This is a genomic window from Cupriavidus sp. USMAHM13, assembly GCF_001854285.1.
GTDB lineage: Bacteria > Pseudomonadota > Gammaproteobacteria > Burkholderiales > Burkholderiaceae > Cupriavidus > Cupriavidus malaysiensis.
Window position 1 is genome coordinate 1353344 of the sequence record NZ_CP017751.1, and the last position, 114337, is coordinate 1467680.

General features: G+C 63.5%; 99 protein-coding genes and 3 pseudogenes (2 of these 102 cut by a window edge). 59 read left to right on the forward strand and 43 right to left on the reverse strand.

Annotated features, from left to right (window positions below; translation table 11 throughout):
* From BKK81_RS06015 to BKK81_RS35180, 5 genes are all read right to left on the reverse strand, one after another.
* Window positions 1-2260: the 5' portion of a S53 family peptidase gene (locus BKK81_RS06015; protein ID WP_071011355.1), read on the reverse strand. The gene continues 65 nt to the left of window position 1, outside the view; 2260 of the gene's 2325 nt are visible here — the first part of the coding sequence; its start codon is at window positions 2258-2260; the stop codon falls past the left edge of the window.
* The gene (locus BKK81_RS06020) at window positions 2257-2667 is read right to left on the reverse strand and encodes a hypothetical protein (RefSeq protein ID WP_231907981.1); all 411 of its coding nucleotides are present in this window, start codon (window positions 2665-2667) and stop codon (window positions 2257-2259) included. The genes BKK81_RS06015 and BKK81_RS06020 overlap by 4 nt, the downstream gene beginning before the upstream one ends.
* A gap of 576 nt (window positions 2668-3243) precedes the next feature.
* Window positions 3244-4911, reverse strand: coding sequence for a M48 family metalloprotease (locus tag BKK81_RS06025; protein WP_231907982.1), 1668 nt, complete (start codon window positions 4909-4911; stop codon window positions 3244-3246).
* Between the two features lie 4 nt (window positions 4912-4915).
* Window positions 4916-5314 carry a hypothetical protein gene (locus BKK81_RS06030; protein ID WP_071011357.1) on the reverse strand — a complete coding sequence of 133 codons (399 nt, stop codon included), beginning with the start codon at window positions 5312-5314 and terminating at the stop codon, window positions 4916-4918.
* A gap of 4 nt (window positions 5315-5318) precedes the next feature.
* Complete coding sequence (locus BKK81_RS35180) at window positions 5319-7013, reverse strand: CHASE2 domain-containing protein (RefSeq protein ID WP_071011359.1); 1695 nt, start codon at window positions 7011-7013, stop codon at window positions 5319-5321.
* A gap of 442 nt (window positions 7014-7455) precedes the next feature.
* Here BKK81_RS35180 and BKK81_RS06040 point away from each other — a divergent pair, with 442 nt between their 5' ends.
* The gene (locus BKK81_RS06040) at window positions 7456-9195 is read left to right on the forward strand and encodes a chloride channel protein (RefSeq protein WP_231908031.1); all 1740 of its coding nucleotides are present in this window, start codon (window positions 7456-7458) and stop codon (window positions 9193-9195) included.
* Between the two features lie 10 nt (window positions 9196-9205).
* Here the strand turns inward: BKK81_RS06040 and BKK81_RS06045 are convergent, their stop codons facing one another.
* Complete coding sequence (locus BKK81_RS06045; protein WP_071011360.1) at window positions 9206-10192, reverse strand: YeiH family protein; 987 nt, start codon at window positions 10190-10192, stop codon at window positions 9206-9208.
* A 581-nt stretch (window positions 10193-10773) separates the two neighbouring features.
* On the opposite strand from BKK81_RS06045, the gene BKK81_RS06050 reads away from it, so the two are divergent.
* The 6 genes from BKK81_RS06050 (at window position 10774) to BKK81_RS36965 (ending at window position 19693) form a co-directional block, all read left to right on the forward strand.
* Window positions 10774-12192: a TolC family protein gene (locus tag BKK81_RS06050; protein ID WP_231907983.1), complete on the forward strand. Its 1419-nt coding sequence runs from the start codon at window positions 10774-10776 to the stop codon at window positions 12190-12192.
* Between the two features lie 30 nt (window positions 12193-12222).
* Window positions 12223-13392 carry an efflux RND transporter periplasmic adaptor subunit gene (locus BKK81_RS06055; RefSeq protein ID WP_071011362.1) on the forward strand — a complete coding sequence of 390 codons (1170 nt, stop codon included), beginning with the start codon at window positions 12223-12225 and terminating at the stop codon, window positions 13390-13392.
* Between the two features lies 1 nt (window position 13393).
* Window positions 13394-16495: an efflux RND transporter permease subunit gene (locus tag BKK81_RS06060; protein WP_071011364.1), complete on the forward strand. Its 3102-nt coding sequence runs from the start codon at window positions 13394-13396 to the stop codon at window positions 16493-16495.
* 46 nt (window positions 16496-16541) lie between these two features.
* Window positions 16542-17114, forward strand: coding sequence for a DUF4337 domain-containing protein (locus BKK81_RS06065; RefSeq protein WP_071011365.1), 573 nt, complete (start codon window positions 16542-16544; stop codon window positions 17112-17114).
* 130 nt (window positions 17115-17244) lie between these two features.
* Complete coding sequence (locus BKK81_RS06070) at window positions 17245-18807, forward strand: sensor domain-containing diguanylate cyclase (protein WP_071011367.1); 1563 nt, start codon at window positions 17245-17247, stop codon at window positions 18805-18807.
* A 316-nt stretch (window positions 18808-19123) separates the two neighbouring features.
* On the forward strand, window positions 19124-19693 hold the full coding sequence (locus tag BKK81_RS36965) for a helix-turn-helix domain-containing protein (RefSeq protein ID WP_231907984.1): 570 nt from the start codon (window positions 19124-19126) through the stop codon (window positions 19691-19693).
* Between the two features lie 28 nt (window positions 19694-19721).
* On the opposite strand, the gene BKK81_RS06080 is transcribed toward BKK81_RS36965, so the two are convergent.
* Together BKK81_RS06080 and BKK81_RS06085 are read right to left on the reverse strand one after the other, a co-directional pair.
* Complete coding sequence (locus BKK81_RS06080; RefSeq protein ID WP_071011370.1) at window positions 19722-21437, reverse strand: N-acyl-D-amino-acid deacylase family protein; 1716 nt, start codon at window positions 21435-21437, stop codon at window positions 19722-19724.
* An 86-nt stretch (window positions 21438-21523) separates the two neighbouring features.
* Window positions 21524-22627 (reverse strand): Bug family tripartite tricarboxylate transporter substrate binding protein, encoded by a 1104-nt coding sequence (locus BKK81_RS06085; protein ID WP_083383967.1) that lies wholly within the window; start codon window positions 22625-22627, stop codon window positions 21524-21526.
* A 213-nt stretch (window positions 22628-22840) separates the two neighbouring features.
* Here BKK81_RS06085 and BKK81_RS34085 point away from each other — a divergent pair, with 213 nt between their 5' ends.
* Window positions 22841-23725 carry a LysR family transcriptional regulator gene (locus BKK81_RS34085; RefSeq protein WP_162287343.1) on the forward strand — a complete coding sequence of 295 codons (885 nt, stop codon included), beginning with the start codon at window positions 22841-22843 and terminating at the stop codon, window positions 23723-23725.
* Between the two features lie 36 nt (window positions 23726-23761).
* Here BKK81_RS34085 and BKK81_RS06095 read toward each other — a convergent pair whose 3' ends face one another.
* On the reverse strand, window positions 23762-24730 hold the full coding sequence (locus BKK81_RS06095) for an NAD-dependent epimerase/dehydratase family protein (RefSeq protein WP_071011373.1): 969 nt from the start codon (window positions 24728-24730) through the stop codon (window positions 23762-23764).
* 115 nt (window positions 24731-24845) lie between these two features.
* On the opposite strand from BKK81_RS06095, the gene BKK81_RS06100 reads away from it, so the two are divergent.
* Window positions 24846-25754 carry a LysR family transcriptional regulator gene (locus BKK81_RS06100; protein ID WP_071016140.1) on the forward strand — a complete coding sequence of 303 codons (909 nt, stop codon included), beginning with the start codon at window positions 24846-24848 and terminating at the stop codon, window positions 25752-25754.
* A gap of 327 nt (window positions 25755-26081) precedes the next feature.
* On the opposite strand, the gene BKK81_RS06105 is transcribed toward BKK81_RS06100, so the two are convergent.
* Together BKK81_RS06105 and BKK81_RS06110 are read right to left on the reverse strand one after the other, a co-directional pair.
* Window positions 26082-26822, reverse strand: coding sequence for an SGNH/GDSL hydrolase family protein (locus BKK81_RS06105; protein WP_071011374.1), 741 nt, complete (start codon window positions 26820-26822; stop codon window positions 26082-26084).
* Window positions 26823-26986: 164 nt separating this feature from the next.
* The gene (locus tag BKK81_RS06110; RefSeq protein WP_071011376.1) at window positions 26987-28153 is read right to left on the reverse strand and encodes a nickel/cobalt efflux protein RcnA; all 1167 of its coding nucleotides are present in this window, start codon (window positions 28151-28153) and stop codon (window positions 26987-26989) included.
* A 140-nt stretch (window positions 28154-28293) separates the two neighbouring features.
* On the opposite strand from BKK81_RS06110, the gene BKK81_RS06115 reads away from it, so the two are divergent.
* Complete coding sequence (locus BKK81_RS06115; RefSeq protein ID WP_071011378.1) at window positions 28294-28566, forward strand: metal/formaldehyde-sensitive transcriptional repressor; 273 nt, start codon at window positions 28294-28296, stop codon at window positions 28564-28566.
* Between the two features lie 205 nt (window positions 28567-28771).
* Here BKK81_RS06115 and BKK81_RS06120 read toward each other — a convergent pair whose 3' ends face one another.
* The 3 genes from BKK81_RS06120 to BKK81_RS06130 all read right to left on the reverse strand — a co-directional run bounded on the left by BKK81_RS06120 (window position 28772) and on the right by BKK81_RS06130 (window position 31329).
* On the reverse strand, window positions 28772-30355 hold the full coding sequence (locus BKK81_RS06120) for a methyl-accepting chemotaxis protein (RefSeq protein WP_083383969.1): 1584 nt from the start codon (window positions 30353-30355) through the stop codon (window positions 28772-28774).
* A gap of 342 nt (window positions 30356-30697) precedes the next feature.
* Complete coding sequence (locus BKK81_RS06125) at window positions 30698-31087, reverse strand: type II toxin-antitoxin system VapC family toxin (RefSeq protein WP_071011381.1); 390 nt, start codon at window positions 31085-31087, stop codon at window positions 30698-30700.
* Window positions 31084-31329 (reverse strand): type II toxin-antitoxin system Phd/YefM family antitoxin, encoded by a 246-nt coding sequence (locus tag BKK81_RS06130; RefSeq protein WP_071011383.1) that lies wholly within the window; start codon window positions 31327-31329, stop codon window positions 31084-31086. The genes BKK81_RS06125 and BKK81_RS06130 overlap by 4 nt, the downstream gene beginning before the upstream one ends.
* A 573-nt stretch (window positions 31330-31902) precedes the next feature.
* Between BKK81_RS06130 and BKK81_RS06135 the strand changes: the two genes are divergently transcribed.
* The 7 genes from BKK81_RS06135 to mhpD all read left to right on the forward strand — a co-directional run bounded on the left by BKK81_RS06135 (window position 31903) and on the right by mhpD (window position 37577).
* Complete coding sequence (locus BKK81_RS06135; protein ID WP_071011384.1) at window positions 31903-32226, forward strand: hypothetical protein; 324 nt, start codon at window positions 31903-31905, stop codon at window positions 32224-32226.
* Window positions 32227-32245: 19 nt separating this feature from the next.
* Window positions 32246-32578: a hypothetical protein gene (locus BKK81_RS06140; protein ID WP_071011387.1), complete on the forward strand. Its 333-nt coding sequence runs from the start codon at window positions 32246-32248 to the stop codon at window positions 32576-32578.
* A gap of 75 nt (window positions 32579-32653) precedes the next feature.
* Window positions 32654-33691 carry a TRAP transporter substrate-binding protein gene (locus BKK81_RS06145; protein ID WP_071011388.1) on the forward strand — a complete coding sequence of 346 codons (1038 nt, stop codon included), beginning with the start codon at window positions 32654-32656 and terminating at the stop codon, window positions 33689-33691.
* 193 nt (window positions 33692-33884) lie between these two features.
* The gene (locus BKK81_RS06150) at window positions 33885-34403 is read left to right on the forward strand and encodes a PPC domain-containing DNA-binding protein (protein ID WP_071011390.1); all 519 of its coding nucleotides are present in this window, start codon (window positions 33885-33887) and stop codon (window positions 34401-34403) included.
* 12 nt (window positions 34404-34415) lie between these two features.
* Complete coding sequence (locus tag BKK81_RS06155) at window positions 34416-36320, forward strand: TRAP transporter large permease (protein ID WP_071011391.1); 1905 nt, start codon at window positions 34416-34418, stop codon at window positions 36318-36320.
* 107 nt (window positions 36321-36427) lie between these two features.
* On the forward strand, window positions 36428-36721 hold the full coding sequence (locus tag BKK81_RS06160; protein WP_071011393.1) for a YciI family protein: 294 nt from the start codon (window positions 36428-36430) through the stop codon (window positions 36719-36721).
* Between the two features lie 58 nt (window positions 36722-36779).
* A complete protein-coding gene (mhpD, locus tag BKK81_RS06165) occupies window positions 36780-37577 on the forward strand; it encodes a 2-keto-4-pentenoate hydratase (RefSeq protein ID WP_071016142.1) in 798 nt (265 codons plus the stop codon).
* A gap of 107 nt (window positions 37578-37684) precedes the next feature.
* Here mhpD and BKK81_RS06170 read toward each other — a convergent pair whose 3' ends face one another.
* Complete coding sequence (locus BKK81_RS06170) at window positions 37685-38671, reverse strand: LysR family transcriptional regulator (protein WP_231907985.1); 987 nt, start codon at window positions 38669-38671, stop codon at window positions 37685-37687.
* A 421-nt stretch (window positions 38672-39092) separates the two neighbouring features.
* Here BKK81_RS06170 and BKK81_RS06175 point away from each other — a divergent pair, with 421 nt between their 5' ends.
* Entirely contained in the window at window positions 39093-40289 is a 1197-nt protein-coding gene (locus tag BKK81_RS06175) for a DUF4382 domain-containing protein (RefSeq protein ID WP_071016144.1), read from the forward strand.
* A 131-nt stretch (window positions 40290-40420) separates the two neighbouring features.
* Window positions 40421-40858, forward strand: a complete 438-nt coding sequence (locus BKK81_RS35185) for a hypothetical protein (protein WP_156811133.1) — start codon at window positions 40421-40423, stop codon at window positions 40856-40858.
* Window positions 40859-40976: 118 nt separating this feature from the next.
* On the opposite strand, the gene BKK81_RS06185 is transcribed toward BKK81_RS35185, so the two are convergent.
* Together BKK81_RS06185 and BKK81_RS06190 are read right to left on the reverse strand one after the other, a co-directional pair.
* Window positions 40977-41369 carry a type II toxin-antitoxin system HicB family antitoxin gene (locus tag BKK81_RS06185; protein ID WP_071011396.1) on the reverse strand — a complete coding sequence of 131 codons (393 nt, stop codon included), beginning with the start codon at window positions 41367-41369 and terminating at the stop codon, window positions 40977-40979.
* 9 nt (window positions 41370-41378) lie between these two features.
* Window positions 41379-41561 carry a type II toxin-antitoxin system HicA family toxin gene (locus BKK81_RS06190; protein WP_071011398.1) on the reverse strand — a complete coding sequence of 61 codons (183 nt, stop codon included), beginning with the start codon at window positions 41559-41561 and terminating at the stop codon, window positions 41379-41381.
* A 502-nt stretch (window positions 41562-42063) separates the two neighbouring features.
* Between BKK81_RS06190 and BKK81_RS06195 the strand changes: the two are divergent.
* Window positions 42064-43116: pseudogene (locus BKK81_RS06195) on the forward strand (chitinase); the annotation flags it as partial.
* A 526-nt stretch (window positions 43117-43642) separates the two neighbouring features.
* On the opposite strand, the gene BKK81_RS06200 reads toward BKK81_RS06195, so the two are convergent.
* A complete protein-coding gene (locus BKK81_RS06200) occupies window positions 43643-44491 on the reverse strand; it encodes a hypothetical protein (protein ID WP_071011400.1) in 849 nt (282 codons plus the stop codon).
* Window positions 44492-44766: 275 nt separating this feature from the next.
* On the opposite strand from BKK81_RS06200, the gene BKK81_RS06205 reads away from it, so the two are divergent.
* Window positions 44767-45084, forward strand: coding sequence for a DMT family transporter (locus tag BKK81_RS06205; protein ID WP_071011401.1), 318 nt, complete (start codon window positions 44767-44769; stop codon window positions 45082-45084).
* 153 nt (window positions 45085-45237) lie between these two features.
* Here BKK81_RS06205 and BKK81_RS06210 read toward each other — a convergent pair whose 3' ends face one another.
* The 3 genes from BKK81_RS06210 to BKK81_RS06220 form a co-directional block, all read right to left on the reverse strand.
* On the reverse strand, window positions 45238-45651 hold the full coding sequence (locus BKK81_RS06210; RefSeq protein ID WP_083384204.1) for a YcgJ family protein: 414 nt from the start codon (window positions 45649-45651) through the stop codon (window positions 45238-45240).
* Between the two features lie 111 nt (window positions 45652-45762).
* Window positions 45763-46146 carry a hypothetical protein gene (locus tag BKK81_RS06215; RefSeq protein WP_156811135.1) on the reverse strand — a complete coding sequence of 128 codons (384 nt, stop codon included), beginning with the start codon at window positions 46144-46146 and terminating at the stop codon, window positions 45763-45765.
* Window positions 46147-46453: 307 nt separating this feature from the next.
* On the reverse strand, window positions 46454-47140 hold the full coding sequence (locus BKK81_RS06220; RefSeq protein ID WP_071011404.1) for a response regulator transcription factor: 687 nt from the start codon (window positions 47138-47140) through the stop codon (window positions 46454-46456).
* Between BKK81_RS06220 and BKK81_RS06225 the strand changes: the two genes are divergently transcribed.
* Window positions 47139-49274 (forward strand): sensor histidine kinase, encoded by a 2136-nt coding sequence (locus BKK81_RS06225; protein ID WP_083383971.1) that lies wholly within the window; start codon window positions 47139-47141, stop codon window positions 49272-49274. The genes BKK81_RS06220 and BKK81_RS06225 overlap by 2 nt on opposite strands.
* Before the next feature lie 271 nt (window positions 49275-49545).
* Here the strand turns inward: BKK81_RS06225 and BKK81_RS06230 are convergent, their stop codons facing one another.
* Entirely contained in the window at window positions 49546-49911 is a 366-nt protein-coding gene (locus BKK81_RS06230; RefSeq protein ID WP_071011407.1) for a MerR family transcriptional regulator, read from the reverse strand.
* Between the two features lie 73 nt (window positions 49912-49984).
* Between BKK81_RS06230 and BKK81_RS06235 the strand changes: the two genes are divergently transcribed.
* The 5 genes from BKK81_RS06235 (at window position 49985) to BKK81_RS06245 (ending at window position 54461) form a co-directional block, all read left to right on the forward strand.
* The gene (locus BKK81_RS06235) at window positions 49985-51064 is read left to right on the forward strand and encodes an SDR family oxidoreductase (RefSeq protein WP_071011408.1); all 1080 of its coding nucleotides are present in this window, start codon (window positions 49985-49987) and stop codon (window positions 51062-51064) included.
* 87 nt (window positions 51065-51151) lie between these two features.
* Window positions 51152-51376: an IS4 family transposase gene (locus BKK81_RS34090; protein WP_083383972.1), complete on the forward strand. Its 225-nt coding sequence runs from the start codon at window positions 51152-51154 to the stop codon at window positions 51374-51376.
* 326 nt (window positions 51377-51702) lie between these two features.
* A complete protein-coding gene (locus BKK81_RS06240; RefSeq protein ID WP_442873250.1) occupies window positions 51703-52752 on the forward strand; it encodes a linear amide C-N hydrolase in 1050 nt (349 codons plus the stop codon).
* A 332-nt stretch (window positions 52753-53084) separates the two neighbouring features.
* The gene (locus tag BKK81_RS35190; RefSeq protein WP_156811137.1) at window positions 53085-53888 is read left to right on the forward strand and encodes a hypothetical protein; all 804 of its coding nucleotides are present in this window, start codon (window positions 53085-53087) and stop codon (window positions 53886-53888) included.
* 360 nt (window positions 53889-54248) lie between these two features.
* The gene (locus tag BKK81_RS06245) at window positions 54249-54461 is read left to right on the forward strand and encodes a hypothetical protein (protein ID WP_071011411.1); all 213 of its coding nucleotides are present in this window, start codon (window positions 54249-54251) and stop codon (window positions 54459-54461) included.
* An 88-nt stretch (window positions 54462-54549) separates the two neighbouring features.
* Here the strand turns inward: BKK81_RS06245 and BKK81_RS06250 are convergent, their stop codons facing one another.
* From BKK81_RS06250 to BKK81_RS06265, 5 genes are all read right to left on the reverse strand, one after another.
* Window positions 54550-55935: a phosphomannomutase/phosphoglucomutase gene (locus tag BKK81_RS06250; protein WP_071011413.1), complete on the reverse strand. Its 1386-nt coding sequence runs from the start codon at window positions 55933-55935 to the stop codon at window positions 54550-54552.
* A gap of 147 nt (window positions 55936-56082) precedes the next feature.
* Window positions 56083-56409: a hypothetical protein gene (locus tag BKK81_RS06255; protein ID WP_156811139.1), complete on the reverse strand. Its 327-nt coding sequence runs from the start codon at window positions 56407-56409 to the stop codon at window positions 56083-56085.
* Window positions 56410-56773: 364 nt separating this feature from the next.
* Window positions 56774-57070 carry a hypothetical protein gene (locus BKK81_RS06260; RefSeq protein ID WP_071011416.1) on the reverse strand — a complete coding sequence of 99 codons (297 nt, stop codon included), beginning with the start codon at window positions 57068-57070 and terminating at the stop codon, window positions 56774-56776.
* A gap of 536 nt (window positions 57071-57606) precedes the next feature.
* Window positions 57607-57918, reverse strand: coding sequence for a type II toxin-antitoxin system RelB/DinJ family antitoxin (locus BKK81_RS34095; protein ID WP_083383973.1), 312 nt, complete (start codon window positions 57916-57918; stop codon window positions 57607-57609).
* 214 nt (window positions 57919-58132) lie between these two features.
* A complete protein-coding gene (locus BKK81_RS06265; RefSeq protein ID WP_071011418.1) occupies window positions 58133-58423 on the reverse strand; it encodes a hypothetical protein in 291 nt (96 codons plus the stop codon).
* Window positions 58424-58967: 544 nt separating this feature from the next.
* Between BKK81_RS06265 and BKK81_RS35195 the strand changes: the two genes are divergently transcribed.
* Together BKK81_RS35195 and BKK81_RS36735 are read left to right on the forward strand one after the other, a co-directional pair.
* Entirely contained in the window at window positions 58968-59147 is a 180-nt protein-coding gene (locus BKK81_RS35195; RefSeq protein ID WP_156811141.1) for a hypothetical protein, read from the forward strand.
* The gene (locus tag BKK81_RS36735; RefSeq protein WP_257786946.1) at window positions 59147-59275 is read left to right on the forward strand and encodes a hypothetical protein; all 129 of its coding nucleotides are present in this window, start codon (window positions 59147-59149) and stop codon (window positions 59273-59275) included. The genes BKK81_RS35195 and BKK81_RS36735 overlap by 1 nt, the downstream gene beginning before the upstream one ends.
* Window positions 59276-59345: 70 nt before the next feature.
* Here the strand turns inward: BKK81_RS36735 and BKK81_RS06270 are convergent, their stop codons facing one another.
* Window positions 59346-59768, reverse strand: a complete 423-nt coding sequence (locus BKK81_RS06270) for an Lrp/AsnC family transcriptional regulator (protein WP_071011419.1) — start codon at window positions 59766-59768, stop codon at window positions 59346-59348.
* Between the two features lie 243 nt (window positions 59769-60011).
* Between BKK81_RS06270 and BKK81_RS06275 the strand changes: the two genes are divergently transcribed.
* From BKK81_RS06275 to BKK81_RS06285, 3 genes are all read left to right on the forward strand, one after another.
* Entirely contained in the window at window positions 60012-60908 is an 897-nt protein-coding gene (locus BKK81_RS06275; protein ID WP_071011421.1) for a dimethylarginine dimethylaminohydrolase family protein, read from the forward strand.
* A gap of 56 nt (window positions 60909-60964) precedes the next feature.
* Complete coding sequence (locus BKK81_RS06280) at window positions 60965-62098, forward strand: ornithine cyclodeaminase (RefSeq protein WP_083383974.1); 1134 nt, start codon at window positions 60965-60967, stop codon at window positions 62096-62098.
* 450 nt (window positions 62099-62548) lie between these two features.
* The gene (locus BKK81_RS06285) at window positions 62549-63319 is read left to right on the forward strand and encodes an SDR family oxidoreductase (protein WP_071011423.1); all 771 of its coding nucleotides are present in this window, start codon (window positions 62549-62551) and stop codon (window positions 63317-63319) included.
* Between the two features lie 139 nt (window positions 63320-63458).
* Here BKK81_RS06285 and BKK81_RS06290 read toward each other — a convergent pair whose 3' ends face one another.
* Together BKK81_RS06290 and BKK81_RS06295 are read right to left on the reverse strand one after the other, a co-directional pair.
* Entirely contained in the window at window positions 63459-64064 is a 606-nt protein-coding gene (locus BKK81_RS06290; protein ID WP_071011425.1) for a helix-turn-helix domain-containing protein, read from the reverse strand.
* 523 nt (window positions 64065-64587) lie between these two features.
* Window positions 64588-64791: a hypothetical protein gene (locus BKK81_RS06295; protein WP_071011426.1), complete on the reverse strand. Its 204-nt coding sequence runs from the start codon at window positions 64789-64791 to the stop codon at window positions 64588-64590.
* Window positions 64792-65143: 352 nt separating this feature from the next.
* Between BKK81_RS06295 and BKK81_RS35205 the strand changes: the two genes are divergently transcribed.
* From BKK81_RS35205 to tnpC, 19 genes and pseudogenes are all read left to right on the forward strand, one after another.
* Window positions 65144-65476, forward strand: coding sequence for a hypothetical protein (locus BKK81_RS35205; protein WP_156811145.1), 333 nt, complete (start codon window positions 65144-65146; stop codon window positions 65474-65476).
* A 319-nt stretch (window positions 65477-65795) separates the two neighbouring features.
* Window positions 65796-66929, forward strand: a complete 1134-nt coding sequence (locus BKK81_RS06300) for a polysaccharide biosynthesis/export family protein (protein WP_071016149.1) — start codon at window positions 65796-65798, stop codon at window positions 66927-66929.
* Complete coding sequence (locus tag BKK81_RS06305; RefSeq protein ID WP_071011428.1) at window positions 66926-67363, forward strand: low molecular weight protein-tyrosine-phosphatase; 438 nt, start codon at window positions 66926-66928, stop codon at window positions 67361-67363. Before BKK81_RS06300 ends, BKK81_RS06305 begins: the two co-directional genes overlap by 4 nt.
* Before the next feature lie 21 nt (window positions 67364-67384).
* Window positions 67385-69628, forward strand: coding sequence for a polysaccharide biosynthesis tyrosine autokinase (locus tag BKK81_RS06310; RefSeq protein WP_071011430.1), 2244 nt, complete (start codon window positions 67385-67387; stop codon window positions 69626-69628).
* Between the two features lie 213 nt (window positions 69629-69841).
* A complete protein-coding gene (wecB, locus tag BKK81_RS06315; protein ID WP_071011431.1) occupies window positions 69842-70981 on the forward strand; it encodes a non-hydrolyzing UDP-N-acetylglucosamine 2-epimerase in 1140 nt (379 codons plus the stop codon).
* Between the two features lie 43 nt (window positions 70982-71024).
* Window positions 71025-72305, forward strand: a complete 1281-nt coding sequence (wecC, locus tag BKK81_RS06320; RefSeq protein WP_071011433.1) for a UDP-N-acetyl-D-mannosamine dehydrogenase — start codon at window positions 71025-71027, stop codon at window positions 72303-72305.
* A 95-nt stretch (window positions 72306-72400) separates the two neighbouring features.
* The gene (locus BKK81_RS35210) at window positions 72401-73600 is read left to right on the forward strand and encodes a lipopolysaccharide biosynthesis protein (protein ID WP_156811147.1); all 1200 of its coding nucleotides are present in this window, start codon (window positions 72401-72403) and stop codon (window positions 73598-73600) included.
* Between the two features lie 15 nt (window positions 73601-73615).
* The gene (locus BKK81_RS34100) at window positions 73616-74638 is read left to right on the forward strand and encodes a glycosyltransferase family 4 protein (RefSeq protein WP_083383975.1); all 1023 of its coding nucleotides are present in this window, start codon (window positions 73616-73618) and stop codon (window positions 74636-74638) included.
* A gap of 67 nt (window positions 74639-74705) precedes the next feature.
* Window positions 74706-75992 (forward strand): O-antigen ligase family protein, encoded by a 1287-nt coding sequence (locus tag BKK81_RS34105; protein ID WP_197523949.1) that lies wholly within the window; start codon window positions 74706-74708, stop codon window positions 75990-75992.
* Between the two features lie 11 nt (window positions 75993-76003).
* Window positions 76004-77035 carry a glycosyltransferase gene (locus tag BKK81_RS35215; protein ID WP_156811149.1) on the forward strand — a complete coding sequence of 344 codons (1032 nt, stop codon included), beginning with the start codon at window positions 76004-76006 and terminating at the stop codon, window positions 77033-77035.
* On the forward strand, window positions 77028-77966 hold the full coding sequence (locus tag BKK81_RS35220; RefSeq protein ID WP_156811151.1) for a hypothetical protein: 939 nt from the start codon (window positions 77028-77030) through the stop codon (window positions 77964-77966). The genes BKK81_RS35215 and BKK81_RS35220 overlap by 8 nt, the downstream gene beginning before the upstream one ends.
* A gap of 3 nt (window positions 77967-77969) precedes the next feature.
* Window positions 77970-80108, forward strand: a complete 2139-nt coding sequence (locus BKK81_RS06325; RefSeq protein WP_071011435.1) for a bi-domain-containing oxidoreductase — start codon at window positions 77970-77972, stop codon at window positions 80106-80108.
* Window positions 80105-81937 (forward strand): heparinase II/III family protein, encoded by a 1833-nt coding sequence (locus BKK81_RS06330; protein ID WP_071016150.1) that lies wholly within the window; start codon window positions 80105-80107, stop codon window positions 81935-81937. The genes BKK81_RS06325 and BKK81_RS06330 overlap by 4 nt, the downstream gene beginning before the upstream one ends.
* A complete protein-coding gene (locus BKK81_RS06335) occupies window positions 81937-83202 on the forward strand; it encodes a glycosyltransferase family 4 protein (protein WP_083384205.1) in 1266 nt (421 codons plus the stop codon). The genes BKK81_RS06330 and BKK81_RS06335 overlap by 1 nt, the downstream gene beginning before the upstream one ends.
* On the forward strand, window positions 83199-83810 hold the full coding sequence (locus tag BKK81_RS06340) for a sugar transferase (protein ID WP_071011437.1): 612 nt from the start codon (window positions 83199-83201) through the stop codon (window positions 83808-83810). The genes BKK81_RS06335 and BKK81_RS06340 overlap by 4 nt, the downstream gene beginning before the upstream one ends.
* The gene (locus tag BKK81_RS06345; RefSeq protein ID WP_071011438.1) at window positions 83810-84454 is read left to right on the forward strand and encodes an acetyltransferase; all 645 of its coding nucleotides are present in this window, start codon (window positions 83810-83812) and stop codon (window positions 84452-84454) included. The genes BKK81_RS06340 and BKK81_RS06345 overlap by 1 nt, the downstream gene beginning before the upstream one ends.
* Window positions 84455-84458: 4 nt before the next feature.
* Entirely contained in the window at window positions 84459-85634 is a 1176-nt protein-coding gene (locus tag BKK81_RS06350) for a DegT/DnrJ/EryC1/StrS family aminotransferase (RefSeq protein ID WP_071011440.1), read from the forward strand.
* 416 nt (window positions 85635-86050) lie between these two features.
* Complete coding sequence (locus BKK81_RS35225) at window positions 86051-88186, forward strand: hypothetical protein (protein ID WP_156811153.1); 2136 nt, start codon at window positions 86051-86053, stop codon at window positions 88184-88186.
* A gap of 134 nt (window positions 88187-88320) precedes the next feature.
* Window positions 88321-89069: pseudogene (tnpC, locus tag BKK81_RS06360) on the forward strand (IS66 family transposase); the annotation flags it as partial.
* A gap of 211 nt (window positions 89070-89280) precedes the next feature.
* On the opposite strand, the gene BKK81_RS34110 reads toward tnpC, so the two are convergent.
* From BKK81_RS34110 to BKK81_RS36970, 9 genes and pseudogenes are all read right to left on the reverse strand, one after another.
* Window positions 89281-89949, reverse strand: coding sequence for an acetyltransferase (locus tag BKK81_RS34110; RefSeq protein ID WP_083383977.1), 669 nt, complete (start codon window positions 89947-89949; stop codon window positions 89281-89283).
* A gap of 53 nt (window positions 89950-90002) precedes the next feature.
* Complete coding sequence (locus BKK81_RS06365; RefSeq protein WP_071011443.1) at window positions 90003-91214, reverse strand: acyl-CoA reductase; 1212 nt, start codon at window positions 91212-91214, stop codon at window positions 90003-90005.
* Window positions 91211-92320, reverse strand: coding sequence for a LuxE/PaaK family acyltransferase (locus BKK81_RS06370; protein WP_071011445.1), 1110 nt, complete (start codon window positions 92318-92320; stop codon window positions 91211-91213). The genes BKK81_RS06365 and BKK81_RS06370 overlap by 4 nt, the downstream gene beginning before the upstream one ends.
* A gap of 26 nt (window positions 92321-92346) precedes the next feature.
* Window positions 92347-93717, reverse strand: coding sequence for an AMP-binding protein (locus BKK81_RS06375; protein ID WP_071011447.1), 1371 nt, complete (start codon window positions 93715-93717; stop codon window positions 92347-92349).
* A complete protein-coding gene (locus BKK81_RS06380; RefSeq protein ID WP_071011448.1) occupies window positions 93717-94463 on the reverse strand; it encodes an SDR family NAD(P)-dependent oxidoreductase in 747 nt (248 codons plus the stop codon). The genes BKK81_RS06375 and BKK81_RS06380 overlap by 1 nt, the downstream gene beginning before the upstream one ends.
* Window positions 94464-94472: 9 nt before the next feature.
* Complete coding sequence (locus tag BKK81_RS06385) at window positions 94473-94811, reverse strand: acyl carrier protein (protein ID WP_231907987.1); 339 nt, start codon at window positions 94809-94811, stop codon at window positions 94473-94475.
* 180 nt (window positions 94812-94991) lie between these two features.
* Window positions 94992-95431 (reverse strand): annotated as a pseudogene (locus BKK81_RS35955) (transposase); the annotation flags it as partial.
* 78 nt (window positions 95432-95509) lie between these two features.
* On the reverse strand, window positions 95510-97522 hold the full coding sequence (locus BKK81_RS06395) for a polysaccharide biosynthesis protein (RefSeq protein WP_071011449.1): 2013 nt from the start codon (window positions 97520-97522) through the stop codon (window positions 95510-95512).
* Between the two features lie 1046 nt (window positions 97523-98568).
* Window positions 98569-99183, reverse strand: coding sequence for a LuxR C-terminal-related transcriptional regulator (locus tag BKK81_RS36970; protein ID WP_083383978.1), 615 nt, complete (start codon window positions 99181-99183; stop codon window positions 98569-98571).
* 1058 nt (window positions 99184-100241) lie between these two features.
* Here BKK81_RS36970 and BKK81_RS06405 point away from each other — a divergent pair.
* From BKK81_RS06405 to BKK81_RS06415, 3 genes are all read left to right on the forward strand, one after another.
* Window positions 100242-101084: a transcriptional regulator gene (locus BKK81_RS06405; RefSeq protein ID WP_156811155.1), complete on the forward strand. Its 843-nt coding sequence runs from the start codon at window positions 100242-100244 to the stop codon at window positions 101082-101084.
* A 208-nt stretch (window positions 101085-101292) separates the two neighbouring features.
* Complete coding sequence (locus tag BKK81_RS06410) at window positions 101293-103932, forward strand: bifunctional diguanylate cyclase/phosphodiesterase (protein ID WP_231907988.1); 2640 nt, start codon at window positions 101293-101295, stop codon at window positions 103930-103932.
* A 393-nt stretch (window positions 103933-104325) separates the two neighbouring features.
* Complete coding sequence (locus BKK81_RS06415) at window positions 104326-104925, forward strand: PAS and helix-turn-helix domain-containing protein (RefSeq protein WP_071011454.1); 600 nt, start codon at window positions 104326-104328, stop codon at window positions 104923-104925.
* A gap of 245 nt (window positions 104926-105170) precedes the next feature.
* Here the strand turns inward: BKK81_RS06415 and BKK81_RS06420 are convergent, their stop codons facing one another.
* Window positions 105171-105590: a hypothetical protein gene (locus tag BKK81_RS06420; protein ID WP_071011455.1), complete on the reverse strand. Its 420-nt coding sequence runs from the start codon at window positions 105588-105590 to the stop codon at window positions 105171-105173.
* A 516-nt stretch (window positions 105591-106106) separates the two neighbouring features.
* Between BKK81_RS06420 and BKK81_RS06425 the strand changes: the two genes are divergently transcribed.
* Window positions 106107-106616 carry a GDP-mannose mannosyl hydrolase gene (locus BKK81_RS06425; RefSeq protein WP_071011457.1) on the forward strand — a complete coding sequence of 170 codons (510 nt, stop codon included), beginning with the start codon at window positions 106107-106109 and terminating at the stop codon, window positions 106614-106616.
* 966 nt (window positions 106617-107582) lie between these two features.
* The gene (locus BKK81_RS06430) at window positions 107583-108266 is read left to right on the forward strand and encodes a hypothetical protein (RefSeq protein ID WP_071011459.1); all 684 of its coding nucleotides are present in this window, start codon (window positions 107583-107585) and stop codon (window positions 108264-108266) included.
* Window positions 108267-108476: 210 nt separating this feature from the next.
* On the opposite strand, the gene BKK81_RS06435 is transcribed toward BKK81_RS06430, so the two are convergent.
* The 3 genes from BKK81_RS06435 to BKK81_RS06445 form a co-directional block, all read right to left on the reverse strand.
* Complete coding sequence (locus tag BKK81_RS06435) at window positions 108477-108830, reverse strand: MarR family transcriptional regulator (RefSeq protein WP_071016156.1); 354 nt, start codon at window positions 108828-108830, stop codon at window positions 108477-108479.
* A 289-nt stretch (window positions 108831-109119) separates the two neighbouring features.
* A complete protein-coding gene (locus tag BKK81_RS06440; protein ID WP_071011460.1) occupies window positions 109120-109923 on the reverse strand; it encodes a hypothetical protein in 804 nt (267 codons plus the stop codon).
* 573 nt (window positions 109924-110496) lie between these two features.
* A complete protein-coding gene (locus BKK81_RS06445; RefSeq protein WP_071011462.1) occupies window positions 110497-110859 on the reverse strand; it encodes a hypothetical protein in 363 nt (120 codons plus the stop codon).
* A gap of 553 nt (window positions 110860-111412) precedes the next feature.
* Between BKK81_RS06445 and BKK81_RS06450 the strand changes: the two genes are divergently transcribed.
* From BKK81_RS06450 to BKK81_RS06460, 3 genes are all read left to right on the forward strand, one after another.
* A complete protein-coding gene (locus tag BKK81_RS06450) occupies window positions 111413-112336 on the forward strand; it encodes a glycosyltransferase family 2 protein (RefSeq protein ID WP_231907989.1) in 924 nt (307 codons plus the stop codon).
* Window positions 112337-112398: 62 nt separating this feature from the next.
* Window positions 112399-113607: a glycosyltransferase family 2 protein gene (locus tag BKK81_RS06455; protein WP_071011463.1), complete on the forward strand. Its 1209-nt coding sequence runs from the start codon at window positions 112399-112401 to the stop codon at window positions 113605-113607.
* A protein-coding gene (locus BKK81_RS06460; protein WP_071011465.1) for a lipopolysaccharide biosynthesis protein crosses the window boundary here: on the forward strand, window positions 113604-114337 show its 5' portion. 562 nt of this gene lie beyond the right edge of the window; only the first 734 of its 1296 coding nucleotides appear in the window; its start codon is at window positions 113604-113606; its stop codon lies off the right edge, out of view. Before BKK81_RS06455 ends, BKK81_RS06460 begins: the two co-directional genes overlap by 4 nt.

The window sequence follows — 114337 nt, forward strand, 5'->3', positions numbered from 1 at the left end:
TGAGGACCAGCGTGTAGGTCCCGGCCACCGGGTTCGTCCAGTTGAGCAGGATCCCCTGCCCGCTGGCGGCGAAGGTCATGCTGGGCGGCGCGCCCGAAATCCTCACCAGGATGGCGCTCGCGCCCGGGTCCGACACGCCGATCACGCCGCTCAGGGCCCGGCCTGCCACGCCGCGGATCGGCGCCGCGGAGAGCACCGGCCCGATCGGCCTGGTGGAGACCTGCACCGTCAGCACGGCGCTGCCGCTCTTGCCGGTGGTGGTGTCCTTGGCGGTCACCGTCACGCTGTACTTGCCGGCCACCGGCGAGGCCCAGGAGAGCACGCCCGCGCTGCTGATCGTCATGCCGGACGGTGCCCCGCTCAGCGCGAAGGTGACCGGATCCGATGCGCTGAACTGGACCTGGAAGCGCAGCGCGCTGCCCGGCTGGGCCGCGACCGTCGTGGCCTCCACCACGGGCGCCGGGGGCGCGGCGATGCCGATGGTGGCGGTGGCGTGGCCGGCGCTGCCGGTGACCTTGTCGGTCGCCGTCACGGTGACGGCGTAGCTGCCCGCCACCGGCTGAGGCCAGCTGATCAGGCCCGCCGCGCTGACGCTCATGCCCGCCGGCGCATTGGCCAGCGACCAGGTGACCGCGTCCGGCGCGCTCACCGCCATGGTGAAGCTCAGCGCGCTGCCGGCCGTGCCATTCACGGTCACCGGCGTGACCACCGGTGCCGGCGGCTGGGCATTCGCCGTCAACGACGCCAGCAGGCTCGACACATTGGGCGTGCCCAGGCCCGAGGGCTGGTCATAGCCGGTGTGCGCCGCGCAGGTGGCGCAAGCGCCGTCGCTGCCCTGCGTGATGTCGCTGAAGGCCGCGGCATAGGCGCCGGCGTTGGCCCCGACGTTGCCATAGAGCAGCGTCTGCGCCAGGCCCAGCGGCGCCTTGCCGCCTTGCGCGCGCAAGGCGTTGGCGATGGCCGCGATGGCGGCCCACTGGGGCGTGGCGAGGCTGGTGCCGCCGACGCTGTACCAGCTGGCGGTCGACCCTCCCGGCGGGATGACCGCCACGTACTGCCCGGTGTAGGGGTCGGCGTTGAACGCGACGTCGGCGACCGAGCGCATCGACAGCGAGCCGACGCCGGGCACGGCCGGCGTCTGGTACGACGGCACCGTCGTGTACTGGCTGATGCCGCCGCCGGTGCCGCTCCAGACCGATTCCGTGCGGGTGCTGCCGTTCAGCACCAGGTGCGTGCCGCCGACGCCGAGCACGTTCTTCGAGACGGATGGCCACTCCACGCCGGTGCCGCTGTCGCCGGTCGCCGCCATGTAGGTCATGTTGGTGCGCGTGAAGGCCGAGTCGACCGAGCTGGTCCAGCTGCCTTCGGCGGCGCCGAAGCTCATCGAGATCACGCCCGGGCCCATGGCGTTGGCCAGGTTGATGGCGCCCAGCAGGCTGGCGGTGGAGGCGTTCGAGGCCTGGATCAGGATGATGCGGGCGAGCGGGGCGGTGGCATGGACCCACTGCACGTCGAGCGCGATCTCGGTGGCCCAGCCGGAATCGTAGGGCGGAGCGATCGAGGTCATGGCGCCGGAGCTGGTGGCATTGACCACCGAGAACTGGCAACCCCCGGTGCTCGCCGCCGGCAGCGGCAGGGTGGCGCCCGGCGCGATCGCGGTGGTGGTGCAGCCGGGCAGGCCGAATTTCTGGCTGAAGGCGGCGAGCTCGGCGGCGATATTGGGATCGCTCATGGCGTCGACGATGTAGACCGTCTGTCCGGCCCCCATCTGCGCGGCCACGCTCGCGCTCAGGCCGGTCCACGAGGCCGGCAGCGCGGGCAGGCCGTAGCCCGCGCGGATCTGTGCCGGCGTGTAGGTGGTGACCGTGGTCGAGCCGCTCGCCGCCGGGGCCGCTGCCAACGGGTTGGCGGCCAGCGCCTGGGGCGTGAGCCGGGTGGTGGACGTGGCCGCCAGGGCCGCCGGGACGGCCTGCGTCGCGGCCGGCTGCAGCGCGGAAGCGGACGGGGCCAGGCTGTCGAGGTCGGCGGGCGCGGCCAGCACCACCGGCGCAAGCGAGAAGTGCGGCGTCAGCGCCGCGCTGGCGACGTCGGCCGCAAGCGGCGTCAGGGTGATGCTGGTCGACGTGGCGGGGGCCGCGGCATTGCCCGAGCCGTCGGTGCTGCCGCCGCAGGCGGACAGCAGCGCAGGCAGCAGCAGCGGCACCAGGGCGGATATCGGAGCCGGCAGCAGCGGGCGCTTCGGCAGGGCGGGGCGCTTCATGGGCGGACTCCCGCGGGCGGTTGCACCGGAATCACCAGCACCGGCGGCGCGGCATCGGAAGCGGCATGCGCGGGCGCGCGGCGGACCCAGCCCCCCGCACATTGCTGCACCTCGGGGTAGTAGCCTTCCGGCGCCTGGCACCAGAGCTGCTGGGCGGCGGGCGCCTGGGCCTGCACCGCCGGCGGCGGCGCGTCGGCCGCGCAGCCTCCGGCGAGGGCCGCCGCGGCGAGCGCGCTGCCGCCGGCGACGACCGTCTGGCGCCAGCCGAGCCGGGCCAGCGAATGGCTTGCGCTGGTGCCGCTGGCGTCGGGCGCCGGCGTGGTGGCGGGGGAGTGAACCGTGTCGGGGGCGGGAATCGCCTGTTCCGGGGCGGGCGCGATGCCCGCGTCAATCTGGCTGTGCCTCATGGTGTCTCACCGGGTTTGCCATCGAGGTCGATGGCTGGGTCGGCGCGGCACCGGCCGTCCGCAGCGGGCGGCTGCCGGTGTCGTGCGCGGGGAAGATGGCGTGCAGGAAAGCGGGTGCTGCGCAGGTGGCGGGCAATGTGTGGCACCGCCAGGCACGGGATGGCCGGACTCGCATGCAAAACAGGCGTCGCGCGGCATGTGGATTCCTCGTGGTGGTGTGGCCCTGGCGCACGCTAGGGATATCGGCGGGCGGGGCAGGGTCTGTAGGCCTGCGTGCTGGATCGCACCGAGGGCTTCGCTGGGCGTTCGTGAGCTGGATCACCCCGAGGGCTTCGCTGGATGTGGCACCTTGCTGAACCACCCCTCTCCCCCGCCCTCTCCGTGCGGGGAGAGGGAGCCAAGACCTCGTGCTTGGCCGGCGGTGTTGGCGCATCGTTTTGGCTCTATTCAGCGCGAGGGGATTCGCACCGCGCCGGTCTGCTCCCCTCTCCCGCCTGCGGGAGAGGGGCCGGGGGAGAGGGCAGGCGCTGGCTGGCCGCGGCGGCTTCCGCTATCGAATTCCGCCGCAGACTTCCGCTACTTCTTCGTCAACCGGTCCACCAGGCTCTTGGCTTTCTGCTCGTTGCGCCGCTCCTGCTCGGCCTTTTCCGCCGGCGTGAGCGCGGCGGTGTTGCAGCCGTTGGCGTAGGTGGGGAAGCGGCTGGCGCATTGCGCGGCCAGTTGCTTGGCGCGGTTCCAGTCGCCGGCCTGGCCGTAGAAGCGGATCGCATCGGGCCAGGCGGCCGGCGCGTCGTTGAAGTAGGTGAAGCCCTGGTCCATCACCGTCTGCGCCGCGCGGCCCTGGCCGGAGCCGAGCAGGCCGTTGGCGCGTGTCACGTAGACGGTCCAGGCGCGGTCCGGCTCGGATTGCAGGTTGCGGTCGAGCACCATGGCGGCGCGCTGCATCTGCATGCCGTTGCCGCCCGGGCCGATCTCGGCCAGGCTTAGCGTCAGCAGCGGCAGCGCCTGGCGTGCGGTCGGGCCCGAGGCGGCGTCCAGCGCCAGCTTGCGCGCGCGGACGAAATCCTGGGCCTGCAGCGCGCCCTGGGCATCGGCCGCGAGCTGGTAGTTCTTCAGCGTGGCGGCGCTGCGCTTCTGCGCCAGGGCGCGCGTCCACGGCTCCACGCTCGGGCGCGGGCGCGGCTTGCCGGCCATCAGCGGCATCACCTGCGCGGTCAGCGAGTCGAGGCGCGCGCTGGTCGACGGGTGCGACTCGGTGAACTGGCCCCACAGGTCGCGCACGCCGCTGTCCACGCTCTGGAACAGGCCGGCGGTGCCCGATTCGAGCGAGGCCTGCATCTCGCGCATGGCGTGGTTGACGGCGTCGTTGCCCTGCGCGGCGCTCTTCTTGCGCGCGTTGTCGGCGGCGGCCAGCTTGACCTGCTCCAGCACGCGCAGCTTCTGCGCCTCGCGGCGCGCCGCGTTCTGCTGCTCCCAGGTGTCCTGGCGCTCCAGGAAAGCCTTGAAGCCCTGCGTGAAGGAGTAGCCCAGGCGCAGGCTGACGGTGGCGCCGAAGCGGTCGGCGTTCTCCTCCTGCTGGCGGCCCCAGGCCGGCACCAGCACGCCCTTGCCGAGCAGGTAGGAGGCCACCATGCTGTCGCCGATGCCCCAGCCGGTGGCATTGCCGGCCTTCTGCGCCAGCACCATGCCGACCGAGGCCCACAGCGCCATCTTGTCTGCGGTGTTGCTCGCGCCCTCGAGCTGGTGGTAGTCGAGATAGACGTGGCCGTACTCGTGCGACAGGATGGCCACGATCTCGTCTTCCGACTCGGCCGACGACAGCCAGCCGAGCGAGAGGTAGATGTTGCCGGCGCCGGTGCAGTAGGCCTCGAGGTCGTTGGAGGCGGTGATATAGACCGCGCCCGGCCAGTTCGGCACGCCGGCGGCGGTCTTGACCTTGGCCAGCAGGCCGTTGAGGTAGGCCTGCATCTCGGGCATCTCGACCAGGCCATTGCCGCGCGCGCGCTGGTTGCGCACGTCCTGCGCGGCATCGGGCCAGGTGCGGCCGGTGGGCACCGGCGGCAGCTCGCCGGTGGTGACGACGAAGCTGTCGCCGCCCGGCAGCGTGGCGCAGGCGCTGGCCAGCAGTGCCGCGGCACCCGCCAGCGCGGTGGCGCGCAGCAGGCGCGTCCAGCCCCTCATGCGTGCCATGCGTGCCATGCGCGCCATGCGGCCTTGGCGCGCCAGGTTCTTGCCGGCTCGCATGGGCTCAGCGGCAAGCGTTCTCGCCGGCACCCGGGGTGGAGCCGGTGGGGCTGTTATTGGTCTTGCCCTGGGTCACGGTGGCGTCGCAGGCCGCCTTGGCGGCGCGCGCCACGCGCACGGTCATGCCGTCGACCCAGTAGTCGCGGCCGCCCACGCGCACGCGGTAGAAGTCGTCCTTGGCCTCCAGGATGGCCCAGGGCAGGTTGTCGGCGGCCACCGTCTGTGCGGCGTTGGCATCGCCCGGATGCGCATACAGCGGCAGCGGCTTCTGCACGGCGGCGGTGACCTGTCCCAGGGTGGCCGGCGTGGCGGCCTGCGCGGCCTGCATGGCAGTGGCGGACAGGCCGGCCAGCAGCGACAGCGAGGCGGCGGCAAGCGTTTGGCGGAGGGCAAAGCGGCGCATGGTTCTACTCCGAGTGGTGCGATTCAGGAAGCGGCGGCTCGTCCGGGTCTTCGCCCAGGGCGACATCGGTGATCTTGCGGGTCCAGCCCAGCCATTCGGCGGCCAGCGCCATGGCGGCGAGGTCGACCACCGGCAGGGTGCCGATGTCGAGCACGCCTTGCGCCAGCAGGATCACCAGCAGGATCACCGCGGTGGAAAAAACGATGCGGCCGAGCTGGCGCGCCAGGAAGTCGGTCAGGCGGCCGGCGGCCAGCAGCGCCTCGGCCAGCAGGTGCTGCGGCGTCCAGCGGGCATGGCCGCGCGCGATCGCTTCGAGCGCATGGCGGCGGCGCGCCAGCCAGGCACGCGCCGCGCGCCACCAGCGCCGGCCCAGCCAGGCGTGGCGCCGCGCCGGGGCGTCGTTGCCGCCGTGGCCGGCGGACAGCAGGTAGCGCCGGTGCAGCAGCCAGTGCGCCAGGATCACCACCGCCGTGCCCAGCAAGGCCAGGCGCCAGGGCGGCAGCAGTTCCCATTCCAGCGCGCGCTTGTAGCGGGTGCCGTAGGTCAGCAGGTTGTCGAGCGCCATCGCATGCAGGAACACGCCCGGGATGGGGCCATGCACCGGCGAGGCCACCAGGTCGTTGGAGCCGGCCATGGAAGTGCCGATCAGCACGAAGCGACCGTCCAGGCGCTCGCGCAGCGTGCGCTCGTCGGCCTCGCTCGACGGCTTGAGCTGGCGCATGGCCAGCGCGCGGCTGTAGGGGCAGATCGGCTGGTAGGCTTCCTTGCCTTGCCAGAGCGCGCGCAGCGGCGCCGGCAGGACCTCGGCCAGGCCGGAGGAAGGGCGGCACCACTCGGCGTAGCGCGGCAGGTCGCCGTTGCGCACGCCCCAGACCAGGGCCATCGGCTCCTCCTCGCGCGCCAGCCTCAGGCCGCCGGCATCCTCGGCCATCGCCAATGCCGCGCTGCGCGCGGGCTGGCCGGCGCCGTGGCCGGCCTCGCCGCCGGGCGCGGCACCCTTCCCGGCGCCTTCGCCGGCATGGGCGCCGGCGTCGCTACCCGCGTGGCCGCCTTCATGACCTTCCGCCTCGCGCCACAGCGGATAGCTCCACACCAGGCGGTCGATGCGGTCCGCCTCGTAGTCCACGCCCACCAGCTGGAAGCAGGGCGCCTCGCCGGGCGGCGTTTCCAGCCCCGGCCGCAGGGCCAGCTTGCCGTCGGGGCCGGGCAGCGCGGCCAGGAACACCGGCACGCCGCGGTCGCGCAACCGGCACAGTGACTGCACCAGCGCGGGCAGGGTGGCATCGTCGCGCGCCTGGGTGAAGGTGATGTCGAGGAAGATCGCGCGCGGCTTGTAGACCTGCCCCAGCACCGACAGCCAGCGTGCATGGGTGCGGTAGGGCACCGGCCAGCCCTGGCCCAGTTCGGTCAGCGAGGCGTCGTCGATCAGCAGCACGGTGACGTCGTCGCGGTGGGTAGCGGGATAGAAGGCGCCGACCAGCGCGCTCTGCAGGCGCGCGGTGACATGGGTGATGGCGTCGCTGGACGGCACCACCTTGGGAATGCCCCACAGCATCAGGAAGGAGATCACCAGCGCCACCGGCAGCGAGAAGGCGAAGCGCGTGGCGGGTTTGTGCGGAGCGGTCCGGTCCTGGTCGCCGGCTTCCGGCAGGGCGCCGGCGGCGGCCGGCGCGGCGTGGGAGTGGTGCGAACTGGGCACGTGCTTCTTCTTGTGTCTTGTTGCGGCTCCCGCCATGGCGCCGGCGGCCTGGCTCGGGCCGGAGTGCCAAATGTGTCAGAAGCGATATCAATGCGGGCAATGTGCGCCATCATACTATCGCGGACATTACAAATGCTTACATTTGCCGCCGCTGTGGCATGGCGCCGACACCTCGGCGGGCGGCCCCGGCATGTCGCCGCGGTCTGCGCAGATATATCATGACATGATATATTTCGACGCTTCCGGCCGATGCGCCGCGCCTCGGTCCCCAGGGCGGGCGCCGTGCCGCGCCAGCCGGCGCCCTTGCACGACTCCCGCCCTCTCCAGCCGTCCGCACCTAGCCATGTCCTCCCTGCCGCCCCCCGTGCCATCCTCCCCGCCGTCTTACCACCCGCCTGCCGCGCCACCGATCTCCAGGCGCGACTACCACGTCGACCGCCGCATGCTGCTGCTGGCCGGCGTGGCGCTGGGCATCGGCGCCGTCAGCACGCTGGCGGCGGACGTGCTGCTCAAGCTGATCCGCTTCTTCACCAACCTGTTCTTCTTCCAGTCGCTGTCGCTGGCCGAGCGTTCGCCCGCGGGCCACGCGCCGGGCGCCTGGGTGATTGCCGTGCCGGTGCTGGGCGGCCTCATCGTCGGCCTGATGGCGCGCTACGGCAGCGACAGGATCCGCGGCCATGGCATCCCGGAGGCCATCGAGGCGGTGCTGTTCGGCAAGAGCAAGATGTCGCCGCGCGTGGCGGTGCTCAAGCCGCTGGCCTCGGGCATCGTGATCGGCAGCGGCGGCCCCTTCGGCGCCGAAGGGCCGATCATCATGACCGGCGGCTCGATCGCCTCGCTGCTGGCCCAGTACCTGCACCTGACAGCCGCCGAGCGCAAGACGCTGCTGGTGGCCGGCGCCTGTGCCGGCATGACCGCCATCTTCGGCACGCCGGTGGCGGCGGTGCTGCTGGGCGTGGAACTGCTGCTGTTCGAACTGCGCCCGCGCAGCCTGCTGCCGGTGGCGCTCGCCTGCGGCGTGGCCGGCTTCCTGCGGCCCTGGCTGTTCGAGGCGGGGCCGCTGTTCCCGCTGCAGACGGCGCCGGCCACCACGCTGGCGCTGGCCTCCTGCGTGGTGGCCGGCCTGCTGAGCGGCGTGCTCGGTGCGGCGCTCACGCTGGGGCTGTACAAGGTGGAAGATGCCTTCGGCAAGCTGCGCCTGCACTGGATGTGGTGGCCCGCCCTGGGCGGCCTGGCGGTCGGCATCGGCGGCTACTTCGCGCCGCGCGCGCTGGGCGTGGGCTATGACGTCATCGGCGACCTGCTCAACCATCGCCTGCTGCTGGAGGCCGCACTGGCGCTGCTCGCGGTCAAGGCAGTGATCTGGGTGATCGCGCTCGGCTCGGGTACCTCCGGCGGCGTGCTGGCGCCGCTGCTGATGCTCGGCGCCGGCCTCGGCACGGTGCTGTCGCCCTGGCTGCCGGGCGGCTCGCCGCAGCTATGGGCGCTGGTGTGCATGGCGGGGGTGCTGGGCAGCGTGCTGGGCGCGCCGCTCACCGCCATCGTGTTCGCCTTCGGCCTCACGCACGACAGCGAGGCGCTGCTGCCGCTGCTGCTCACCACGGCAGTGGCCTATGGCCTGACGGCGCTGCTGATGAAGCGCTCCATCATGACCGAGAAGATCGCCCGGCGCGGCCTGCACATCTACCGCGAATACAGCGTCGACCCGCTCGCGCGCCAGCATGTGGCGGACCTGATGACGCGCGAGGTGATCTGGATCGACGGGGGCCTGACCCTGGCCCAGGCCGCGCAGGCCTACTTCGGCGAGCACGCCGCGCATCGCGGCTACCCGGTGGTGCAGGACGGCCGCGTGCTGGGCCTGCTGGACCGCGCCCTGCTGCGCGGGCGCGAGCAGGAGGGTACGCCCTGCGCCGCGCTGTTCGCCGGCGCGGCCGCGCCGGCCGTGCTGCTGCCGGAAGAGACGGCGCGCGCGGCGGCGGGGCGCATGGCGGCCCTGGGCGTGGGCCGGCTGGCGGTGGTGGACGATGCGCGGTCGATGCGGCTGGCCGGCATCGTGTCCCTGCGCGACCTGCTGCGCCCGAGCCGGCATCTGTGGCTGGAGGAGACGCAGCGCGAACGGCTGCGCGGCGGGGGTGGCGGCAGTGCCAGCGCCGCGGGCGAGGCGGCGTCGGCGGTGAGCTGAAGCCGCCGGCTCAGATCATCCCCGTCAGGTGCTGCACCAGCAGGCTGCTCACCGCCACGCTGCACCACACCACCAGGCCCAGCAGCAGGGGCTTCCAGCCCGCGCGGCGCAGGCGCTGCACGTCGGTGCCCAGGCCGATGCCGGCCAGGGCCAGCACGATCATGAACGGCGCGAGCTGGCGGATCGCCGCGGTCAGGGCGGGCGGCAGCCATTCATTGACCACCGAGGCCAGCACGAACAGCACGATGAACCAGGGTACGTTCTTGTGCAGCGGCACGGCGGCGCCGCCCCGCCCGCGGCTGAAGAGCAGGCCCAGGACCAGCGTGACGGGCACGATCATCATGGCGCGGGTCAGCTTGACGATGGTGGCGTACTCGCCGGCGAAGTTGTTCCAGGCGTAGGCCGCCGCCACCACCGATGAGGTGTCGTTGATGGCGGTGCCCGCCCACAGGCCGAAGCCGGTGTCGGACATGCCGAAGTGCCGGCCCAGCGCCGGGAAGATCATCACCGCGACGATATTGAACAGGAAGATGGTCGACAGCGCGTAGGCGGTGTCATGGTCGTCGGGACGCAGCACCGGCGTGATGGCCGCGATCGCCGAGCCGCCGCAGATGGCGGTGCCGGCGCCGATCAGGATCTTCAGCTTCTCGGGGATGTGCAGCAGCTTGCCCACCGCCAGCGCCACCGCGAAGGCCACGGCCAGCGTGATCAGGGAGACGGGCAGGGAGGTCAGCCCGGTGCGCACCACCTCATGGATCGGCAGGCTGAAGCCCAGCCCCACGATCGAATACTGCAGCACCTGCTTGGAAGCGAACTGCAGGCCAGGCTGCAGCGCCGCGCCCGGCTGGTAGACGCTGCGGCAGCCCAGGCCCAGCAGCATGGCGATCACCGCCCCGCCCAGCAAGGGGAAGAGATGGCCCAGGAACATGGCAGGAACCGCGATGGCGATCACCAGGGCCAGGCCGGGGGCTTTACCGCTGAGAAGCTTGTTATGCATGGTCGTCGGCTTATGTTCGAATTTTGCATAACGTTATTTGTTTTATGTATAAGGAGACAAACGAATAAAGTTTCTATCTTCTATCTGAAAAATCGATAAGAAGGCTAGAAAAGTCGACTATAGGGCGCTCAGTCGGCGCGATTCGACCATGCCGGGCGGATCAGCGCCTGGGCGTCTGCCATTCGGGAGGGGGAATTCTGCGGAGATGGCGGCGCGGCTGTACGCCGCGGGGGGGGGCTGTGGGTCGGGTCGACGGGTTCCGGCAGGGCCCGCCCAGCGGCCATGCCTCGCCCGGCCGGCGCGCATGGGCATCCGGATCGGCTGGCCGGGGTCCGGTGCGTTGCCAGCGGGCCGCTGCCGGGCCGGCGCGCTGACACGATGCTGACCTGTGCTGGCGCCTGCCTTCGGCACGCATGAGGCGGCCTTACGGTTGACAGGGTAAGTCCTAGTGTGTCGATGTGGCGAGCCGGCCGTTTCTGAAATGCATTTGAAAGCCTTGCTTGCGATAAATGCGCGCGACAAGTCAATAAGAAGGGATACGCGTGTTGAAGCGGATGACGCCCGCCGGCCTCGCGACGGGGATGCTGGCATTGCTGGCCCAGTTCGGCCAGCCGGTTTTTGCTGTGGAGCTGAATGGGGATACCGACCCGGGCGCCGCCATGCGCGCGGGGAAACGCGTGCGCGAAGCCGGCGGCTGGGGCCGCAGCGGCGACAGCGCCGCGCCGGCTTCGGCGGCGGCAGCCGCTCCGGCAAGCGCCGCCGGTGCGCCGGCTGGCGCCGACGGCAGCGTGGCCAAGGGCGTGATCGGCCCCGGCTTCTCGCTGTGGGAACTGACGCAGGAACTGCGCGCCAACAATCCGCAGCTGATCCAGGCGCGCGCGCTGTACCAGGCCGCCAAGGCCCAGGTGCCGCAGATCGCCGCGCCCAACAATCCGCAGGTCGGCTTCATCTGGAACAACCTGCCCAAGAACAGCCCGCTGGCCTTTGCCCGCGCCGAGCAGTTCAGCTACACGCTGACGCAGTCCTTCCCCTTCCCCGGCAAGAAGGCGCTGGCGGCGGAGATCGCCGACACCCAGGCCGAGTCGCTGGACGCGCAGCGCGATGCGCTGTTCCTGCAGCTCTACGCCCAGCTCAGCACCACCTACTTCCAGTCGCTGTCGCAGAAGGCCCAGCTCGAGGTGCTGCAGCTCAACCTGAAGCGGCTCGAACAGGTCAAGCAGGTGGCGCGCATCCGCTATGCCAACAACGCCGCCGGCTACGTCGACTACCTGAACGCGCAGGTGGCGCAGAGCAGCGCGCAGAACGATGCCTTCGCGCTGGAGCGGCAGTACGAGAACGGCCTGAAGTCGATCAACACGCTGATCGGCAAGGCGCCGGCCTTCCCGCTGGAACTGCGCCAGGACAGCAGCGCGACGCGGCTGCCGGCCGCGCCGCTGCCGGAGCTGGAGGAGATGGCGCTGCGCGAGCACCCGGGCGTGCGCGCCTCGCGCTACCTGGTGGAGGCCGCCGAGAAGGGCGTGCGGCTGGCGCGCAAGGCCTACCTGCCGGACTTCCAGGTGATCGGCACCTTCAACGGCAACAATCCGCCGCTGGGCTTCCGGCCGGCCAGCTACGGCATCGAATTCGACATCATCATTCCCCTGTTCTTCTTCACCAAGGAACGCTACGGGGTGGATGAGGCGGTGGCCAACAAGGTGGCCTCCGACGCCAACGAACAATCCGTGCGCCAGCAGACCCTGCTGGGCGTGAACACCGCGCACAACACCCTGCGCCAGGCCGTCAACCAGATGGAGTTCCTGCGCCGCCGGCAGCTTCCCGAGGCGATGGCCGCCTACAAGATGGCCTTCACCAACTACGCCAACAACAACGCCGCTTTCACCGACCTGCTGACGGCCAGCACCGCCTTGAAGAACGCGGAGCTGGCGGTGGCGCAGGCGGAGGCGGACGCGCGCCAGGCGTACTACACGCTGGCGGCGGCGGTGGGCCGGGAATCTCTTTGATGGAATGCAGGATTAGCGGGATCTGAGCGGATGAACAAGAACCTGATGATGGGCGCCGGCCTGGTGGTGGCGCTGGCATGCGGCGCCGTGGGCGGCAATTTCTGGGCGCAGCGCAATGCCGGACAGGTGCCGGGCGCTGCCGGCAAGCCGACGGCGCTGGCCGACGCGGCGGCCGGACAGGCCGCGCAGCCGCGCGCGCGCGCCATCCCCACCACGCTGGCGCTGCCCGAAGGCGGCTTCGACCCGAAGATCGTGCAGAGCGCGACCTTCAGCGCGCAGCCGGTGCGGGTGGACATGCCGACGCCGGGCCGGCTGGCCTACAACGTGCAGCAGGCCAAGCTGGCCTCGGCGCGGGTGGCGGGCCGGGTGGAACGCATCCTGGTGTACGAGGGCGCCAAGGTGCGCGCCGGCCAGCCGCTGGCCGAGCTGTACTCGCCCGAGTACATCGCGGCGCAGAACGAGTTCCTGCTGTCGCACAATGCCTACCACACCTTGTCGAGCAGCGACCTGAAGGAGCTGCTGGACGATGCGCGCCAGACCATGCAGTCGGCCGAGAACAAGCTGCGCGTGCTGGGCGCGAGCAGCGAGGACATCGCGCGCATCCGCGAGCGCGGCACGGTCAGCGAGACGCTGACGATCCGGGCGCCGATCAGCGGCACCATCGTCAAGCGCGAGATGGACCAGGGCTCCTACCTGAACGTGGGCGACGCGCTGATGAGCGTGATCGACACCAGCTCGGTCTGGTTCACCGGCAACCTGTACGAGCACGATATCCGCAACGTCAAGCTGGGCCAGGCCATCGAGATCGAGACGGCGGCCTACCCGGGGCGGCGCTACACCGGCCGGGTGAGCTTCATCGCGCCGAACGTCGATGCCGACACGCATACGCTGCAGGTGCGCTGCGACGTGCCCAACCCGGACGGGCTGCTCAAGCCGGAGATGTACGCCACCGCGCGCATCGTGACCGGCAGCCGGCAGGCGCTGGTGGTGCCGCAGTCGGCCATCGTCAAGGACCAGGGCAAGCTGGTGCTGCTGACGCAGCCGGACGCGCAGCACGTGCGCCGGCAGGTGGTGCAGGGCATGCCGCAGGGTGACGGCATGTTCGCCGTGACCGACGGCGTGCCGCTGGCGCAGCCGCTCAAGGTGTTCACGCAAGGGGGCATGCTGCTCAACGAGATGCTGCTCAAGCAGGAGTCCTGAGATGGCGTTCACCCCGATCCGCGCCATCCTCAAGCGCCGCCTGATGATCGTCTTCCTGGCCGTCGCCCTGCTGGTGGCCGGGGTCCTGAGTTTCCTGCGCCTGCCGCTGCAGGCCTATCCCGGCGTGGCGCCGGTGACGGTGCAGGCCATCACGCAATGGCCGGGCCGCAGCACGGTGGAGGTGGAGCAGCAGATCACCATCCCGGTGGAGAACGCGCTGGCCAGCGTGCCGGACGTGCAGTCCTTCCGCTCGGTGTCGCTGTTCGGGCTGTCGGTGGTGACGGTGAAGTTCAAGGAAGGCGTCGACAACTTCAAGGCGCGCCAGAACTTCGTCACCTACCTGTCGCAGGCCAACCTGCCGCAAGGCGTGCAGGCCGCGCTGTCGCCCGACAGCGATGCCACTGGCGAGATCATGCGCTTCCGCCTGGAGGGCGACGGCGTGGACCTGACCACGCTCAAGACCGTCCAGGACTACACCGTCTACAAGGAAATCAAGCACATCCCCGGCGTGGCGGACGTGTCCGCCTTCGGCGGCATGGTCAAGCAGTACCAGATCGTGCCGACGCCGGAGAAGATGCAGGCCTACGGCCTCACGCTCAAGCAGGTCATCGACGCGGTGACCAATGCCAACGCCAACACCGGCGGCGGGCTGATGAAGGCCGGCGAGCAGCAGTTCGTGGTGCGCGGCGTGGGCCTGCTGCAGACGCTGGAGGATATCCGCAACGTCACCGTGGCGACGACCAACGGCGTGCCGGTGCGCGTGCGCGACATCGCCGAGGTGCGCGAGGGCCATGCGCAGCGCCTGGGCATGGTGCAGTTCGATCGCCAGGACGATGTGGTCGAGGGCATCGTGCTGCTCAAGCGCGACGACAACGCCTCCGAAGTGCTGGCCCGGGTGCGCGACAAGATCGCGGACCTGAACGAGAACACGCTGCCCAAGCATATCCAGATCAAGCCCTTCTATGACCGGCAGAACCTGCTGGATCTCACCATGGGCACGGTGGAGCATGCGCTGTTCGTCGGCATCTCGCTGGTGCTGATCGTGCTGTTCGTCTTCCTCGGCAGCTTCCGCGCCGCCGCGGTGGTGGCGGCGGTGATCCCGCTGGCGCTGTGCGTGTCCTTCATCAACATGGACCACTTCAAGGTGCCGGCCAACCTGATCTCGCTCGGCGCCATCGACTTCGGCCTGATCGTGGACGCGGCGGTGATCGTGATGGAAAACATCATGCGCCACCTGGAGGAAGGCCAGTCGAACACAGAGGAAGCCATCGTCAAGGCCACCAGCGAAGTGCAGCGGGCCATGATCTTCTCCACCGGCATCATCATCGTGGCCTACTCGCCGCTGTTCTTCATGGGCGGGGTGGAGGGCATCATCTTCAAGCCGATGGCCTTCACCATGGGCTTCGCGCTGCTGGCTTCGATCGTGCTGGCGCTGACCTTCGTGCCGGCGGTGACCTCCTTCGTCTTCAGCGGTTCGCTGCGGCCGCATTCGCCGCGCTTCATCGAGATCATCCTCAACGGCTACAAGCCGCTGCTGCGCGCCCTGCTCAAGCGCCCCGGCATGGTCTTCCTGGCCGCCGCGCTCGGCCTGGGCGCCACCCTGTACAGCTCGCGCTACCTGGGTACCGAGTTCCTGCCCACGCTGGAAGAGAACAACCTGTGGCTGCGCGTGACGCTGCCCAATACCGTCGACCTGGACTATTCGGCCTCGATCGGCCGCGAGCTGCGCGCCTACTTCCGCGAGCAGCCCGAGGTGCGCGCGGTCTCGCTGCAGATCGGCCGCCCCGACGACGGCACCGATTCCACCGGCGTGTTCAACCAGGAATACGCGCTGTACTTCAAGCCGCGCGAAGACTGGCCCAAGGGCACGACCAAGCAGCAGGTGGTCAATCGCCTGACCAAGCGGCTGAACCGCGTGCCGGGCATCGAGTACAACTTCTCGCAGTACATCCAGGACAACGTCAACGAGGCGCTGTCCGGGGTCAAGGGCGAGAACTCGGTCAAGATCTTCGGCCCCGACCTGCTCGCCCTGCAGGACAAGGCCAAGGAAGTGGAGTCCATCCTCAAGCGCGTGCCGGGCCTGGCCGACGTGGGTATCTTCAAGGAGCTGGGCCAGCCCACGCTGAACATCTCGGTGGACCGCGAGAAGACCGCCCGCTTCGGCCTCAGCGTCAACGACATCCAGACCCTGGTGCAGTACGCCATCGGCGGCGACCCGGTCACGCAGATCCTCGACGGCGAGAAGACCTTCGGCCTGACCGTGCGCCTGAACGACAGCGCGCGCAACAACGCCGACGTGATCAACCGCCTGCTGGTGGACACGCCCGACGGGCAGCGCATTCCGCTGTCGATGGTGGCCAAGGTCGAAGTCACCGACGGTCCTTTCTTCATCTACCGCGAATCCGGCAAGCGCTACATCGCCATCAAGTTCGGCGTGCGCGGGCGCGACCTCGGCAGCGCCGTGACGGAGGCGCAGGAGAAGGTCAAGCAGGCGGTCGCGCTGCCGGCCGGCTACACCATGTTCTGGGACGGCCAGTTCAACCAGATGAAGGTGGCGCAGAAGAAGCTGGCGGTGATCGTGCCGCTCACCATCCTGGTGATCTTCCTGCTGCTGTACAGCACCTTCGGCAACTTCAAGGACGCGCTGATGGTGGTGCTGAACGTGCCGTTCGCGGCCATCGGCGGCCTGCTGTCGCTGCATATCGCCGGCGAGACGCTGAGCATCTCCGCGGGCATCGGCTTCCTGTCGCTGTTCGGCATCGCCATCCAGGACGGGGTGATCCTGATCTCCTACATCAACCGCCTGTCGCAGTCCGGCGCGGACGACCTGCATGAAGCGGTGGTGGAGGGCGCCTCGCTGCGGCTGCGCCCGGTGGTGATGACGGCCATGCTGGCCGGCCTGGGCCTGCTGCCGGCGGCGCTGTCGCACGGCATCGGCTCGGAGGCGCAGCGTCCGCTGGCACTGGTGATCGTGGGCGGCATGGTGACCACCACGCTGCTGACGCTGCTGGTGCTGCCGGTGGTGTTCGCCTGGGTCAACCGCCGCCGTGGCGGCCAGGGCGGCGCGGATGCGGCATCGCTGACGCCGGCCGAAGGGGTGTGAGCATGCGCCGGGCAGGAAAACAGTAAGGCAAGGGAAGGAGGAAAGCATGTCGGAAGGTTTTCACGTGCATGGCGCGCACGACCACGCCCTCGAGCACGCTGCGGAGGCGGGCCATGCGGACCGCTTCGCCGGCCGCATCGCGGTCATGACGGCGATCTTGTCGACGGCGGGCGCGGTGTTCGGCTACCAGGGCGGCGCCACGCAGAACGAGGCGCTGCTGTTGAAGAACGAGGCCGCCATCCACAAGACCGAGGCGGCCAATCAATGGGCTTACTACCAGGCCAAGGGGCAGAAGCAGGCCATCGCCGAACTGACGGCGCAGTTGCCGGGTGTCGACCAGGCGGCGGCCAGGCGCGAGGCGCAGCGCTACGCCGCCGAGAAGGAGGTGATCCGGCAGAAGGCCGACGCCCAGGAGCAGGCCGCCCGGCAGGCGGACGAGGCCAGCGAGGCCGCGGTGCACCATCACCACCGCTGGGCGCAGGCGGTCGTCGCCATCCAGGTGTCGATCGCGCTGGCCGCCATCACGCTGCTGTCGCGGCGGCGCTGGCTGCAGGCCGTCTCCTATGGCGTGGCGACGGTCGGCGGGATCCTGGCGGCGCTCGCGGCGCTGCACCTGTAATCGGGGCGCAGCCAGTGCGGCGGGCGGTGCGGCAGGAAAGCGGGCGCGCCATGCGTGCCGGCCGAAACAGGGCCGGCCGGCGGGGCCCTGCGCGTCCGCCGCCGGCGTGCGTCCCGGCCGAGGGCAGCCGATGCCGTTGAAGCGGATCTCCGGCATCTTCTTCAGCCGGCCGACCCTGTTCATCGTCGGCGCGGTGGCCGGCGCGCTGGCGCTCGCCGGCATCGCCGCCATGGTGCTCTACGAGATGCGCATGGACGCGCTGGGGCGTGCGCGCGACGGCGCCGAGAACCTGGCGCTGATCCTGCAGCGGGATATCGAACGCAACCTCGAGGTCTACGAACTCTCCATCGACGCCGTGGTGGACGGCGTCAGCGACCCGGCCACCCTGCGCCTGCCGGCGGGGATCCGGCAGCGCGTCCTGTTCGACCGTTCCACCCACGCGCGCGACATGGGGACGCTGCTGGTGGCCGACCGGACAGGCGAGGTCGTGTTCGACTCCGCAGGCTATCCTCCCAGGCGGCGCAATCTTGCCGAGGAGGACTACTTCACCGTCCACCAGCGCGCCGCCGGGGCAGGACTCTTCATCAGCCGACCCTTCGTGCCGGGCGCGCAGGCAGCAGACCAGGCGATCGCGCTGAGCCGGCGGCTGGCCGGCCCGCACGGGGATTTTGCCGGGGCCGTGGTGGGCACGCTTCGCCTGAACTATTTCCACCGCCTGTTCGATGGTATGACGCTCGGCGACCACGGTTCCCTGACCCTGCTGCGCAGCGACGGCACGGTGCTGATGCGCCGGCCCTACAGCGTGTCGGAGATCGGGCGCAGCATCGCCGCGGCGGCTTCCTTCAAGCCGCTGCTGCTGGCCAGCAGCGGCAGCTTCATCGGCACCGCGGCGCTGGACGGCGAACGCCGGCTCTACAGCTTCCGCCATATCGGCACCCCGCCGCTGATCATCGTGGTGGGGCTGTCGACGCAGGACATCTATGCCGAATGGCGGCGCCGTGCCTGGGCCATCGGCATGGTGGTGGCCTTGCTCGATGCCTTCTTCATCGCTATCTCCGTCCTCTTCGCGAGCCAGCTCCGCCAGCGCCTGGCGATGGAAGCGCAACTGCACCGGCTAGCCAGCACCGACGGCCTGACCGGGGTCGGCACGCGCCGCCTGCTGGACGAGACGCTGGACACTGCCTGGCGCGCCGCCAGGCGGCAGCGGCAGCGCATGTCCTTGCTGATGGTGGATGCCGACCGCTTCAAGTCGTTCAACGACCGCTTCGGCCATGCGGCGGGCGATGCCGCGCTGCGGGCCATCGCACAATGCATCGCCGCCAGCGCGCGCAGGCCGGGAGACTTCGTCGGCCGCTACGGCGGCGAAGAGTTCTGCGTGCTGTTGCCCGGCACCGGCCTGGACGATGCCATCCGCGTTGCCGAGCGGATCCGCGCCGCCGTGCAGGCCATCGATCCGGCTGCGCTGGGCGCAGGCGAGGACAGGCTGAGCGTCAGCATCGGGGTCGCCTCCTTCGATGGCGATACACAGCGCTATCGCAGCCGGCAGGAACTGCTGCTCGCCGCCGATCATCGCCTCTACGAAGCCAAGGCCGGCGGGCGCAATACGGTGCGGCCGGCGACGGCTGCCGCCACACCAGCCGCCACACCAGCCGCCGGCGGGGGCGCCGCCCATCCTTTCACCGAGCGGGGCTGAACCCCCGCTGTGCCGCTTCCCGCCAGGGGCGGCCAAGGCCCGCCGCGCGCTGCCGGCGGTGCTTGCCGATGGCTCCCGGCGCCGCGCATGTCCATGCCTTTGCGTGCGGGCAGGCCGATTCCCACAAGTATTCCCACAAGTATTCCCACAAGTATTCCCACAAGGCCGCCGGCGGTGCGGGGCAACCTTCGCCCCAGCCCTGACCGCCATCTCCCGTGTCTCATATACCGGGAGTCTATTGTGTAGAATGGGAGCGCTTGGGGGTTACATGTATCGTATTTCTAACAATAATATTTCCAGGTCGGGCGGTGTCGTGGTGCGGTTCGACGTCGTTTTTTCACCCTTTTCGCCGCTTTCGGCTTCCTCGGCCTCCTCGGCCTCCTTGCACCCGGTGGGCGGGCATCCGGGCCTGCCTGCCGAGGCAGGGCAAGGCGAGCAGGTCACCATCCTGACCCCGCGGCAGGCCGAGGTCTACGCCATGCTGCTCGACGGCCAGCCGGATAAACGGATCGCCCAGCGGCTGGTCTTGCAGGAATACACCGTGAAGGAGCACGTCTCGGCGATCTTCGCCAGGCTGGGCGTGGGCAACCGCCGGCAGCTGATCCGGCAGGCCTGCCTGCCCGGCTGCCACACGCCGCCGACCCACCTGGCGCGGCGGGAGCCTGCGCGCGGGGAGGCGATCTCCCCGGCCCAGCTCGGCCTGACGGCACGCCAGGCCGATGTGTTGCGGCTGCTGCTCGACGGCGCAGGCAACCGGGGCATCGCGCGGCAGCTCGGGCTGAAAGAGGACACGGTCAAGGGGCACGTCACGGCCATCCTGCGGGCGCTGAACGCCAGTACCCGCTCGCAGGTGATGGTGCTGATGCGGCCGTTCTCGCTGCTTTAGCCGCCAACCACCAGCCGCCAACCACCAGCTAGCGCGCCCCGCCCGCGGCCCCGCGCAGCAGGCGTCCTGGCAGCTCGCCGGTGGCCTGCCCGTGCTCGAAGATCGGCATGCCGGCCACCAGCGTCGCCACGTAGCCGTCCGCGTCCTGCACCAGGCGGCGCCCGCCGGCCGGCAGGTCGTAGACCATGCGCGGCGCGTGCAGGTTCAGGCGCGCGTAGTCGATCACGTTGATGTCTGCCTTCTTGCCCGGCTGCAGCAGGCCGCGGTCATGCAGGCCATAGAGCCGGGCGGTTTCCAGCGTCTGCCGCCGCACCATCGCTTCCACGCTCAGGCGCGGGCCGCGCCGGCGGTCGCGGGTCCAGTGGGTGAGCATGAAGGTGGGCATGCTGACGTCGCAGATATAGCCGCAGTGCGCGCCGCCGTCGGCCAGGCTGTTGACGGTGCTCGGGGTCTGCAGCATGGCGTGGATCTGCGACAGTTCGCCGTAGGAGTAGTTGAAGCTGGGGTAGTAGAGGATGGCCTTGCCGTCCTGCTCCAGCATCAGGTCGTAGATCACCTCCAGCGGGTCGCGCCCGCTCTGCCGCGCCAGGCTGGCCACGCTCTTGTCCTCGGCGGGCTCGTAGTCGGGCCGTGCCTCCATCGGGTAGATGCGGGAGAACTGGCTGAACATGCGCTCCAGGTTCTTGTCCGCCAGCGTGCGTTCGCCGTGCAGGATGGCGTGGCGCGTATCGGGCTGCCGCAGCGCGGCGATGCGCTGCGCGAACGGCAGGGCCTGCAGGCGCTGGTAGGCAACCGACTGGATAAAGGGATGCAGGCTGGTCTCCCACGAGAACAGCAATCCCAGCGGACGCCCGCAGATGCCGCCGAAGAGCGGGATGTCCTGCGCCCGGGCGTCTTCCAGCGCCGCCAGCAGCGTCTGCCACAGGTCGGGCTCGGGATCGGTCTGCTGCAGGTTGAACAGCACCGGCAGCCGGTTGTGGCGGGCCAGCTTGCGCAGCCAGGGGATCTCGCCGTCCATCGACACATGGTTGGAGGTCATCTGGAACACGCCGTGGCCGGCCGCGCCCAAGGTCTCGCCGAGCGCGCCGATCTCGGCCAGGGTGGCGAAGGTGCCGGGCGGGTACTTCCTGCCCTCGTACTTGTGCAGGAAGGTGCGCGAGGTGGAGAAGCCGAGCGCGCCCGCGCGCATGGCCTCGCCCAGCAGCGCGCACATCTGCTGGATGTCTTCCGGCGTGGCCTCGTCGTGATGCACGCCGCGCTCGCCCATCACGTAGGTGCGCAAGGCCGAGTGCGGCACCTGGGCGCCGATGTCGAGCGCCTTGGGGCGCCGCGCCAGCGCGTCGAGGTACTGCGGAAAGCTCTCCCAGTCCCACTGGATGCCCTCGGAGAGCACCGCACCGGGAATGTCCTCGACGCCCTCCATCACGCGGATCAGCCAGTCACGGTCCTGCGGCCGCACCGGGGCGAAGCCAACGCCGCAGTTGCCCATGATGGCGGTGGTGACGCCATGCCAGGTGGAGGGCGTCAGGTAGGGGTCCCAGGTGGCCTGGCCGTCGTAGTGGGTGTGGATGTCGACCCAGCCCGGCGTGACCAGGCAGCCGCTGGCGTCGATGACGCGGCGGGCGGGACCCGCGCTGCCGCCGGCCTGCTGGATGATGCCGTCCTGGATGGCCAGGTCTCCAGTGCGCGCCGGGGCGCCGCTGCCGTCGACGAGCGTGCCGCCGCGGATAACGAGATCGTACATAGTGGCTGGTAGTGGTGAGTAGTGCGTAGAGTCTGGTGGTGGTCGATGCCGCAGAGGAGTGATGGATGGCGATGGAGGGCGCCGCCTCAGTCCTGGCGGATGCCGGCGCGCCGGATCACCTCGCCCCAGCGCTCGTAGTCCTGGCGCACGATCCGGGCGAAGGCGTCCGGTCCGGCGCCGCTCACTTCGTTGCCCTGGGTGCGCACCAGTTCGGCGATCTCGGGTGAGCGCAGCACCTTGTCGAGGCTGCGCGCGATCTTCTCGGCCAGCGGCCTGGGCATGCCGCCCGGGCCGAAGAAGCCCTGCCAGCCCACGATGTCGATGCCCGGCACGCCTTGCTCGGCGATGGTGGGCAGGTCCGGCAGCACCGCCAGCCGCTTGTCCGCGGCCACGCCGAGCAGCTTGAACTTGCCGCCCTTCGCGCTTTCGATGGCCGAGGCGGTGCCGTCGAAGTAGAGCTGCGCGTCGCCCGCCATCACCGCGCGCGTGGCGTCGGTCACGCCCTTGTAGGGCACGTGCACGATGTCCAGGCCGGCGTTGCGCTTCAGGATCTCGGCATTGAGCTGCGAGGTGGAGCCGATGCTGTAGGAGGCGTAGTTCAGCTCGCCGGGATGCTGCCTGGCGTAGGCCACCAGCTCGCGCACGTTGTTGTACGGCGCGTTCGGCTGGGTCACCAGGATGGTGGCCGAGCGCACCGCCTGCACGATCGGCGTGAAGTCCTTGAAGGGGTCGTACGGCAGCTTGCGGTAGAGGTGCGGGTTCTGCGTGTGCGTCACCACGATGGTGTAGAGCAGCGTGTAGCCATCGGGCGCCGCGCGTGCCACGTCCTGCGCGCCGATCAAGGTGCCGGCCCCGGGCTTGTTGTCGACGATGAAGCTGCCGCCGGTCTGCTCCGCCAGCCGCTGCAGGATGACGCGCAGCGAGGCGTCGCTGCCGGCGCCGGCGGGGAAGGGCAGCACCACGCGCACCGGCCGGCCCTTCTGCGGCCAGTCGGCGGCGGAGGCGGATGGGGCGGGCTGCGCCTGTGCCGTTGCGGTGGCGGCGAGCAGCCAGGCCGCGGCTGCCGTCCTGGCGATGCTGGTGGCGGTCCGGGTGGTGGTCCTGGCGGTCGAGCTGCCATGGCTGGCGTGCCGGCCGCCGCCCGGCGCGCAGCCGGGGGCGACACCCGTACCGATGGGGGCGTGGTTCATGTCCTTGTCTCCTCGTTGTGCAACGCAATGTGCATCGTCGGCTTGGCCTTCTGCGAGGCCGTCATGCTGCCCGGGGCCGGGGCGCGAGCCTTGGCGCCTCGGCGCCCTGGTACCGGGGGCATTGCCAGACCATTGTGGTGCCCGCTAGGATTCAAATCCAATGCATATTGCTGGGCGCAAAACAAAATAAAAGTTATGGTCAGCCTCCGCCGCTTGCAACACTTCCTGGTCCTTGCCGAAGAAGGCGCCTTTTCGCGCGCCGCGCGCCGCCTGCACCTGACGCAGCCGGCGCTGACGCGCAGCATGCAGACGCTGGAGGAATCCCTCGGCCTGCAGTTGCTGGAGCGGCGCCACGACGGCATCACCCTGACCAGCGCCGGCAGCGCCATGCTGGCGCGCGCCAAGCGCGTGCTGGGCGAGGCCGGCGCCATGCAGTCCGAGGCCGAGCAGATCCGCGGCATCGAGGTGGGGCAGGTCAACTTCGGCGTCGGGGTGCTGCCGGAAGCGGTCTTCCTCGAGGAAGTGCTGGCCAGGCAGGCGGCGGAGCGGCCGCATCTGACCGTGCACGCCGACATCTCCAGCTGGGTGCGCCTGTATGAGCGGCTGCAGCGCGACGAACTGGATTTCGTCGTGGCCATGACGCGCAGCCTGCCGCCCATTTCCGGCTACCGCATCATCCCGCTGCCGCCGCAGCACCAGGGATATTTCGTGCGCGGCAGCCATCCGCTGGCCGGCGCCGGTGCCGGCGAGATCCGCGCGCGCCTGCAGGGCTATCCCCTGCTGTCGCCGGAGATGCCGGCGGCGGCCAAGGAGCGCATCGCGCGGCTGTTCGGCAAGCCCGCCTTCGACGAGATCGGCGGCCTGCGCTGCGACAACGCGCCCATGCTCAAGCGCCTCGCGCTGCGCTCGGACGTGGTGCTGTTCTCCACCCGCGAGAACCTGCGTGAAGAGCTGCTGCGCGGGGAGTTCGTCTGGCTGCCCGTGATGAGCGAAGCCGAGGGGGTGCTGGATCTCTCGCTGGTCTATCCGGAGCACCGCTACCTGTCGCCGGCGGCGCGCTGGATGATGGAGCGGATCCAGGCGTATTTCAGGGAGTAGGGGGCGGGAGCGGGGCGCCGGCGGGGCCGGCTCCGCTCAGGCGGCCGCCGGCGCCAGCCTGGCGCTGCGATCCACCGCCGCCAGCGTCTGCCGGATGCCTTCCGCATAGGGCGTCTTGGGCAGCGGCCCGAGCAGGCGCTGCAGCGCGCTGTCGTCGAGGATCAGCGGGTCGGTCAGCAGATAGTGCATCTCCACCATTTCGCGCAGCAAGGGGTTGAACAGGCCGAGCAGGCGCAGCATCGGCTTGCCCACGATGCGCAGCCGCATCGGGCGGCCGCTCTGGCGCTCCATCTCGGCCACCAGCGCGCGCTGGCTGGTCACGCCGGCGCCGGCCAGGTGCCAGATGCGGCCAAAGGCGGCGGGCGTGTCGATCAGCCGCGTCACCACCGGCCCCACGTCCGGCACGAAGACGAACTCGTGCGGACGGTCGATGGGGCCGATCAGGTCGGCCGTGCCGCCGTTGACCGCCGCCAGCGCGGCACGGTGCAGGAAGCTGTTGGCCACGCCGGGGCCGTAGAAGTCCGGCAGGCGCAGTACGGTGGCCTGGATCCTGCCCTCGGCGTGGGCCTGCATCAGCAGGTCTTCCTGCGCCAGGCGCATGCGGCCCTTGAAGGTATGCGGCACGCGCGGATGGTCTTCGCTGACCGGGTTCTGCTGCGCGCGGCCATAGGGGTAGACGGTGCCGATCAGCACCACGCGCTTGACCCCGGCAGCGATGGCCCCATCCAGCGTCTTGCGCATCAGCTCGGGGTGCAGTTCGAACTGCCAGTAGTTGACGCCGACCAGGTAGATCAGCGTGTCGATGCCCTCCGCCGCGGCCCGCACCGATGCTGGCACCTGCGGATCCCAGGCCACGATCTCGGCGAGCGGATCCGCGCCGAAGGCGCGGCGCAGGCTGTCCGCGCTGCGGCCCACCACGCGATAGGGCCGGCCCTGGGCGCGCAGCGCGGCGGCAAGGCTTTGGCCGATGGCACCGGCGGCGCCGAACAATGCAACCTTGGACATGGCAAGACTCCCTTCAGACGACCTGGCGGCCGGGTTGGATGGACGCAGTGTGCGCCGGCGATAGTGAAAAGAAAATCGCCTAGAATCGCGTAGCCACTATAGAAAAATGCATAGCATGTCCGATGCCGAACCGAACTGGGAGTGGTACCGCAGTTTCCTGCAGGTGCTGGAAACGGGCTCGCTGTCGGCCGCCGCCCGCGCCATGGGCCTGACCCAGCCCACCGTCGGCCGCCACATCGACCACCTGGAGGCCACGCTGGGGCTCAAGCTGTTCACGCGCTCCTTCGACGGCTTCGCGCCGACCGATGCCGCGCACGAACTGCGCCCCCATGCCGCCGCCCTGGCCGCCACCGCCGCCTCGCTGCGCCGCGTGGCCAGCGGCCATGGCGACGGCGTGCGCGGCACGGTGCGCCTGACCGCGAGCGAAGTGATCGGTGTCGAAGTGCTGCCCCCGGTCCTGGCCGCGCTGCGCGCCGCGCATCCCGCGCTCACCATCGAAATGGTGCTGTCCAACCAGCCCGACGACCTGCTGCGGCGCGAGGCCGATATCGCCGTGCGCATGTTCCGCCCCGAGCAGGAAGCGCTGGTGGCCCGGCGCGTGGGCGCCATCGAAATCGGCTTGCACGCGCACCGGCGCTACCTGGCCGCGCACGGCACGCCGAAATCGCTGGACCAACTGGCGCACCACACGCTGATCGGCTACGACCGTGAAACTGCCTTCATCCGCCGCCTGCAGCAGCAATACCCGATGCTCGTGCGCGACCGCGTGGCGTTCCGCGCCGACAGCGACCTGGCCCAGCTCAGCGCCATCCGCGCCGGCTTCGGCATCGGCGCGTGCCAGGCTGCGCTGGCGGCGCGCGACGGCGAACTGGTGCGCGTGTTGCCACGCGCGTTCGCGCCGGCCCTGGAGACGTGGGTCGCCATGCACGAAGACCTGCGCGACAGCGCGCGCTGCGCGGCGGTGTTCGCCGCGCTGGTGGCGGGGCTGCAGGCGTATATCGAGGGGAAGCAGCGGCCGGCATGACGCCGTCGGCTGTGCCGTGGTGGCTGGGATCACACCATCGGCTTCGTCTCTATGCTCGCGTGCTGGACTACACCGTTGGCTTCGCTTGGGTGTGGCGCCTTGCTAGACCACCCCTCTCCCCAACCCTTTCCCCATGAGGGGAGAGGGAGCCAAGACCGTGTGCTTGGCGATTGGTGTTGGTGCATCGTCGGCTTTGTCCAGCGCGACGTGATTCGCACCGCGCCGGTCTGCTCCCCTCTCCCGCTTGCGGGAGAGGAGCCGGGGGAGAGGGCCGGCCTTCGCCGGCACCATGGCGCCCGCCTTCCACGAGCGCTCGCCGACCCTGGTTCAGGTGCCTTGCTGCGTCCGCAAGGCGAGCAGGTCGACCACCTGGGCCGCCACCATTTCCACCCAGCGGCGATACTGCAGCGGCCCGGGATGGAAGCGGTCGCGCGCCATCTCTTCCGGCACCGCCGCCCACTGCAGCGAGACGTAGCGGGCCCGCGCCTCCTGGTCGATCCAGCGCCGCAGCAGGCGGTCGAGGCGCGCGGCGTAGCGGCCCAGGTACCAGCGCAGCGGATGCGGCGCGGCGGGCAGGATGTGCAGCGGGGGCAGGCCGGTGACCACGAGGCCGGCGGCGCCGCTGCGGCGGAACAGCGCTTCGACCAGGGCCTGGTAGTCCTTCAGGAAACGGCCGGGCCGGCGTTGCGAGGTGACGTCGTTGGTGCCCAGCGCGGTGACGATGAAGTCGGCGGGCGCGATCTCGCTGGCCTGGACCAGCTCGATCGCCTCGATCGTATTCACGCCGGATCTGGCCACCAGCTGCCAGGTCACCGCGCGTCCGGTGCGCGCCGCCAGCAGGCGCGCCAGCGGCTGTGCCAGGGCCTCGTGCTGCTGATCGACGCCCACGCCGGCGGCCGACGAATCGCCGACCACCAGCAGGCGCAGCGGCGCTGCTTCCGGCGCTGCTGCGTTCTCCTGGCCCATGCGCGGCCCCGCCGCTTCCGGCAGGCGCAGCGCCGTCTTGCGCAACTGGTGTGCCTGTCTCAGCAGGATGGGGCCCAGCACCCCTTTGTAGAGCAGCAGCATGGCAGTGAAGGTGAGTGGCGTCCGTGCCCGGATGGTCGCGGCAGCCTGTCGTGGTGCGCGGAAGTGGCCCGTATTCTACCCGGCGCATCCGCGCATCCCGGGGCGGGGGACAGCGCCGTGCGTGCTGCCCTGAGCCACCGTCAGAGCCACCCTCAGAGCCGCCCTCACAGCCGCGCCAGTCCCTGCATCCCCTGCCAGCCGACGTACAGTCCCACCAGCACGATCAGCGCGCCGGAGAAGTAGGGGGCCTTGCGCGCGAACTCGCCAAAGCCGCCCCAGCGCCGGGAAACGTGCTTCACGCTGAGCGCCGCCAGCGCCCCCGAGGCCACCATCGTCAGCGCCAGGCCGATGCTGAAGCACAGCACCAGCGTCGCGCCGAGCGTGATCTTCTTCAACTGCAGGCACAGCAGCAGCACGGTGATCGACGCCGGGCAGGGAATCAGGCCGCCGGTCAGCCCGAACACGATGATCTGGCCGGTGGTCACCTCGCGGTTGGCGAAGCGGCGGCGGATGTCATTGGCGTGCGCCAGCTCGTGCGCGTCCTGGTAGCCCGGCGCGGAAATGTCCAGCCCTTCGTAGTCCTTGACCACGTGGTGGTGATCGTCGTGCTCCACGAACTCCACGTCGTAGTCATGCCGGTGATGCGGCTCGCCCAGGCGCAGGCGGGCAATGAATTCATGCGGCTCGGGGATGGGCTCGGCTGACTCGAGGAAGCCGTCGCGCTGCACGAAGGGGAAGAACTGCCGCGAGCCATCGGCGCGCTCCGTCTCCAGCTCGACCTGGCTGGCCGGCCAGGCGTGCGGGTGGCGGCCCTCGGCATAGAGGCGGAAGCACGGCGGCACGCCGTCCTCGAAGATCTCCAGCCGCAGGGTGCCGTGGTGGCCGGTGTCGATGAAGCGGGCCGCGGCATGGTGATGGCCGTGACCATCGCCGTGATCGTGGCCGTGATCATGGTCATGCCCATGATCGTGATCGTGATCGTGCGCATGCCGCTGTCCCTGCCAGGTACGCCACAGCATCCATGCTGCCACCGCCACGATCAGCACCGCCGAGGCCACCTGGAAATAGGGCTCGGTCGCCTCGGCGCTCCAGTTGCGGCCGAAGTACAGCCCGGCCATGGCCACCGCCCAGACCACCGCCGTATGGGAAATCGTGGCCGACAGCCCGAGCAGCACCGCCTGCGACAGCGTGCCGCGGATGGCCACGATGAAGGCTGCCATCATCGTCTTCGAATGGCCCGGCTCCAGGCCATGCAGGGCACCCAGCAGGATGGCGCTGGGGATGAACAGCCAGGCGTTGCCTTGCTGCAGGAGGGTGGAGAACTCGGTCATGGCGGCGGATGGGCGGCGCGCGCGGCACGCGCTGAATGGATCGGTTTCGGGGTGGGCGCATTATACTCCCCCCCAGTATATCCATGCTACCCTCAGGCCTTCCCGAAGCCCCCCGATCCCGCCCCGGAGCCCCCGACGCCATGCCCCATACCATCCGCGACAAAGCCAAGCTGCTGGCGCGCGTCAAGCGCATCCAGGGGCAAGCCGCAGCGCTGGAGAAACAACTCACGGAAGAGGCGGAATGCGTGGACGTGCTGCAACAGATCGCCGCCATCCGGGGTGCCGTCAACGGACTGATGGCCGCCGTCATCGAGGGTCACCTGACCGACCACGTGGTCAAGGAACCTGACGAGGGGCGTCGGCAGCAGGACCTGGATGCCGTGCTGCAGGTCATCAAGTCCTATCTGAAGTAGGGCGGCCTGCGCGGCGGAGGGTATCCGCTCCCGCTTCCGCTCCCGCATGCACATCCGCATCCGGTGCGATGCGGCGCCCCTGTACACGGCGACGCCGCGACAGGCGGGGGTGCAAGGCCGCGCGGGGGCTGCGCGGGGCCAGCCCAAAGAGCGCGCCCCTGTCGAGGCAGGGGCGCTGGGCAGGGCAGGCGAGGGGGGGGCGGGCTCAGGCCGGCGCCAGGCGCGAGGTGCCCGCGTTGCTACCCCCGATCCGGAAGAATGCAATCGCCGTGGCCAGCTCGGCGGCGCGCTCCTGCATCGATTCCGCCGCGGCGGCGGCCTGCTCGACCAGGGCGGCGTTCTGCTGCGTCACCTGGTCCATCTGCGCCACCGCGCCATTGACCTGCTGGATGCCGGTGCTCTGCTCGTCGCTGGCCGCCGTGATCTCGCCCATCAGGTCGGCCACGCGCTTGACCGCACCGACCACGTCGGCCATGGTGCTGCCCGCTTCGCCCACCAGCACGTTGCCGGCATCGACCTGGCCGACCGAAGCCTCGATCAGTGTCTTGATTTCCTTGGCCGCGCCGGCGCTGCGTTGCGCCAGGCTGCGCACCTCGCCCGCCACCACGGCAAAGCCGCGTCCCTGCTCGCCGGCGCGGGCAGCTTCCACCGCGGCGTTGAGCGCCAGGATATTGGTCTGGAAGGCGATGCCGTCGATCACGCCGATGATGTCGGTGATCTTGCTGGCGGAAGCGCTGATCGCGTCCATGGTCGCGACCACGCGCGACACCACTTCGCCGCCCTTGGCGGCGATGTCGGAGGCGCTGGCGACCAGCGTGTGCGCCTGGCGGGCATTGTCGGCGTTCTGCTTGACGGTGGCGGTCATCTGTTCCATCGAGGCCGCGGTCTCTTCCAGCGAGCTGGCCTGCTCCTCGGTGCGGCTCGACAGGTCCAGGTTGCCGCTGGCGATCTCGCGGGCCGCGTTGCCGATGGTGTGCGAGGCCTGGCCGATCTGCCCGATGGTCTGCGCCAGCTCGCTGCGCATGCGGCTCACCGCCGCCAGCAGGCTGTGCTGGTCATCGCCCCGGGTCTCGATGCGCACCGTCAGGTCGCCGGCGGCGATCCGATTGACCACATCCGCCGCGTAGGCGGGATCGCCGCCGAGCGTGCGCTCCAGGCTGCGGTTGGCCATCGCCGCCAGCAGTGCCAGCACCACGCCCACCGCCAGCAGCAGGCCGCCGGTCTGGTACAGCGAGTGCAGGAAGGCCGCATTGATATCGTCCATGTAGGCGCCGGTGGACAGGATCCAGTCCCAAGGCTCGTAGCGCAGCACATAGGACAGCTTCGCCACCGGCTCGGTGCCGCCCACATGCGGCCAGACATAGGACACGAAGCCGCCATCCGGCTGCTTCGCCGCCGCCGTGATTTCCACGTACAGGCGCGTGCCGGCGGCGTCCTTGAAATCGGTCTGCTTCTTGCCGACCAGGTCCGCCTTGATCGGGTGCATCACGACCCGCTCCTCGGAGTCGGTGACGGTGAAGTAGCCGTCCTTGTCGTAGCGCATCGCGCGGAAACGGTCCAGCGCCTGCTTCTTCGCCTCCTCCGGGCTGATGGCGCCGCTGCGGGCGAGATCGTCGTATTGCCTGGCCAGGTTGACGGCCTGGGTCGTCACGCTGACCAGGTTGTGCTTGCGTTCCTCGATGCGGATCTGCCGCGCCTGGTAGGCATTGACCACAGACAGCAAGGCGAGGGCGACAAGGCAGAAAACAAGCGGTAGCCAGAGCTTCTGGCGAAACGTAAGCGTGCTCATGATATGGGGGCTCCAAGGTACTTCGCCTGCGCAGAGCGAGGCATGCCGGCCACGTCGGCAGGCACGCGGGGGTTTAACGACGGCCGGCCGGAGGAACTTGAGCAGCGGCGCGGGCGACTTCACTGGCAGCGCGGCAGAAGCGGCGCAAAGGCATCTTGGGGGCAGTCAGCAGGCCTTGCGGCTGGCGACGGACGGCGTGTCGGCCCTCGCTGCGGTGCGAGGGCGCATGCCGAGGCGGGGTGACGAGGATGGGTGACGAGGGTGGCTGCAGGGAGGTGCGAAGGATGGGCGATGCGACAGGCTGGCGGGCGATGAACAGCCCGGCCGCGCCTGCGCCGCCGACTATGGCACCAACCGTATCGGACCGGGGTACCGCGCCACCATGCCATCCGACGTCAGCAGCGTGATGCCTTCTACGTTGGCCTGCGCCACCAGCAGGCGGTCGAACGGGTCCCTGTGCAGCGGCGGCAGGCTGTCGACCGTCACCGTGTGCTCGCTGGTGACCGGCAGCTCGCTGTAGCCGTTGTCGAGCAGCCCGCGTCGCAGTACGCGCGGATCGACGCGGAAGTCGCTCCGGCCAAGTCCGCGCTTGATGGTGATCTCCCACAGGCTGGCTGCGCTGAAGAACAGTTCCGAGTCGGGAGAAGCGATCAGCTCGCGGGCCGGCAGGGGAAGGCGTTCCGGCAGCCCGGCGGCCCACAGCAGCAGGTGCGTGTCGAGCAGCAGCTTCATGCGTTGCCGCCGAACAGGGCTTCGATCTCGCCGGCGCCCAGGGTGTCGAAGTCCTCCGGCACCGCGATCTCGCCGGCCAGGAAGCCGAGCCGCCGGACCTGGCCGGCATCCGGGGCGGACAAGGGCACCACCTTGACCAGGGGCTTGCCCGCCTTGGCGATCACGAACGGCTCGCCGCGCGCCGCCTGGTCGACCAGGCGCGAGAGATGGGTCTTGGCTTCGTGGATGTTCACGGTTTGCATGGGTTTCACCAACTGGACTAAGTTTGCTTAGTCTAGTCCATATTGGCGGGTTGTTGGGAGCCTGATCCACCACTCGGAGCGGCGGTCGGGCGACGAAGGCACCGCGGGCGGAGACACTCGCGTCTTGGCGTCATGGCTTCGAAGCGTATCCGGTCAGACGGCCGCAGAACGTTGCCATCGGTGACGATTGCGGCCGGCCTGGCCTCGCCTGCCGGCGATCGCCATGCCATGGGTTTGCTCCCCTCTCCCGCAGGCGGAAGAGGGGAGCCCGGTTGCCGCGTGGCGGGTGTTGTCGTCATGGCGAACGCTGGCCTTCGCCTTCGCTATGCCACCGGTTTGCTCCCCTCTCCCACTTGTGGGAGAGGGGCCGGGGGAGAGGGCAGGCGCCCGCAGCAGCCGAGACATCGCATGCCCCTGCATCACCAACCACCACCAACCACCACCGCATCACCCCTTCCCGCCAAGGAAAGTCTGATATCTCGTTTCAGGGATATGACGCAGGGCGCCGCTTTTCTAAGCTTCGGTCATCGCGCTGCATTCTCCCGCAGCCCGAATACTGACCTGGAGACATCGATGCCCCTGTTTCTCAATGAAGTCTGGCTTGGCGACATCCAGCCCAAGGTGATGGAAGACGCGGTCGCGTTCTTCGGCAACCTGAGCGTCGGCACCAAGCCCGGCAACCTGCCACCCGACCTGCGCATGGTCGCCGGCCCCTGGCTGTCCGCCGAGGAAGCCAAGGTGATGTTCATCTTCGAGATCGACGATCCCTCGACCATGTTCGACGCCTACGCCGAGCGCGTGGTCAGTGGACTGTTCGCGCGCCGCAAGCTGACGCTGCTGTCGGGCTGGGACCAGATGAAAGCCTACACCGACCGTGTGTCGGCCGATCAAGCTTGAGCAAGCAGGGAGAAAGACGATGCCGAAGTTCTTCAACGAAGTCTGGTTGCGCGATATGTCCCCGAACACCATGCAGGGCGTGGTGGATTTCCTCGGCAAGCTGCGCCAGGGCGTGCGGCCGCACAACCTGCCGGGCGACCTCAAGCTGCTGGCCGGACCGTGGCTCTCGAACGAGGAGGCCAAGGTCTATTTCGTATTCGAGATCGACGACCCCACCGAGACCTTCGAGGCGTTCGCCGAGCGCGTCGCCGACGGCTTGTTCCTCAAGCGTCGCCTGACGCTGATCCAGGACTGGGATGGCGCGCGGCGCTTCTCGCGGTACCTCTCCAGCCGGCAGGGCGAGGCGGCCTGATCCGCCCGGGTGGCCGCACCGGCCACCATCGCCATGCCGCTGGACACCAATAAAACAGACCAAAGGAGACAAGTGATGAGCGGGTTCAACAGCGGGCGCCGCCTGGCGCTCAAGCAGGGGTTTGCCATGGCGGCCGCGTCCGCCGCCTCCGGCCTCATGATCGGCACGCCGGCGCGCGCGGCGGGGCAGGCGTTCCGCTACAAGCTCGGCATCGCGCTCGACGCCACGCATCCGACCACGGTCAACCTGAGCGCGGCGGCGGCCGAGATCGCCCGCGCCTCGAACGGGCGGCTGGAGATCCGCGTCTTCCCCAGCAGCCAGCTCGGCAACGACACCGACATGATCTCGCAGGTCCGCGCCGGCGCCATCGACTTCGTCAGTACCGCGGGCCTGATCTGGGGCACGCTGGTGCCGGTGGCCTCCATCAGCGGCATCGGCTTCGCCTTCCCGGGCTACGAGCAGGTCTGGGCGGCCATGGACGGCGAGCTGGGCGCGCATATCCGCGCGGCCTTCGCCAAGGTCAACCTGATGCCCCTGCCGAAGATCTGGGACCACGGCTTCCGCCAGGTCACCAGCAGCAACCGGCAGATCCATGTGCCGCAAGACCTCAACGGCTTCAAGATCCGGGTGCCGCTGAGCCCGGCGCTGACTTCGATGTTCAAGGCCTTCGGCGCGGCGCCGGCCGGCATCAACATGGCCGAGACCTACACGGCACTGCAGACCAAGGTCGTCGACGGGCAGGAGAACCCGCTGACCATCCTGCAGACGCAGAAGCTGTACGAGGTGCAGAAGTACTGCTCGCTGACCTCGCACGTGTGGGATGGCTTCTGGCTGGTGGCCAACCAGCGCGCCTGGAATGCGCTGCCGGAAGACCTGCGGCAGCTCGCCGCCACCACCTTCGATGCCTGCGCCGTCAAGCAGCGCCAGGCGGTGGATGCCTTGAACACCCGCCTGCGCGAGGAGCTGAAGGGGCGCGGCATGGCCTTCAACCAGCCCGACGTGAAGGCCTTCCGCAACTACCTGAGCCAGGCCGGTTTCTACAAGGGCTGGCAGCAGAAATTCCCGGCCGAGAGCTGGGCGCTGCTGGAGAAGTACGCGGGCAAGCTGGCCTAGCCGCGCCGCCGCGCCATCGCGCCATCGCGCTGTTGCCACCGGCGATCTCTCACCGATGGCTGCGCCGCGATGCCCGTTCTCCCTTGAGCGTTCCCCCTTGGGCGTTCCCCCTTGAACGCCGCTCCCCGATGGCCGGTGGCCGCGCGCCACCGCCGTGGGCGCACTCACCCCCAACCTACCAAGAGACCCGATCATGATCCTCAAGCAAGCCCTCTCGCTGCTGACGCTGACCCTCACGCTCTCCGTGATGGGAACGCAGGCCGCCGCCGCCGCTGACCTGAAAGGCAAGGTCATGAAGACCCCCACCGGCTACCTGGTGGTGCTGCGCCACGGCGACAACGTGCTGCAGAGCCTGGAGCAACTGGCGCGCGACGAGCAGATCCCCAGCGCCAGCTTCGTCGGCATCGGCTTCATGTCGGAGGCCACCTTCGGCTTCTACGACTTCCAGCGCAAGCAGTTCGATCCGAAGACCTTCCGCAGCGTCGAGATGGCCAATATGACCGGCTCCATCGCCTGGAAGGAAGGCAAGCCGTCCATCCATGCCCACGGCACCGTGACCGACGGCAGCTTCAACGGCGCCGGCGGCCACCTGCTGGGCCTGACCGTCGGCACCGGCTCGTGCGAGATCACCGTCACGGTGTATCCGCAGCGCCTGGAGCGTTTCACCGATCCCGAGATCCAGGCCAATGTCCTCGGCCTGCCGCAACAGTAGGGGAGGTGCGTCATGTCCACCCGAATGGTCGAAGGCGACCCGCGCGCCATGGAGAGTCCCGCCAACGCGCCAGCGAGCGGGGCGCCGGCACGCGCGCTGCAGCTGGCGGACAAAGTGCTCGGCGTGCTGTCGGAGGTGCCGGCCGCCTTGCTGGTGGTGGCCGAGGTCGCCGTGCTGTTCTGCGGCGTGCTGAGCCGCTACGTGCTGCACACGCCGCTGGTGTGGGTCGATGAAGTGGCGTCGCTGCTGTTCATCTGGCTCATCATGCTCGGCTCGGCGATCGCATTCCGGCGCGGCAGCCACATGCGCATGACGGCGCTGGTCGACAAGGCAGGCCCGCAGTGGCGCGGCGTGTTCGAGCTGGTGGCGACGGTGGCCGCGCTGGCGTGGCTGGCGCTGGTGGCCTATCCGGCCTACGCCTTCGCCAGCGAGGAGGCGCTCGTCACCTTGCCCGCGCTGGATATCTCCAATGCCTGGCGCGCCGCCGCGCTGCCGGCCGGCATCGTGCTGATCCTGCTGATGGGCGTGGTGCGGCTGCTGTCCACCGCCAGCCGGCGCGCGGTGGTGGTGGCGCTGCTGGCCTGCGGCGCGGTGGCCGGTGGCCTGGTCGCGCTGCAGCCGGTGCTGCAAGACCTGGGCAATGCCAACCTGCTGCTGTTCTTCGTCGGCTTCGTCGGCCTGCTGATCCTGGGCGGGGTGCCCATCGCCTTCTCCTTCGGCCTGGCCACGGTGGGCTATCTCTCGCTGACCACCTCGACGCCGACCATCGTCGTGATCGGGCGCATGGATGAAGGCATGTCGCACCTGATCCTGCTGGCGGTGCCGCTGTTCGTCTTTCTCGGCATGCTGATCGAGATGACGTCGATGGCGCGCGCCATGGTGCAGTTCCTGTCCAACCTGCTCGGCCAACTCCGCGGCGGCCTGTCGTACGTGCTGATCGGCGCCATGTACCTGGTGTCCGGCATCTCGGGCGCCAAGGCGGCGGACATGGCGGCGGTCGCGCCGGCGCTGTTCCCGGAGATGAAGCAGCGCGGCGCCGACGAAGGCGACATGCTGGCGCTGCTGGCCGCCACCGGCGCGCAGACCGAGACCGTGCCGCCGAGCCTGGTGCTGATCACCATCGGCTCGGTCACCGGCATCTCGATCGCCGACCTGTTCACCGCCGGCCTGCTGCCGGGCGTGGTGCTGGCCCTGATGCTCGGGCTGCTGGTGTGGTGGCGCGCGCGCAAGACCTGCGCGCCCTGCACCCCGCGCGCCAGCCGCGCGGCGGTGGGCAAGAGCCTGCTGGTGGCGCTGCCGGCGCTGGCCTTGCCCTTCGTCATCCGCGCGGCGGTGGTGGAGGGCGTGGCGACGGCGACGGAGGTGTCCACCATCGGCATCGTGTACGCCATGCTCGCCGGCCTGCTGGTGTACCGCCGCTTCGACCTGCGCCGGATCTGGCCCGCGCTGGTGGACACGGCGGCGCTGTCGGGCGCCATCCTGCTGATCATCGGCGCCGCTACCGGCATGGCCTGGTCGCTGACGCAATCGGGTTTCTCCAGCGACCTGGCGGCGGCCATGGCGCGCCTGCCGGGCGGCGCGGCGGCCTTCATGGCGGTGTCGATCGTGGCCTTCGTGCTGCTCGGCAGCGTGCTGGAGGGCATTCCCGCCATCGTCCTGTTCGGGCCGCTGCTGTTCCCCATCGCGCGGCAGCTCGGCATCCACGATGTGCACTACGCCATCGTCGTCGTGCTGGCCATGGGCATCGGCCTGTTCGCGCCGCCGTTCGGGGTCGGCTACTACGCCGCCTGCGCCATCAGCCGCACGCCGCCGAGCCGGGGCGTGCGGCACATCTGGCGCTACATGGCATCGCTGGCGGCCGGCACGGTGCTGGTGGCTGCCGTGCCGTGGATCTCCACCGGCTTCCTTCCGCACTGAAGCACTGAAGCACCGGGGCGCCGCGCCCCGGTGCATGGATGTGGCGATCCCTTCAGCGACGCATCCATGCATCCACTGACTGATCTCCTGACGCATCGAGCACAACCATGAAATTCGCAGCCTTCGTCGAGTATGCCAACGAGCCCGAGCGGCTTGCCCAGCTCCGCCCGCTTCATCGGGCCTACCTGCAGGACCTGCTGCAACAAGGGCGGCTGGTGGTCGCCGGTCCGTTCGCCGACGGCAGCGGCGCGCTGTTCGTCTACGAAGTCGCCAACGAGAGCGAGGCGGCAAAGCTTGCCGCCAACGATCCCTTCGCCAAGGCCGCGCTGTTCCGCGCCGTCGTCATGAAGCCGTGGAAGCTCGTCTTCGCGAGTCCAGACAACCTCAACCCGCCGCTGTGAGGTGCCGCCGATGACCGAGACGATGACCCAGGCGATGACCAAGACGACCCACGCGGGCATGGACACTGCCGTGCTGCAACGGCTGGCCGCATCGCTGCGCCAGGCCGCCCTGGACGGCCAGCCGGTGGCGCCGCTGCGGGATGACCTCGCGGCCATGGGCGAGGCGGGCGCCTATGCCGTGCAAGACATCAACACGCAGCACGCGCTGGCCGCCGGGCGCCGCCTGTCCGGCCGCAAGATCGGCCTGACCTCCAAGGCCGTGCAGCAGCAGCTCGGCGTCGACGCGCCGGATTTCGGCATGCTGTTCGCCGACATGGAACTCGCCCCGGATGAGCCGGTGGTCCTCGGGCGCGTGCTGCAGCCGAAGGTCGAGGCCGAAGTGGCCGTCGTGCTGGAGCGCGACCTGGGCGACACCGGCGACGGGCCGGTCACGCTGGCGCGCTTGATCTCGGCCATCGCCTATGTGCTGCCCGCCGTCGAGATCGTCGGCAGCCGCATCCGCCACTGGGACATCCGCCTGCTGGACACGGTGGCCGACAACGCCTCGTCAGGCCTCTACGCCCTCGGCACCCGGCCGCGCAAGCTGTCGGAGGTGGACCTGCGCACCTGCGGCATGCTGATGGAGCGCCGGGGCGAGGTGGTGTCGCTCGGCGTGGGCGCGGCCTGCCTGGGCCATCCGCTCCATGCCGCGCTGTGGCTGGCCCGCAAGATGGCCGACGTCGGCAGGCCGCTGCTGGCCGGCGACGTCATCATGAGCGGCGCCCTCGGGCCCATGGTCACGGTATCGCCGGGCGACGTCATTGACACCACCATCGCCGGACTGGGCACGGTGCGTACTGCATTCTCGGCGGCTTGATGGCGCAGCTTGATGGCGTGACTTGACGGCGTGACTTGACGGCGTGCCTGGATGGTGTGCCCGGATGGCGTGGGGCACGGCCTGCGCATTCGCGCGGGCCGGCCGCCCTATGTTTCCTTGCCGGAGCGCTTGCCCTTGGCCGGCGCGCTGGCCGTCGTGGCCTGTGATGTGGTCTGCGGTGCGGCTTGCGGCGTGCCTTGGGCCGTGGCGGCCCGCGTCAGCTTGCGGATCAGGTCGATCACGGTGCGGCTGGCATGGGTCAGCGGCCGCTGCGTGCTGATGGCCAGCACCAGCGTGCGCGTCAGCACCGGCTCCACGATGCGGCTGACGCCGATGCGCCCGAGCCGCATGTCGACGTCCACCGCCTGCCGCGTCAGGATGGTATAGGCCGCGTGATTGGCCACGATCTCGCGCATGGCCGTCAGCGAATCCACCTCGATCTGCGTGTTCAGCGGCACGCCCGCTTTCTTCGCCTCGTCCAGCAGCATCATGTGGAAGCCGTCCGGCGCGCCCGGCAGCACCAGCGGCAAGGCGGCGGCCTCGGCAAAGCGGCAGCTCGGCCCGGCCACGCGCGGGTCGCCCGCCGGGGCGATCAGGTAGAGCTCATCCGTGGCGAGCGGTTCGTCCGTCTTGTGCAGGCGGTCGCCATAGCGCGAGAACACGCCCACGTCGGCGCGCCCGCTCGCCAGCGCCTCTTCGATATTGCCGGCGAAGCCCTCCATCAGGCGCAGGTCGATCTTCGGGAAATCCGCCCGCACCCGCTGGAACAGCGGCCCGACGATCTGCTGGGTGATGGACGCCTGCAGCGCCAGCCGCACCGGCCCGCTGGGCACGTCGGCCCGATCCCTGACCTCGTTCTTCAACTGCTCGAACTCGCCCAGCAGCGACTTCACCCGCGGCATGATCGACTGCCCGAACTCCGTCAGCACCACGCCCCGCCCGGTGCGGTAGAACAGCTTCGCGCCGAACTCGCTCTCCATCGAGGCAATGTGCTTGCTCAAGGCCGACTGGGCCATGCCCCGCGCGGCGCAGACCTTGCTGAGGCTGCCCGCCTCGACGATGTCGGATAACAGTTGCAGGTGCTTGATGTCCATCGCCTGTCCGCGCCAGGAGAAACAGAAGCGTGCGCTGCCGCACCGGCTGGCACGGCATGGCCCGCGCCTGCGTGCGCGGCCGCACGGTGGCCAGATTGTAGCGAGATTCCCTGGCGGGGATGGGGTGTCCGGCAATTACCGGCGCGCACGCCAGACTCGTGCACGGGAGAGTCCCATGCCCCTGGCCCGTCCCCTCGCGCAAGCCGTTGGATGGAGAAGGTGCGCCGAAGCGTATGCCGATGCGTGTGCCGATGCGTATGCCGAAGCGAATGGCGCCAGCAGGCACCCTGAGCCGCCCACACCGCCACCTGCCGCTCTGCTGCCGTTCTCCCGCGTCCGGCTGGCTTTCTTACAAAGCATTACATCTGCCGGTAAGCGGAAACCTATGCTCAAACTACGAGATCGGTTGGAGAAGAAGGCCATGTCAGCAAACCATATCAACCTGCCCGGCTTGACCTTGATCGCATTGTCCGGCGCCGTGCTGCTTGCCGCCTGTGGAGGCGGAGGAGACGGCGGCTCCGGCGGCGGCACGGGAACCCTCAGCGTCGCCATGACCGACGCGCCCAGTTGCGGTTTCGATCACGTGTTCGTCACGGTCGACCGGGTGCGGGTGCATGCGGATCCGAATGCCGACGTGAAGGGCAGTGGCTGGACGGACATCACGCTGAATCCGGCGCGCCGCATCGATTTGTTGAGCCTGACCAATGGCGTGCTCACCACACTCGGCCAAGCTGCGTTGCCTGCCGGCGACTTCCAGCAGATCCGGCTCGTACTGGTTCCGAACGCCGGCGGGGCGCCGGCAAATTCCGTGGTGCCGACGAATGGCAGCGAACAGGCGCTCGACACGCCAAGCGCCGTGCAGTCCGGCATCAAGATCATTCGTCCGTTCACCGTCGCGCCCAACACGCTGACCGATCTTATCCTCGACTTCGACGCGTGCAAGTCCATCGTGGCACGGGGTAACGGCTCGTTCACCCTCAAGCCGGTCGTGACGGCCCTGCCGACCAGCGTCAGCGGCGCCGTGACAGGCGTGGTGAGCGGCGGTCCGGGCGCCAACGTCTACGCGGAACGCCATGGCGTCGTCGTCAAGGCGACGGTGGCAGACGGCAGTGGCAGCTTCACGCTGTCGCCGATCGAGCAAAGCAGCACGGCAGGCAATGTCGACGTCGTCATCGTGCCCATCGCATCGAATGGCCTGAGCACGGGCATCATCAAGGGGGTTCCCGTCGTGGCGGGCGGCAGCACGGCGGTCGCTACCGCTGCTACGCCGATCTCGCTGCCGCAATCGTTGTTCCGCACGGTTTCCGGGACGGTCACGCCAGCCAGCGCGCAGGCAACCATTCGCGCGCTGCAGCAGACTGGCGGCGCGACGTTCGAAATCGCTGCGACTGCCGCGGCGTCCGATACCGGCGCATACAGCCTGTTCCCAACCCAGCCGGCGCTGCCCGCGAGCGCACCCATGGTGGGCAGCTTCCAGGCGATGCTACCCATCCCGCTCCAAGCGGACGGCACCGCCGCCGGCAAATACAGCATCCAGGCCACCAGCGCCACCGGCGCGGTCAGCACGCAACAGGTGAATGTCAGCAGCAGTAACGTCGTGCAGAACTTTGCCTTCTAGGAAGCGGCGCAGAACGGGCTTCCGTCCACACGGCCAGGCCAGCGAAGGCCATGGCCGCGGGGGGCGATGACCTCCATCGCTCTGCGCGTCGTGCAGCGCATCGAGAATTGTCAGACGTCAGGGGACTTGCCATGAGCAAACATCGCACTGCAGTCTTGGCCGCCACTGTCCTGGTGGCTTGCCTGTCAATTGCCGCGTACGGCCGGGACAAAGGTGGCGGCGGGGGTGGGGCAATGGGAGGCGGCATGGGAGGCGGCATGGGGGCACCGGGCAGGATGGGCAGTGAGCCCGGTGGTCAATCCGGCAGCCACATGAGCAGTTCCGGCCAGCTCAACACCAATGGGCCGGAATCCACCGACCGCGACAAGGGCAGGGCGCGCGCGGAAGACCGCAGGGACATGGACCGTGGCGACATGGACCGCGACAAGACGGACCGCGACAAGGCAGACCGCGACAAGACGGACCGCGACAAGGCAGACCGCGACAAGGCAGATCGCGACACGGACCGCGACACGGATCGCGACCATCACTCGCAAAAACTGCTGGCGCCTCGGCAAGACAAGCGCTAGTCCATTGCGTCAGGCAAAGCGCTCCCGAGCGGCGGCACATCCAGGTCGCAGGCTTTGCCACGACACGTACGGCCTGGAGGCGCAGTCGATCGGGGGGGCTTTCGAATGACGCAGCGGACTAGGCTCGCTCCATCTCGTGCTCCGCCGCCAGGGCGAGGAAGGCCGAGCGCGACAGGCGCCGCTGCCTGGCGGCCGCGTCGATCTGCTGAAGAAGCCGTTCCGGAAGGCTGATATTCAGCCGCACCGCCTTGGATCTCAGCTTGGACAGATCGATGTCGAACAGCATCCAGACGCCGCCTTCGAACTCGGGCGATGCGGTCAGGGATTCCAATGGCGTTGGCCGGGGAATGGGTGTCTCGCTGCCGGCGAAATGGGCTTCGGCGGCCTCCTGCACGGCGGCGGGCAGATCTTCCCAGTCGTCTGCCGCGGCAAAGCAGCCCGGGAAGTCGGGGAATGAGACGCCGTGCGCGTGCCTGGCGTCTCCCACGTGGACATACAGGGGATAGAGCATCCTTCTTCCTTACCTCAAGCCAGCCTGTTTCTGGATACTGCGCACCGTGCCTATCGGGAGATCCTTGTCCGGATGCGGGACCGTTACCTTTCCCGGCGTCGTCGGGTACCTGAACTGATAGTGGGAACCCACGGTGTAGACGAGTTGCCAGCCATCCGCCTTGAGTTGCCGGATCAGGTCTGCGCTATGCATCGATATCGTGTTTTATATCTTACACAAGAATGTGTAATCTGGCTGGGTTGACCGCGAGGTGCGTTGAGTAGGCAACGGCCTTCACTACGCCACCGGTTCGCTCTCCTCTCCCACTTGTGGGAGAGGGGCCGGGGGAGAGGGCGGGCGCCAGCAAGAAGCGAGCGCCGTCGTACACACGAATGCCGGCGCGAAGCCGATGCACCGCATCGAACCATCAACCGCAGTACACAGGCGAGACCTTCCGAAAGGATGCCCCTGGCAAGCCGAGCGAAACGTTGCACGCTGTCAATTCCGCGAGCACGTGCCTGCCCGGCACAAGCGACCCGCGTCATCTGCGTCATCGTCGTCATCTTTCCATGCTCAGATGGCAACCGAACGCGCCGCTATACTCCCGTGGGGGTGGAATGTGGCGGAACGCACCCTCGTACGCATTGCGGCCGGCTATGCTGTCGGGACAGGGCCGGCGTACATGTGAATACAACGCTAACCAGAGAGAACAAGAATGAAAGTCGGGGTCTTATCTCGCGCAGTCACGGCAACGCTTGCGGCGGCATGTCTCGCCACTGCCGCCGGCGCGGCGCAGGCACAAGGCATCTACGCGCCCTTTGTCTATCTCCCCATGACCCCGGTGCCGCTGATCGACCAGATCGGCGTGCACCAAGGAATCCAGCAGTTCAATCTTGCCTTCGTGGTGGCCGGCAGCGGATGCCAGCCTTCCTGGGGCGGCGTGCAGCCGATCGGCGCGAACGCCAGCGGCTCGCTGCTGAGCACCATCGCCACGTCGATCGCCAACTTCCGCGCCAAGGGCGGCGAGGTGGCCGTGTCGTTCGGTGGCGCGGCCGGTACGCCGCTGATGCAGGCATGCAGTTCCGTGTCGACCTTGAAGAGCGCCTACCAGACCGTCATCAATACCTACAACCTCACGCACGTCGACTTCGACCTCGAAGGCACGCCGCTGCAGGACACGGCGGCGGTGTCGCGCCACTTCAGGGCGCTCGCGCAACTGCAATCCAGCCTGGCAAGCAAGGGCAAGACGCTGCATGTCACGCTCACGCTGCCGGCCATGCCGTACGGTCTCACGTCGGACGCCGTCAACGCCGTCAACGTGGCCATCCAGAACAAGGTGACGTTCGACGCCGTGAACCTGATGACGATGGACTACGGCACCGCCGATACCGACATGGGCGCGGCGGCCGCCAGCGCGGCGCAGGGGCTGTACTCGCAGCTCGACACGGCCTACAAGGCCGTCGGCCAGGTCAAGACCAATGCGCAGCTGTGGCAGATGGTCGGCGTCACGCCGATGATCGGCGTGAACGACACGCCGGGCGAGATCTTCACGGTGGCCAATGCGCAGAGCGTGCTGAATGTCGCCAGCACCAATGGCTACGGCCTGCTCAGCAACTGGTCGATCAGCCGCGATCAATCGTGCCCGAACGGCGGCACCCAGGTTTCGCTGAGCTGCTCAGGCATTACGCAGAATCCGTATGACTTTGCTACCGTGTTCAAGCCGTTCAACGGCCATTGGGGCACGGGCGTGACGCAGGATCCGAATTACTGAGGCCGCAGCGGGACTTCAAACCGCCCCTGAACTCACCCGAGCGCAATGCAGCCGGCCGCGCAGCATGAAGCGGCCGGTATCCATGCTTCGTGCCATGGCTTGCGAGCCAGCAGAGCATAATGCGGCAGGATGTCAGTCGCATGAAAAAAAAGAGGGCATAGGCGCGGGGAGCTCCTATGCCCTGAGGACTGCAGCAACGGGGTCAAATTGCGTTGCCAGTAGCTATTGTGGTGCATTGCATCAAAGTCGTTACCCCGCAGAGGGTGGGTTACCGTCTTAAGAGGGGTAAAGGAATGGCGTGGGCGGGTGGGGTACCTGCCGGCTCGGCAGAGCACCCGCTACACCCGGGGCCACGGTGCTCGGCTTTCGGGGAGAGAACCCGTCCAGGCAGCCGATGCGGGCGTTTCCGCAGCCCCGCGCGCGCTCCTGGGACAGCCTGCGGGCCTCGCCGCATCGCAGCGCACAATGCTGGACAGGGTTCCGCCGTTTCGCCAGTATCCTGCTTTGCGCATATCCCGCAGGCTCACTCCAGCGGCTCCTCCCGCTCGAATGCCGTGACGTCGACGCGCTGGACCTTGCCCATCTGCCGCACCTCGGTACGCAATACGAAGAAGACGGACGGACAATACCAGTCGGTGACGTTCATTACCGTCGGTATCGACTCCAGCCGTTCACCGGCAAACTCCAAGGCGCCGAGCGAGGTACGCTTCTCGTAGCTAATGGGGAGGCATTTCTGCGGCCCCAGCGCAGTGGCAATGGTCTGCAGACGCCCCACCTTACGAGGCCCCACGGCTACCGAGGCATGCTCCGCGCGCATCGTGCCCACCTCCTCGCCCGTCGCCAGCCGATAGATCTTGACGGAGAGGGCCGACTCGAACGTCTCGCCTTCGAGCACCTTGCCTTCCTGAAGCGCCATCGATGCGTAATCCAGCACGCCCCGGCCCCGGAACGCCGCTTCGCCGAACATACGGGCATAGCGGGCGCGCGCATTGACAACGGCGCTGATACTTTCCACATTGCCTTCGCTACCGCTTTCCGCAGGCACGATGCGCACAGCATGCACCTGGTCTACCACGACAGGCGGACCCTTCAGGGCGGCCATCGCCGACTTCGAATGGATTTCGAAACTTGCCTCGCAACCGCCCGGCTGGATGGCAGCCTGGCGCAGCCGGAAGGTGATCGACATCGGCATTTCACCGTCGGCCTCCATCTGCACGCGGGTGCCGGCCCGAAACCACGGCATGTCGCATAGCGAGGCGGGCTGCCCGCCTGCCTGCATGGGCTGCGCGGCCACGTATTGAACCGGCAAAGCGCCGGCAAGGCAAAAGGCCACGGTAGCGGCAAGCCGCCAGTGGCCATAGGTCAATGCCATGCTGAGACCGATGCCAGCAACCGGCCGCGTCCGACGACGTGGTGAAGTGGTACGCGCACAGGAAACCGCACAAGAAACCGCACAAGAAACCGCACAGGAAACAGCATTCTTGCGGCAGCTTTCGTTGTCCTCCACAATGAACGCCTCCTGACACAGTGGCTGCCTTCGCCGTAGCGACGATGCCCACGGATAATGGCCGGTATGTCATGTTTCTTGGCCATCGGCGATCGCCAGCTCCTGTTTTCGACACAACATCACAAAAGGGTATTGAGCCTATGGCCTGGACCTACCTGATTCTGGCTGGCTTGTGTGAAATCGGCTGGCCGATCGGCCTGAAGCTCGGCGGCGTAGACTCCCTGCAACGCATGCTGTGGATCGTCTTTGCCATTGCCTGCATGGCGGTCAGCGGCTTCCTCCTCTTGCTCGCCCAGCGCGAGATCCCCATGGGAACCGCCTATGCCACGTGGACCGGGATCGGGGCCGTGGGCGCGTTCCTGGCCGGGATCTTTGTCTTCGGCGACGCCAATACCGCGATGCGGTGGGCGTCTGTCTGCCTGATCACGGCCGGCATCATCGGCCTGAAGCTCGCGTAATCCCTCCGGCAATCCGCGGGCAAAGCCCGCTGCGAGCAGCCAAGTACCGGTCTCCAGCCTCCAGCCTCACGCACAGTCCGGCGGGTCTGGCATGCCGCGTCATGCCGCGTCATGCCGGGTCATGCTGTTTGCCGGTCCTCCCCACGGAAGACGTCATTGGCCGTGCGCCGCCTGGCAGGACGCCCCTGCCGCTGGCTTGCCGAACAACAGTCGCGTGTACTTCGCGGATACGGGGCTGCGCTGGCCCTTGGCGTTGAAATAGCGGTCTTCTCGACACAGGCATTCCTTGACGTCACAGAAGACGCCGTTCGAAAAGGTGAACGCCGAGTGGTCGAACGGCCCGCGCGAAAAGGTCCGCGCAGCGATTTTCTTGCCGAGATAGCGTTCCGTCAGCCCCTGCGAGACGCCATCCTTGTCCGCACAGATATAGCCGTCGCAGAGGACACCAGCGGCCGGTGAATGCACACCCCCCGCACGTGCCGACACCGTGCCTGCGGCAAGGAACAGCGCAAATGCCGCAAATGCCGCAAATGCCGCAAATGCCAACGGCCATCGCGATCCACTCATCGCCACCTCATCCGATGCGCCGGGCGGGCCATGGCGCACCGCCGCCGTGAGCACGTGCGCACCCGGGTTCCACGGCAGGACAATCCCGCGGGATAGCCGGCTGGCACCGCCTCAAAAGTCGATCTTCTGCAGTTCCCACGCATTCTGGGCGTTCCTGCAATAGAGGGGCTCAAGGATCAGCACCGGACCCCTTCCCCGCATCTCCACGGTGATCCGGCGGCAAGGCGTCCCTTTGCGGCGCAAGGTCCGCGGCGTAACGTTTGCCTCGACGATCGGCATGGAGGTCTGGCTTTTCCAGTGCGTTACCTTGGCGTCGCGCTCCTCGTCGCGCACCCGGTACACCTCGGCCTCCAGCCGGGACAGATCCTCCGTGCTCAGGTGAGACAGCGGCGTATCCGATAGAAAGCCGAAGTTGCCCTGAGCCTGGGCGCCGGCGGCGAACGATGCCAGCACGATGCCGGCCAACATGCAGCGGTAGGAAGTTCGAGCAAGCATAGCGATCCTGACAGTCCAGAAGTTATCGCGCCCGCGTCATCGCATCGGCCATGGCCGCGGTCGATCGCTGCACCGCGCTGCACCGCGCTGCACCGCGCTGCACCGCGCTGCACCGCGCTGCAGCGGGCGTGCCTCGGTCACCTGCAGCCCGGCATATCGTGGCGACAACGATGTGCGATGCACCATCACAGCATTTGCATTGCATGATAATGCCGGGAAGTCCACGCGATTCTGAGGAATTCTGAGATCCGCCCGGACTGTGGCTGGCGGCGGACAGCTGAAAGCTGACAGCGGACAGCGGACAGCGTCATGGCTGCTGGATGTCGACCTCGCCGAGAAACTGATACCCTCGCCCGCGAGCCGAGCGGATGGGGAGTTCCATGCCTGAGGCCGCTTGTACCGCCTTGCGCAATTGATACACATGCGTATCCAGGCGGCGCTGGTCATACTGATCGTAGTCTTCGGAGAGGGCGTTGACGATCTCGCGCCGGTTGACGGGCGCCCCGCGTCCTGCGGCAATGGCGCGCAAGATAATGAACGCTTGTGCGGTAAGGCAGATAGGGGCCTCACCAGGCGGGAGAATCTGGCGCCGCCCGACATCCAGGATCCAGCGCGTGCTGACGCCCCCCGCCGCCAGCCGGCGGCCCAGCGCGGCCACCGTTGCGGCAAGTTCTTCCAGGTCGAAGGGCTTGCCAAGATAGTGATCCGCTCCGATCATGAGACCGCGAACTCTCTCAGCGGTACTGCTGCGCGCCGAGACAACGATGATGCCCAACCGTCGTCCATGCGCACGCAGCCAGTCGATCAGATCGATGCCGTCGCCGTCCGGCAAGCCAAGGTCGATCACGGCAATGGCATGGTCGCACGGAGAGAACACCTGGCGAAACTCGGCGAGGGTGCCGACGGCGTCGGTGCGATGCCCGCACTCGGTCAAGTAGCCCGCCAGTTCGCTGCGCAGGACAGGCTCATCTTCAAGAAGGATCACGCTCACCATGGACGTAGTGTACTGTGCTCGCTATTCGCCCATTCTGAGGAAATCCGGTTCCTTCTGTTCCCCTCGTTCGCCGGGATCCATGGCTTGTCGCGCCTGTCGCGCCTGGCTGCTGATTCTCCTCTTGCTGCTTTGCCATGGCGCTGGCGCACAGACGCCACGCAAGCTCACCGCCACTGCCGACCCGATCGATCTCGCCCCCCATATGGCATGGCTGCGCGATACCACGGGCGCCATGACCATCGAGCAGGTGGCGGCTTCCCCCGCCTGGCAGGCGCTTCCCGGCAATCTCAACATGGGGTTCACGCACGACGCGATCTGGCTGCGTGTCGCCATCGATCGGCCCGCCGACGGACCGCGCGACTGGCTGCTCGAAATCAACAACGCGGTGTTTGCCGAAGTCCGGCTCTATCAAGCCAGCGCCGGCGCTGGCTGGCGCGAACGCCGCGCGGGCGGCGACGTGCCGCGCAGCGAATGGGACTGGGATTTCCGTGTTCCGGTCTTCCGCCTGCATGTGGACGAGCCGGGTCCACATACCTTCTGGCTGAGAATCCGCTCCCGAACCTCGATTTCAGCGCAGGTCGTTCTCTGGCAGCCGGCGGCATTCCAGGCGCGCGCGAACACCGAATCGCTGGCCTACGGGATTCTCTTCGGTGCCTACGCCGCAATCTTCATCTTCCATCTCCTCTTCTGGACGTGGACGCGCGAAGAAGTGAACCGATGGTACGCCGGCTACGTGGCCTGCAGCATTGGACAGATGCTGCTGAACTTCGGGCATCTGCAGCAGTACACCGGCATGCCGGGGCCGCTCGGCGACAGGCTGCTGGCGCTGCTGATCTGCAGCTCGATCTGGTTTGGCGTCAAGCTGTGCGTGCAGTTCCTGGGGCTTGCCACATTGATGCCCCGCCTCGCCCGTATCCTTCCGGCGCTGGCACTGGTGCTTGCCGTGGTCACCTCGTTCCTCGCGGTCGATGTCGGCTACGCCGCAGGCGTTGCGCCAGCGCAGATGTCGATCCTCGTGCTGATCGGCATCCTGACGGCGATCGGCCTGCGCCTTTGGCTCCGCGGGCACCGGCACGCTGGCTTCTTCCTGCTCGCCTTCGGCATCTACTTTGCCGGCATCGTCCTGCGCATCCTGCGCAACCTGACCGTTCTCCCGCCGAACCTCCTTACCGACAACTGCTACCAGGTCGGCGCCATCGCGCATATGGCGGTCATGAGCCTTGCCATCACCTGGCGCTACAACGCCTTGAAGCAGGAGAACGCCCGGGTGCAGGCCGAGGCGCTGCGCGTGCAGACTGACTACGCACTGTCATTGGAATCGACGGTGACGAGCCGGACCGCTTCGCTGGTCGCGGAGATTCGCCGCCGCGAAGCGGTCGAGGGAGAACTGCGGCTTGCGCTGGAAGCCGAGAAGCGGGCACGGCAGGAGCAATGCGATTTCGTGGCCATGGTCTCGCACGAATTCCGCACCCCGTTGTCGATCATCGATACCAGCGCCCAGCGCATTGCCGGGAGCGCAGGCACGCCTCAGCTCACCATGGATCGCAGTGGCAATATTCGCCAGGCGGTGCGGCGCATGACCTCGCTGATGGATGCGCTGCTTTCCCTGGATCCCCTCGACAACGCCCTGCGCGCCTTCGCGCTGGCCAATGTCGACCCGGAGCCTTTGCTTCGCAGCGTCGCAAGGGAATGGGATGGTGACACCGTGGTTGTCACCTGCAGCGCGCTACCCGGGGCGTTTCCTTGTGACCCGGAACTGATGCGCCTCGCCCTGCGCAACCTGTTGTCCAATGCCATCCGGCACTCTCCCCAGGATTCACCCGTTCATCTTGGCGCGGTTGGCGGGGACAACGGTATCGCCATCTCGATCACGGATCGAGGCCATGGGATTCCAAGCGATGAGTTGCCCAAACTCTTCCAGAAGTACTTCCGCGGCCGCCGCGCCGCGGGCAAGCCAGGCACGGGATTGGGCCTGTACCTGGTCAAGCGCGTCATCGACCTGCATCAAGGGAGTATCCGCGTCGATAGCCAGCTCGGGCACGGCACGACGTTCGTCATCTCACTGCCGCATGCCACAGCGGGCCCTGCGCGCCCATCCGCCGCTGCCGACAACTTGCTGCTCACTTCAGGCTGACATGGGGCAGGGCAGAGCCGGGTGGCGCGGAGCCGGACGTGCCAGGCGGCGTCAAGCCGATCGCATGGCAATTGCCGAGCCACCGCGAAGCCACGACGCGGCAGGAAACGATGGAATGGCGGCCAAGACCCTGCAGAAGTTGCGGGCCGGCGGGCACGCTGAGAATGGCGTATGAGCCGATGCTTTGCGGTGGATCGGTTTTCGATGCCAATCCTGGGTCAGGGCCTGGTGCAAATCAAGGTGCAAATCAAGGTGAAAATCAACGCGCAAATCAACGCTCAAGCTGCCTGGCAGCACTGGCTTCGAGGTTTGCGCGCTCTTCATCCAGATACCGATAAATGCTTTGCAGGTCGGTGATTTTCTGTCTGATTTCCGCCATCTTCTTTTCAATTACCTTGGCACCGTCAGCGCAATCGATCAGCTTGTTCCGCTGCGCATCCAGAATCTCGCCTATTTCCTTCAGGGAAAAACCCATGCTCTGCGCGCGCTGGATAAAGTCCAGGTCCTGCAGGGTCTGCGCTGAATAAACGCGATAATTGTTGGTTTGCCGTAGCGGTGAGATCAGGCCGATTTGCTCGTAGTAACGCAGCGTATGGCGGCTGGCGCCGCTGCGGGCCTCGAGTTCGCTGATTTTCATGTAAACACCGCTTGACTATAGAGTTGGGTCGACAGTTTACACTCGATTTCTCGCCTTACCAAGGAGCAGGGAAATGAGCGTGGAGTGCTTTGTCACGGGGGGGACCGGCTTCATCGGTCAACATTTGCTGGCGACCCTGAGTGCGAAAGGTCACACCATCCGGGTGCTGATGCGTCGCCCGCAGCGACTCGCCGCACTGCGGGAACAAGTCGACAAGCTGGGCGGGAACGCCACCCGGGTATTTGCGGTAGCTGGCGATCTGGAACAGGACAACCTCGGGCTGAGTCTTGCTGACCGAGAAACGCTAAGGCAGGCGAAAGTCGTATTCCACCTGGGCGCCCACTTCGCTTGGGGGCTTTCATTGGCGCATTCTCGCGCAGTGAATGTGGAAGGGGCAAAGCGCGTGGCGCTGTTGGCGGCCGAGCAGAACAGCCGCTTAGTGATGATCGGCGGCTACATGCTGAAGAATCATGAACATCTGCAACGTATCGGCATCGATCCGCGTTATCCGGGGCTGACGGATTGGCCTGCCGTCTACCGGCGTGTCGGTGCTTACGAGGGGAGCAAGATCGAGGCGCATTTTGCCACCCTGGAGCTCATGTCCGCCAAGGGCGGAGAGATGACCGTTGTCCACCCCGCGACGGTTTGCGGCCACAGCCGCACGGGGCACATCCTTGACGGCCAGCCGCTGGTGGAGTTGATACGCAACCTGTTGCAGGGAAAGCTGACGGCAGTGCCCGGTACGGCCAAGCACTGGCTGCCACTGGTCACCGTGGATTACCTGGTCGAGCTGGTGGCGGCTTGTGCCTTGGATCCTGCCATGGCGGGCCAGGAACTGCTGGCGCTCGATGGCCAGACGCCCGGCTTGCGGGAACTCCTGGCTGAGGCGGCGCAACCCGTTGGCGTAAAGCCTCCCAGGCATTACATTCCGCTCCGGTTGCTGAAGTTGCTGCTGGGTATTCCTCCCGTCGCGCGATTTTTGAATACCAAGGCCGAAGCCCTGGACTTTATCCAGACCACTCGTTTTGATACAGCGGCGCTCGAGCAATTTGCCGGCAGGCATGGCATAGCCAAACCGGATATACGTCAGTCTTTGCAGCACACGGCAACCTTCGTCAACGCCTATTGCCTGGCCAAGGGGAAGTCCCGCTGACTTCTCCCCTGGGCGCGACAAAGGCGTCGGCCCCGTCAGCGCCGTCAGCCCCCGATTCAAGTTCGAGCGCCTGGATCCTGGTGATCCGTGTCGGGATCAAGGCAGGCGCGCGCCGGATGGAAGGGAGGGGCGTGGCGCATTGCCCGCCCGAAGACACCGGCCACACGCAATCAGAAGATTCGGTTGCTTGCTTCCCCGGGTGGGTTCCTTGGGCGGAAGCGCGCTGGCGAGCCCGGCGCTAAGACGATCCGGATCGGCATACAACGGACCATCGACGCCGCGCTCACCAATCGAGCACGACGGGAAGCGTGATGGCTTCGGTATGGGGAAATAGCCCTGACGGGGGGTACGGGCGGGTATCGAGATCATGATCCATCTCTCTCCCGCGCATTATCTAAAGGTCCAATGGCTCGGCCCGTGAAGAGGATCGTGAAAGAGGATCGTGAAAGAGGATCGTGACAGAAGGTCGTAACAGAATGTCGTAACTGAAGATCGTAACAGAAGATTCCTGCATACACGATCTCGATTGAAATCAGTTTTCCTCAGTTTCCGGCCGAGATTCTCGGCTATGATGCCCTCAACCGGTCTGGAAATAGACTGAATGTAAAGCCACTTTCCTATTCCATTCGAGGATACGCATCTTGAAACCCTTGTCAAAGTTCGCATTGGCAGTTTTCATGGCGACCCTGACTGGCGCGCCGCCGTCTCTGGCCTGCTCCCGCATTACTTATACCGGCCCGGATCATATGATCGTCACGGGCCGTTCCATGGATTGGATGGTGCCGGTACATACCAACCTGTGGGCGTTTCCGGCGGGAACGGCTCGCGATGGCGCCGCCGTGGATCATTCGCTCACCTGGACATCGAAGTACAGCAGCGTCATCGCCGCAGCCTATGATGCCGCGACGACCGATGGCATCAATGAGAAGGGCCTGGTCGCCAACCTGCTGTACCTCGGCACGGCCGACTACGGGGTACGCAACAAGGCGCAACCGGGGCTGTCGATCGCGGGCTGGGCGCAGTACGTGCTCGACAACTTCGCGACGGTCGACGAAGCCGTCAACGCGTTGCGCGCCGAGCCGTTCCAACTGGTGCTTCCGGAGTTGCCTGGGGGCTTCAAGCCGGCCCTCCACCTCGCGATCTCCGATGCAACCGGCGACTCGGCGATCTTCGAGTACCTGAACGGCAAGCTGGTCATTCATCATGGCCATCAATATGCCGTCATGACCAACGAGCCCAGCTACGATCAGCAGCTGGCGCTGAACACGTATTGGCAGGAAATCGGCGGTACCGCGATGCTGCCCGGCACGGAAAGGCCCGCCGACCGTTTCGTCCGCGCCTCCTACTACCTGGGCGAAGCCCCGAAGACCGCCGATCCCGTGCTGTCGGTGGCCGCCATGTTCTCCATCGTGCGCAATGTCTCGGTGCCGATGGGCGCGCAACGGCCCGGTGCCCCGAACGTGGCGCCAACGCTCTGGCGCACCGTCGCCGATCATAAGAACCGGATCTACTATTTCGAGGCCACCACGTCGCCCAACGTCTTCTGGGTCTCCTTCGACAAGGTCGACATCAAACCTGGCGGACCAGCGATGCGGCTTCCCGTTGATGACGGTCCGGTGTGGGCCGGGGACGTCGCGGGCAGTTTCAAGGCCGCCGATGTCTTCCGCTTCCTGCCAGCCAAGAGCTAGTCCGCTCTGCACGGAATCGGAAAGCCCCTCGGCAGGCCAGCCAGCACCTTACCAGGCCTGCCAGGCGCGGCGATGCGCGCTCAGACTGAGCGGGCGACCTGCCGGGTAGCGAAAGCACGTCGATGTCGATGCGGGGGCTTTGCGGCTTCCTTCCCGGTGCGCCGAGGATTCGGAACCGCAGCGCCACGCTCCGCGCTCCGTGCTCGGCATGTTCGACCGGCAGGGGCGGCAGCGTTCCGCTTGGACCTGAGATTCCATCGACGGGAAACCGTGCAGATTTCCTGCCCGGCCATGGCAACCCGTCTCCAATCTTCTCGCGAACACACGAACACATGAAGCGATTCGTGCTGCTTATCCTGATTTCCTGCGCTGCCAATCAAGCCAGCATCGCTGAGACGTCTGATCTTTCGGCGCATGACATTGCCAAGCTGCTTCAGAATCCTCTTGCGGACACGATCAGCCTCCCCTTTGCCAACGACACCAACTTTCCTCTTGGCCCGGATCGACGAGCAGGCAATGTGCTGAACATCCAGCCTGTGATTCCATTCCGGCTGAACAGTGACTGGAATCTCGTCACGCGCACCACGGTGCCGTTGATCTCGCAACCCCGCCTTTCCCCGTCCGATCCGGCAACATTCGGGCTCGGTGACATTGTCCCCATGGCCGTGCTATCACCCAGCACCGCATCCAATGTGACATGGGGGCTCGGTGCGACGTTCTCGATTCCCACCGCAACCAGCAGCAGCCTTGGCGCAAACCGATGGGCCGCGGGGCCCGCCGCCGTGGTACTTACCATGCCGGACCCCTGGGTGTTCGGTCTGCTGGTCAGTCACTTGAGCTCCTTCTCTGGCTCCAGCTCCGGTGCACGCATCGATCGAACCGCAGCCCAGTACTTCGTCATCTATAACTTCCCGAGTGGCTGGTTCCTGTCTTCCACGCCAATCATCGCCGCGGACTGGGCAGCAAAGTCCAGTGCGCGATGGACTGTGCCGGTAGGAGGGGAAATCGGCAAGGTCTTCAATCTTTCCGGGCAGGCGATGTCAGCATCGATCGGGCTCTACCGCAATGTCATCAGGCCGGCGGATTCTCCCGATTGGCAGGTAAGGCTCAATGTGAGTTTTGTTTTTCCTCGATAGACAGTCTTACGCTGCCGCCATCGTGGTCGGTCAGCCCGATGCTGTGATCGTCCGGTTTCGTCACAAGAAGTTGCTGCCCGAGTAGAAGGCCAGTTGGCGCCGCCATGGCGCGCCCGCGCCTTACCAACGGCGCTTCGGCAAGCACCGCAGTCTGACCGTCTTCTGCCCATCGCCTGCAAATGCGGAGCAAGCTCTCGCGGATTCCCCAGAGAACCCAGGAAAAGCTTGGCATCGGGTTCGAATCCCCACGAACCGAGGGTGCGCGAATGGACGCCGGTGTGGGCGGTACTGTACTAGGCTTAACCACGTGTCTGACGTAACCGAGCCGCGCATGCGGCACGAAGACCCGGAGCCACGCCAATGTCCATCCAACGATACGGTCATTACATCATCGAGGGCTTTGGGAAGCCCGTCGGCGGTGGCAAATTCGCCGCGCTCGGGCGCGTGCGGTTGGGGGATTTCACCGTCGAGGAATCCGATGAGCTCGGACATTTCGAGCAGTTTGCGGATGCCCAATCCCGAGGTCTTTCGTGGGCACAGCGCCGTGCCGATGAGATGAGCGCAGGACACTGAGCCGCCCTGAGTCACGGCGAACGGCAGCGGGCTGTCAGCGGGGCGAGCCCGTCTCGGACCGGGAATTCACTCGCATCCGCTCAGAATCTCAGAAGGGCAGTTGCGCGTCCGGCTTCTCGGCCAGGATCGCGCGCTTGAACTGGGCCTGGATGCGCGCCAGCGCGGCATCGTTATCGGCTTCGAAACGCATCACCACCACCGGCGTGGTGTTGGACGGGCGCGCCAGGCCGAAGCCATCGGCGTACTCGACGCGCACGCCGTCGATCTTGTTGACCTCGCGTGCGCCTTCGAACGTCGCGTTGGCGCGGATCTTGTCGAGCAGCGCGAAGGGTTCGCCCTCGGCGCACTTGAGCTGCAGCTCCGGCGTGCTGTTGGAATTCGGCAGCGCATTGAGCACCGCGCTGGGGTCGGCATGGCGCGACAGGATCTCCAGCAGGCGCGCGCCGGTGTAGAGGCCGTCGTCGAAGCCGTACCAGCGGTCCTTGAAGAAGACGTGGCCGCTCATCTCGCCGGCGATCGGCGCACCGGTCTCGCGCAGCTTGGTCTTGATCAGCGAATGGCCGGTCTTCCACATCAGCGGCTCGCCGCCGTGCTGGCGGATCCAGGGGGCCAGCTTGCCGGTGCACTTGACGTCGTAGATCACCTGCTGGCCCGGGTTGCGCGCCAGGATCTCCTCGGCGAACAGCATCAGCTGGCGGTCGGGGAAGATGACCTGGCCGTCCTTGGTCACCACGCCGAGGCGGTCGCCGTCGCCGTCGAAGGCCAGGCCCAGCTCGCAGTCGGTCTCGCGCAGGCTGCGCATCAGGTCCTGCAGGTTCTCGACGTGGGCCGGGTCCGGGTGGTGGTTGGGGAAGCTGCCGTCGACCTCGCAGAACAGCTCGGTCACCTCGCAGCCGAGGCCGCGGAAAAGCTCGCCGACGAAGGCGCCGGCCACGCCGTTGCCGGCGTCCAGCGCGATCTTCATCGGCCGCGCCAGCTTGACGTCGGCCAGGATGCGGTCGATGTACTGACGGCGGATGTCGATCTGCCGGTAACCGCCGGCGCCGCTGGTGAAGGTGCCGGCCTCGATGCGCTGGCGCAGGCCCTGGATGGCGTCGCCGTAGATGGCCTCGCCGGCCAGCACCATCTTCAGGCCGTTGTAGTCGGGCGGGTTGTGGCTGCCGGTGACCATGATGCCGGACGTGGCGCGCTGGCCATCGAGCTCGACATAGGTACCGAAGTAGACCATCGGCGTGGCGACCATGCCCAGGTCGATGACATCGAGACCCGCCGCGCGCAGGCCCTCGACCAGGCCGCCGAGCAGGTCAGGGCCGGACAGGCGGCCGTCGCGGCCGACCACCACGGCCCGCTCGCCCTTCTCGACGGCGGTGGAACCGAAGGCGAGGCCGACGGCGCGGGCCACCTCGCGGGTCAGCGTCTTGCCGACGATGCCGCGGATATCATAGGCTTTGAAGATGGTGGGATCGAGTTGCATGGCGTTTTACGATGCGATGAATGGATGCGGGGGGATGTGGCACGTCGCCGCAGCGACAGGGTCGTGGCGCTGCGCAGTGCTGCGTGTACGATTGCCGCTGCAGCCAGTAGCTGCGAAGAAGATGGGGGAATATACCGTGAAGGGGATCTACTTCCAGCGCGCCGTGCTCCACCCGTTTGCGCTGGAAGGGGGAAGGTCGGCGATACTCACCATGCCGAGACGGGCATACTCGCCCTTGAATTCAGACCACGCATTGGCGACTGCGTGCACATCCAGGACGTCGATCGTGACCAGTTCCCGGGCACGGGTTTCCACTGTGAAACTGGCCGAATATCCAGCGGGCGCTTGATCAGTTTCGCTTGCGGCGCCGTGCCGTATGTCCGACCGCCGGATCACGCCATCCAGGACCGTGCCATCCTTCATGCGGATCAACACGATCCCGAACAGCGGCATGCCCTGCGTGATCTTGAGCACGTGTCGAGCTTCGTCCGTATTGGTAGTCAGGCGGCCCATCGGTGAATCGAATCGAGGTCTGTGGATGTCAATCTGTGTCGTATTGCACTGCGAGCGCGATCCGGTCGGCGGCCTGGTCGCTGAATGCGTTCGGTCCCGTTGATCGCAGAGTGGCTCCGACAGCCAAGCGTTGGCTTGGGAAGCGTAGAGGTGGGCATAGGCGCGGGGGCGCCTATGCCCGGGTTGGCAACCGGACCTACCCCATGCCAAGTTGCAGGCAGGATTTTGCTGCATGACAGCAGAAACCTGTTCCCTGCGTGCGAAGGGTTCGGGCGTGTTGCGATGCCCTCTTCCGCCAGCAGGAGAGGGCGCCTTATCGTCAACGCTATAAGGATGCGGATGCGTTGTCGTCGGCTGCCACAGCCGCCAATTCGCTCAACAACCGCGCCTCCAGCGCCAGCCCCTCCGCCACGGAGAGAATGCCCTCGTGCATGGCAGGCAGCAGCTCGCCGAACTGAGGGTTGCTGGCGGCGTAGTCGCGCAGGAAGAAGAGCAGGCTGTGCAGTTGCGCGGCCTTGTCGGCGGCGACTTCGCGCGGCGTTTCCAGCGCGTACCAGGTGGTGACACAGACGGCGCTGCCGCTGTGGCTGACGGTGACGTTGCCGTGGGTGGTTTCAGTCATGGCAGGGCCTCCTTGTCAGCGCGAGCGCGCTTGATGGTCTGGTCTGCCGTGGTGGTGCTGATGGCCCGGTGAGGGCAAGCAAGATGCGAAGCATGGCGATGCCTCCTTTTCGTGCGGTTGGGTGCCGCTCCCCGCTGCTAATCGGGGTGGGCGGACGCAAGGCAGGGTTAGCAGACCGGCGAAAAGGACCGGCGAGCCCGGAGGCTCCCCCGCCAAGGCCCGCCCATGGGAAGCATGGACGCGCGAAGGCGCGACGGACGAAAGGATACCGCCGTTTGGCGATCGTCCATCCTTTTCTTCCGGGCTGCTAAACCCGGTCGCTGCGGAAGCAGCGACCCGTCCAGCTTAGCGAGGCGATCCAGGTAAAGCGTTGCAGCTTGTAAATACTGCGGACTCGATAGTTGGCAGGAGGCAGGAGACGCCGCGGGTCCACATCGTGTTTGGCAGCCCTCACGCCATACGAACTTCGCGCGCAGGCTTCCGAGTACAACGCGCTGAGCCACGTCTACTGGCCGAACAGAAAGCTCCCGCTTCGCTCAATCATCCTGATTCAGTTGCGCCATCAGATCGGTCACCGAACGCGCTTTCACAGTGCGACCTTCGATCGCACCGCGCATCGCTGCAACGGTTTCCTCATTAGGGACGAAGAGACCGGCTGGCAGCCTCTTTTCCTGGGCAATGCGCATGAGCAGCATGCGCAGCGCATCGGAAACCGAAAGCCCCATTGCTGCGAGCACTGTCGTGGCATCGGCTTTGACATCGCGGGGGATCCGCGCTCGCACGTAGTCCGAAGGTGCCTTGGCACGCGAGACAGGGGCGCGAGAGGGTGCTTGTTGACGGATGGCCATAGATCTCCTGTGTCTGCATACCGGGATGACTCGCAGTCTGAAGGCCTGATCCGATGCGCTCACTGTGGCTCGTGCTGGATCTGTCGTGGAATTTTCGGAAACGCTTCGGCCGTAGGTATTTTGCTGGGATAGCATCTCTCCCAGGGAGCGAAGCGCACCTGTTGGGGAGGGACGCCTTCTCCCGCAAGCGGGAAAAGGCGCTTCATCGTCAACGCTAGGCCGAAGCGTCGTCGTCGGCAGCAAGGACCGTCAACTCACTCAGCAACCGCGCCTCCAGCGCCAGTCCCTCCGCTACGGAGAGAATGCCCTCATGCATGGCAGGCAGCAGCTCGCCGAACTGAGGGTTGCTGGCGGCGTAGTCGCGCAGGAAGAAGAGTAGGCTGTGCAATTGCGCGGCCTTGTCGGCGGCGACTTCGCGCGGGGTTTCCAGCGCGTACCAGGTGCTGACACAGACGGCGCTGCCGCTGTGGCTGACGGTGATGTTGCCGTGGGTGGTTTCAGACATGGCAGGGCCTCCTTGATTGTTGGAGGGTGCCACGCGGCGCAAGCCATCTCGGCTGTGCGGTTTGGCTCAGTGGTACAGTGCGGATTCGAAGCATAGCGATGCCTCCTTCTTGAGCAACTCTCAATCCCACTCATCCGACGCCAATCGGGTGGGCGGGCGCAAGGCAGAGTTGGCGTACCGGCAAGAAGGTACCGGCGAGCCCGAAGGCTCCCCTGCCCAGGCCCGCCCATAGGGACGTGCAAAGGCATAACGGACGTAAGGATACCGCCTAACTGCGGCCGTCCGTCTTCTTGCTCGGGACGCCAATCCCGGTCGCTGCAGCCGCAGCGACACGTTTAGCTTACCGAGGCGATCCGGGCAAAGCGTTGCAGCTTGTAAATACTGCGGACTCGCTGTCAGGAGGACAGGCGCGTCCCGCGGGACCACGCTGATTCGATCCTCAACTGCCGAGTGCCAAAGCGATAAAGCCTAGCCTCAAGGCTTGATGCAGTGTCCGCTGCAGAGCCGCCAAATGTACTGTGACCGTCCAGCAGGAGGAGAGCACGTGAGTGATGTCATTCGGCAGCCGCAGGAAGCGGCTGGGCATGATGCCTGGTTTCGCCGTCAAGTGGAAATCGGCCGTACCTCGGCCGACGCTGGCAATCTGATTCCAGCATCGGAGGTTGAAGCCAAGTTCGAAGCAAGGCGAGAGGCGACTCGCCGCCGGCTTAAAGGTGAGGCTTGATGACGCTGTGCTGGATCCCGAAGGCTCTCCAGGACTGCGAAGACATCTACGACGGCATCGAAGTTGAAAACCCAGGCGCTGCGCTGGGACTCGGCGCAATGATTGCGGAGAAGGCCGTCCTTCGCTAGCGCGACAGCCCCTGCCGCGCGGCAAAACGGCGGTGTGGCGAAGGCCGGCCGGCATTACGTTCACGCCAGCCTACAGCTTGTAAGTACTGAGCAAAATGCTGGTCTCCGTCGCCGAAATCCCCTCAATCATCCGCACCCGGTCCAGCGTCCGGTCGAAGGCTTCGAGCGAATCGGCGCGCAGTTCCGCGATGATGTCCCAGCGCCCGTTGGTGGTGTGCAGGGCCTGCACATTGGGTTCGCCGCGCAGGGCCTGCAGTACCTCGCGGGATTTATTGCCTTCCACCGCCACCGTCATCCAGGCGCGGATGCGGTGCGGTTCGGCTTCGGGCTTCAGGCGCACCGTGTAGCCCACGATCACGCCCTCCTGTTCCAGCTTGGCGATGCGGTTCTGCACGGTCGCGCGCGAGACGCGCAGCGCCTTGGCCAGCGCGGTGACGGGGGTGCGCGCGTCGTCGCGCAGCAGGGAGAGGAGTTGGCGGTCGGTGTCGTCCATCTGGCCGGTTTCCGGTGTATTTCAGACGGCACTTGGCAAAGTGCCAGAAAGTACTGACGTTTTGCTAAGACGGTGAGACGTTTTGCTCATTCTGCTCCCTTTTGGCTAACGTCGCCATTGCGCAGAATTCAGTCAGGCAACACGGAGCCGCCGGTGCGCCCGACCACCTTCCAGGGCGCCCCAGGACTTCCCAGCCGCCATCCCGACCCCTGACACGCCATCTCTATAGATAGGAGCCGAGCCATGCGCCAACCCACCATCCTGCTGATCGATCCCACCCACTACGATGTGTCCTACAGCATCAATCCGTGGATGGACCCGGCGCGGTGGGCCAGCGATCCGCTGGGCATGCACCGCAGCGCCGTGACTGCCTTCGAGTCGCTGCGCACGGCGCTGCTGGCGGCGGGCTTCGCCGTGGAGGTGGCGCAGGGCACGGCCGGCCAGCCGGACATGGTGTTTCCGGCCAACGCCGCCGTGGTGCTGGACGGCCGCGCGCTGCTGGCGCGCTTCCGCTACCCGCAGCGCCGCGGCGAGGAAGCGCCCTTTGCCCGCATCTTCGAAGACCTGCGCCTGCGCGGCCTGCTCAGCGAGGTGAGCCTGCTGCCGGAAGGCTGCTACCAGGAAGGCGCGGGCGACTGCATCTGGGACGCCACGCGCGGCCACTTCTGGGCCGGCTTCGGCCCGCGCTCCACGCGCGCCGCGGCCGATGCGGTGTCGGCCTACTTCGACCAGCCGGTGGTGGCGCTGGAGCTGGCCACCGAACAGAGCTACCACCTCGATGTGTGCTTCTGCCCGCTGTCGGGCGGCGAGATCCTCTACTACCCGCCGGCCTTCACCGCCGAGTCGCTGGTGGCGTTGCGCCGCCGCGTGCCGGCCAGCCAGCGCATCGAGGCCACCGAAGCCGACCTGCGCCACTTCAGCGTGAACGCGGTCAACCTGCACGACCAGGTGGTGATGACCCGCACCACCCCGCACCTGCGCAGCGAACTGGGGCAGCGCGGCTACCGCCTGCATGAGGTGGACCTGACCCCCTTCATGCTGTCCGGCGGCGGCGCCTACTGCATGACGCTGCGGCTGGACCGCAGCAGCGCGGGCGCCAGCACGGCCGGGGAAGAGGGCGGGGAGCAGGCGGCGGCCTGAGCGGCAGGCGCCAAGCCAAAGAATACGAACGGAACGGGACCCCACAGGAGCCAACCATGAAGGAAACCGCCATGACCCGCTTCCTGGACGCCGGCGATGCCGCGCGCCTGGTGCGCCATGTCGGCGTGGGCCAGGCCATTGTCGAATTGGCCGGTCATCTCCAGCAGGACCTGCTGCGCTGGGACGCCTTCGATAAGTCCGCCCGGCTGGCCAGCCATTCGCGCGAAGGCGTGATCGAGCTGATGCCGGTGACGGACGGTGTGCAATACAGCTTCAAGTATGTGAACGGCCATCCGCGCAACGGCCTGGCGGGCCTGCCCACGGTGATGGCCTTCGGCGTGCTGGCCGAGGTGTCGACCGGCTTCCCGCTGCTGCTGGCCGACATGACGCTGGCCACCGCGCTGCGCACCGCCGCGGCCTCGGCGCTGGCGGCCCGGCTGCTGGCGCGCCCGGGCGCCGCCACCATGGCGCTGATCGGCAACGGCGCGCAGGCCGAGTTCCAGTCGCTGGCCTTCCACGGCATGCTGGGCGTGCGCACCATCCACGCCTACGACATCGACCCGGACGCCACCGCCAAGCTGATGCGCAATCTTGCCGGCGTGCCGGGCCTGACCATCGTGCGGATGGACTCGGTGCGCGAAGCGGTGCAGGGCGCCGACATCGTCACCACGGTGACGGCCGACAAGACGCACGCCACCATCTTGCTGCCGGACATGATCCGGCCGGGCATGCACCTGAACGCCGTCGGCGGCGACTGCCCCGGCAAGACCGAACTGCACCCGGACATCCTGCGCCGCGCGCGCATTACGGTGGAATACGCCGCGCAGACGCGCATCGAAGGCGAGATCCAGCAGTTGCCGGCCGATAGCCCGGTAACCGAACTGTGGCAACTGGTCAGCCGCCAGGCGCGCGGGCGCGAGTCGGCGGACGATGTGACCGTGTTCGACTCGGTGGGGTTTGCGCTGGAAGACTACTCGGCGCTGCGCTGGCTGCACGCCAAGACGCATGCCCTGCATATCGGGCGCTATGTGGAACTGGTGGCCAATGCGCCTGACCCGCGCGACCTGTTCGGGTGGGTGATGGCAGGGGAGGGTGGCGAGGCTGGAAAGGCGGCGGAGACGGCGGCAGAGAAGAGGGGCGATACGGGCGCAGCGGCGTTGTTGGGGACGGCCCACGCGCTGGCTGCTTGACGGGCACCGGAGCCGGAAGGACCAGCAAGGACCAAGAAAGATCAAGGACTGGCGGCGCCCCTCTCCATCCGGGGCCGCCGCACAACGGAACCCAGGGGTGGGAACGGGGGCAATGGGCCGGCCGGGCAGCAGCATCGCTCGGCTGGCCCGGCGCCTTTCTGGTGGTCCGCTTTTCTTCCGCGTTGTCTCTTCCCGGATTCCCTGATCGCAATCGTGGTGCCGCAAGCGCGGCACGCTGTCTCGCGGGCACACGTGCCGCCTGTGCGCGGCAGAGCCAGGCCGCCGTCGCTGCCGCCGCAGGCATGGCAAACTCGCATACCAGCAATGCGCCATCCGCAACCTGCTGCGCCGGTTTGCCAGTAAGAATCGGATCACGCTTTCGCAGCGGGCCGCCCGCCGCCTGGCGGCTTCCCCTCATCGACAGACAGCCAACTGGACAAAGACAACGCAATGGAATCGACAGCATCGCAAACCAGGCGCGTGGCGCTGGTAACGGGCGCCGGCAGCGGCATCGGCCGTGCCACGGCCAACCGCCTGCTGGATGACGGCTTTACCGTGGTGGTGGCCGGGCGCCGCCCCGAACCGCTGGGCGCACTGGTCGAGGAAGCCAAGGCACGCGGGCGCGAGGCGCTGGCCGTGGAAACCGATGTGCGCGAGTCCGCCAGCGTCGATGCCCTGTTCACCACCATCGAGCAGCGCTATGGCCGCCTAGACGTGCTGTTCAACAATGCGGGGGTCAACGCACCGGCGGTGCCGATGGACGAACTCGACGTCGAGGTGTGGCGCAACGTGATCGACACCAACCTCACCGGCGTCTTCCTGTGCGCGCGCGCCGCCTTCCGGCTGATGCGGCGGCAATCGCCGCAGGGCGGGCGCATCATCAACAATGGCTCCATCTCGGCCCACGCGCCGCGGCCGTTCTCCTCGCCGTACACCGCCAGCAAGCACGCGGTGCTGGGCCTGACCAAGAGCATCGCGCTCGACGGCCGCCCGTTCCAGATTGCCTGCAGCCAGATCGACATCGGCAATGCCCTGACCGAACTGTCGGCGCGGATGCAGAAAGGCGTGCTGCAGGCCAACGGCACGGTGGCGCCGGAACCCATGGTCGACGTCAAGCACGTGGCGGATGCAGTCGGCTATATGGCAAGCCTGCCGCTGTCGGCCAATGTGCTGAATATGACGGTGATGGCAACCAATATGCCGTTCGTCGGGCGCGGCTGAAGCGCGGGCCCCAAGGCGGGCCTGGACGAGCAGGGTAGGGGGCAGGCGGCCGCGCTGGCCGCCTCGTGCCTGGGGTGCGTGCGCCGGAACGGGCCGGGCGGCCCGTCATGGTGGCGCGAAATGCCGGGCGCTCCGGCAATCAGCCGGCCGTGCGGCCGTTCATCATCAACTGCGCGCGCAGGAAACCCTTCACTTCTTCCAGCGTCGGGGTCTTCAGGAAGACCATGATGCCCCGGTGCTGCAGCGCATCCGTCACACCCTCGAAGCTGCGCCGGCTGGTGATGACGGCGAACACCACGCGCTGGCTGGCAAAGAACTGCTGCAGCTTCTCGATGCGGGCCATTTCCTCGGGGTTCACTTCCTCTACGTAATAGAGGACCACGCGCGGATGGCTGCTGACCGACGTGATGATGGTGTCGATCACATCCTCCACCACCACGCTCTTCAGCGGCAGGCCCCATTTGCTGAGCTGGGTGTGGATCTTCTGCGCTTCCTGGTGGTTGGGGTGGAAGACCACCAGATCCAGTTCGTGCACAGACACCGGCACTTCCTTGCCCACGCGCGTGGCGAGCAGGTTGTGCACTGTCTCCTTATGGATGCGGCGATGACCGCCGTTGGTTTTCCAGGCACCCAGCTCGCCGCGTTCCACCATCTTCTGGACGGTGCCCAGCGAGACGTTCAGCAACTTCGCCGCCGTCCGGGTACTGTAATAGGGCTTTTCAGCCACATCAGAATCGATCGTCATCAAACTTACCCCAAGGAATCCGGAAATCCGATGCTCCCACCGCGCTGGTTAACGGCGCCATGCCTTGATTCATGAGAGATGGGAAGCACTCACGGCCAGGATTGCTCACGCTGGTTGGATTCCTCCGCCCGTCGTGTCGGCACTCTTTTGGTGCGTGCATGTCTGCATAGCCATTCAAGGATCAACCCCCCATAGGAGGGGTTGGTCCGAATGATATGACATCTCCAAGAAAAAGGGAGTTCCCGCAAAGAATCCTTACATGTGGGTTTGGGAATCTTCTGTGCGAAAGACCACCAATGCCAAATCTGGCAGGGCGCTGGAGGAATGTTCGGAATGCGCGGAATGGCCGAAGCACGCCGTCAGCATGGATTGCATCTTGTGGCAGGCGTGCGGGGGAAGTGTGGCGAGACTGTTTCGCTGGAACGCAGGGGAAGTGAGAGGCAGTCGGCCGCTTTGGCAGGCGCAGATGGCAGAGGCAATCCATGGCGCCGGAGCGGCGCCATGGCAAACAACGCGCCCGACGTCAGGCGTAGGTCTTGACCATCTTGCTTTTCAGCGGCCAGCGCTTGGACGCCAGGATCCAGATACAGATCAGCGGCCCGAACACCGGCACCAGCGAGATGAATGCATAGCCCGGCTGGAAGTGGGCCTGCTTGAACACGCTTCGGAACGGCAGGAACCAGGCCAGTTCGAAGACCACAAAGGCTAGAAGAAAGGCGATGCTCATTGTGTGGAGGCTCTCGACATTGGGTATTGCGTCAGGGCGCGATTTCGTGTTTGGTTGCGATTGATTATCGAAAGCGTCCCCTTGTGCTGCACCCCTTCCAGAGGAGGGTTACCGCCAAATTGGGGTAGAGAAGTCCCTCCAAACTGCCGATAACCGGCACCGCGCCTGGGTGTCCGCATCGGCCTCAGGCAAGGCGCGCCGCCCTGCTTCGGCCCCCGCCGCGCCACCGCGCGGCACAGTGTTGCAGCGACATCTCAGACAACCTGAGCTCGGGTCGGATGTCATGACATCGCCATGAGTGGCTGCTACCAGTGTGCGGGTCCTCCCTTGCGTGGGGAGGGGCGGAGTCGAGGTGGCGGCACTCGGCGTCGGCACACGCCTCCACGAGCTGGCGGTCGCTGACCCGTACGGCCCGTTCCCCTCCACGTTTGCACAAACCGAAAATGGGTTGATCCCCCTGCGTGTGGGGTGGGGCAGCTTTGGAATGCTTGATACCTTTCGGGCTGGCAAAAAATTGGTGCAATGCCCACAGTGGTATTTCCGGCATATATCCACTTTTTTTGCTGATTACGAGTGCCGAATTCTCACCCGGATGGGGGTGGATTCAGCCAAGCTGCAACAGCCGGATCCGCAAGCCCGGTGGGGGTTTCCGGGCGATGGGATGGGCGAAAAGAATGTGACGTGATTGCCGCTGAAAGATAGCAATTTTGCGCTAGAAGGAGGCCCCTTCTTGGGGAACTCCCCCTCGCAAAACTGCTAAAATCAACAGTTGCTAAAAAATCGCCATCCATAGGCGATAAACATAGATGCACACGCCGGCCAGCGCGCAGGCAGGCCGGGCTTTCCGGCTCGCCGCCAGGCCAGGGGTGTGTGGTTGCCGAGTTGTCCGGCAAGGTGTCGGCAGGGAACGTGCAAAGTGGATGAAGCATGGGTACGGCTGGTCGGCCGGTGTCTCCGTGCGCCTCGCGCGTGCTCGGCGTCATGTCAACTCTGAAGACGTATTCATGCTGTCAAGAATCTCGAGCGCTCGCAAAGGACTCGCCGCCATGGTCGCGGTCCCCCTGCTGGCAAGTTGTGCCCTCGCACCTGGCATGCGGTTCGACCCGCAGCGGCCGCTGAACCCCGACGATCCCAATACCGTACCGAAGGTGACGCCGATCACCCTTGACCTCGTGCGCGCGCTGAAGGCGGAGACGCCGGTGGTTAACCAAGATGTGGAGGCACTTTTCGGCGAGCCGCAGCCTTATCGCATCGGTGCCAGTGACATCCTGTCCATCGTCGTGTGGGACCATCCTGAGTTGGTGTTCCCGACGCAAACATATTCCATCGGCAACGCCTACGACATACCCAACTACAGCGGTGCGACCAACGTGCCTGGATACGTAGTGAGTCCAAAGGGCACTATCCAATTTCCGTACGCCGGCGTCGTGGATGTTGTTGGCAAGACTGCGGACGAGGTCCGCGGCGAACTCAGCAAGAAGCTCGACAAGGTTGTGAACGTGCCCCAGGTGACGGTGCGCGTGTTGGCCTACCGCAGCAAGCGTGTCTACCTCGACGGTGAAGTGAAGACGCCAGGCCCGCAGAACATCGATGACGTGCCGATGACGCTGGTTGAAGCCATCAACCGTGCTGGCGGTATCAATGTTTCGACGGGGGACAACAGCCGCATCCGCGTGACGCGCGGCAGTAAGAACTACATGGTCAGCCTTCCGGGGTTGCTGGCGAAGGGCATCGACCCGACTCGCCTCTTACTGCGCAACGGCGACATCGTGCGTGTGGAGCAGCGCGAAGACAGCAAGGTGTTCGTCGCCGGCGAAGTACTAAAGCCCATGTCCGTCTTCCCTCGCAATGGCAGGTTGACGCTTAGCGAAGCGTTGGGGGAGGCCGGTGGTGTGAATCCGACTACTGCTGATGCAAAGGAGATCTACGTCATTCGCAAGCAACCGGATGGCGAGGCGACCGTGTACCACTTGGACGGCAAGTCGCCCGTGTCGTTGGCGCTCGCTGAAGCCTTCGAAATGCGTCCGAAGGATGTCGTCTATGTAGATGCAGCTGGCGTGACCCGCTGGAGCCGTGTGGTCAATCAGTTGCTGCCGATTGGCTCGTGGTTCACATCGACTGCTGGTGTTCTGAAATGATCAAGAAAGTCATGATCGTTTGCATTGGCAATATCTGCCGAAGTCCAATGGCGGAAGCCTTGCTACGCGACGCGATGCCTGAACTGACTGTGTACTCGTCAGGTCTGGGCGCCTTGGTCGGCAAGCCTGCGGACGCCGCCGCCATCGAATTGATGGGAGCCGCTGGGGTCGATATTCACGAACACCGCGCGCAGCAGATCAACAATGTATTGGCTACGCAGGCAGACCTGATCCTCGTTATGGACAACGAGCAGAAGGTCGAGGTTCAGCGTCGCCATCCGGCCACCACGGGGAAGGTTTTTCGGTTGGGTGAGCCCGGCAAATACGATATTCCCGATCCTTATCGCCAATCTCGAGAGAGATTTGAGCAATCGCTGGAGTTGATCCAGCGCGGCGTAAAGGCGTGGGTGCCCCGTATTCGGGCATTGGGTTAAACCGAATTGGCAGTGACTAACATGAATCAAAATCCTCCGTATATTCCGGTCGGAGCGCAACAGCCGCCGGATGGTGAGATTGACCTCGTCAAATACCTCGATGTACTGGTGGCGAGTCGATGGCTGATCGCAGCAATTTCGCTGAGCGTAATGCTGCTGGGTGCGGCCTATGCGTTCCTCGCGCGACCAGTCTATCAGGCAGATATTCTTGTCCAAGTCGAAGACACGCCGGGTGACGCTAAGAGCTTGCTCGGAGATGTCTCTAGTCTGTTTGACGTAAAGACTCAAGCTGCTGCGGAAATTGAAATTCTTCGGTCGCGGATGGTCGTCGGCAAGGCTGTCGAGAATTTGCAGCTGTATATTGATGCTAGGCCAAAATACTTTCCGCTGATTGGTGGCTGGATCGCCAGCCGTGCGAAGGGGTTCTCCGAACCTGGTTTCTTAGGTATGGGTGGTTACGCCTGGGGGGCGGAGTCAATCAAGGTTTCTCTCTTTGATGTGCCAGAAGAACTCGAAGGCCTGCCTTTCAAGCTCTTGGTGCTTGAGAATGGCCGCTTCCGTTTGGAACAAAACGGGCTCGATCAGCCCATTGAGGGTGCGATCGGTCAGCCGGTAGAAGTCAAACAGTCCATTGGATCGATTAGTCTTCTTGTTAAAGATTTGAAGGCGAAGCCGGGAATCGTCTTTAATTTGGTAAGAAAGTCTCAGCTTAAAACTTTGGAGGATTTGCAGGACCAGCTAAAGATTGCAGAAAAAGGCAAGCAAAGCGGAATTATCGGCGCGTCGCTTGAGGGTCCGAATCGTCGCCTTACCGCTGAGATTCTCAATGAAATTGGCGAGGAATATGTCGCACAAAATATTCGCAGAAAATCTGCGGAAGCAGAGAAATCACTGGTATTTCTGGGGAATCTGCTGCCTCAGCTAAAAGGCGAGCTGGACCAAGCTGAGATTAAATATAACAACATGCGAAATAAGCGCGGAACCTTTGATCTCAGTGAGGAGGGTAAGGCTTACCTGCAAGAGAGTGTGACAGTAGAAACTAGTTTGCAGGAGCTCAAGCAAAAACGCGCGGAATTGCTGACTCGTTTCCGTCCGGACCATCCCTCGCTGCAGGCCGTTGATCAGCAAATCGCTGCTCTGGCTGCGAAATCGTCTAGCTTGACTACTCGCATGCGCGGGCTTCCTGATCTGGAGCAAGATACGCTGCGCCTGATGCGGGATGTGCAGGTCAATAATGATCTGTATGTTGGTCTCCTGAACAATATGCAGCAGCTTAAGCTGGTAAAAGCAGGTAAGGTCGGAAACGTCCGCCTGATTGACTCCGCCCCCATTCCGGAGGAGCCCGTCAAGCCGAAGAAGGGGCTTGTGATTGCATTGGCGGCCATTCTGGGGACTCTCTTCGGGGTTGGGGTCGCGTTCATGCGCAATGCGCTGTACGGCGGCATTACTGACCCGCAAGATATTGAACAGCACAGTGGGCTGAATGTCTACGCTACCGTGCCGCTCTCACAGGCGCAATTGCCGCTAGCAGAAGAGATTCGACTACGTAAGCCGGGCATGCACCTGCTTTCCACGCTCCATCCGAACGACGTCTCGGTAGAAAGTTTGCGCAGCCTGCGTACGGCATTGCAATTCGCGATGCTCGATGCCCCAAACAATCGCGTACTGCTTACCGGCCCTACCCCTGGTGTCGGAAAGTCTTTCGTGTCCGCGAACCTTGCGGCGATCATGGCGACGGGTGGCAAGCGAGTCCTGCTTGTGGATGCTGATTTGCGCAAGGGCTACCTGAATCAATACTTTGGCAAAGACCGTCAGCCGGGATTGTCCGACGTGCTGGCGGGACGTGTTGCCTTGGATGAGGCATTACAACGAGGTGTCGCCGAAAACCTGGACTTCATTTCCACCGGTACGATGCCTCCGAATCCAGCGGAGCTGTTGCTCAATGAGCGCATGGTGCAACTCCTGGACGCCTTCAGTCAGCGATATGACCTTGTACTGATTGATACGCCGCCAGTGCTAGCGGTGGCGGACACCGGCATCTTGGCTGCGCGATGCGGCACTGTTTTCTTAGTCACTCGCTTCGAGCGCACGACGGTTGGCGAAGTGGTGGAATCTGCAAAGCAAATGCGGCAAAGCAATATCGAGATAAAGGGGGTGATCTTCAATGGCTTGGATCCCAACGCGTTCCGATATGGCTATGGATCAAAGTATGGGCGCTACCGCTATGCACAGTACGAGTACACCCAGTTGCCGAAATCTCATTGAGCAAACGTCTATCGCCGTAGGATTCTAGGCTGCAGGCCAATGGCGATTTTTTAAAAGACCTTTGATTATTAGTATTAGCCTTCTTCGGAAGGCTGCTTGGCAGGGCTCTCAGTTCGCAACCGGGCCCTGCAACTAGCTCTTCTCCCATTACGCACTATCCCGTCTCGAATCCACGTGGAGCGAGATTTGCTGTCAACCTCCGGTGCTCATAAAATGCCTGCTCGTCCGATTAAGACTCTCTGTGTTTTTGGCACGCGTCCAGAAGCAATCAAGATGGCTCCACTAGCGCTTGCTTTGGCTGAAGATGAACGCTTTGACGCGAAAGTCTGTGTGACGGGACAACATCGCGAGATGCTGGATCAGGTACTTGAGCTATTTCAGATTCGCCCAGAATTTGATCTGAATATTATGAAGCCAGGGCAGGATCTTACGGACGTAACGACCTCCATCCTCCAAGGTATGAAGAGAATCTTTTCGGAATATACACCGGATGTCGTTCTTGTACACGGGGATACTGCGACAACTCTAGCTACTAGCATAGCTGCTTACTATCAGAGGGTGCCTGTTGCACATGTCGAGGCAGGCTTGCGAACCGGGAATCTATATTCTCCTTGGCCAGAGGAGGCCAACCGGAAGCTAACAGGTGCCCTTGCTACGCTTCACTTTGCTCCGACGGAAGTTTCTAAGAGAAATCTAGAGCGTGAAGGTGTTCCGAGCGATCGCATTTTTGTTACTGGAAACACCGTAGTTGACGCTTTGCTGAAAGTCGTAGAGTCACTGAACAATGACAAGCAACTGCAAGCCCGCTTTAGTGAGCAGTTTTCATATTTGACGCAGGATCGTCGTCTAGTACTGGTGACTGGGCATCGCCGGGAAAGCTTCGGTGGGGGCTTTGAGCGTATCTGCCAAGCACTTGTCGAGACGGCTCGAGAATTCCCTGATGTCGATATCGTGTATCCAGTGCATTTGAATCCAAATGTAAGGGAGCCGGTAAATCGTTTGCTGTCTGGTGTGCAGAATATCTATTTGATTGAGCCCCTGGATTATTTGCCTTTCGTATATCTCATGAATCGCGCCTATCTTGTTGTTACCGATTCGGGAGGGATACAAGAGGAGGCACCATCATTGGGTAAGCCTGTTCTCGTGATGAGAGACACGACAGAAAGGCCGGAGGCGATTGAGGCAGGTACTGTAAGACTAGTTGGAACTGACCAGGCTTCGATCTCGAGGAATTTACGTGAATTGCTCACCAATCGCGGATTATATGAGCGCATGAGTTTTGCGCACAATCCGTACGGCGACGGTCAGGCAGTCGAACGAATTTCGTTAAAGCTGTCGGAATTCTTGTCTTAATTCCTGTGAAGCAGGAAATTAAAAATCCGGACTCGGGGAAATTATGAGCTTTGAGACTATTTCGGTTATTGGGCTGGGATATATTGGATTGCCAACGGCGGCCGTATTTTCTAGTCGAAAAAAGAAGGTCATCGGCGTAGACGTCAATCAGAAGGCGGTAGACACTATTAACCGAGGCGAGATCCATATCATTGAGCCGGAATTGGATATGGTCGTGCGGGCTGCTGTGGTCGAAGGTTATCTTCGTGCCACGACGAAGCCAGAGCCCGCTGATGCTTTTCTGATTGCTGTCCCTACACCCTTCAAGAGTGGTGCACTCGGAGAGCATCAGCCGGACATGCAGTACATTGAGGCTGCGGCCCACTCAATCGCTCCGGTACTAAAAAAGGGGGATCTAGTTATCCTCGAGTCTACGTCACCTGTTGGCGCTACGGAGCAGATGGCGGCCTGGCTGTCTGATGCTCGACCGGATCTGACATTTCCGCAAACGCATGGAGAGTTCTCGGACATTCGAGTGGCTCACTGCCCTGAGCGTGTGCTACCTGGTCATGTTTTGCGAGAACTCGTACAGAACGACCGTGTAATTGGTGGGATGACGCCTAAGTGTTCGGAGGCGGCCGCGCAGTTGTACAGGGTTTTTGTAGAAGGCGATTGCATCATCACAGATGCTCGCACGGCTGAGATGTGCAAGCTGACGGAAAATAGTTTTCGCGACGTAAACATCGCTTTTGCAAATGAGCTTTCGATTATATGTGAGGAACTTAAAATTAACGTTTGGGAGCTGATCAAGCTTGCCAATCGGCATCCTCGTGTAAAAATTTTGCAACCAGGGCCCGGAGTCGGGGGACATTGTATTGCGGTTGATCCCTGGTTCATCGTCAGTGCGGCACCGGCTTCGTCAAACCTTATTCGAGTAGCTCGCGAAGTAAATGATGGAAAACCCGAGTGGGTGCTCAATAAAGTTAAGATTGCTGTAGCGGATTACTTGCAAGAGAATCCTGAAAAAAATGTTAAAGATGTCACCATAGCGTGCTTCGGCCTTGCATTTAAAGCAAATATTGATGACTTGCGTGAGAGCCCTTCGGTCGAAATCGCCAAGAGTTTGGCACGCTCGCACAAAGGAAGGCTAGTAGTAGTCGAGCCGAATATTGAAAGCGCACCCACTACGCTACCCGATAATGTTGAGCTGGTGACGGCCGAGACGGCAAGGCAACTGGCACAGATTGCGGTTGTGCTAGTAGGGCACAAGTCCTTCAAAGAGCAATCGGCAGCCTTTTGGCAGGACTGGATCGTCGTTGATGCCTGTGGCATCAGCGAGGTGTGAATTTTTGAGAAGGAACGCGGGTTGCCTATGCTGCCGGGCTCATTGCACAGCGCGCTGAGCCCGGTCCGTAGTGAATCGTAATGAGGTAGTGCGCAATGGGCAACATCTTGCTCTTCGGGGGGGTGGCCGGATTAAGTTTGATCGTCAATCAGATAACGAATATCTACGTCGCACGGCATTTGGAGATTTCGGAGATCGGATATTACGTTGTCGCTCTCTTGATCTCAACCATCTTGGGGGTAATCGTGGATCTTGGCGCACGGATGCACTACACCACGAGACTCGCAAAAGTTCGCGGCCCCTTAAGACGGGCCAAGTATCTGAGGGCGATAGCGAGTTGTATAACTCGCCTCAATCTACTGATATCTGTACCATTTTTCGTCATTGGCGCGCTGATCTACGGAATAAATGGAGCCTTGTTTTTTGGAACGATCATTTGCCTCTCGAGCTCTCTTTATTCGAATGCATTTGCGTTTAGTCAAGTCAATGGGCGAGGGAGGGTAGCTCAACTCTCGAATGTTCTGATGGAAGTGGGGCGACTAGCAGTGGTTGTTCTGTTGAGCAAGTTTTCAAATCTAAGCGGTTTCGCGATTTTATTTTCTTCCATTGTCTCATCTAGGCTGATTGCAGGACTCTTCTTGCAAGAAAGGCTTGGGCTCGCGTTTTTGCGTGGGAATTTTCTCCGTAGTTTTAAACAGACCTATAGGCGTGCGTCGAATATTTTTTTTAGTGCCGTAATGTCACTAATTAACGTGAAGTCTGGCGAGATGCTTGTCGCAGCCATATTGCCCGCCGCGCGTGTCGGTGAGTTGAATATTGCGATGCAGATTCCCGCGGCCGGTCTCCGAGTATTCGAACTCGTTAAACCGTCATTTGTGGCTAAGCTTAGCCGGTTATCTGAGCAGAAATTCTTGGTGATGTTGGTCACAGTAATAAGCGCGTCCTTGATCTGCGTTCTTTTGCTGAGCCCAATTTTGAAAGAGATATTTGTCTTGATCTATGGTGAAAAGGTTAGGGAGGTTGCGTTTCTTTTCATCTGGCTTGCTTGCTGGTTAATCGTAAGTCTGGGGAATTATCTTGCGTCCATTATGCTTGTTGTTAAGGGGCGTTCGGACCGAGATCTCCTTACTAATAAGGTTGCCTTGCTGATTTCAATGCCAGCATACGCCCTTCTTGTTCAAAAGCTTGGATTGGTGGGTGCAGTTATGTCTATGTGTCTGATCGCTTTTTTTTCAGCCATACTTAACTGCTATTGGCTGGTCGAGCTTCCTCGACTTCGGAACGCGAAGCGATGAGAATAAGGATCGTCTGTGAAGAAAATCGTATTCAACACTTACCCGCGATTTGGTCTGGATTTGGGCGGCTTGCAAATTCAGGTGCGTCGGACTGCGGATAGCCTGCGACGACTCGGTCACGGTGTGGTCTATCATGACCAGTGGGGCGACTTAGATCAGAGTGCAAGCATATTGCATTGTTTTTCTGTTGACTCTGCAAATTTGTATCTTGCGCTTCGGGCGAAGAAGTATGGATTGAAGGTTGTTGTCTCCCCGGTACTCAATGCATTCTCAACGCGGCGTATAGTACTGAAAGCGAAAGTTGCTGCTTCTAGACTCCCTGGTGTCTATACCGGATACCAAATCGCAAGAACACTTCTTAATATCGCAGATGTAATCGTCGCACTTAATGAGGAGGAGGGAGCCCTGCTATCAGAGTGTTTCGGTGCACTTCCTGCCAAGCTCAGAATAATTCCGAATGGAGTGGATGATCGCTTCTTTGATGCGAGTCCGGACATATTTCGCGCCCAATATCCGAGTCACAAAGATCTTCTGTTGCAAGTGAGTTCTATCGAGCAGCGGAAAAACCAGTTGAACGTTGCTCGCGCTATTTCTCTGCTGGAGAAGAGAGCGGAAGGCTGTGGCTGGACATATGTGAATATCGGACCGACTCGTGATGGCAGTGAAGCCTATATGAATAGTATTCGAAGTTTAGGGGCAAGAAACGTACACTTGTTGCCGGCCATTCAAAATGACGACCCATTGCTACCGTCGGCCTACGCAGCTGCAAAAGCCTTTATCCTTCCTTCCTTTAGTGAAGTTATGCCTCTGGTGCTTTATGAAGCCGCAGCGGCAGGAAGTCACTTGCTCGTCTCGGATAGGGTTCCAGTTGATAAAGTGCTTGCTGATCATGTAGTGCGATTCAGGCCTGACGACCCTGACGATATTGCCGCGAAGATAAGCAGTCTTAGGGGCGACTCACCCCCAAAACCCCATGAACTGGGCCTTTCCACGTGGATGGACGTAGCGAAGAAAATAGTTCATCACTGTTATGATTAAATTACAGCGATCGCAGTTTGCGTGCATTCTCGCCTCAGGATTCACCATCCTAGGCCTATCTGGATTTTTGACGGATTCCCAGCAAATCTATCGGCTGGCGGTATTGGCGTTCTTCTTTGTTCTTGCAGTAAACCGCTTGGCATTAATCTATTCAATTCCATATGTTTTCTACAGCCCAGTCGCACTTATGGCTGATGTGCCGCTTATTGCAATGATAAGTGGAGCACTGGCTATTCATGCCCTGCTAGAAGGAGTTGGAAGAAGAGCGGGCAGTGGTCTTGCGACATTTTGGAAGTACTGGGTGCCGATTCTGCTAGCTCTGATCGGAGTATCGCTGTTCTCGGCAATCTTGTCAGATGAGATTATGACAGCGCTCCCAATCGTGATGCTGTACGTACAAGGTTTGATACTCCTTCTTCTCCTCTGTTTTCTGATTAAGAGTGAAGGCGAGTATAGATACTTTCTGATTAGCATTTGCCTCGCATCATCTGCTGCCTTTATCTACAAAGTCATCTGCTATTACTCGGAGGCGCCGCCTGCTCTGTTGGCAACCGCATTGACTGCCGCCACTGATTGGGAGTCGAAATCTCAGATTTTTCTCGATCAGGAGTTTGTGAAGAGACTCCTCTGGCTTGGCCAAGAACCAAACTACGTTGCTGCGCTCCACTTTGTTCCGGTCGCCGTAGCGCTCAGTCTGTCAGGGAAGATCACCCGCTTTAGGTTCCTACTATTTTGCTGCGCCGCCGTGAATATCATGCAAATCTTTGGCACCTTAAGTCGTGCCGGTGCAGTCTCTCTAGTAGCGATGATGGTTCTCATCATACTGTTTGGAGGACTTAAATCGAAGAGAAGATTGCAGATTCTGATTGTGGGCGTTCTAGCAATCGTACTTTTGTACAGTCAGGCTGGTTATGTATTCGATCGACTAGGCTCCATTCAGTCTTCGGTTGCGAATGACGGAGCAAGTGGTCGTTTCGAGTTCTGGGGACAGGCAATCAATCTGATCAACAGTTCCCCCATCTTTGGTGTGGGTCCAGGGGGATTCAGACTGATTGTGGGTGATGCTGCACACAATACCTACATCGAGGCGCTGGCTGAACTCGGCTTTGTGGGAGGCCTAGTGTACTTCGCCTGTGTGAGTTTCCCGCTAATTTATTTGTTAATGAAGCGCGAGAGATCCGACCGAGTAATCGCTTTTGGTTATTTGGCATATTTAATTATGGGTTTTACGCTTACATTTTACCAATTTTTTCTGACCATTTTCATGGGATTCATCTGTGTAAGCGCATCCTCCGGACAGGGCCGGGTAGCTGCTGTCTCACAGAGACCTGATTCATTTAGACCATCTATTTGAAGAGTGTTTTCATGAAATTTGGCTTTTGTTTTCAAGGGGTCGCTCCTGGTAGTGCTGTCAGCCTGGCGTGGCTACGCCTAATGAATCAATTTTCCCATGCAGGTGGGACGACAGAGGAACTCTTGCAAGGGCGCTCTATTGGCCGCTTCTCGATGGATGACTTGAGACAGGTGAGGTCTCAAGAGTTTATCGTTTGTTTGAATGTGTGGCAGGTATTGCTGCTTCGCATGCTATTGATTGGATCCAAAGCCAGAATATTGTATTGGGTGCAAGGACTTGTTGCGGAGGAGAGCTATCTTAAGCGGAAGTCGTGGTATCGGTACATTTTGCTGCGTCTAATAGAGTTCGTGGCATTTTTGTCCTCAGATGGATATATATATGTATCGAGTTACATGGCGGATTTCTACGACGAACGGTATCCACTCTTCGGTCACCGACCTCGAGTAGTCGTTGCTTGTACCTCCGATCTTAAATCTCGCCACGATGTGCATAGAACTCCAGCGTCATTCTGTTATCTAGGCGGCATGGCTCCCTGGCAGAATTTTGATGTGATAGTTCGACTAATGAACGTGATAGTTCGCACGACGCAGAACGTAACATTCAATGTCGCTACGCACGAGCAAGGGATCGCTCGCAGAACGCTTGAGCAGCATGGCTCCTCGGAGTTGATCGGCATTACGAATATCGTTTCATTGACAGGGAAGAGCGAGGTCGAGCGTTTCCTGTCGGCAAACCAGTTTGGGTTCTTAATAAGAGATGATGATTCCATAAATAGGGTTTCGTCTCCAATTAAACTTGCGGAATATTTGTCTTGCGGTGTGAGTGTGATTACTACGAATGCCATCAGGTCTTACGTAAAACTTTTGGGTGAGGCAGCCCATATCGTTGATGTGCCCAGGCAGCTTTCGTCAGGCGAGGATCTGAAATTCGATTACGCGGGTGCGGAGGCTTCGCTTGAAATCTACGAAAGGCACTTTTCGATCGAGTCAGTTAATCGGTCAATTAAGTCTTTTATCGCGAGCTTGGTGAAATACTATGCTTGAAGTTATCGTCGGCCGCTTTCCCCCCCCGATCGGTGGCGTGAGTGTGTTCGTGCAAAGAAAGTTCGAAAGTCTAAAGGATCACGGTGCAGCGTCCCTTGATTTCGGGAATAAGGCATGGTTTCGAGAACTTTTAGGCTATATTTTTGATCGAAATTGCGTTTTTCTTTTAAATTCCGCAAATCTAAGTATTCTCGCCGTTTTCTTTTTCCTTGGGTTGCTACCCCGAACCGTTCTTTACGACCACAACGCCAGCCGACATTTTTGGAAGAGTCGATATTCTGCTTTTGCTTACCGATTTTTTATCGGGAGGTTAAAAGAGGTTCGGGTTGTGCATAGTCATCTTATTGATGGGTATGCCAAGAGAGGTTTTATGGAGAAGGTTGTTGTTGAATCTCCTTTTCTTCCGCCGAGGAAAGAATCGCGTGGGCAGATCTTGGAAACTTACCCGGATGATGTTCTGAATTTTATTAACGATCGTGACGCATTTCGAGTTGTCAGTGCCGCTTGGCGGTATAACGTTGATGCCAATGGATTCGATGTCTACGGAATCGCCACGGTTGTAGGTCTGTTGAGATCATTGCGGACAGGAGGGGTGAATGCGAGATTACTGTTGGCCTTCGCGGAGTTCAACGAGTCTGATATGCCGAAAGCATTACTCCACGAGATTCGTACATTGCGGGAGCTTGGTGCCTTAGTAATTTTGGACGGGCAGCGAGAGCTTTGGCCGGTTTTTGAAAGTGCGAATCTATTTCTGCGACTGACGTCTACGGATGGTGAAAGCGTTAGCGTGTTGGAGGCACTCTATTTCAATTGTGCAGTCATTGCATCGGACGTGGTCCCTCGACCTGCCGAAGTGGTGACCTATCGTTATGGCGATTCGGTGGACCTACTGAATAAGGTCGTCGAGAACTACAAACGAATTTCTTGCTAAAAAATGAAACAAATTATTCAAGATATCCGCGGCGGCGCCACGGAGATTAAATTGGTGCCGAGCCCGGCAATCGGATCTCAAAATGTAATATCTCACACGCGAATTTCGCTGATTTCGGCTGGCACAGAACGAATGCTGGTCAATTTCAGTCAGGCTTCCCTCTTGCAAAAAGCACGCCAGCAGCCCGAGAAGGTACGGATGGTCCTTGAGAAGGTTAAGTCCGACGGCCTGGCGGCAACGATTGGAGCGGTTCAATCCAAGCTATCGCAGCCTCTGCCGCTTGGCTATTGCAACGTGGGCGTAGTAACAGAAATAGGGAGTGGTGTTACCGGCTTTAAGGTCGGTGACCGTGTGGTATCGAATGGGCCACATGCAGATGTGGTATCTGTAGCGCAAAATTTATGCGCGAAGATTCCCGATGAAGTAGATGATGAAGCGGCATCTTTTGTTGTCGTTGCGAGTATAGGTTTGCAGGGAATCCGCCTAGCTCAGCCGACGCTAGGGGAGTCGTTTGTGGTCACGGGCGCAGGGCTCATCGGGCTCTTAACTGTGCAGTTGTTGCGCGCCCATGGATGCCGAGTGCTCGCGATCGATTTCGACGACGGCAAGTTGGCGCTAGCTCGCAGATATGGAGCGGAAACCTGCAATCCGGGTCAAGGCGAAGATCCAGTCGCAGCAGGTATGGCGTTCAGTAGAGGGCGAGGCGTTGATGGCGTGATAATAACGGCATCCACTAAGTCGTCGGATCCGGTAACACAAGCCGCGAGGATGAGTCGGAAGCGCGGACGAATTGTGCTAGTCGGAGTTACAGGGCTAGAGTTGAATCGAGCAGATTTCTACGAGAAGGAACTGACTTTCCAGGTCTCCTGCTCCTACGGTCCTGGGAGATATGATCCGAGCTATGAGGAAAAAGGTACGGACTATCCGCTGGGCTTTGTTCGCTGGACCGAGCAGCGCAACTTTGAAGCCGTGCTTGACATGCTTGCTAGCGGCCAGTTGAATGTATCATCGCTCATTACACATAGATTCTTGTTTGAAGAGGCTACAAAAGCCTACGAAGTATTGACGGAGGACAAGAGTGGACTTGGAATCCTCCTTCAATATTGCTCGCCAGCAGAAGAGCGAAGTATTCGAAGCGTCGTTCTCAAGGCTAATTCCAATTTCGACGCGAAGCGGCCTGTGCTGGGTTTTGTCGGTGCGGGAAATTATGCCTCACGCGTATTGATTCCTGCCTTCAAGGCGGCGGGAGCACAGCTGCATTCCATCGTTACCAAGGGTGGCACAAGCGGTGTTATTCACGGAGAGAGAGCGGGATTCTCGGTTGCCTCCACCGACTTGGAGGCAATGCTGGGTGATAGATCGATCAATACTATAGCGATAGCAACGCGTCACGATTCACATGCCAGATTTGTGAGGCAGGCGCTCAATGCCGGAAAAAATGTTTTCGTTGAGAAACCGTTAGCTATTCGGTACGACGAGTTGGATGAGGTCGAGCTTGCTTACACCACAGGCCAAGGCGAAGCAGGGAACGGGCTGCAATTGATGGTCGGCTTCAATCGTCGCTTCTCTCCGCAGGTGCAGAAGATGAAGTCGCTGCTGCAGACAATCAAAGAGCCGAAGTCATTTATCTTGACGATGAATGCTGGAGCAATACCTGCTGATCACTGGACCCAGGATAGCACAGTTGGTGGCGGGAGAATTATCGGAGAGGCCTGTCATTTTATTGATCTGATGCGTTTTCTTGCGGATAGCCGTATCAATTCTATCCAGGCCCGGCGAATGGGCGATGTGCCTGGTATGGCTATCACAGAAGACAAGGCATCTATCACGCTGGGTTTTGAAGATGGCTCCTTCGGCACGATCCTGTATTTGGCGAATGGATCAGCGAGCTTTCCGAAAGAGCGTGTGGAGGTCTTCGCCGCCGGTCGCGTGCTGCAATTGGATAACTTCCGAAAGATGAAGGGATTTGGGTGGCCTAACTTTAGCCGCTTTAATCTTTGGCGACAGGATAAGGGACAAACAGCGTGCGCTGCCGCGTTCCTGAGGGCCGTCGAAACTGGCATACCGGCAATCCCCCCCGAGGAGATCTTCGAGGTAGCTAGAGCGACCATTGATGTGGCCAACTTGTTGCGTAAGCAATGACGAAACTCCTCTTGAAGGCGCGAGCGGTCTTGGCACTTGGCCTTCCCAGCGTCGTTCGAGCTGCATCCTATCGTCTTGGCGTAAAGCTGGCCCTAAATCCGGTTAGGCGATTAGAAGGAGCGGCTCCTAAGGGGCCGTTCTTTCAGGCGAAGCGAGGTGATTCTCCACCTGTCTCGACAACGACGCAGTGGGTTTCCTTTGCGCTGCTTTTTGGACGCTGGAATTATCGGATATCAGATCTGCCGCCGGATTGGTTGGGAAATCCACTTACCGGTAAGCGAGTGCCGGATCCTACGCGGAATTGGTGGCAGATTCCCGATTTTGATCCGGCGGTAGGCGATATAAAGCTAATTTGGGAGTTGTCCCGCTTCGATTGGGTGATCGCCTTTGCTCAGCAAGTTAGAAATGGTGATCCTACTGCCAGGGCTAGGCTAAATCACTGGCTTTCGGATTGGTGTGCAAATAATCCGCCCTATCGAGGCCCTAACTGGAAGTGCGGGCAAGAAGCATCTATAAGAGTAATGCATCTGGCTATGGCTGCGGTCATACTGGGTGAGGTACAGATGCCACTCGCTGGATTGAAGGAATTATTGCTCAGACATCTCCATCGTATAGCCCCTACTATTAAGTATGCTGTTGCTCAAGACAATAATCATGGTACGTCCGAAGCGGCCGCACTATTTATAGGCGGGAGTTGGCTTGAACACGTGGGGGTGGGGCGGGCAGCTGCTTGGCGAAAAACAGGGGAAAAATGGCTCGAGGACAGGGCATCGAAGCTGATTGGAGTGAATGGAAGCTTTAGTCAGTATTCGCTCAACTATCACAGAGTAATGCTCGACACTTTCAGTATTGCGGAGGTCTGGCGCCTGCATTTACGTTTGCCTGCCTTTTCTCAGCGATTGCGAGATCGATTGCAGCTAGCCACGAACTGGCTCTATCAAATGATAGATAGAGATAGTGGCGACGGCCCAAATGTGGGTGCGAATGACGGGGCGCGTCTATTGCAATTGAGTGATTCTGATTATCGTGATTTCCGACCTAGCGTTCAGTTGGCTATGGCGATACACATGAATCGCTTGGCTTATGGTAAGGATGGTCATTGGAACGACGCATTGCATTGGCTAGGAATTCCTCTGCCTAGCGATTTGCACCCAGATCAAGCTTCTTGCATTGCAGATGATGGGGGCTTCGCCATACTCAGAAACAAAAATGCAATGGCACTACTTCGCTATCCGCGTTTTCGATATCGACCAAGTCAGGCCGATGCTTTGCATGTGGATTTCTGGGTGGCTGGGGAAAATCGGCTTCGCGATGGTGGAACGTTCAGTTATAACACGGAGGAGTCATGGTTAAACTATTTTTCTGGGACCGTAAGTCATAATACGGTGCAGTTTGATGGAAAAAATCAGATGCCAAAGGTCAGTCGTTTTTTATTCGGAGACTGGCTCAAGGCGGAGAGGGTGGAGTGGTTAGTTGAAGAAGAGGGAAGAACAAGTTTCGCGGCAGCTTATCGTGATCGGTCCGGTCTTAGTCATTCGCGCAAAATTCAGCTGGAAGCGAGGCGTTTGAGCATCGTAGATGAGATTTCAGGATTCAAGAAGACGGCTGTTTTGCGTTGGCGCTTGAGTCCTGGAGATTGGCGATTAGATGCGAGCCGAATCTATAACGATGGGCATGAGCTTAGAGTCAGGGCAAGCATGCCTATCGTTAGGATGGAAGTGGTTGAGGGCTGGGAGTCACGCTATTACCTTGAGAAAACCTCTCTGCCGGTATTGGAAATTGAAGTGAGAGAGCCGGGAACTTTAATAACAGAATATAAATGGGAATAATGAGGGTACTGTATTTTCATCAACATTTCACCACCCCGAAGGGATCAGCTGGAATTCGCTCATACGAAATGGCGCGGAGGCTAGTGCTGCGGGGTATTCACGTGACAATGGTCTGTGGGAGCTATGGTGGTGGTAAGACAGGACTAGAGGCGCCATTTGTGAACGGCCGGAGGCGCGGCGTTGTCGATGGCATTGAAGTTATAGAGTTTGACTTGGCGTACTCCAATAGTGATGGCTTCATAAAGCGGGGCCTCACCTTTCTCAGGTTTGCGGCACGCAGCGTTGGGCTAGCGCTGACTGAGTCGTATGATGTCTTGTTTGCGACCACGACACCACTTACGGCCGGCATTCCTGGGATCTTTGCGCGTTGGTTGCGTGGGAAGCAGTTCGTGTTCGAGGTGCGCGATTTATGGCCCGAGTTGCCGCGTGCCATGGGTGTAATTCGGAATCCAGTAGTACTAATGGCCATGTCGGTACTGGAATGGTGTAGCTATCACTCGGCTCATCGACTCATAGGCTTATCACCAGGAATCGTAGAGGGAATTGAACGCCGAGGAGTTCCGAGCGAGCGCGTCAAGCTTGTGGCGAATGGATGCGACCTTGATATATTTGGCGCGAAGGTCGAAAAGTGGCGCCCGTCGGGGGTGAAGGAAGCAGATCTCCTTGCCTTGTTTGCGGGCACACATGGGATGGCCAACGGATTGGATGCCGTACTTGATGCAGCATTGGAGTTAAAGAAGCGCGGGCGCGACGACATTAAATTGGTATTTGTTGGACAAGGAAAGCTCAAATCGAATCTGATGGCACGGGCCGAACGAGAAGGGCTGCATAACGTTATATTTCTCGAGCCGGTGAATAAGGCCCGTTTGGCTGGCTTGATGGCCGCAACTGATGTCGGATTACAGATTCTCGCAAACGTACCGGCCTTTTACTATGGAACATCACCGAATAAGTTTTTTGACTATATAGCTGCTGGGTTACCAGTACTAAATAACTATCCGGGTTGGGTTGCCGGTCTGATTGAGGAGCATCAGTGCGGGTTTCCAGTGGCCCCGGATGATGCAGGAGCCTTTGCCAGTGCTCTCGAATTCGCGGCGGAGAACAGAGAGGCGCTAGAGGAGATGGGGAGGAGGAGCAAGTCGCTCGCGGAGAAGGTGTTCGACCGAGCGCTGCTGGCGAATCAATGGGCAAATTGGGTACTTAAGCAAATGCCATACGATGGCGAAGTTAGATTAGATGCGCCATCAAAAGAGGGGGGGGAATGAAACGTCTTTTTGATGTGGTGTTAGCGTCGGTTGGGTTGATTGTATTCGGATTGCCAATTCTATATCTAGTATTGCAGGTCCGCCGCAAGTTAGGCGGTCCAGCTTTCTTTCGTCAAGCCAGGCCTGGATTAGGAGGGGAAATCTTTCAGATGATCAAATTCAGGACGATGACGAATGAGCGTGGAGAAGATGGAAAGTTGCTGCCTGATGCTGACCGTCTGACTACATTTGGTAGATTTTTGCGTGAAACAAGCCTCGATGAGCTCCCGGAGCTTTGGAACGTTCTGAGAGGAGATATGAGTATCGTGGGGCCACGCCCCTTATTGGTAGAGTATTTGCCTCTGTATACTCCTGCGCAAGCGCGTCGTCATGAAGTAAGGCCGGGAATAACAGGGTGGGCGCAAGTCAACGGAAGAAACTCGCTAAGCTGGAAGGAAAAATTCGAGTTGGACGTGTGGTACGTCGATAATCACTCCTTTCTGTTGGATCTTAAGATCATTTGGATGACCGTTAAGAAGGTCATCGCACGAGATGGGATCAGTGCTTCCGGTGAGGCGACGATGCCAAAATTTGACGGAATGATAGAGCGAGCGAAGGAAGGAAAATAATGAAGCTGGTCGGCGTTTACGGAGCTAGCGGTCTTGGCCGTGAGGTGATGCCGCTGATTCGGGAGGGAGTTGCTTCATCTGGAGATAGGGAACTTGTATTCATTGACGATCGTCTATCGGGCGGTTATGTGAATGGCTGCCATGTCCTGAGCTATGAAGATTTTCTAGCGGCTGCCGCTGAACGGAAGGAGATTTCGTTTGCGATTGCCGATAGCAAGGTGCGTGAGCGACTGGCTCTTCGTGCTGAGGAGGACGGGATTTTAATCGGAGAGGCAATCGCGAGTAACGCGGTTGTCTTGGATGATGTCGAGATTGGTGCAGGTTCGATAATCTTCCCCTTCGTGACGCTGACTAGTAATATAAGAATTGGTCGGCAATTTCATGCCAATATTTATTCTTATGTTGCACATGATTGCGTGATTGGAGATTATGTGACATTTGCACCAGGTGTAAAGTGCAACGGTAACGTCGTGGTCGAGGATCATGCTTATATCGGTGCGGGGGCAATAATAAAGCAGGGGAGGCCGGGGGAGCCGCTTGTCATTGGAAGAGGTGCTGTAGTTGGAATGGGCGCTGTAGTAACTAAGAGTATTGCGCCTGGGATGACTGTCGTGGGAAATCCAGCGCATTTGTTCGAGAGGTAACCTTATGCTAAATACTAATTTCTCGCCTTGGCCGAGCTTTTCGCAGGAAGAGATTGAGGCGGTAGGCGCTGTACTTAGATCTAATAAAGTTAATTACTGGACTGGAAGCATTGGACGCGACTTCGAGGTCGAGTTTGCGCGCTGGCTCGGGGCAGAGTATGCGGTTGCTTTGGCTAACGGAACACTCGCTCTTGACATCGCACTTAAGGCTCTAGACGTCGGGGCTGGCGATGAGGTGATTGTGACGTCGCGGACGTTCTTGGCATCAGTATCGAGTATTGTGCTTGCCGGTGCGGTCCCTGTGTTCGCCGATGTGGATCTTGACAGCCAAAATATCACAGCCGAATCAGTACAGCGCGCAATAAGCCCGAAGACGAAGGCAATTATCTGCGTTCATCTTGCGGGGTGGCCATGCGACATGGACCCTATTCTTGAGTTGGCGCGTGAGCGTGGTCTGAAGGTGATCGAGGATTGTGCACAAGCACATGGCGCTGTTTATAAGGGACGAGCGGTGGGAACGATTGGCGACATCGGTGCCTGGTCGTTTTGCCAAGACAAGATCATGACCACCGGAGGTGAGGGAGGCATGGTAACGACAAATGATAAGGAGTTGTGGAGCCGTATGTGGTCGTACAAGGACCACGGCAAGAGCTGGGAAGCAGTATATGAGCGCGATCACCCGGCGGGTTTTCGTTGGTTGCACGATTCGTTCGGTACAAATTGGCGCATGATGGAGATGCAAGCGACGATCGGGCGGATCCAATTAAGGCGAATGAAGGAGTGGTCAGCGCGACGTTCTGAGAATGCGTTGGCCCTTGCCCAAGTGCTTGGAGCATGTGATGCACTCAGAGTCCCGATGCCCGAGAAGAATATTCAGCACGCATGGTATAAGTTCTACGCCTTTGTGCGTCCGGATGCATTGGCCAGTGGATGGAGCCGCGATCGAATTATGTCAGAGATTAATGCGGAAGGTGTGCCCTGTTATTCTGGATCTTGCTCGGAGGTCTATCTAGAGAAAGCTTTCGACGGCACTGGCTGGCGCCCATCCGAACGGCTGCCAGGAGCACGACATTTGGGGGAGACCAGCTTGATGTTGCTTGTGCATCCTAGCCTGACTGCGAATGAAATTGAAAGAACAGGTAAGGTAGTTCAAGACGTAGTGGCGCGCGCGACTCGCTAGATTTAGCAATTGCCGTTGCTTAGAATCCAATCAGTAGGCAGCGATTCTGCGCGGATAACGCCAGTTCGTGTCATGCTAGGTGGTGCGAGCGGATATTGATGGAGGATTTTATGCTCCCTTTATAGCAAGGGTGCAACTCCGGCGATCGGCCGCCCCTGGGAAGCGACTCTAGTAGTTCTGCTGACGTTCGCAGATGAACAATTTCGGGAAGTAGAAGGGCCCCCCTGCCGTACGGGAAGAGCGTGCGGCAGGGGGGGCGGGAATTTATGCTGGAATGGTCGCAGAAGCATCAATGTCGATGCAAATACTTTTGCACTAAAATTTAAGACTTAACTCAGAAAGACTTCTCTGCCGCTAGGTGGAGAAACTTGCTTTTGCGCGCAGTGTGTTGGAGAACCACTATCGCGGGAGGGGACATGCGTCGGCTTAACTTCGACTTGATGTTACTGGTGGCCTTTTTATTGCTGTCGACGCTCTTTTCTCTTGGGTGGTGCGACGATATCGATTCAAAAATTATTTCGGTAGGGAAGAGCTATGATGTAAATCCCAAGCCAAACTATCGAGATTATTATTCGGAAGATGTGCATTCTGCGCTGACCGACGGGAGTCGGGTTGGAGGGAAGATGTGGCTTTCCTCTCGTGCTCTAACATGGAAGAGAGTGGGGCGAGTAACAATCTCATTAGATTTGGGGGAAGTTTCCTCGGTCGGTCGGATCAAAGTTCATTCGAGCGCTGGATCAGTGGGAGGTGTCAGTTTCCCCGCACATATTTTCGCCTATGGTAGCCAAGATGGAAGAAGATTTGCCTATCTAGGTGATTTGATGGAGAGGGCGTCAAGCGATCCGGTTTCAAGTTATGAAGAGAAAGATTTTCTGACGTCGCTCAATGGAGTCGCTCTTCGATTTGTCAGACTCGAAGTGCTGGTTGTTCCACCTTACTTTTCAGTTGATGAAGTTGAAGTTTATGCTGGGAAAGGTAAAGGCAATGGAATGGAATTTCCGATTTTGCCAGATGCCATTGTTGCTGATTCAGATCGCAGGGCGGCGCAGCGAGCGGAGGAGAGTTACGCCATTCGAGATGTCGGCATACTAACGAAATTGGGCGCTCGCCAAGGTGAGGACCGGAAGACAAGACGTGCCGAACTCTTGCGGAGAGCCTATCCAGGTCGTACTTTTGTTAGCCAAGTGGTATCTCCTTGGGCGGAGATTTCCCCGCTGGAGATGCCGAAGGACGTCGCAATGGAGGCGAAGGCCCAGATGTTGCTGCCGATCGACGCGTGTGATTACAAGTCGGTGGTCGTGAGCAATACATCAAGCGGAGCAATAGATCTTACGTTGGATAGTACTGTTACAGGGGCAAAGTACGTTGATGTCGGCGTTTTTGAAGCGAAGGTAGCTCGCGATAGAGACGGGGTTGGTCACTATGACCCGCTAGTGCTAATTGAGAAAAGCATTTCCCTTGATATTGGTGAATCAAAGTTCCTTTTCCTTCGATTTTGCGGTAGAAGGGCTGGCTCAGCGAGCTATAGATTTGCGATCAAAAATGGCCGGGAGCAATTTCAGCTTGCGGCATCTTTAAAAGCGGTGGACTTGAGCTGGAAAAAGTATGCCTTGGGCGCGACCACTTGGAGTTACCTTAACGGCAAAATTATCAATGATGTGGTAAAGGCAGCAGTTCAAGATCTCATTGATCATCATGAGGATACGATAGTTGTGCCAATTACGTCGATTGGTGCGTATCCTTCGGCCAATGTCGAGAAATTGACTCGATATTTGGATTATTACAATCCAATGATTCGTGCTGGGCTGATTAAGCGCGTAATACTGTTTGTTAATCAAAAAGGTACGGCAATAGCGGCGTCAGAGCCGAAGAAGGCAGAGTTCGCGCAGTGGTATAAATCTGCAATTGGTGCGGTTGAGTCCGCAGGTTTTAATAAGGAGGGGGTTTACATCTATCCGTTTGATGAGCCGTCTGGGGGGGATTTGAAGGCTGCATCCGCAGTATTTTCTTGGATGAGGAGAGCATTGGATGGGGTTAAGATTTTCGTCACGATTGATAATGAAAAAGCTCTGGCTGCACTGGGAAGGGTTGATATCGCAGTGGTTTTGCCCGTGATTGAGGGTGTAGCCAATCAACAGAGTGAGGAGGTCTGGCTGTATGATACAAAGGGGCCGGCAAAGGGCAATGATGTATATACATATTATAGAATGCTACCTTGGAGGGCTGTCGCCAAGTCCATGTCTGGCGTAGGTTTCTGGAGCTATTCGGATTTCGGTGCGGTGGGAGATGTTTGGAATGATCGAAGTGATGGGGGGTATAATTATTCACCAATCTATATTGATAAAGCTGAGCGGCTTCTCTCTAGTCGACGTTGGGAGGCTTGGCGGTCAGGGTTAGAGGATGCCGCATTTCTTCGGGCACTGGATCAAAAGCGCGCTAAGCATGTTTCGAATGAGATTGCCAAAAGTGTTATAGGGGTGCCGCTAGGCTCGAAGGGGGATGCTGACTTGACTAAGCAACTCATAATTCGAGAGTTGGTGGAACGACCTTGAGAATTCCGTCCGGCTAGTAAGTGTGTGTTCGAGTGTCTGGCCTCGACGAGCGGCGCCGCGTGATAATTTCCCACCCGCTCACAGGCTTTTCTGTAGCGATTGAGCGAAACCTATGCAGGTTAAGCAGCCAACGGGTGTACGTGCGCGATGACAGTGCGTCGGGCGATGCGACGCCGCCGGCCGTCTGGTTTTCCTACACACCGGACCGCAAAGGCATCCACCCGCAGCACCATCCAGGCTCTGTCAAAGGGACGTCGCAGGCTGATGCGTACGGTGGCTATCAAGCGATCTACGAAACGGGACGCGTTGCCGAAGCAGCGTGCTGGGCCCATGCCAGACGGCAATTCTACGAACTGCATGCAGCCCGCCCGAATGCCTTGAATACCGAAGCGCTGGAACGCATTGGAGCGCTCTACAAGGTCGAAGAGCAGATCCGGGGCAAACCCCGCCCGACGAGCGTCGCGCATATCGCCAGGCGCAGGCGCGCCCTCTACTCGATCAACTCCACGCGTGGCTGAGCGACACGCTGGAGACGCTCTCACGCAAATCCGACACGAGTCGAGCGATTCTGTACGCATTGAATCGGTGGGCGGCTCTCACGCGCTATTGCGACGACGGGCAGTTGGAGATCGACAATTTGCCGGTCGAGCGTGCCCTGCGCGGCGTGGCCATCGGGCGGCGCAATTACCTCTTCGTCGGTGCAGACTCTGGCGGAGAGCGCGCTGCGGCAATCTATAGCTTGATCGGCACAGCCAAACTCAATGGCGTCGATCCCGAGGCCTATCTGCGCCTCGGGATCGCGCGCATCCCAGATCACGCGGTCAACCGTGTCGACAAGTTTCTGCCTTGGTTCGTTGCCGAGCAACTGGTTAAGCCAGCGTAACTGCATCGGACGTCAAGGCGGTGCTGGCTACATGCTTACCTTGAGGCGCTATCTGTTCGCACATCACACACTATTGGCGCACCGATCTGTAAGACGAGTGGCACCCACCTGCAGCCCCGCCCTCAATAATTTCCGCTGCCTGTTCTCAGCCGGCCGCCATTCAGCACGTTAAAGGGAAGATTGGTCGAGAAATCGGAAGCGCCACAACCTCTCAACGAACCCTAAGTGCGCTCACTTGGTACTGCCCGCGTGAAGAGATAAGCTGCCTGTCAATGGCATTTGCTCGCACCCCCGTGTGAGTGTCGACAATGCACTCGTTGCCAATATGAATCCGCGGATATATTGTGGCGCGAGTACCGAGAAAACAACCCGCGCCGATTCCCGCATCGCCATTCAGCGCCACGTACGGGGACAGCACGGAGAATTCGCCGACTGATGCGCCATGCCCGATGCTACAATGAACGTTGGCGACCGAGCCGTCCGCCATACTGGCATTTCGATTTACAATGGTGTAAGGACAAATCACTACGCCCAAGCCTATCTTTGCCGCCGGCGAAACAATCGCCGTTCTGTGTGCGTAAGCCGGCGTCGGCACGTTGTTGGCCGCTAGCTTTTCAAATACGGCCCGACGTCCTTTCACGGAGCCAATAGCTACGATCACGCATAATCCCGGCTGAGCGCGAAATTCGCCAATTCCGCCGAGGTGCGGCAAATCAATGCCGTCAGGCACCTTGCCGCCCGGCGTGTCATCGATGAATCCCACCACCGAAGGAGCGCCCTGCAGAGCCTCTTGCTGCAAGTAGTCATATAACTCAAGGCCAAAACCTCCGGCACCCGCAATGACGACAGATGAGAATGAGCTGGCGTGGATCAACGGCATAGGCGTGGAAGTGTCAAGTTATGATATCTCGGGGGACTGGGGGAATGCCTGCTTCAAGCGACAGTTATCTCTCGCATGAAGACACGCAACAGGTCGAAGCCGTCCCAGACCGGGGCGAAATCCAGTGCACGCCCAAACGGCACGATGCGATCGATGCCGGCGAGTGGGCTCGCCAGCACGAAGTCGCGCAACAGTTGAGCTCCGAATCCTGCATACGACACCGTTTGAACGGTTCGGTTCAGCAAGGGCCGAATGGCGTCGAGGGTCGGCAACATTGACTCGAAGAATAAGCCGGCGCCGCAGTGAAGGTTGTCGTGCAAGGCCGGCTGGTCGAGCCAAACTCGAACGAGGTCATTGTTCGCCGTGGGGCGAATGCCGACATCCGCTTCGATGGCCAACGCATCTCCCGCCACAAGCTTATTGACATAGTCCGCGTCGCCGAATCTCTCTTGCTTGCCAGCAAGGAAGCGCTCGAACCGGGCCCAGAAATCTGTCGAGGCTGTCTCAACTTGACCTGCATCGCCGACCCATAATATGAGGCGGGGCGAAGAGCAGGCCATCTGATCGAACCAGTAAGCATCGTTGTAGAAAGCTTCGATCCAATCTGCCCGCTGTGCTTCATGGGCCTCCAGCCAGCCCACCGAACTAACGAGTGCAAGCGAATACTTATTGGCAAATGCCACTTCCGTCGCTGTAGGCGCCAGAGGTAACTTACGGATATGCTCGACAGTACTGTTTCCGCCCCATATTACTCGTACGTCGCAGACAGCCGACATGCGGGTGGTGATCCGGTCATCGGCGGCGTATCGCACCAACAGCGTGCGCTGCGCGATTTCACGATGGGCAGGGTCTGCAAGCAGCGCCGCAATTGCGCCGACCAAGAGGTCCGCCTGCTGCGATGGTTTCGATGATAGACGGACGATGTTGCGATTTCCGGTCAGCAGCGATAGAAACCACGAATAGACAAAGATCGTATCAACGTTGGACGGCGCAATGTGCAGCACGGTCCCGCGAGGGGTCAGCAACGAGCCGCCCATGCGCCGCTCCATATCGGTGCGCAGGCGGTTGAGATTGGCGCGGCGCATCCAGAAACCGAGCGCGGTCAACTCAGGATAAGTTCGCGCTTCGGGCATCCGCATTAATCGCGCCGAGAGTGCCTCTACAAATGCGAGCGATGCTTCATCGAACGCGGGCAATGGGGGCACCTCCCCCAAGGCTTCTGGCAGCGATGAACCAGGTATTAGCGATTCATAGTCAAGCATCATGCCTCCACCTTCGCTGCCATCGAAGCCTCTGCCGCGTGAGTGTCGCTACAACCGCGCAATTCTGCCTTCGCCACGCGCCCGTGCACACGGAACGTGCGACCGAGTCGGCCGCAGGGGCAATCATCCAGACCTGTCCATTCGCCGATATCTTCCGTAAGCAAGCTATGACCAGGATAGCTTGTAGGCAAAACGGACAGCACTTGAATAAGACCTGTTTTTCCCCTTGGCAAGACAGACCAGTCGCGCGCGTCACGAATCAAAACGTCCGCAAACACAGGCGCGTGCAACCGGCCATGCTCGCACTCCATGAAGACAGAACCGACCTGCTCTACCATGCCGTAGAAATTGTGTACCGCTTGGATGTTGAGCTTGCTTGCCAGTGCAGCCTTGAAAGTGTCGTTGTCGACCGCTTCGTCCAGCAATTTCTTCCAACCACCGCTGTGAATCAGAATCGCGTCCTCGAATCGAGGCGCATCGGGCATGTCCTTGAGCGCCTGGTAGAGATACTTCCAGACCATGAAAGTAAATCCGAAGAGGAACACTCGCTGTCCGCGGTGGCGCTCAAGAAATGCTCGGATTACGTCGACATCCGGCATCATGTCCTCGTCACGCAAGGCATATGTGTGATCGCGACCGAAATTGGACAAGCCAAGGATGCCAGCTCCACGCGCCGAAAACGACTGGCGATTCTTGATCACGCCCGGATGGTCAATTATCAGCATGGGCAGGCGGGCTTTGCCGAGAAACTGCTGGAGGATCAACACCAGCGTCTTGGTCTGTGCCATTGCGGTTTCGCGATCGAGCACGATTCGCGACACGCGCTGCGAAGTGGTGCCTGACGACGTCAGCACCTTGAAGATACTATCCTTCGCAACCGAGCTCAGCTCATATTCCTTGAACAGACGTACAGGAATGAACGGAACCTGCTCCAACCCGAATGGCTGCCTCGGCTGATAACCATGCGCAAGCAAGATGCGTTCGTATGGATTGCAGCGTGCTGCATGCTGCCATGTCAGGTCACTCAACGAGCTGGCAAGATAGATAGATTTTTCGCCATGTGCCATGCCATAGACAGGCCATGCAAAGTAAGGGCGTTCGGTTGTCATGTCTTGTTCGCTTGCAGATTTGACACTCACGGGCAAAGCGACTTGAGCAGTTCCGCGTACTGGACCTTGCCCGAGGTCGATAGCGGAAACGCCTCCACGGTGTGCACTCGGATGGCCGACCGGTGCAGGCGGTAGCGGGCGCTCACGTGTGAACTCAGCTTTTCCTTAATGTCCTCGGCGGCACCACGGACGGCAACGACAAGAAGGTCATCGCGACCGGTCACCGCGACATCGTAGCGGTCTTCACGCAATTGTTCCTCTACCTCGTCCAGCCCGATACGATTGCCGAAAACCTTGATGAAGCGTTTGATCCGGCCTACCACATGGAAGAAGCCATCTTCATCCCGCGTAGCCAGATCACCGGTCAGCAACACGCCTTCGTGAAGATCCGGCTTTGCCAAGTCTTCCACCTCGCTCGCGTAGCCCATCATGACATTCGGGCCGGAATACCGTAGTTCGCCAGTTTCGCCGATCGCCTCGACTACGCGACCATCTTCCCCTACAAGTTCCAGCTTGCCACCTGGAATTGGGATACCGATAGACGATGCCTTTTCCGGCAGTTTCTGAGATGGCACATAGGCCATGCGAGCCGTGGCCTCGGTTTGTCCATACATGACGAAGAAGCGCTGGCCGCGCGAGGTCGCCAGTTCGCTGAACCACCTCACCAGTTCGGGAGCGAGGCGCCCGCCGGCCTGCGTCATCGTGCGCAGCGATGGCAACTCCATACGCTCGAACCGCAACTGCTTGAGCATGGCGTAAATCGTCGGTACACCTGCTAGGCTCGTTGCACCATGCTCACGGAACATGTCCCAAAATTTGCGTGCCGTCACAGGCTGACCGGTCAGCAGGACCGTTCCGCCCACGGAAAGATGGCTATTCAGTACGGACAAGCCGTAGGAGTAATGGATTGGCAGTGACGTGATGGGGCGCTCATCATCGCCGAGCTGCAAGTACTGTGCAATCGAAGCCGCATTGGCATCCAGATTCGCGGCCGTTAGCTTGACCAGCTTCGGCGAGCCTGTACTGCCCGACGTGGAGAGCAAAACGGCAACATCGGGATGCACTTGCGGCGAAGGCTGATCCTGAGACACCCACCGCCCTGCGGCATCGTGCACGTAAGCGACCCGAAAGTGTCTATACAGGCGTTTGCGTAACTGCTCGTCAAGCTGCGCGTCAACTAACAACGCCGGATAGCCACCGCGCAGTGCGCCGAGATACGCGGAGACCGATGCGACTGTGTTCTCGCACTCAATGGCGATCAGAGTGCGCGATGGCAAGATCGCATCGGCGAAAATTTCATCGGCTCGTTGCGCCAGTTGCGCGTAGCTCAGGATCAGTCCATCCTCCAGTATCAGAGATGGACGATCGCCATATGACTGCAGTCTGTTGGCAAACATCAGATTAGCATCCCGCCATCAACGCCAATAGTTTGTCCCGTTACATAAGACGCTAGATCGGACGCAAGGAAGAGCGCCACCTTTGCGATTTCCTCAGGGCTGCCGACGCGGCCCATACGAACTGACGCCACACGCTCGGCAAACTTCTCCGAGCCGATTGAGCGGGCCATGTCGGTATCGATGAAACCCGGAGCAATGGCATTGACGCGAATGTTTTGCGGAGCCAATTCCTTCGCCAGCGATTTCGTAATGCCGATGACTGCTGCCTTACTACCCGCGTAAACTGCTTGGCCAATGTTGCCATTGGTACCAATAATAGACGCCAAGTTAATAATGCTGCCTTGCTTGTTGCGTGCCATCAGGCGGCTTGCGTACTGGGCGCAATACAGGACACCGAAGGTGTTCGGCTCAAACACTCTATGAATCTGAGCCTGGGTCACCATACTGATCAGAGCATCGTCAAGCACGCCGGCATTCGAGACGAGGACATCAAGCCGCTTGGTTTGCTTAAATAGCGCCTGGAATGCATCGCGGACGCTTTCTGGGCTTGCCACATCGAGTGGCACGATCGTCGCCTGTGCGCCTGGTACCGCGGCTTCAAGATTGCTTTTCGCGGCTTCCAAGTGCTCAACGGACCTGCCCGAAAGCACCACATGTGCACCCTCTTCGGCAAACAGGCGCGCCGTGGCATATCCAATGCCTCGGGAAGCGCCGGTCACCAACGCGATTTTGTCCTTGAGCAACATGCGTGGCCCTCAGAAAGTGATATTGTATTTGGCGAGAATTTCCTTGGCCCTACCGACCGAACTCATGTCGACAATGTCATCCGTATCCATCATGATCTCGAAAGAGTTTTCGATTTCCGCGACCAAAGCCATGTGGGCCACAGAATCCCACTCAGGAATGGAGTTGTAGGTGAGCTCATCGGTCACATTCTCAGCACCAATATTGAGTGACTGGGCAAAAACGGCGTAGAGTTTCTCGCTATTGTTCATAAAGATAAAGAGGAAAGTAAAATAGGTGGCCGCTGCCTGCGGCTCCCAGTGATCGCAAGGTGATCCGCCACGCGGCGAAATCCCGCCATTGTAGAGCATTCAGCCTTTCGCCAAGGTCCAAGTTGCAGTCCCAGTGTGCCTAAAAGCTGTTGCGAAATTAATTCATACAGGGCTTTAGCTTGCTCCAGCAAATCAAGGAACGGGCAAGTGGCAGGAAGGCTTCGCGGGCACGGGCGGTCGTCCGTATCGGATCTTCAGGCGTCTGAACGAGTGGAGTCAAGCAATCGAGCGCTCCACGACCCAGCACGTTCTGCCGCGTCGACTGCCTCGAAGGGAGGCGATCTTGGCAAGCGCGGGAGTGAAGCGGTGCCCACGCAAGCACTGACGACGTGGGTCGGAACTGTAGCCTTGGTCGCCTTGGACTATCTTCGGCTTACGCAGCGGACGTCTGCATCTTCCGCAAATGGGAGGAATTATCTCAACCAGCGCGACAATTTGCGTGATGTCGTAGCTGATATGGTGTCGGAGCCACAGCCTATCTTTTGCAGAAGAGGGTCCCAATTGATGCCAGAGCGCTAAACGGAAACCATGCCAGCCAGCACCGCTCGATCTGGCGTTGCCGGATTGCGCCCTGTCTATCGGCGGTTGCGCGGCGCTCGCGCCGGCAGCAGCAGTTCGATGAGTGACCACAGTTCGTCGTCGATCAGTTCTCCGGCCATCGCTTCCTGTCAGGCGGACAAGGCAGAAAGTTAGTTAATGCCGGCTCGCAGACCATTTGGATAATTTCGCGACAGCTTCTAAGCTGCCTGATTTGCTTCCACCGTGCGAGCAACACGATTACTTGCTACGGGGCTCTCGAACCTATTTAGTCCAATCGGCAGCGGGGCCAGAACAGGCGTCGGCTTGCTCCGCACAGGCTTCGCCACACGACCTTCCAGCGACGAATACGGCGCATACTCAGTCACCAACGCCTGCACCATCGTCTGGATCTTCAGCTGATCCCGGCTATCGCAAGCCGCAAACAGTGCCGCCAGCTTGTCCTGCAGTTCCGTCTCAGACAAGCGATGTTCGCGCGAACACATGATCCGTTCATGCGAGCTCGGCGTGACCTCTCCACCGATCAGCAGTTCTTCATAGAGCTTCTCGCCGGGACGCAGGCCCACCACCTTGATCTCGATGTCGCCGTGCGGGTTGTTTTCCGTCTTTTCGCGCAGCCCGGACATTTCGATCATGGTGCGTGCCAGGTCGACGATGCGCACCGGTTCGCCCATGTCCAGCACGAAGACTTCACCGCCCTTGGCCATGGCGCCGGCCTGGATGACGAGCTGGGCGGCTTCGGGGATCAGCATGAAGTAGCGGATCACGTCCTGGTGGGTGATGGTGATCGGCCCGCCGTTCTGGATCTGCTGGCGGAACAGTGGCACCACCGAGCCGGAGGAGCCGAGCACGTTGCCGAAGCGCACCATGGAGAAGACGGTGCGGGTGTTGCGGCGCGCGGCGGCGGCCTGGAACACCAGTTCGGCGATGCGCTTGCTGGCTCCCATCACATTGGTGGGCCGCACGGCCTTGTCGGTGGAGACCAGCACGCAGGTTTCCACGCTGTAGCGGTCGGCGATCTCGGCCACGACGGCGGTGCCCAGCACGTTGTTGCGGATGCCTTCGGCCATATTGCTTTCGACCAGGGGCACGTGCTTGTAGGCGGCGGCGTGGTAGATGGTGTCGACGCAGTTGCCTTGCACTGCCGATTCCACCGCTTCGCTGTCGCAGACGGAGCCGATCTTGGCGACCAGGCGCAGGTTGGGGAAGCTGTGGCGCAGTTCCTGCTCGATGGTGTACAGCGCGTACTCGGAGTGGTCGAACAGCACCAGCCTGCGCGGTCCCTGGCTGGCGATCTGGCGGCACAGTTCGCTGCCGATGGAGCCGCCGGCGCCGGTCACCATGACGGTCTTGGCGTGCGTGCACTTGGCGAACAGGCGGTGCTCGGGCGGTACCGGTTCACGGCCGAGCAGGTCTTCGACCTTGATGTCGCGGATGGACTGGGTGGTGATGCGGCCATCCACCAGCTCCAGCAGCGTGGGCAGCGTGCGGACCTTGATGTGCAGCGCGCGCAGCGAGTCGACGATCTGGCGGCGGCGGCCGGGCGAGCTGGAGGGCAGGGCGAGCACGACTTCGTCGATGCTGCGCCGGTCGATCTGCTCGGCCAGCTTGCCGGCGAAGTGCACGGGCAGGCCGGCCACGATCTTGTTGTTGAGGCTGGGATCGTGGTCGAAGAAGCAGACCGGGGTGTAGTCGCTGCTGGCGCGCATGGCAATGGCCAGCTGGAAACCGGCTTCACCGGCGCCGAAGATGGCGATGCGCTTGGCGGCGCCGGCGTCGCGGGCGCTGGCCGGTTGCAGGCGCAGCAGCGAGCGGGCGAGCAGGCGCGAGGCCACCACGTAGGCGAAGGCGACGAACCAGTAGATCAGCAGGCCGGTGCGCGGCAGCGCTTCGCTGCTGATCAGGAAGGACAGGCTGTAGGTACTGAGCAGCAGCGTGCCCAGGCTGACGCCGGTCACCCACAGGACCTTGAGGTCCATGTACCGCACCACGGAACGGTAGAGGCCGCTGAGGTAGAAGACCGGCAGCGTGAGGGCGGCGATGATGAGCGGCGGCATCAGGCCGTACTGCTGGACGAGGTCGAAATTGCCTCGGCGCAGCACGAGCGCCAGCATGAAGCACAGCGGCAGCGCTATCACATCGGCGGATACCATCAGCGCCATCTTCTGGGGCCGTGGCAGGTTGATCAGTCGCGAAATCAGCATATGTAGCATACCAGTCACTCCGCTGTGGCCTGGGAAGACGCCAGGACGCCATGCGGTTGCCGGCTGGGAACCCGGGCGGTGGTCTGGTCCGCTGTGTTACCGAGTTCAAGGTTCATTGCGAGCTCCTAAACGTCCCTGCTGCCGCTTGACCCGGCGACAGCTGGTGGATAAAACCCCCCGTTTAAGAAAAGGGCGAGAAGTCAACTTCTTTGCCCGATCTGTCATACCGCTCTTTCGGATGGCGATAAGACAATAATGTCATTTTTATCAGATTCCGAATCATAGAGAACAGGGGTACATCACGCAATCAGGCGTTGGCGTTCCCGTACCCCACATGGGATGGGTTTCCGCTAGGTTTTGCCCTGCCGGGGCTCGGAGGATTCCGATTCGGAGGGCGGGCAAGTCGCTGCGCCTTGTCGAATTGGCGCTGTGTTGGGCGGCTTTCCGCAATGGTCTGCAGGGGTTCCGGGGCGGCCGGATTGCTTGCGATGGCGTGCTGCGCAGCCGTTGCCTCGAGATGCCGCGGTTGGCGGCTTGGGCGTGGGGGCGGGATGCGGGGCGGCGGGTGTGCCCTGGTATCGCCGGCGCAGGACCGGAGTTGAGGGCCGGCGCCGGGTGCGGGCAGCCGTGCTGAGCCGGGCGAGGCCAGGCGCGCGGGCGTTGGCGGCTCGGCTGCAATAGCGAGCGACGCATATCGAGGCCTGCGCAAATGGCAAGGATTTTTTTAAAGAATTCGGGGGGGAATAGCGGGGCGGCGCATGTCGGCTGCCAACGCGTGATTCGCGTCCACGTGGGGTGGCGGCTCGCCTGCTACGCGGTGTGTGCCTGCGGTGCCTGCCGTGTTTGTCGGATGTGTGTCAGATGCGTGTCAAATGTGCATCTGATGTGCGTGCGACGCGCGGATCGGCCATGGGGCGGGACGATCGCGTGCGGGGCCGCGAGGGATGTGAGGGGGCGCGTGGCGATCGCGCGCAGGCCGTAGTGCTGCTAGCAGCTGTGGCAGCTGTAGCGGCTGTAGCAGCCGTAGCGCGGGCCATCGGATGACCCAGGCGTGCTTACGGTTGGGTCTTGTCCATCCGCTGCACCAGCGAAATTACCTCGAACCGCGTCTTCACCCCGAGCCGCTTCAGGATCTCCGAGACGTATTCCTTCACCGTGTAGATGGACAGCCCCATCTGCTCGGCGATCTGCTTGTTCGGCAGGCCATCGATGAGCCGGACCAGTACGGCCAGCTGGCGGCCGGTGAGGCCGAACTCCGGCAGCTTGCCGTCGTGCGCGGGTGTGGGCGCGGGCGGCGTTGGCGCCGGATCGTGTGCTGCCGCGCCGGGTGTGGCACTGCTGTCTTCATTCGTCAGCAGGGCCATCAGCTGCTGCGCGTGGCGCAGTGCATCGCCGCGCTTGCGCAGGCCCAGCCGCTTCAGCGTGGCGGCGACGTGGTCCTTGGTGGTGTTGGCGGTCAGTCCGAGCTGGCGGCCGATCAGCTTGTTCGATTGCCCGGTGAGCAGCAGTGCCAGCACGGCGCGTTGGCGTGGCGTCAGCTTGGCGATGGCGGATGCGGTGGGTGCGGCAGGCACGGCAGGCGCGGTAGGCGCGGCAGGTGCCGGGACGGGCGGGCTGGAACCGGTAGCTGGGTAGGAAAGGGCGTTGCCTGGCGGGTCGTTCGGATTCATCTGCCTGCGTGCGCCATTCTCGTCGGGGCCTGTCTCCGATCATTGCGGATAGGAAATGGCAGGGGGGCGGTTCCGACGGATGGCTTGTCGTTTTCGGCATGAAGCCGGCGTATATCAGGAGGCTGCGTTTCTGAGTTTATGTATTTATGTTAATACAATTATGGTCGTGCTGGATGACTGGGTTGATGTGTAAATAGTGGCCTATGCTTATCTTGCTGCTTTGTTCTGGTTTTCCCGATTGAGCAGCCGACGTTTCTTACCGTTTTGCCGCGCCATGTTCGGCGGAGGTATTCCGTGCCATCGGCGTGATGCGCCGGGGACGGAAACGGATGGTGTGAGCGGCAGATTGTCGCCGACCGCTGCCTTTCGGCCGGCCGGATGGGCACCGCCTCGCAGGTGTCGTTCGCCAGGGTGTCGCCGGCTGGTGTGGCGATGCCCCGCTGTGCATAGGTATTAACCCTGGATTGTAATGGGGGATTGCTGCGTTGCGCAATGACAGCCAATGCGCGTTGGCGTGGCATCCAATGCAACGCTCGCCGGGCTGCCGCACCGCTGGATGCGGTTCCGGGCGCATTGCCGGGCGGGGTTGGATTACGCGGCTGGGCGGTGCTTCCCCGGTCCTGGTGCATGCCGTCTTGCACGCGCGTGGCGGCGATGTTTCCGCTGGATCGATGCGTGTTTCCCACAGGCGCTTTCCCGGATGGACAGGGCATGGATGGCGCCTGTCCGTGCGGTGGGCCGCCATTCAGGTGGGCAAATGTCTATATATTCGGCGCTTTCCCCTATAGGAGGGGTTTTGGTTTCCCTGCCGGGGGAGGGACATTCAGCTTGCGCCATGGCGGAGTTCCATTTCAGGCACAGGTGCGGTGCAGCAATGGCGGAGCCCTCAGGCCGGTGCGGACGCGCAGTGGCGCGTACCCACCGGAAAGAAGGGCAGGCGCGAGGTACGGGGTGATGCGCGGGACATATTCAGTGCCGGTTGGGGCCCGCGCAGACAACAATAAAGCGATTGCCGCGTCGATGTTCCGCGTGCACGCAATAACAACAAGATGGAATAGATGCAAGAGACTCAACTCGCAGCCCGCGAGCGGGAGGAGTTGGACAGGGCGTTCGCGTCGTTCGTGGGCATGGAGGGTGGCAATCCGGCCGCCGCCATCTGGATCTGCGATGTGGCGCCGCTGATCGCTTCCGTCCCGCTCGAGGTTGCGTTGCGGCCGCAGCCGGAACCGGGGGCTTGGGACTTGGCGTTCCGGCGGCGCCATGCGCGTTGGCTGCCCCGCTGGCAGACGCATCTGCGCGTGGCGCGCGTGCTGGCCGCCGCGCGGGCGGCGGCCCTGCACCCGGGGCGCAGCCACGTCAGCGCGCAGGCGTATTTCGAGCACTACCTCTACCGGCCCGGTGGCTGGGACTTCAAGCTGAACCTGTTCCCGCTGCCGGAGCGGCCGGACCCGGTGCAGTCGTGGAGCAAGACCTTCCGCGACCAGCCCTGGCTGCGCGTGAAGTCCGACTATGCGCGCCTGTGCCGGCTGGGCGGGCGTTTCCGCTTCATTGCCTCGCTGCGGGAGCAGTACCGCCCGCGCCTGGTGCTGTGCCTGGGGCAGCGGCATGCGCGCGACTATCTGCGCGCCTTCGGTTTCGAGGGCTGCGAGCGCGCCGAGGCCTGGCTGCAGCCGGCTGACACGATGCGGCGCCTCGATGTGTACGAGCACGGGCAGACGGCCCTGGTCTTGAGCCCGCCGTTCGGCGGACCGCAGGGCTTGAGTTCCGATGTCCTGCTCGATGCGCTGGGCACCTTCCTGGCCAGGTGGCTGCGGCCGGAGGACTTTCCGGCGCTGGCGGGCGCGGACGGCAGCGGGGCGGGAAGGTTGCCGGCCGGGCCGACGGGGCCGGCCGGAACCTAGGTCGCCGGTCGCCGAGGGGCCGGGCACCGCGGTTGCCACGGCCCCCCGGACAGCGCGGGCGCGGCATGGCGCATGACCTTTGCAGCACCGCGCGTGTTGTGCGCACGCTCGCGGTGACGGCAACGCTTGTTCGCGGCGCCGACCTCGGCTAGCCTCTTTGCAGAGCCTTCCTCCTTCCTTCCTCTCATTTCACCGCTGCGAACCTGACTTGACGCGATACCGTCCGATCTTTCTTAGCGGTGCGGCGCTGCAGTCCCTGCGCCGGCGCTTCCCGCCATTGAACGTGGCGGCGGCGGCGTGGCTGGCCGTCACCTGGGCGTTCGCGACCTTCCAGCTCGATGCCGAACGTGAGCGCCTGCTTCAGAGCGCGGCCATACGTACCAGCGCGGAGGCGCGGGCCTTCGGCGTCTACTCGAATTCCAGCATCCTGCGCCTGTCCGAATTCCTGCTCGACCTGCGCGCCAGCTGGGCGGCCGGCCCCGGCGTATTTGTCCAGGTGGTGCGCGAACGGCAGAACCTGGTAAGCGACTTGTCCTTCCAGGTGTCGGTGATCGACCGGCAGGGGCTGCTGCTCTATTCATCCATGGCGCCGGTCACCGACCGGGTGGACCTGAGCGACCGCGAGCACTTCCGCGTGCATCGGGACGCCGGCGGGCGTGACGAACTGCATATCAGCGACCCGGTGAAGGGCAAGGTGTCGGGCAAGTGGTCGATCCAGTTCACCCGGCCGATCTTGCGCGACGGCGCCTTCGACGGTGTCATCGTGGTCTCGGTCAGCCCCGAGCAGTTCGCCGGCTTCGCGCAGACCTTGAGCATCCGCCAGGACGAGGTGGCTGCCATCATCAAGAATTCGGGCCAGGTGCTGGCCCGGGCGCCGGCCATCGAGGGCAGCTATTCCAGGCCGGTGCGGGGCCGGCCGTTCTCTGCCAGCGATGCGCCGCTGGCGGGCAACTACCGGGCCGTATCCGGGTCGGAGGGCGTGGAACGGATCTTCGGCTACTACCGTGCGCCCGAGTTCGGCCTGAATTTCGTCGTGGGCCAGTCCATCGAAGCGGTGCTGGCACCCTACCGCGTCTATCGCCGCGTGGCGCTGGCGGGCGCGCTGGCCTCGACGCTGCTGCTGGCCCTGCTGTATTGGAGCCTGCGCCGCTCCATGGCGGAGCGCCGGCGCCACCTCGAGGAGATGCGGCTGGCGTCGCTGGTCTACGCCTCGAGCAGCGAGGCCATGGTGGTGACCGCGCTCGACGGCTCCATCGTCGATGTCAATCCCGCCTTTGCCTCGGCCACCGGCTATGCCGCCGCCGAGGTCAAGGGCCAGCCCGGCCGCATCCTGGCCGGCGCCGGCAACGATGCCGGCATGCTGGAGCGCCTGCGGGAGACGGTCGCGGCGCGCGGGCGCTGGAGCGGCGAGGTGGCGATCCGCCGCAAGGATGGCAGCGAGTTTCCGGCCTACCTGGCCATCGACACCTTCCTGGCCCATGCCGAGGGCGAGCGCCGCCGCGTGGCCCTGATCCATGACATGACCGACAAGCGCCATGCCGAGGAGGTGATCCGGCATCAGGCGAACTTCGATGCGCTGACCGACCTGCCGAACCGCCGGCTGTTCTTCGAGCGGCTCGAGCAGGAGATCCGCCAGGCGCGCCAGGCACGCGAGGCGCTAGCGCTGCTGTTCATCGACCTGGACCGCTTCAAGGAGGTGAACGATACCCTCGGGCACGACCACGGCGACCTGCTGCTGCAGGAGGCCGCGCGCCGCATCGCGCAGGCGGTGCGGGCGAGTGACACGGTGGCGCGCCTCGGCGGCGACGAGTTCACCGTGATCCTGCCCAACGTGAGCGATCCGGCCGTGGTCGATCGCATTGCCCAGGCGATCCTGGAGCGCATTGCCGCGCCCTATCCGCTGGCGGGCGAACTGGTGATGGTCTCGGCCAGCATCGGCGTGGCCACCTATCCGCGCGATGGCGAGAGCGCCGAGACCCTGGTGGTGCGCGCCGACCAGGCCATGTTCGCCGCCAAGGCCGAGGGCCGCAACCGCTGGAAGGTCTTTACGCGCGCGCTGCTGCAGGCGGAGAAGGAGCGCCTGCGCGTGACCGGCGATCTGCGCGTGGCGCTGGCGGAGAAGCAGTTCCTGCTGCACTACCAGCCCGTCGTCGACCTGCGCACCGGCAGGGTCTGCAAGGCCGAGGCGCTGATCCGCTGGAACCATCCGCTGCGCGGGCCGATCGAGCCGGCCGATTTCATTCCCGTGGCCGAGGAGACCGGGCTCATCATCGAGATCGGCCAATGGGTGCTGGGGCAGGCGCTGGACCAGCTGCCGCGCTGGCAGGCGCTGCTGGGGCGCGGCTTCCAGATCTCGGTGAACAAGTCGCCGGTGGAGTTCCTCGCGCCGCCCGGCGCGCCCGATACCTGGTCCGACATGATCGCGCAGCGGCAGGTGCCGGTCGGCGGCCTCGTCATCGAGATCACCGAGGGCTCGCTGATGTCCCAGGATGCCGATGTCATGGACCAGCTTTCGCGCTTCCAGGCGGCGGGCATCGAGATCGCCCTCGATGATTTCGGTACCGGCTACTCCTCGCTGTCCTACCTGCGCCGGCTCGACATCGACTACATCAAGATCGACAAGTCATTCGTGCGCGCGCTGACGCGCGGGCCGGACGACGTGGCGCTGTGCCGCGCCATCATCGGCATGGCGCACGCGCTGCGCATCCGCGTGATCGCCGAGGGCATCGAGACCGCGCAGCAGCGCGACATCCTGCTGGCGGCGGGCTGCGACTACGGACAGGGCAATTACTTCTGCCCGCCGGTCGAGGTGGGCACCTTCGAGGCCTTCGCCGCTGCGCTGACCTGAAGGCCTGACTGATTCGACGGCCTGATTCGACGGCCTGCTTCGACCGCCTGCTTCGACCGCCTGCTTCGACCGCCTGCTTCGACCGCCTGATTCGACCGCCTGATGGGATGGTCCGGGCTCGCTTGGTCTGACCCGGTCCGACCTGGCCTGACCTGCCGCGGACCATTCGCGCCGGCCCGGCCATGGGGTGGGCATCTATTGCCATACCCCCGACATCCCCTGCGAAAATTCTCACTCTACCCTCCTGCCGGAGGGTTCGGAAGCGTTGCGACGCAGCATCGGTTCCGCACAGAATGTGCGCAACAAGAGAGGCGTTACCCGGGCCGGAAGGCCGTGATGTCTTGGCCGTATGCTTGCGCGCGACTTTGACCACGACACGACCACGACACGACCATGAGCCTGCTTGAGTGCCGCAGCAGCATCATCCCGGACCTGGCGGATCTTCTGCCCGATGCCGTCTTCCTGGTGGAAGAGACCGGCCGCATCGCGTACGTCAGCGCCGCCAGCAGGACGGTGCTTGGTTATGAACCGGCGGAACTGGTCGGCCAGCGCGTGATCGACCTGGTGGTGGCGCGCGACCGCGACAAGACGCGCCGCGAGGCCGGCGAGGTGATGGCGGGCAAGCTGCGCGTGGGCTTCGAGAACTGCTATGCGCACAAGCGCGGCAGCGATGTCCATCTGTCATGGTCGGCCCGCTGGCTGGAGGCGGACCGCCTGCGCTTGGGCGTGGCGCGCGATATCAGCGCGCTGCGGCGCGCCGGGCCGCTGGAGCGGCTCGGGCGGTTGGCCGAGGGCAAGCCCTTGGCGCCGCGCGAGCGGGAGATCCTGGCCTTGCTGCTCACGGAGGCCACCGAGAAGCAGATCGCCGACCAGCTCGGCCTGGCGTTCTCGACCACGCATTCGTATATCACCGCCATCTTCCGCAAGTTCGGTGTGCGGGGACGCGCGGGGCTGATGAGTCTGTGGCTGCAGCAGGACGCGGCCGTATCGTAGCGGCCGCAGTGTGCGCAGTGTCAGTCGTGTGCGCAGTGTCCGTGGTGCCAGGCTTGCCGGCGGGCGCCGCCGTGCCGCCGTGGCACATGCAGAGGAGGGAGGCCGCGCCGCGGCGTTCCCGTCAACGAAACAACCGCAGCCAGATCAGGGAGGGGAGATTGGAAAGCATTGTGCCGTCTCGACTGGCGACGTGGTTGGCGGGCGCTCGGCCGCGCTCGCGTTGCCGGCGGCTTCCTGGCCATCGCCTAGAACGAGGTGGTGAGGCGGCTGAGCTGCGCTTCGATACCCATGAACAGGTGGCCCAGCACGCGCCAGGCCAGTTCCTTGTCCTGCGCATCGTCGCGGCCGAAGGCCCATTGGAAGCTGCCGTCCGAGTCGATCGTCATGGCGCCGTGCTGGTTGAGGTAGACCGTGAGCACGACCGCCTTCTGCAGGTCGCCTTCGCCCAGCTTGCGCAGCCACGAGAACGTGACGATGGAGACGAAGCGGCTGTTGACGAAGCCGTAGGACGTGTCGATCAGCACCGTGCCGTACACCGTCTGCAGCGCGAAGCAGCGGAAGCTGTCCGCTTCGAAGTCCTGCCCGGGCTGCGCCACGGCAGCCAGTTCGGGGTCGGCGAGCGCCTTCTCGAGGAAGTCCTTGAACTGCTCGGCGTATTGATTCAACAGGACAGCCGTCCTGGCATTCGCGTGCGCCGCTTGTCGGCTGTCCAACCGGTAAGGAACCATCTTCCGTTCTCAAGGCAATGTGTGACAGGGCTGCATTCTCGTGTCGAGCTGCACAAGACACATCCCCACCTTGGTGTGAATTGGAACCGCCGGGTGGCATCGCGGGCCTGGCCGGCCATCGTGCCCGAACCGCGCGCGGCTGTCGCCCCTCTGATTAGTGGGGTGTGGGTGGACCCCGCCTACGCTATGCTCGGTCGCCGGCTGCGGTCGACGCCCGCGGCGGCCCTGCGCCATTCTGGTGCGGCGTGGCGGGCGGGCTCGGCACGCCTGGCGTGGCGTTGGGGGAGCCCCCATTTGGGGGCTGCGCAATGTGCGAGCCGTGGCAACAATGCCAGCAATGTCATAAATTCAAGACAGGATCGGCGCGCCGTGCCGGGGCTACGCGGGGCATGCGCGGGGCGGCCGCGCGTAGGTTGCCAAGGCGAAAGGTGCCAAGCGAAGGTATCGGATGTCATGAACAAGAACAAGAACGAACCGTGGCTCGCGGCCGAGGTGTTCCGCCAGGCCGTGGCGGCCCTGCCGCTGGTTTCCATCGACCTGCTGGTCGAGGACCATCTGGGCCGCTTCCTGCTGGGTCGCCGCAGCAATCCGCCGGCCCAGGGCAGCTGGTTCGTGCCGGGCGGACGCATCCGCAAGGGCGAGCGCAGGCTGGAGGCGCTGCGGCGCCTGCTGCAGGAGGAACTGGGCCTGGCACCGGACGCGGTGCCGGCGCAGGAGCTGGAATTCCGCGGCGTCTACGAGCACTTCTACGACATTAACTTTGCCGGCGAGGCCGGTAATCCGACGCATTACGTGGTGCTGGCCTATGCCTTGCGCTGGCCGGGCGGGGATGCCGCGCTGCCGCTGGCGCAGCATGGCGCCTATCGCTGGCTGACCGCTGAGCAGGTGCTGGCGGATGACGGTGTGCATGCGTATGTGAAGGCGTATTTCGCGGAGCCGGGCACGTCGGGCCAGCCGGGTTGATTGGTCGAGCAGGTCGATCAGCTCGCTGAGGTCGATCAGGTCAGCTGGGTTTGTCAGCTTGGTCGGGCCGGTCGCCGTGCCGGGTAGTCCAAGCGGGCTATGGTGCCTGCGGAGCACTTGCGCAATCATGCAGGGGCTCGCGGCCATGCCGCCCGACGATGACAGGCGCCGATCCCGGCGGCGGCAAGGCCGCGCGCCGGGATGAAAGGACAAGGAGGAGGGAGGGGCGGCAAGCGCGAGTGCGAGGGAGTACCCGCGCGTGGGAGAGCCGGCGATGACCGGCGCGCCAGGTGGAGACAACAAGCAGCAACAAGCAGGAAGGTGGAAGGAAAAGCCCGGCAGCATGTCGACCGCGTCAGAACACAGCCTGGACAAAGGCGGGACAAAGTCGAAATGAAGTCAGGGGAAGCGAAAGTCAAGCTCGGGACCAGCGGTCCGACGCAGCAGCGCGGGGCTGGTGTCCTGATTCTTGAATTCGTTGCAGCACTTGGTCTGTCGAGAAGACCTGCGAGGCTGGGAACGAAGCGCAGCAAGGCTGGAGCCTTGCGAGCGCATCGTGACGATGCATCGCATGGCCCGATCGACGGACTCGGGGCGGATTGTGTCAACGGATTCGGGATTCAGGACACCAGGTAAAGCTGCTGTAGAAGAGGCCGCGGTCCACAAGAAGTTGGGAACTGCATAAAAGAGAAAAGAGGCTACGGGACGCTGGCCGACAGCGCTCGAATGAGGGTCATGCAAAGGTTGGGTCGCATGCAGCAAAATCAATTTCCGGTGTTTAGCCGTGCGGAGCTAGACAGCGCATTTGCATCATTCACGGGGATGGAAGGTGGTAACCCAGAGGCTGCCCTATGGGTGTGCGATGGCGCGCCCCTGTCCACCGGTATGCCATTGGCGGATACCTTCCAGTCGCGCCTGACAGCGCCGGCGTGGGACGCGGAATTCCGACAGCGTCACGCGCGGACGATGTCGCGCTGGCAGACGCATTACCGTATCGCGCGCGTCATGGCGGCGGCACGGGCGTCGACGTTGCCACCGGGGCGCAGTCCGATCGACGCGCAGGAGTATTTCGCGCGCCATCTTTATGCGCCGCATGGCTGGGATTTCAAGCTGAATCTCTATCCCTTGCCGGATCGGCCGGACGCCGCGCAGCCCTGGACCAGGACCTTCGGCGAGCAGCCGGAGTTGCGTTCCAAGGCGGCATACGTGCGCCTGTGCCGCGAGGGCGGACGTTTCCGCTTCCTGGGCGCGCTGCGCCGCAAGTACCAGCCGCGCGTGCTGCTCTGCCTGGGTGAGCGCTACCAGCGCGATTACCTGCGCGCCTTCGGCTTCTGGGGCATCCTGCCGCAGGAGGCCATCCTGCAGCCGGCCGACAGGCCGTGGCGATTGCAGGTCTACCAGCACGAGGGGACGGCACTGGTGCTGACGCCGTCCTTCGGCGGCGCCAATGGCTTGAGTTCCGACGTGCTGCTCGACGCGCTGGGCACCATGCTGTCGCAGTGGATGCGTGCGGAGGACTTCCCGGCCTGCCGGGGCGTGACCCTGGACGCCGCTGCCGCCTCCGGCACCACGGCGCTCGATCGGCTGGTGGTCAGGACCGCATCGCACGGCCACAGCGCGGCGCGCGCCCTTCCGCTGGCCGTGGCCTGAGCCGGCGCGGCGCCGCCGGGCGCTGCCGGGTGCAGGGGTGGGGCGCGGACGGTGTGCGGGCTCGAGCGAGCTCGCACACCGTCCGCGCCTGTCTGACATTGCTCCGTCGGGGTAGGCGGCCTATTCTGCGGCCTATTCTGTGGCCCCTTCAGTGGCTTCTTCGGTAGTGGCTGCCTTGGCAGCCGCGTTCCCCGCTCGGGGCGCCGGCGCTTACGGCGTGCCGGTGCCGGCCGCCGCCACCAGGCAATCGGACAGCTTGTCGAAATAGCGCAGCGCGTCCTGTGTCAGCTCGACCTGCTTGCGTCGCGCATCTTCCGTATCGCTCAGGGTCACCCAGCCTTTGTGCCGCATCGACTTCAGCCGTGTATGCACGGTGGCCGGCGAGCCCAGTCCCGCCGTGGCCATGATGTCGCGCACGGACAGGCGCGTGCGCTGCTGCTGCGCGCGCGCGACCTGCGAGAGGATGCGTTCCTCCAGCGGATCCAGCGCCGGCAGCGAGGGCAGGCTGCGCAGCGTGTCGGCGAGCTGGAGGAAGCGGAGGTAGATGTCTGCTGGTCGGGTCAAGATGTCGTCGTCCTTATCGGCCACCGACACGGCAATCCGCTGCGTGCGCTCGGCCTGCATCCGGGCTGCATTGCCTGCATGCAGGAAGGTGGCTGGCCAGTCGACTTGCGCGGGCGGGCCGCATTCTACGTCATCGTGCGTAAGGTTCAGAGGCGTGCTGCTGATGCGCTGATGCGCTGATGCGCCCGTGCGAGGGCATCGCCTCGGGCGGCTTCGTCAGCGTGCCGGCGCCGCGCGGTCGCCTGTTGTGACGCCGGGCATGTCGCCTCGACTGGCGGCCAGGCAGGACTCAGGCCGCCTTGAGCAGCAGCGCATAGTCGTCTAACGGCTGGAGGGCCGGTTCGGTGGACAGTTCCAGGTCCGTTGCGTCGAGCGAACGTGCCAGGTAGCGGCCCAGGGCTTCGAGCAGGACGTTCGAGCTCAGGCCGCTGACGCCGGCCAGCGGCGGCGCCAGCACCAGCGTGGTGCCTTCATGGCGGTACACGCGCAGCGATCGGGCCTGGTCGGCCGGCTGGATGACCGCATCTTCACCGCTGACGCCATGGAAGCCGAACGCCTGCAGGAACAGCTCCGGCACGCGCGAGCCGGTGCAGACCACCAGCTTGGGGCGCATCCGCCGGCGCAGGGAAGCGATGAAGCGGAAGCGGGCGCCTTGGCTGCACAGGTCCCGGTAGCGCTGGCGCGGCGAGAGCGGGACGCACTGCTGGTAGGCGTCCCACAGTGCCTTGTGGTTGCCGCGGGCCGGCAGCGGGAACAGGCTGAGGCAGAATGCGTTGCCTTGCTCGGCGTAGAGATCGCGGAAGAAGTAGTCGACGGGATCGATGGCGCCGGTGGGAAGCTCGCGCACCACCTCGGTGGCCGCCGCCAGGATGCGCGCGATTTTCTGGTGGTTCTGCCATTGCGGCAGCCGCTCGCGGTTCTCCCTGAGGAAGGCCGCATTCCATGCCTGCGGATGCTGCGGCGCGCGGTACGGCGGCACGAAAGCCGGCGGCAGGTTGTGGGGGGATTCCTCGCAGAACCAGACCGCGGCTGCGGTGTTGCCGGTCATGCCAACGAATGAGGCGAAATACGCCTCCAGATCTTCCTTCGTCACACCATTCTCCTTGGCCTTCCTGCCCGCATCGCCTTGGGGCTGGCACCTGGCCTTTTTGTTCTTCCCGATGTCGCCTCCATCGCATCGTGTCCACGGACCGCGCATGGATGGAGTGCATGCTTAAATTTCGATAAATCTGTTATAAAAATTATAACACTCAAGTTGGCAGATTATGGCGTGTGGATGCCAGCTCCCGCAGCATCGTAGGGGCAGGTGGAAGGATCGAGGGCAATCCTGCCAAGCGGTTGGCGCTGTCGCACCGCCGGCGGGCAGGCGCGCTACGCAGGCGAGCCTGGGGGCTGGTGCCGTGCCGGGCGGGACGGGAAGCAGGACGTCCGCGTCCGCGCAGTCCGTGCCTTGACCGCACGGCGCACGTCAGGGCCGGTGCGGGGCTGGCGCGCGATGCGCCGCGCAATCAGGGCGGCGCAATAAGAGCGGAGCAACAAGCCGAGCAACAAGCCGAGCAACAAGCCGAGCAACAAGCCGAGCAACAAGCCGCGCGGTACACGGCGCAGGATCGTGGTGCAGGACTCCGCCTGCGCGGATCAAGGACCAGGGATCAAGGACCAGGGATCAAGAGCGGCAGCGCGCCTGCACCGTATGCTCGAGTTCCTCGCGTTCCTGCCGGCTGGCCGCGTCGGTGAGCGACCGGCCGTCCGGCATCACCAGCGAATGGCCCGTGCCATGCGGCGCGGCGGCGCTGCCGTGGGCGAGCCGGGCGCGCAGGCTTTCGCAGGTGGCATCGGAGAGGGGAGGCGGCTCGCGCAGCGCGGCAGGCGAGGTCTCCGGCGCGCTCGGCGGGTGCGGGGCGTAGCCCGCGCCGCCGCGTACGATGGCCTCGGCGATCGCGCCATCGATGGCGTGCGCGGAGTCGTCCGCGTACGCCAGTCCGGCTGCCATGCACAACATGCCCAGGATTACCGGTGCGTGCTTCATCTGGCCCTCCACAGAGTCGGGTCCGCCATGGCGACGGACGGGCGGCGCTTGCCGCGCGGCACAGTGAATCGAGTGTAGTGCATCGGTGCCGCGCGCGGAAATGCCGCGAAGTAGGGGGGGCGAGGGCGGAAGGCGCGTGTGCTGGCTGGCGGTGCGCCGGCCGTGCGGCCGTGGCGGCACTCGCCGGCCGGCCCGGCACGGCCCTCAAGTCTGTTCCGGTTTTGCCGTTAGACATAGTGCGCGGCCTGGCGGCTGCGCGTGCTTGGACACTTTCCTTGTGCCCGCAGTGATGCGGGCACTGTTTTTTTGTGCGCCGCTTCCGTACAGCGGTATCGCGGCGCCGCCGTGTCTCCGGGCCGCCCGCTGGCACGAGGCGCCTCCTGGCAGTGGCGCATTTCCCATCCCCTGGGGCGAGGCCTGGTATGCGCTGCCGGCGCAGGCGCCATGCTACATTACGCGGATTCGACGCACGGGGCGGATGGTTCCACGCAGCAGGCCGCAGGAAGCGGGCTCGGGGAACACGGGCGCGGGGCACAGTTATGGAGGGCTTGCGATGATGGACCGGCCACGGTTGAGCGTGTGCATCGCTACCTATCGGCGCGCTGCCTTGCTCGATGCCCTGCTCGGGGATCTGGCCGCCCAGACGCATGCGCCGCAGCAGATCGTGGTGGTGGACAACGATCCGCTCGGCAGCGCCGCCGACGTGGTGGCGGCCTGGCAGCGCCGCTGGCCCGAAGTTGCCTGGGTCTATCAGATCCAGCCCCAGAAGAATATCTCCCTCACGCGCAATTGCGCCGTCGCCCTGGCCGATGGCGCCTGGCTTGCCTTCATCGACGACGATGAACGTGCCCCGCCGCGCTGGCTCGAGGCGCTGGAGGCGGCGCGCGACCAATACCAGGCCGACGGCATCCTGGCGCCGGTGGTGCCCGAGCTGCCGCCGCACGCGCCGGCCTGGGTGCGGCGCGGCAAGCTCTACGACGATCCGCATATGGCGAGCGGCACCATCGTGCCGCACAACGTGATGCGCATCGGCAATGCGCTGCTGGCGGCCGCCTGGCTGAAGCGCATCGACCCGGTCTTCGACCCGGCGTTCGGCCTGACCGGCGGGGAAGATGGCGATATGCTGATGCGCCTGGTCAATGGTGGCGCACGCATCGTCTGGTCGGAGGAGGCGGCGGTGACCGAACCGGTGGCCGACGCGCGCATGCAGGTGGATTGGATCCTGAAGCGCGCCATGCGCGGCGGCCAGGATTTCGCCCGGCACTTCCGCGCCGGCAAGCTGGGCGGCCGGCCGGGTGCCTTGCGCAGCCTGCTGTTCTATGCCCGCGCCGGCGCGCAGGCCGCCCTCTCCGCGGGTTTGGCCTTGCTCACGCTGCCCTTCGGCCGCCATCATGCTGTCTACTGGCTCGCGCGCTGCAGCGCCAACGTGGGCAAGCTGTCGGTGCTGGGCGGTTGGCACTATCGTGAGTATGCGTAGCGGTGTATGCGTGCGCATGTGCGTAGCCCGTCGGTGCCCGACTCCCTTTTGAACCGTTCCCCATGACGCTGACGCTCCTGGTCCCGCTGTTGCTCCATGCCCTGCTCGCATGCCTTGCCCTGCCGGTGACGCTGGCGACGGTCTACCTGGGCACGCTGACCCTGCTGTCGGCCCGGCTCGCGCGCCCGCAGCCGCGCCGGCGCAGCCTGCGCTTCGATGTCCTGGTGCCCGCGCATGACGAGGCGGCCGTGATCGAGCGCACGGTACGCAGCCTGGTCGCGCTGGATTGGCCGCGCGAAGGCTTCCGCGTGATGGTGATCGCCGACAACTGCACCGACACCACCGCGCAGCTGGCCCGCGATGCCGGCGCGTGGGTGATCGAGCGCAGCGATGACGTGCGGCGCGGCAAGGGTTATGCGCTGGAGTTCGGTATTGCGCGCAGCGCCGCGGATGGCGTGGCGGATGCGGTGGTGGTGGTCGATGCCGACACCGTGGTGACGCCCAATCTGCTGGCGGCCTGCGCGGCGCGCATCGAGGCCGGGGCCGAAGCGCTGCAGGTACGTTATGGCGTGCTCAATCCCGACGATTCGGTCCGCACGCGCCTGATCACGATTGCCTACGCCGCCTTCCACGATGTCCGCTCGCGCGCGCGCGAGCGCCTGCGCGCCTCCTGCGGCTTGCGCGGCAACGGCATGTGCCTGACGCATGCGCTGCTGCGCCGGCATCCTTTCCAGGTGTATTCGCTGGTCGAGGATCTCGAGTACGGGATCCTGCTGGGCCTGGCGGGCGTGCGCGTGGGCTATGTGGACGAGGCCAGCGCGGATGCGGAGCTGATCAGCGGCGGCCGTGCCGCGACGACCCAGCGCCAGCGCTGGGAGGGCGGCCGCCTGGCCGTGGTCCGTGCCTACACCGGACGCCTGCTCGCCGATGCCTTGCGCCGCCGCAGCTGGATCTCCCTCGAACTGGCCTTCGATCTGCTGACCCTGCCGCTCGGCTATATCGGCCTGCAGATCGTGCTGCTGCTGGGCGCCAGCGTGGCCGTCCAGCTCTGGCTGCCGGGTGCCGGCTTCTATCGCTGGGGCGTGCTGGCCGTCGCGCTGCTGGCCGTGCTGACGCTGCATGTGCTGCGCGGCTGGCAGTTGTCGGGCCTGGGCGCGCGTGCGCTGTGGGACCTGCTGCGCGCGCCGGCCTTCATTCTCTGGAAGCTGTGGGCGCTGCTCAGGCATCGCGGCAATGCCCGCTGGATCAAGACCGACCGGGAGTCCCGATGAGCACCGCGCGTTTGCCGGCGCTGCCGCTGGCCAAGCTGTTCGGCAGTTCGGTGGTCGACCAGGCGCTGCTGTCGGCGGCCAACTTCGCCGCGGGGCTGAGCCTGATCCGCTATGCGTCCGAGGTGCAGTACGGCTACTACATCCTCGCCTTCAACACGATGATGCTGCTGACGACGCTGCAGGGCACCTTCATCGGTACGCCGCTGGTGATCCGGCTGCCGGGGCTGTCGGAGGTTGAGCGGCGCCAATGGCTGGGCAGCTTGTGGCGCGACCAGCGCCGCCTGGGCATCGCCGCCGGCCTGCTGGCGCTGCTGGTGGCGGGCGGGCTGTGGGCCTGGGGCCGGCTCGAACAGCCGATCCTGCTGTTCGTGGCGATCCCCTTCGTGCTGGCGGCGCTGTACCGCGAGTATTTCCGCGGCGTGCTGATGATGTACCACCGGCCGCACGCCGTGCTGCTGGCCGATACCTGCTATGTGGCGGTGCTGCTGGCGGGATGCTGGCTGGCCATCCACTCGCCGTTCGCGGCCGCCATCGTGCTGGTGGCGTCGACGGTCGGCGCCATCCTGAGCGGGCGTGGCCTGGGTGCCCATCTCGGCGACGAGATCGATTGGTCGAGCCGTGGCGGGCGCCTGTACGAGATCGCGCGGGTCGGTTTCTGGGCCGCGTCGGGCGGTGTCATCTACTGGTGCTTCAACCAGGGCTACAACATGGTGGCCGCGGCGACGCTGGA

What these genes read in the sequence shown, in the direction of transcription:
- BKK81_RS06020 (WP_231907981.1), bottom strand. Translation starts at nt 2,667, where the DNA reads ATGAGGCACAGCCAGATTGACGCGGGCATCGCGCCCGCCCCGGAACAG.
- BKK81_RS06025 (WP_231907982.1), bottom strand. Translation starts at nt 4,911, where the DNA reads ATGCGAGCCGGCAAGAACCTGGCGCGCCAAGGCCGCATGGCGCGCATG.
- BKK81_RS06030 (WP_071011357.1), bottom strand. Translation starts at nt 5,314, where the DNA reads ATGCGCCGCTTTGCCCTCCGCCAAACGCTTGCCGCCGCCTCGCTGTCG.
- BKK81_RS06040 (WP_231908031.1), top strand. Translation starts at nt 7,456, where the DNA reads ATGCTGCTGCTGGCCGGCGTGGCGCTGGGCATCGGCGCCGTCAGCACG.
- BKK81_RS06045 (WP_071011360.1), bottom strand. Translation starts at nt 10,192, where the DNA reads ATGCATAACAAGCTTCTCAGCGGTAAAGCCCCCGGCCTGGCCCTGGTG.
- BKK81_RS06050 (WP_231907983.1), top strand. Translation starts at nt 10,774, where the DNA reads ATGCTGGCATTGCTGGCCCAGTTCGGCCAGCCGGTTTTTGCTGTGGAG.
- BKK81_RS06055 (WP_071011362.1), top strand. Translation starts at nt 12,223, where the DNA reads ATGAACAAGAACCTGATGATGGGCGCCGGCCTGGTGGTGGCGCTGGCA.
- BKK81_RS06060 (WP_071011364.1), top strand. Translation starts at nt 13,394, where the DNA reads ATGGCGTTCACCCCGATCCGCGCCATCCTCAAGCGCCGCCTGATGATC.
- BKK81_RS06065 (WP_071011365.1), top strand. Translation starts at nt 16,542, where the DNA reads ATGTCGGAAGGTTTTCACGTGCATGGCGCGCACGACCACGCCCTCGAG.
- BKK81_RS06070 (WP_071011367.1), top strand. Translation starts at nt 17,245, where the DNA reads ATGCCGTTGAAGCGGATCTCCGGCATCTTCTTCAGCCGGCCGACCCTG.
- BKK81_RS06080 (WP_071011370.1), bottom strand. Translation starts at nt 21,437, where the DNA reads ATGTACGATCTCGTTATCCGCGGCGGCACGCTCGTCGACGGCAGCGGC.
- BKK81_RS06085 (WP_083383967.1), bottom strand. Translation starts at nt 22,627, where the DNA reads ATGAACCACGCCCCCATCGGTACGGGTGTCGCCCCCGGCTGCGCGCCG.
- BKK81_RS06095 (WP_071011373.1), bottom strand. Translation starts at nt 24,730, where the DNA reads ATGTCCAAGGTTGCATTGTTCGGCGCCGCCGGTGCCATCGGCCAAAGC.
- BKK81_RS06100 (WP_071016140.1), top strand. Translation starts at nt 24,846, where the DNA reads ATGTCCGATGCCGAACCGAACTGGGAGTGGTACCGCAGTTTCCTGCAG.
- BKK81_RS06105 (WP_071011374.1), bottom strand. Translation starts at nt 26,822, where the DNA reads ATGCTGCTGCTCTACAAAGGGGTGCTGGGCCCCATCCTGCTGAGACAG.
- BKK81_RS06110 (WP_071011376.1), bottom strand. Translation starts at nt 28,153, where the DNA reads ATGACCGAGTTCTCCACCCTCCTGCAGCAAGGCAACGCCTGGCTGTTC.
- BKK81_RS06115 (WP_071011378.1), top strand. Translation starts at nt 28,294, where the DNA reads ATGCCCCATACCATCCGCGACAAAGCCAAGCTGCTGGCGCGCGTCAAG.
- BKK81_RS06120 (WP_083383969.1), bottom strand. Translation starts at nt 30,355, where the DNA reads ATGAGCACGCTTACGTTTCGCCAGAAGCTCTGGCTACCGCTTGTTTTC.
- BKK81_RS06125 (WP_071011381.1), bottom strand. Translation starts at nt 31,087, where the DNA reads ATGAAGCTGCTGCTCGACACGCACCTGCTGCTGTGGGCCGCCGGGCTG.
- BKK81_RS06130 (WP_071011383.1), bottom strand. Translation starts at nt 31,329, where the DNA reads ATGCAAACCGTGAACATCCACGAAGCCAAGACCCATCTCTCGCGCCTG.
- BKK81_RS06135 (WP_071011384.1), top strand. Translation starts at nt 31,903, where the DNA reads ATGCCCCTGTTTCTCAATGAAGTCTGGCTTGGCGACATCCAGCCCAAG.
- BKK81_RS06140 (WP_071011387.1), top strand. Translation starts at nt 32,246, where the DNA reads ATGCCGAAGTTCTTCAACGAAGTCTGGTTGCGCGATATGTCCCCGAAC.
- BKK81_RS06145 (WP_071011388.1), top strand. Translation starts at nt 32,654, where the DNA reads ATGAGCGGGTTCAACAGCGGGCGCCGCCTGGCGCTCAAGCAGGGGTTT.
- BKK81_RS06150 (WP_071011390.1), top strand. Translation starts at nt 33,885, where the DNA reads ATGATCCTCAAGCAAGCCCTCTCGCTGCTGACGCTGACCCTCACGCTC.
- BKK81_RS06155 (WP_071011391.1), top strand. Translation starts at nt 34,416, where the DNA reads ATGTCCACCCGAATGGTCGAAGGCGACCCGCGCGCCATGGAGAGTCCC.
- BKK81_RS06160 (WP_071011393.1), top strand. Translation starts at nt 36,428, where the DNA reads ATGAAATTCGCAGCCTTCGTCGAGTATGCCAACGAGCCCGAGCGGCTT.
- mhpD (WP_071016142.1), top strand. Translation starts at nt 36,780, where the DNA reads ATGGACACTGCCGTGCTGCAACGGCTGGCCGCATCGCTGCGCCAGGCC.
- BKK81_RS06170 (WP_231907985.1), bottom strand. Translation starts at nt 38,671, where the DNA reads ATGGACATCAAGCACCTGCAACTGTTATCCGACATCGTCGAGGCGGGC.
- BKK81_RS06175 (WP_071016144.1), top strand. Translation starts at nt 39,093, where the DNA reads ATGTCAGCAAACCATATCAACCTGCCCGGCTTGACCTTGATCGCATTG.
- BKK81_RS35185 (WP_156811133.1), top strand. Translation starts at nt 40,421, where the DNA reads ATGAGCAAACATCGCACTGCAGTCTTGGCCGCCACTGTCCTGGTGGCT.
- BKK81_RS06185 (WP_071011396.1), bottom strand. Translation starts at nt 41,369, where the DNA reads ATGCTCTATCCCCTGTATGTCCACGTGGGAGACGCCAGGCACGCGCAC.
- BKK81_RS06190 (WP_071011398.1), bottom strand. Translation starts at nt 41,561, where the DNA reads ATGCATAGCGCAGACCTGATCCGGCAACTCAAGGCGGATGGCTGGCAA.
- BKK81_RS06200 (WP_071011400.1), bottom strand. Translation starts at nt 44,491, where the DNA reads ATGGCATTGACCTATGGCCACTGGCGGCTTGCCGCTACCGTGGCCTTT.
- BKK81_RS06205 (WP_071011401.1), top strand. Translation starts at nt 44,767, where the DNA reads ATGGCCTGGACCTACCTGATTCTGGCTGGCTTGTGTGAAATCGGCTGG.
- BKK81_RS06210 (WP_083384204.1), bottom strand. Translation starts at nt 45,651, where the DNA reads ATGAGTGGATCGCGATGGCCGTTGGCATTTGCGGCATTTGCGGCATTT.
- BKK81_RS06215 (WP_156811135.1), bottom strand. Translation starts at nt 46,146, where the DNA reads ATGCTTGCTCGAACTTCCTACCGCTGCATGTTGGCCGGCATCGTGCTG.
- BKK81_RS06225 (WP_083383971.1), top strand. Translation starts at nt 47,139, where the DNA reads ATGGACGTAGTGTACTGTGCTCGCTATTCGCCCATTCTGAGGAAATCC.
- BKK81_RS06220 (WP_071011404.1), bottom strand. Translation starts at nt 47,140, where the DNA reads ATGGTGAGCGTGATCCTTCTTGAAGATGAGCCTGTCCTGCGCAGCGAA.
- BKK81_RS06230 (WP_071011407.1), bottom strand. Translation starts at nt 49,911, where the DNA reads ATGAAAATCAGCGAACTCGAGGCCCGCAGCGGCGCCAGCCGCCATACG.
- BKK81_RS06235 (WP_071011408.1), top strand. Translation starts at nt 49,985, where the DNA reads ATGAGCGTGGAGTGCTTTGTCACGGGGGGGACCGGCTTCATCGGTCAA.
- BKK81_RS35190 (WP_156811137.1), top strand. Translation starts at nt 53,085, where the DNA reads ATGAAGCGATTCGTGCTGCTTATCCTGATTTCCTGCGCTGCCAATCAA.
- BKK81_RS06245 (WP_071011411.1), top strand. Translation starts at nt 54,249, where the DNA reads ATGTCCATCCAACGATACGGTCATTACATCATCGAGGGCTTTGGGAAG.
- BKK81_RS06250 (WP_071011413.1), bottom strand. Translation starts at nt 55,935, where the DNA reads ATGCAACTCGATCCCACCATCTTCAAAGCCTATGATATCCGCGGCATC.
- BKK81_RS06260 (WP_071011416.1), bottom strand. Translation starts at nt 57,070, where the DNA reads ATGACTGAAACCACCCACGGCAACGTCACCGTCAGCCACAGCGGCAGC.
- BKK81_RS34095 (WP_083383973.1), bottom strand. Translation starts at nt 57,918, where the DNA reads ATGGCCATCCGTCAACAAGCACCCTCTCGCGCCCCTGTCTCGCGTGCC.
- BKK81_RS06265 (WP_071011418.1), bottom strand. Translation starts at nt 58,423, where the DNA reads ATGTCTGAAACCACCCACGGCAACATCACCGTCAGCCACAGCGGCAGC.
- BKK81_RS36735 (WP_257786946.1), top strand. Translation starts at nt 59,147, where the DNA reads ATGACGCTGTGCTGGATCCCGAAGGCTCTCCAGGACTGCGAAGACATC.
- BKK81_RS06270 (WP_071011419.1), bottom strand. Translation starts at nt 59,768, where the DNA reads ATGGACGACACCGACCGCCAACTCCTCTCCCTGCTGCGCGACGACGCG.
- BKK81_RS06275 (WP_071011421.1), top strand. Translation starts at nt 60,012, where the DNA reads ATGCGCCAACCCACCATCCTGCTGATCGATCCCACCCACTACGATGTG.
- BKK81_RS06280 (WP_083383974.1), top strand. Translation starts at nt 60,965, where the DNA reads ATGAAGGAAACCGCCATGACCCGCTTCCTGGACGCCGGCGATGCCGCG.
- BKK81_RS06285 (WP_071011423.1), top strand. Translation starts at nt 62,549, where the DNA reads ATGGAATCGACAGCATCGCAAACCAGGCGCGTGGCGCTGGTAACGGGC.
- BKK81_RS06290 (WP_071011425.1), bottom strand. Translation starts at nt 64,064, where the DNA reads ATGACGATCGATTCTGATGTGGCTGAAAAGCCCTATTACAGTACCCGG.
- BKK81_RS06295 (WP_071011426.1), bottom strand. Translation starts at nt 64,791, where the DNA reads ATGAGCATCGCCTTTCTTCTAGCCTTTGTGGTCTTCGAACTGGCCTGG.
- BKK81_RS06300 (WP_071016149.1), top strand. Translation starts at nt 65,796, where the DNA reads ATGCTGTCAAGAATCTCGAGCGCTCGCAAAGGACTCGCCGCCATGGTC.
- BKK81_RS06305 (WP_071011428.1), top strand. Translation starts at nt 66,926, where the DNA reads ATGATCAAGAAAGTCATGATCGTTTGCATTGGCAATATCTGCCGAAGT.
- BKK81_RS06310 (WP_071011430.1), top strand. Translation starts at nt 67,385, where the DNA reads ATGAATCAAAATCCTCCGTATATTCCGGTCGGAGCGCAACAGCCGCCG.
- wecB (WP_071011431.1), top strand. Translation starts at nt 69,842, where the DNA reads ATGCCTGCTCGTCCGATTAAGACTCTCTGTGTTTTTGGCACGCGTCCA.
- wecC (WP_071011433.1), top strand. Translation starts at nt 71,025, where the DNA reads ATGAGCTTTGAGACTATTTCGGTTATTGGGCTGGGATATATTGGATTG.
- BKK81_RS35210 (WP_156811147.1), top strand. Translation starts at nt 72,401, where the DNA reads ATGGGCAACATCTTGCTCTTCGGGGGGGTGGCCGGATTAAGTTTGATC.
- BKK81_RS35215 (WP_156811149.1), top strand. Translation starts at nt 76,004, where the DNA reads ATGAAATTTGGCTTTTGTTTTCAAGGGGTCGCTCCTGGTAGTGCTGTC.
- BKK81_RS35220 (WP_156811151.1), top strand. Translation starts at nt 77,028, where the DNA reads ATGCTTGAAGTTATCGTCGGCCGCTTTCCCCCCCCGATCGGTGGCGTG.
- BKK81_RS06325 (WP_071011435.1), top strand. Translation starts at nt 77,970, where the DNA reads ATGAAACAAATTATTCAAGATATCCGCGGCGGCGCCACGGAGATTAAA.
- BKK81_RS06330 (WP_071016150.1), top strand. Translation starts at nt 80,105, where the DNA reads ATGACGAAACTCCTCTTGAAGGCGCGAGCGGTCTTGGCACTTGGCCTT.
- BKK81_RS06335 (WP_083384205.1), top strand. Translation starts at nt 81,937, where the DNA reads ATGAGGGTACTGTATTTTCATCAACATTTCACCACCCCGAAGGGATCA.
- BKK81_RS06340 (WP_071011437.1), top strand. Translation starts at nt 83,199, where the DNA reads ATGAAACGTCTTTTTGATGTGGTGTTAGCGTCGGTTGGGTTGATTGTA.
- BKK81_RS06345 (WP_071011438.1), top strand. Translation starts at nt 83,810, where the DNA reads ATGAAGCTGGTCGGCGTTTACGGAGCTAGCGGTCTTGGCCGTGAGGTG.
- BKK81_RS06350 (WP_071011440.1), top strand. Translation starts at nt 84,459, where the DNA reads ATGCTAAATACTAATTTCTCGCCTTGGCCGAGCTTTTCGCAGGAAGAG.
- BKK81_RS35225 (WP_156811153.1), top strand. Translation starts at nt 86,051, where the DNA reads ATGCGTCGGCTTAACTTCGACTTGATGTTACTGGTGGCCTTTTTATTG.
- BKK81_RS34110 (WP_083383977.1), bottom strand. Translation starts at nt 89,949, where the DNA reads ATGCCGTTGATCCACGCCAGCTCATTCTCATCTGTCGTCATTGCGGGT.
- BKK81_RS06365 (WP_071011443.1), bottom strand. Translation starts at nt 91,214, where the DNA reads ATGATGCTTGACTATGAATCGCTAATACCTGGTTCATCGCTGCCAGAA.
- BKK81_RS06370 (WP_071011445.1), bottom strand. Translation starts at nt 92,320, where the DNA reads ATGACAACCGAACGCCCTTACTTTGCATGGCCTGTCTATGGCATGGCA.
- BKK81_RS06375 (WP_071011447.1), bottom strand. Translation starts at nt 93,717, where the DNA reads ATGTTTGCCAACAGACTGCAGTCATATGGCGATCGTCCATCTCTGATA.
- BKK81_RS06380 (WP_071011448.1), bottom strand. Translation starts at nt 94,463, where the DNA reads ATGTTGCTCAAGGACAAAATCGCGTTGGTGACCGGCGCTTCCCGAGGC.
- BKK81_RS06385 (WP_231907987.1), bottom strand. Translation starts at nt 94,811, where the DNA reads ATGCTCTACAATGGCGGGATTTCGCCGCGTGGCGGATCACCTTGCGAT.
- BKK81_RS06395 (WP_071011449.1), bottom strand. Translation starts at nt 97,522, where the DNA reads ATGCTACATATGCTGATTTCGCGACTGATCAACCTGCCACGGCCCCAG.
- BKK81_RS36970 (WP_083383978.1), bottom strand. Translation starts at nt 99,183, where the DNA reads ATGAATCCGAACGACCCGCCAGGCAACGCCCTTTCCTACCCAGCTACC.
- BKK81_RS06405 (WP_156811155.1), top strand. Translation starts at nt 100,242, where the DNA reads ATGCAAGAGACTCAACTCGCAGCCCGCGAGCGGGAGGAGTTGGACAGG.
- BKK81_RS06415 (WP_071011454.1), top strand. Translation starts at nt 104,326, where the DNA reads ATGAGCCTGCTTGAGTGCCGCAGCAGCATCATCCCGGACCTGGCGGAT.
- BKK81_RS06425 (WP_071011457.1), top strand. Translation starts at nt 106,107, where the DNA reads ATGAACAAGAACAAGAACGAACCGTGGCTCGCGGCCGAGGTGTTCCGC.
- BKK81_RS06430 (WP_071011459.1), top strand. Translation starts at nt 107,583, where the DNA reads ATGTCGCGCTGGCAGACGCATTACCGTATCGCGCGCGTCATGGCGGCG.
- BKK81_RS06445 (WP_071011462.1), bottom strand. Translation starts at nt 110,859, where the DNA reads ATGAAGCACGCACCGGTAATCCTGGGCATGTTGTGCATGGCAGCCGGA.
- BKK81_RS06450 (WP_231907989.1), top strand. Translation starts at nt 111,413, where the DNA reads ATGATGGACCGGCCACGGTTGAGCGTGTGCATCGCTACCTATCGGCGC.
- BKK81_RS06455 (WP_071011463.1), top strand. Translation starts at nt 112,399, where the DNA reads ATGACGCTGACGCTCCTGGTCCCGCTGTTGCTCCATGCCCTGCTCGCA.